Origin of the sequence: Musicola paradisiaca NCPPB 2511 (assembly GCF_000400505.1) — a bacterium.
GTDB lineage: Bacteria > Pseudomonadota > Gammaproteobacteria > Enterobacterales > Enterobacteriaceae > Musicola > Musicola paradisiaca.
The window spans coordinates 2,919,879-3,035,221 of sequence record NZ_CM001857.1 but is presented as its reverse complement, the minus strand read 5'-3'; the positions used below and the strand labels follow the sequence as shown (position 1 = coordinate 3,035,221).

Below are 115,343 nucleotides of genomic sequence, written 5' to 3'. Positions count from 1 at the left end.
ATACCGCCCAGCCGGACGCCGCTTTGTTTAGCGTATTTCACCAAACCTTTGCAGATATTATTGGCGGCATAAATCGCCATCATTTCACCGGATGCGACAATATACACTTCCTGCGCTTTGCCGTCGCGAATCGGCATGGCGAATCCACCGCATACTACGTCGCCCAGTACATCAAAGAAAATAAAATCCAGATCGTCGGTATAGGCTTTATTATCTTCCATCAAATCGATGGCGGTAATAACACCACGACCGGCGCAACCGACGCCCGGCTCCGGACCACCGGATTCGACGCAGCGAATATTAAACACGCCGGTTTTGACGACCATTTCATTGGTAATTTTCTCCGCGCCTTGATCGCGCAGAACGTCCATTAATGTTTCCTGTGGTTTTCCGCCTAAAATAAGCCGGGTGGAGTCGGCCTTAGGGTCGCAACCATGAATGAACACTTTTTTACCGTGGAAATACGCCAGTGCCGCCGCGGTATTTTGTGTGGTCGTGGATTTTCCAATGCCGCCTTTACCATAAATAGCCAGTTTGCGAGTCATACTATTTCCTCCAGGCAATAAGATAATCAATAAATCAGATAAAATAACGGTTGTGCAGGAAATAGATTGCAAGGGCAGGGCCAATTATATTTTTTTAATCGCTGCCATAATTAAATCATAGGATGTGAGTCTATTATCGGTTGAATTTTATCAGGTTATTTTTGCCGCTGTTCAGGAATGACGGCGGCGAATGCGACATTGCCCGGTCGGCGGGGCGCGCCAGGTGTTCATTGCGGAACTTTTTGGTTTTAAAGCGTTCCTGAGGGTCAAAAACGTGAAGTGCTTCACGTTTGTGCGGGTGCGGAAACCGACCGATTCGTGAGTGGTTCCCGCAGAAGCGGGGAATGCGGCATGGGATAAGAAAAAACAGATAGCCGCTACAGGCGCAGCGGCTATCTGCTGGTGGGAACGGCGTTAAGCAAGAAATTACGCAGTGGTATTGACGTTGCGCCCTATGGCCGGATTGGCCGGTAGCTGCGGTATGGACTGAATCAGACTGGATGCTGTAGCTTCTTGAGTATCCAAGGCTTTTTTCAGTACAGCCGTACCGACCTGGCTGCTGAGCTGCATACTATTCAGGCTGGAGGAAAGTGATTCAAGTTGTGAAACATCCATCTTGGCCATCCTATGTCTTTGCCAGGGTTATATCGACGAGGAGAGGGGTGTTTTCCGCTCCGTCGATACCAGACGGCTCCTGCGGTGTGGTGCGGAACGCCGTCTGTATTATGTCGACAAGAAATGACTGTCGGCATGGTTCGGTATCGGTTTCGTCCTCTCAAACTTTAGACCAGCTCGGCACCCTGCTCAAATCAGGTCGACGCTCTTCCGCTATGCCCGGTGGGAGGCGCTGCGCCCCGGCAGCGATTACATCAGCGGCCAGAGTTCGCTGTAGGATGATCGCACCTCCAGCGTATCGGCCGAGAATCTTCGCTTGTAGAAACGCCCGTGTGCGATCCAGCCGCAGGTGATGGCTTCTCCTTCCACGTTAATGACCACCATGGTTCGGCGCCGTTTGCGGCGGCGGACGATCATTCCCGGTGTAAACATCGTTACCTCCGGCCCTGGCTGTGGTGGCGTTCATCCGCCGTCGCGATCACCGAGTGCAGGATAAAATCATTGGCTTTTCTGAGCGTGGCGATATCTGGCTGAATTTTGCCGTAAACCCGCATGCCTTCCAGCATCATGAAAATGCTTTCCGCCATGACTTCGGGCTCATAATCGGTACGAAACACGCCCGTTTGCTGCCCCTGGCGCAGAATATGGGTAAGCCGAACGATGATCCCGTTAAACATGTACTCAATCTGATTTCTGACCTCTTCGTCGCCCGGCAACATTTCATTGGCGGCGGCGATGGAGAAACAGCCTTTTTCACCGTCTGGCCCGGCGGAAACCCGGGCGAAGAAATCGAGCGTTTTGCGCAAGGCGTCATCCGGTGGCATGTCTGCCGCCCGTTGGCTGAGGCGAGCCAGGCCGGTGTCCATGTATTGTCGGAGTGCGGCCAGAAAAATGGCGTGTTTATCTGGATACAGTTGGTAAATGCTGGCGCTGGCGAGCCCTGAGGCCCGCATCAGATCGGAAAGCGATGTGGCCTGGTAGCCGTTGCGCCAGAAACAGCTCAGCGCGGTATCCAGAAAATCCTGCGGGTCAAACTCCCTGGGTCTCCCTACGCTCTTTTTCATACATGGCTCGTCGGTATTTATGATTATGGAGTGATTAGTCTATAATTAATGACATCCATTAATAAAGGCATTTTTTCTGGGCGAGGGAGAACTGTCTGGCGTTGTCAGGAGTGGGATGTGGCGCTGAGTCGTTTGTTGGAAAGGCGCGACGCAATGGTCATCGGGACGTATATATTCGGGCGGAAATAGTGAGTCTATCTCTACCCTAAATAATTCGAGTTTCAGGAAGACGGCAACCGAGTGACAAATTCATTGGGAACGAATTTAACCCGCTACGGCTGGCCTCCGGTGAGAGGCAGGGTATCTCTCATTTCATCCTCAGAAGCGTATTCAGGTCAGTAGCCGGGGTGAGTGAAGGCCGCCAACGCACCTGCAATTTGACGTATGGCGGGGATATTGAAGAATGCGGTGGTGACGAGTGGCTGTAAATCGCATGGGGGCGGGGGGAGCCGTTTCGTTAAACCAGGCTTATGAACTCTTTCAGCATACTTAATATGCCCGTTGTGTGTGTTGCCTGCGGGTTCGTCACGTTGGTCGTTGTAGTTTTGTATTCATTTTCATCGTCGATAATTGGATAAAACCATTGTGCTGTCTTACCTCAATCAGCAGGAAACTGACGACGATAACTTGTTTTTATTTTTATCGTTACTTTTTATTCTATGTAATAGTCGATTAACAAAGATAAGAAATAGTTAAGACGGAAATAAATTTAAAGTAAAAAGCACCAACGCGCGTGTTAGTCTTTTTTAAGTTACGACTGCCGTATTGAAAAAACGATTTTTATTTTATAAAAATTGTGCATGCCCATGTGCAATATCTCGTATTGTTGCCGTTATTTGTGTATGCTGGCAGTAATTCCAACCATCAGGATGACTAACAATGACCGATGCTCTTAAAATATTAAATAACATTCGTACACTGCGCGCTCAGGCTCGTGAAATCGACCTGGAAACTCTTGAGGAGATGCTGGAAAAACTGACCACTATTGTTGAAGAACGTCGTGAAGAAGAAGCCAGCTCTCAGAAACACCACGCAGAACGTCAGGCCAAACTTGAAGCTATTCGTGCTCAATTGCTTGAAGATGGTATTGACCCGGCTGAATTGCTGGAGGGTGTAAAAGCCGCTTCGGCAAAACCCAAACGTACTCCTCGTCCGGCTAAATATAAATACACTGATGAAAATGGCATCGAACAGTCATGGACAGGACAGGGCCGTACTCCTAAAGCAATCAAAGAAGCGCTTGATAACGGTAAGATCCTGGATGATTTTTTGATTTAATAAAAATGATGAATACCGTTGGAGCAAGACACCAACGGTATTCATCTCCTGAAAATAGAAAGATTCAGGATGGCTCTCTCCCCACAATAGACGGTGGGCAATTAAAGCACTCTCTATTCTTCTCTGTTGCATTCTCTTCACGCGCTATTCCATCGAGTGACTCCGGCGCTTGAACAGTCTTGTGGGGATATACTTGTTATGCGTCAAGTTGCTGGTGCGTTGGCTTTATTCCTCTGTCCATCCCTGGGGCTCGTTTCTTTGAGACCGTAATACGCCACGTGTAGAGCTGTTCCCGACAGATTTGTCGCTCACCCGAATCACTGACTGTAGTCAGCCCATCAGGATTCCCTTACTTGCTGTTCCCCTGAGGTTCGAATTATTTAGGGTATAAATGCGTGATGCATGCTTTCTGCCAATAATCGTATCTGCATGCGGATGAGTGGGGGCTATGGTATTAACCGCATGTATTTGTCCACATTCAGTTGCTGTGGATCAGGGCGATTGAATATCCGTTCTGTCTTATCAAGGCACATTGGGTATGAATAGGTAGTTTGCATCATCGCTGTAATAGTTTTATCCCTGTGGCTTTATACCCGATAACCCGATCACCCTTTCATGTTTTTGCTGTGGTGCCTTCCTGAAGCATAGAGTGGCGCTTCGCTGTTATATTCAGCCAACCACTGTGGGGATGCCCGCGATATAATTCGTTATGGAATGGTGTGTGTAACTAACACGTATATTGAATAAGGGGAGGTTCAGCGATGTCGATGACGATACCTTTTCCGCTAATATAGTCCCCCGGGTTTTTGTGATAATGACGTTCTCTTATGTTGCATATTCATTGTCTATCCCTGTCATTCTGCGCGTTGTCGATGCGTTGGCTGCGTTTGTTCACCTGAGTCACTTATCGTGGTCGGCTTATCGGAATTCGCTGACTGGCTGCCTTCCTGTCATTTGATGTATGGCGGGGAATATCCATTGTTATTATACCGGCCCGATTAAAACAGCTGTGTGCCGTCATCGCTATCGAGCAAGGGTAATGAACGGTTCGGCAATCAGGTGGTGTGTTTTTTATTCCCATATAAAATTCCGGTGCTATAATGCAGCCCGAAAATACCTTTCAACTCATACCGAGGCTTTCATGCTGGAGAATGTGATCATCTGATAATCAGCTTCCCGACCATCACCGGCCGGACTGATTATCGCTGCGCTTAAACCTTACGCGAACACCTACAGGTGTTGGCTTGTTTTTGCTCATGATGATTAACAGGTTTCCCAGAATGAATTTATCCCGTCAGGAACAACGTACCTTACACGTTCTCGCTAAAGGTGGCCGTATCGTACACACACGCGATGCATCTGGCCGCGTCACCTCTGTTGAATGCTATAGCCGCGAAGGGCTGTTGCTCAGCGACTGTACGCTCTCCGTTTTCAAAAAACTCAGAACTAAAAAGCTGATTAAGTCCGTCAATGGACAACCCTATCGCATTAATACCACTGGGCTGAACCATGTTCGCGCTCAATCGGATAACCGTTAAGGAGCAGGCAATGAATATATCTGGCAGCACACCATTTACCGAAAATTATGACAAAGCTATCCTTCTGGACACCATGATGGGGCCGAATGCCATGCGTCTTACGGAGGAAATGGCCAATACACTCCCCATTGCTTCCGGGATGCGTATTCTGGATCTTGGATGCGGTAAGGGTATCTCGTCTATTCTGCTTGCGGAAAAATACGATGTAACCGTATTTGCCGCCGACTTGTGGATTTCTCCCACAGAGAATGCCGAGAGGTTCTTAGCTCTGGGGTTGGATTCTCAGATTTTCCCGTTGCGGGTCGATGCCACGAAAGAGATCCCGTACCCTCATGAATATTTTGACATGATCATCAGCGTGGATGCTTACCAATACTTTGGCAGCAACGACATCATGCTGTCGACACTTCTGCCTTTTGTGAAGCAAGGCGGGCTGATCGCAGTGGCTGTCCCCGGATTTATAGGGGATTACTCAGCGGGCAATTTACCCGAGGTTGTTAAGCCATTCTGGTCGCCGGACTGGTATTTTTATTCCTGTGGTTGGTGGCGAGCGCTATGGGAAAGAGAAGCGGGTATAACCCTCACGATGTTACGAGAAATGGATTCATGTCAGCAGGCGTGGGATGACTTTATGGCGTGTTCTCTTGCTCAGGAAATGATGATTCCCATCATGGAAGCTGGCGCTGGCGATTACTTCAATATCATCCAACTTGTTGGACAAAAAAATAAAGTTCGCCACGACTAATGTAAACGGCATCAACCATTACGGTGGTTGATGCCGTGCTATGGAAGAAAAGCCGCAATAAGACATGCACATAGCAACAGAATCATGACAGCGTGCAGGGCGCTGTTGGGCAACGTGTATGATTTAGCCTGGTTTATGAGATGGAAACAGTTTTGGGGCAGATGTCGTCATGCCAATGACTGGCGTCCCCGACAGGAATCGAACCTGTAACTAGCCCTTAGGAGGGGCTCGTTATATCCATTTAACTACGGGGACTTGCGGATGCGCATTATACCTGATTTACCCACGCTCATAAGTCCTTGATAGCGCGATTGCTCATTCTGGCACCACTTTCCCGCAAGTTTTTATCGGCGATTCACCAGAAGGGCGCCGCCGAGACGTTGTCGATGGGGAAGAACGTTGAACGGTTAGCATTTGGACATTGATAACTCAATCAAGAACATATCATTGCCGTTTTTTTCTGGCATGCCATTGCCGGTTAAGGAAAAATTGGCGGCAGTCGATTAGAATAAAGTGTAATTTTGCGGCGTAGTCGTCGGTGTGTTCGATGCCTGCGGCGCGCATAAGATTTCTGCAGGGAGAAACAGTTATGAATTTCCGTCTGGGTAGCATGGTGTTGGCGGGTGTGTTGTTGACAGGATGCGCCAGTTCAAAAAATACGGCTCCAGCGCAGCGAACCGATCCGCTGGAAGGGTTCAACCGTACCATGTTCAGCTTTAACTATAATGTATTGGATCCGTATCTGGTTCGCCCTGCTGCTGTGGCCTGGCGTGATTATGTGCCAAGACCGGCGCGTAATGGGTTGAGCAACTTCTTTGGCAACCTGGCGGAACCGGCGACGATGGTGAACTATTTTATTGAGGGAAACCCCTACAAAGCCATGGTGCATCTGAACCGTTTTTTCCTGAACACAGTGTTGGGGATGGGGGGGTTGATAGATGTTGCAACTATGGCTAACCCCAAACTGGCAAAGGATGAACCTCACCGATTTGGCAGTACGCTGGGGCACTATGGGGTTGGGTATGGCCCATATGTGGTATTGCCGGCTTACGGCAACTTTACATTGCGGGAAGACGGCGGCGGTGTGGTTGATACACTCTATCCGCCGTTGGGCTATTTGACTTTCTGGATGTCGGCCGGCAAATGGATGGTCGAGGGGTTGGAAACTCGGGCCCAATTGCTGGATTCTGATCGTCTGCTGCGTGACTCGACTGATCCTTACTCCGTTGTCAGAGATGCTTATTTCCAGCGGCATGATTTCCTTGCTAATGGCGGTAAAGTTGTACCTACGGTTAACCCCAATGCGAAAGCCATTGAGGGAAGTTTGGATGAAATCGATTCAGCAAAATAACCGAAAAACCCTGCTCTGATTTCATACCAAAGGCGCCTTGTGGCGCCTTTGGTTTTTATTGCCGAAAATGCATTTTCTAGCAGTCTATGCGGTGTTTATGACAAGTTACAATTTGGTTATCTTGTTTGTGTGATTATCTGAAATTTTTTTTGTGGTTGTCCTCACAATAGTGGTACTTTGTTTTCGATGCTGATGATTCAGCAGCTCGAGATGGGCAGCCAGACTCGCTTTTCGCTACATATTCAGTGTTAATACCGGGTATTAACCCATTTTGCCAAATATGCGGGGGCACTTAGTGCCCCTTCATTGCGTCTGCTCGCCATCTCGTCAGGTCGTTAACAACCTGATAACATCGGTGTTCACCTGCAGGGATAATCATTGACATAAGTGGGAAGTAAAAGCATGAAGAATCTATTGGTCACCACGGCGGCGCAGTCAGCATCAGTGAACGAGGATGTCACGAAGGATGTCGTGCTGATTGGCGGTGGTGTCATGAGTGCTACGCTGGGGACATATTTGCAGGCTTTGGAGCCTGGCTGGTCCATCAGCATGATCGAGCGTCTGGGCAGCGTGGCGGAAGAAAGCTCCAACGGTTGGAATAACGCGGGAACTGGGCATGCGGCATTTCTGGAGCTGAATTACACTCCGGAGAAGGCCGACGGTTCGATTGATATCAGTAAAGCAGTGAATATCAGCGAAGCGTTTGAAGTTTCTCTGCAATTTTGGGCGTATCAGGTGGCGAATAACGTTATAGGCGATCCGTCCACCTTCATCCATAGCGTGCCGCACATGAGCTTTGTGTGGGGCGATGAAAACGTGAATTTCCTGCGTCGCCGCTATAAAGCGTTGCAGCACAACACATTGTTTCAGGGGATGGAGTATTCCGAAAACCCTGAACGCATCAAACAGTGCATTCCATTGGTGATGGAAGGGCGCGATACCCGGCAGAAGGTCGCCATGACCCGCATGCCCATCGGCACCGATGTTGATTTTGGTGAAGTTACCCGTCAACTGGTCGTCGGAATGCAGAAAAACCCTCATTTCACGCTGTGGCAGGAACATGATGTTCGCGATATCCGTCGCAATCAGGACGGCACCTGGAGCGTGGTGACTGCCGATCTGAACGATGGCGGCAAAGAGCGTATTGTTCGGGCGCGGTTCGTGTTCATCGGCGCTGGCGGGGCTGCATTACCCTTGCTGCAGAAATCCGGTATTCCTGAGGCCAGCCAGTATGGCGGTTTCCCGGTTGGCGGTGAGTTTCTGGTGACTGATAACCCTGACGTGGTGAAACGCCATCAGGCTAAGGTGTATGGCAAGGCGTCGGTTGGCGCTCCACCCATGTCGGTGCCGCATCTGGATTCACGCATGCTGGGCGGCAAGCCAGCCTTATTGTTCGGTCCGTTCGCTTCTTTCTCCAGTAAATTTTTGAAGAATGGCTCGTTGTGGGATCTGTTTTCTTCGGTGAACACCGCAAATGTTTTACCCATGATGCGGGTGGGGCTGGATAATTTCGATCTGGTGAAATATCTCGTTAGCCAGGTGATGATGAGCGAAAACGATCGCTTTGCCGAACTGAAAAATTATTTCCGGATGCCAGAAAAGAAGACTGGCGGCTGGCGACGGCAGGGCAGCGCGTGCAGGTGATCAAAAAAGACAAACAGAAGGGTGGCGTGCTGAAGATGGGCACTGAAGTCGTCGCCTCGCAGGACGGTACGATTGCCGCGCTGCTGGGGGCTTCTCCCGGAGCTTCAACCGCTGCAACCATCATGATTGAGCTGATGCAGGTTGCCTTCAAGGATAAGATGGCTTCGGTGGAATGGCAGGTGCGCCTGAAAGAAATCATTCCTTCCTGGGGACAGAAGCTGAACGGCAATGTTGAGCTGACCAATGAGATTCGTCGTTATACCAGCAGTACGTTGAAGCTGCGGTATATGGACGTGAAAGCGGAGTCGGAATTAAGATCCCAGTTGGAAGAGGCTCCGGAACATGAGATTCAGGTGGATCAGATTGTTCCAGTGATGTAACGCCTGTTCGGCAGTTCTGGGCGTGCCAGCGACACGGAAAAATAACAGGGCGTGAGGAAGACAACTTCCTCACGCCCTGCCTGTTTATGACGCTGGATGCCTGGCCCCGTCGAAAACCGGGGGCATCATCAGAATGCGTAGTTGAAGTTCACGCCATATAGCCAGGCACGCCCTTTAGAGGTAAAGGTATACGACGGCAACGACGAACTGATGCCGGCTTCATTGATGGTGACTTTCTGCCCGCGCATATAGGAAACGCCAACATCGACAGACATATCTTTGTTAAACGCATAGGTAGTGCCTGCGCTCAGCCAGAGACGATCTTGATCCGGTATGGAAATGGTGCGCTTGTCGGAAGGTACCGGGCTGTCGTCAAAGGCGATACCGGTGCGGAACGTCCAATTCTCATTGTAAAAATAGGTGGTGCCCAGCGCGATACGATATGCGTCGTGAAAACCTTCTTCTTTACGGAATAATTGTTGACCGTTGCTGCCGGTTGCTCTCAACTCCTGGAATTCACTCCAACTGGTATATGCCAGGCTGTAATGAACCGCCCATTTCGGTGCGACGCGATGCCAGGCCGACGCTTCCCACATTTCCGGCAGGTTGAGCGTCAGATTACCAGGAATGGTGACGCCGGAGGTGCCGCCGGCACGAGCGGAAAGGTCGCTGCTGAATTTACCGTGGAAATCGATATTGACTTTGGAACGATATGTCAGGCCGAAGCGGTTGTTTTTATCCAGCTCATACAGGATGCCGGCATTCCAGCCATAACCCCATTCGTTGCCTTCCAGACGAGAAATTTCTGACGAAGAACTCACGCCCAGCAACGGGCCGATTTCACCTGCGTTACGAATGATCTTGGCATCGGCGTAGACGGCATCGATGCCCAGCCCGAAGCTGAAGTGCTGATTCAGACGATAGGCGGCGCTCAGGTTCAGGTTAGTGGTCTTGAGATCGGTTTTGCCGCCGATGGAACCTGCGGTGTAGTTATCGCTGAACTCGGTGGCCAGGCCGAAATTGGTAACAGCGGAAGCCCCTACTGCCCACTTATCATTGAGCGGCATGATGAAATGCAGATTGGGCACCCAGGCATGTGGCGCGATGTTGTTGGCGCTGGCGTCGCGTCCACTGGAACTGGCGCCGTGCAGATTGATATCCGGTTTGATATAGGTGGCGCCGCCGGAGAAGGCGGGACGATCAAACATCGTCATGGTCGCCGGGTTGCGGCTGCCGGATGTCGCGTTGTCCGCAACGGCTCCTTCGCCGGAGAATGCGCGCCCCAAACCGGAGGAGGAATATTCGTTCAGCTGGAAACCTGCAGCGAAGGCGTTAGTGGCCATCAGTGCCAGTGCAACAGAAAGAGATGTTTTTTTAAGCATGATTTTCTGGCCCATGACCAAAACCTCGCTGAATGTTTATTATTGGATGTTGTTACGCCTGTCATCAGGGGAGGCGCATTGTAGGGGGAGCAGCAGGGCCGACAAATCAGACCAGTGCGCCAGTAGCAGCGGCAGATATCATGTGTGTTGTCATTTTGAAAACAAGATGTTTGATGTCGGGAGTTTTTGCCTGCATTTACTTAACAAATAATTGGCATTGATTGACATTAAAGCAACACTTCGGGCGGGGGAACTTCGGTAAACGGTGATTTTGTTCACGCAATCGGGCCGAGAGCAGTAAGGGCTAGTGATATAGCGCGGGCCGGGGGTAATATGGCGGGGAGATTATTGTTTTATGATCCGGATCTCAACCAGACCGGTTCATTGTCGCCGAGAGGAGTTTTGCCATGACAAACGCGATGAATAAATGCAGCGCTGAAGAAACGGCCGCCTGTTGTTGTGTGGATGTCGGTACCGTGATGGATAATACGGATTGCACCGCGTCTTACAGCCGTGTCTTTACTGATCGCGCCGAAGCCGAATCGGTACTGCAACAACTGACGGAAAAAGCGCGTTCCGTTGAGTCGGAACCCTGTGTGATCGACAGCCGTTTTGCTGAAACCGCCGGCGGCGTGCAGTTGGATATCGATTTTACGTTCAGTTGCCAGGCTGAAACGTTGATTTTCCAGCTGGGTTTGCGCTAATCGCCGCACACCTATTTTCTTGCGCAGCCGTTGTGCTGCCGTCCACGATGGCCGACAGAGATGTCGGCCATTTTGTTTTCTCCGTCCGGTTCGTGACCGCCGCAAAAGCGTGGTGTAGCTCGCTGTTTATTATCAACTTGTTTGCGCGTTGTAATCCCAGCGTTAACAATGAATTCTATCCAGGCCGTATTACGCGATAACCGCCATACGTATATTGCCAAGACAGTGCCTGAATATCGCATTGAGAACAGGAGTGGATATGCAACAACGGGTACCGTTGGTCACTCGACAAGGCGATCGCATTGCGATTGTCAGTGGATTGCGCACCCCCTTTGCCCGTCAGGCAACGGCTTATCATGGTATCCCCGCGCTGGATCTTGGTCGGATGGTGGTTGCTGAGCTGCTTGTGCGCAGTGGTATAGCGCCAGAGCACGTCGAGTTGTTGGTCTTTGGGCAGGTGATTCAAATGCCTGAAGCGCCAAATATTGCGCGTGAAATTGTGCTCGGTACGGGAATGAGCGCGCGGACGGATGCCTATAGCGTGTCGAGAGCTTGTGCGACCAGTTTTCAGGCGGTGGCCAATGTGGCTGAAAGCATTCTGGCTGGCGTCGTCGACGTTGGTATTGCCGGCGGCGCGGATTCGTCCTCCGTGTTGCCGGTCGGCGTTAGCAAAGCGTTGGCGCGAACCTTGCTGGACGTGAGCCGGGCCAAAACGCTATGGCGGCGCTTGGCGTTGCTGGCGCGTCTGCGGCCACGGGATTTGTTGCCGGTAGCGCCGGCCATTGCCGAATACTCCACCGGGTTACGGATGGGGGATACCGCCGAACAAATGGCGAAAAGCTACCGCATCAGCCGCGAAGCACAGGATGCGTTTGCCCATCGCTCGCATACGCTGGCCGCTCAAGCCTGGAAGCAAGGAACATTACGTGATGAGGTGATGACCGCGTATATCCCGCCATTCAACCAGCTACTGGAGCAAGACAACACGGTACGTTACGACAGCGCGCCCGCTCAGTACGCCCGGCTGCGGCCTTCGTTTGATCGTCGCTATGGCAGCGTCACGGCCGGTAACAGTTCACCGCTGACCGATGGGGCGGCCGCGCTATTGATGATGAGCGAATCTCGGGCCAGAGCGCTAGGACTGACCCCGTTGGGTTATCTGCGCAGCTATGCGTTCACCGCCATCCCCGTTCATGAGGATATGCTGGCGGGGCCGGCCTATGCCACGCCATTGGCGCTGACGCGCGCGGGGATTACGCTCTCCGATCTGACGTTGATCGATATGCATGAGGCATTTGCCGCCCAAACATTGGCCAATCTCCAGCTCTTCGCCAGTAGCGAATTCGCCCGTGACCGGTTGGGGCTCAGCGCGCCGCTGGGGGAGGTGGATATGGAACGCTTTAATGTGCAGGGCGGCTCTCTTGCCTATGGGCATCCGTTCGCTGCCACCGGAGCACGAATGATTACGCAGACGCTGCGTGAACTGCGTCGCCGCGGCGGTGGGCTAGGGCTAGTGACCGCCTGTGCCGCTGGCGGGCTGGGCGCCGCCATGGTTCTGGAGGTAACGGAATGAGCGAAGAGCAAAGAGCGGCGGATAGTAAGCCAATGACCACTGCATTCACCCTGAGCTGGCTACCGGATGATATCGCTGTGGTGCATATCGATGTCATTGGCGAAAGGGTTAACACCCTGAAATCGGCGTTTGCCGAACACGTCGAGACGATTCTGGCGCAGGCGGCGGCAAAAGGCATGCCACGCGGGATGATCATCATTTCTGGAAAACCCGACAGTTTTATCGCCGGTGCGGATATCGGCATGCTGGATGCCTGCCCGGATGCCAGTGCAGCGCAGGCATTGTCCCGACAAGGGCAGGACACGTTTTCCCGTCTGAGCCGCTTATCGTTTCCGGTGGTGGCGGCTATCCATGGCGCTTGTCTGGGCGGTGGGTTGGAGTTGGCGCTGGCGTGTGATTATCGAATCTGTACGCCTGACGATGCGACTGTGCTGGGGTTGCCTGAAGTACAGTTGGGGCTGTTGCCGGGCGCCGGCGGAACGCAACGGCTTCCACGCCTGATTGGTGCGGATCGGGCGCTGGATCTGATGTTGACCGGGCGTCGGCTGCGCGCCGCACAGGCAAAAAAGTGGGGGCTGGTGGACGACGTTGTGCCGCGAACGATCCTCATTGAGGCCGCCATCGCACAAATTCGCTTAGGTAAACGCAAAGCGCGTGGTTGCGGGCAAAAGGGGCGACAGCGTTTTTTGTCGCTACCGCTTGTGCGTCGCGTGTTGTTCGATCGAATACGGAAACTGACCCGGGCGAAAACCCAGGGGCACTATCCTGCGGCGGAGCAGGTGATTGATGTGGTGATCTGCGGGTTAACACAGGGGGAAACGGCTGGCTACGCCGCGGAAGCGCGGGCGTTTGGTCAGTTGGTGATGTCGCCGGTTTCGAAAGCGTTGCGGCGGTTGTTTTTTGCATCGTCGGCGCTGAAGAGCGCGCCGGAGGGCGGTAACGTCGGCCCATTGCGCCGGGTGGGCATTGTGGGTGGCGGCCTGATGGGGGGCGGGATTGCCGGTATCACTGTGCTGCAAGGGCATTTACCGGTACGTCTCAAGGATATTGATCATCAAGGCGTTATCCATGCTTTGCGCCATAGCTGGCGGCAGCTTGACGAGCTGGCGGCACGTCGGCGCATCACTCCCGCCGGGCAACGTCAGCGTATGAGCCTGATATCCGGGGGTATCGATTATCAGGGGTTCGAACAGGCAGATGTCGTGGTTGAAGCGGTTTTCGAAGATCTGGCGCTGAAACGGCGAATTGTGGCCGATATCGAGGCGATAACACCGGAACATACTATCTTTGCCACCAACACGTCGTCGCTGCCTATCCATCAGATCGCCGACGGGGCACGTCGAGCTGAGCGGATCGTCGGGCTGCACTATTTCAGTCCGGTAGAGAAAATGCCGCTGGTCGAGGTGATCCCTCATGCGGGGACTCATCCCGACGTAGTGGCAACGGTGGTGGAACTGGCGAAACGTCAAGGGAAAACCGCGATAGTGGTTGCCGATGGCGCCGGTTTTTATGTGAACCGTATTCTGACGCCGTACCTGAATGAAGCGGCTCGCTGCCTGCTGGAAGGCGAGCCGGTGGATAGCATCGATCGGGCATTGGTGAAGTTTGGTTTTCCCGTCGGCCCATTCGCGCTGTTGGATGAAGTCGGGCTCGATGTGGCGATGAAGATTGCACCGGTGTTGTATCAGGCGTTGGGCGAGCGGTTTGGCGTATCGCCGGTGCTGGAGGCGATGCTGCGGGATAACCGGCGTGGCAGGAAGAATCACCGTGGCTTTTATCGTTACGCGCAGCGCGGTATCGGTTGGCGTCGTGCGGAAAAAGAGGTGGATGATCACGTTTATACGTTATTGGGTGTGACGCCTAAACCGCATTTGGCCCCGGAGCTTATCGCTCAGCGATGCGTGATGATGATGTTGAATGAAGCCGCGTATTGCCTGGCGGAGTCCATAATCCGCAGTGAGCGGGATGGAGATATCGGCGCCGTGTTTGGTATCGGTTTTCCACCGTTCCTCGGGGGGCCTTTCCACTATATGCGGCAATTGGGTATGGATACTGTCGCCGCGTCTTTGCGTATTCTGCGTGAGCAGTACGGTGAGCGTTTCCGCCCTTGTGAGGCGCTGTTGCAAGAAAATGGCGAATAGCCTGAAGGGGATTTTTGACGGCTGGATCGAATCAGGCTCGGTAAATAACCCCCGGTGATCGCCGGAATATCAGGATAGTCGATGCTTTGTCGAAAATTGCGCTATTGGAGATAAATAGAACGGGGAAATAGGGCGTGAGCGCGTTTTTTAATTCGTTGCGGCATGTTTTGCTTTAGCGCGGTTTTTATTTTTTAAATCAAACGAGGGAAAGGCTTGTAACATCCTGTTTTTTATCGCCCGTCAATCATTTCCCTGGATGTTGGGCATAATTAATAAATATATATTAATGTGATGTTGCTATATGGTTAATTCCTATTAATTAATATAGCCCGTTATTATTTTTTCGCCAGTTTTAAAACGCGGGCGTTATTAAAAAAAATGAGCTGTATTATTAAAAGAAACCGGTATCAGTTTATCTCGTATTGTATGGTTTTTTGAATTTTATGACTGTTTTTCTTCATGTTGTTAACTTGATGTTTCGAATTGTGTGTTTTTAAAATGCGAAAACAGCACATTATTGTCAGGTATGGATTATTTCTCCTTATGCTTAACAGGGGTAATATGCTGAAAAGATTTGGGTTTACCCTTCAGCGAAAAGACAGTGATGCGCTTGCCTGTACTGACAGGGGGTGGGAGCGGTTGCGCCTCCCTGGCAATTCGGGTAAAAAATGCGGCCTTGTGCTGGTTAAAACACCAACAAAAGTCAGGCGAATTTTTGAACTGTAGCCGTAAAATGTATGCGGGCGTAAAGGATAACGAGGTTCCGACGATAATCCCTGCGCGGATATGAGTAGGGGGCTGCCTGATGAGAGTGCAATGACGCGACTGCCGGGCGGATTCTGGATATATCCATAAGGTTTTTATAACCTTTTCAATCAAATAGCGGTGTAATATGCAAGTATTGATCATGCGTCACGGTGATGCTGTACCGGACGCTGCCAGCGATGCGCTTCGTCCCCTTAGTCTGCGTGGTTGTGATGAGTCGCGTCAGATGGCTGCCTGGTTGAACGATCAGGCGATTGATGTCGATCGGGTTCTGGTTAGTCCTTATGTTCGGGCCCTGCAAACGTTGCAGGTGGTGGCTGAAAGTTTGCCGCTGCCGCCGGAAAACGAATCGTTGCCGGAGTTGACGCCGGGCGGCAATGCGGAGCTGGTCGGCGACTACCTGCTGGCGTTGGCGAAAGAAGGCGCTGGAACCGTACTTATCATTTCTCATCTGCCGCTGGTAGGGTATCTGGTGGCGGCGCTATGCCCGGGGGAGAACGCCCCCATGTTTGCGACTTCCGCCATCGCCTGTATTCAACTGGACGACGCCACGAGTGAGGGTGTTTGCCAGTGGCATGTCAGCCCTTCGCATCTGGTGGCCAAAACCCGTTCCTGAGCGTCGTCGTTGAGTGACGCAGGCCGTCGGCGCATCTGCCGGAGGCCTCAGATGTGTTCGGGGATGTCCTGCACCACCAGAATCAGCAATGCGGCATCGCCGCCGAATTCTTTCGGCGCCTGGTGAAATGCCAGTACATCGGGGTGCTGCGCCAGCCAGAGCGGGGTCTGCTTTTTCAGAATGTGCTTACCGTGGCCGTGCATGACGCAGGCGCAATAGACGTGCTCGCGACGGCAGGCCGCCAGTAAAGCGCCCAATTCCTGCTTGGCCTCCTGTTGCGTCAACCCGTGCAGATCCAAAAACAGTTCCGGCGAATAATCGCCCCGACGCAATTTTTTCAATTCATAGTGGCTGGCGCCCGGACGGACATAGCGCATCGGCCCTTCATGTTCCAGCTGTGGCTGAAATTCATCAGAAAAATAGAAACTGGCATCCACCTGTTCCTGAATGGCGCGGCGCGGCGGCAACACGCCGGTTTTGGGGCGGGCGGGCTGGTGGCGGTAGGTATCCTGACGCAGGCGGGACGCCCCCGCGACGGAGGTGCGAAACAGCGTCTGATCCTCCTCATTAAGCATGAACTTCTTTTTCATCGGTGCCTTACTCTGTCATCACTGTCTTGTCAGTTTACCTGTTCTTATGTCTCTCACTAAACAAAACCGTGTCTGGGTTATCGTCTGCCAGCCCGTAGTGATAGGTGCTGATTTGTTGTCGGCTTCATGGCACACTACGTGGCTTATCATGGTGGCATCCTGCGCCAGCGCTGCGAAATATTGATGATTGCGGCCGAAAAACAGCGAGATTGACAGCAGTCTGTGGAGAACAAGTTTGGACAAGATTTTCGTCGATGAAGCGGTTAACGACCTGCATACCCTTCAGGATATGCTGCGTTGGGCGGTGAGTCGTTTCAATGCCGCTGGCCTGTATTACGGCCATGGTACGGACAATCCGTGGGATGAGGCGCTGCAACTGGTGTTGCCGACGCTGTTTCTGCCACTCGATATTCCGGAGCAGATGTACCGTTCCCGTCTGACGCTCAGTGAACGTCAGCGCATTGTTGAACGGATTGTCCGTCGGGTGAACGAGCGAATCCCGGTTGCCTACCTCACCAACAAAGCCTGGTTCTGCGGGCTGGAATTTTATGTGGACGAACGGGTATTGGTGCCGCGTTCGCCGATTGGCGAGTTGATCGACAACCGTTTCGACTCGCTGCTGCCGCATCAACCCCAGCATATTCTGGATTTGTGCACCGGCAGCGGGTGTATCGCCATCGCGTGCGCCCATGCCTTCCCGGAAGCGGAAGTGGACGCGGTGGATATTTCCCCGGAAGCGCTGGCGGTGACGGAACAGAACATCCAGCAACATGGTGTGGAACATAGCGTTACGCCAATCTGTTCCGATCTATTCCGCTCGCTTCCCGCCATCAAATACGATCTGATTGTGACCAACCCGCCGTATGTCGATGAAGAGGACATGTTCGATTTACCGCAGGAGTATCGCCATGAACCTGAACTGGGTCTGGCGGCCGGTGATGACGGGTTGGATCTGGTACGCCGCATTCTGGCCTGCGCGCCGGATTACCTGCGCGACGACGGTGTACTGATTTGTGAAGTAGGCAACAGCATGGTTCACATGATGGATCAATATCCCGACATTCCTGTCACCTGGCTTGAATTTGATAACGGCGGCGACGGCGTCTTTATGTTAACGCGCGAGCAACTTATTGATTGTAAATCTCATTTTAGCCGTTACCGGGATTAACTCAACGATACAGGCATAACGACGCCTGCATCTTTTTTATCTTGTTCTAATGCTAAGGAGCCGTGATGGCAGGAAACAGTATTGGTCAGTTTTTCCGCGTCACCACTTTTGGTGAGTCCCATGGCATCGCCCTTGGCTGCGTGGTGGACGGCGTACCGCCGGGGATCGCGCTGACCGAGGCCGACTTGCAGCACGATCTGGATCGTCGCCGTCCGGGAACGTCCCGTTACACCACCCAGCGCCGCGAACCGGATCAGGTAAAAATTCTGTCCGGCGTGTTTGAGGGCGTAACCACGGGCACCAGCATCGGTTTATTGATTGAAAATACCGATCAGCGCTCGCAGGATTACAGCGCCATCAGGGATCTGTTCCGTCCAGGGCATGCGGATTACACCTACGAACAGAAATACGGTATCCGTGATTATCGGGGCGGGGGCCGTTCTTCTGCCCGTGAAACGGCGATGCGTGTGGCGGCGGGGGCGATCGCCAAAAAGTATCTGCAACAGCGCTTTGGGATCAACATCCGCGGCTATCTGGCCCAGATGGGCGACGTGGTCTGCGCATTGAAGGACTGGAATGCGGTAGAGCAGAATCCTTTTTTCAGCCCGGATCCGGACAAGCTGGAAGCGCTGGATGAACTGATGCGCGCACTGAAGAAAGAGGGCGACTCCATCGGTGCGAAAGTGACTGTGGTGGCCGAATCGGTGCCGGCAGGGCTCGGCGAACCGGTGTTTGATCGTCTGGATGCCGATCTGGCGCATGCGTTGATGAGTATCAATGCGGTAAAAGGCGTGGAAATTGGCGATGGGTTCGCCGTAGTGGGTAAGCGCGGCAGCGAGAACCGTGACGAAATCACGCCGGACGGTTTTGTGAGCAACCACGCGGGCGGCATTCTGGGCGGCATCAGCAGCGGCCAGACCATCACAGCGCATCTGGCGCTGAAACCGACCTCCAGCATTACCGTGCCGGGGCGTACCATTACCCGTGACGGACAGCCGACGGAAATGATCACCCGTGGTCGCCACGATCCCTGTGTCGGGATCCGGGCGGTGCCGATTGCCGAAGCCATGATGGCGATTGTGCTGATGGATCATGTACTGCGTCAGAGAGCGCAGTGTGGCGAAGTGGATTGCAAGGTGCCGCGCTGGTAATAACACGATGAATATGCGTTGGATTGGGATGGCGGCGCTGCTGTTGAGCAGCGTCGCATTGGCGAAAACCCCTTGGCAGGCGATAACCCAGCCGGTGGCGGGATCTCCACAGTCTATTGGCGCATTTGCCAATGGCTGCATTGTCGGGGCGCGGCCGCTGCCGTTGCAGGCCGGCGATTATCAGGTTATGCGCGTCGATCAGCGTCGTTATTTTGGGCACCCGGATCTGCTGGCATTTATTAATCGGCTCAGTAGCCAGGTACATCGCGCTACCGGCGGGACGGTACTGATCGGGGATATGGGCATGCCCGCCGGTGGTCGTTTCAGCAGCGGGCATGCCAGCCATCAATCGGGATTGGACGTGGATATCTGGCTGCAACTGCCGCGCCAACGCTGGAGCCAGCAGCAATTGCTGCAGCCGCAACCGCTCGACCTGGTCATGGCCGATGGCCGGCGCGTCAATCCGACGTTGTGGAGCCCGGATGTGATGGCGCTGGTGAAAACCGCGGCGCAGGATCGCGATGTGACCCGCATTTTCGTTAACCCGGCCATCAAAAAACAGCTGTGTCTGGATGCGGGCGCTGATCGTAACTGGCTACATAAGGTGCGTCCATGGTTCGCCCATCGCGCGCATATGCATGTGCGGCTGCGCTGCCCGGCGGACAGCCTGGAATGCCAGGAACAGGATACGCCGCCGGCGGGCGACGGCTGCGGCGCCGAGCTGGAAAGCTGGTTCAAGCCGCACCAGCCGGGCGCTGAAGCGCCGGGAAAAACCACGCCTCCTCCGTTACCCCCTTCCTGTCAAGCGCTGCTCGACAGGCATTTTGCTCCGGAATAAGTTATGGAATGGTTTGCTGTTGAGCCCAATATGTTGGGCATTCTGTTTGTCGTGAGCGTTGTGGCCGGTTTCATCGATTCTATCGCGGGCGGCGGCGGTCTGCTGGCGATCCCGGCGTTGCTGACCGCGGGGCTCTCCCCCGCGCAGGTGCTGGCCACCAATAAGTTGCAGGCGGTGGGTGGGTCATTTTCCGCCAGTTTGTATTTTATCCGTCGCAAGGCGGTGGACATGAAGCTGCTGACGCTGGCGGTACCGATGACGTTGATCGGCGCCATGTTCGGCGCCTGGCTCATCCAGCAGATTCACGCTGATTTTTTGCGTAAGTTATTGCCGGTGCTGGTTATCGGTATCGGGCTTTATTTTCTGCTGATGCCCAAAGTCGGGGATGAAGATCGCCATGCCCGCTTGTCGACCTTTACCTTTTCCTTGCTGGGGGCTGCTGCGTCGGTTTTTACGATGGCTTTTTTGGTCCGGGCGCGGGGTCTTTTTACGCGCTGGCCTATGTCACCCTGCTGGGGTTCAATCTGGCGAAGGCGACGGCGCATGCCAAGGTGCTCAACTTTACGTCTAACTTCGGCAGCCTGTTGTTTTTTGTACTAGGTGGCCAGGTGATATGGAGTATCGGGCTGGTGATGCTGGTCGGGCAGATTATCGGTGCTCGGTTGGGGGCCCGAATGGTGCTGACCAAAGGCCAGAAGCTGATTCGTCCTATGCTGGTGATCATGTCTGCGCTGATGAGCGTCAAACTGATCCACGATAATCACGGCGACGATATCGCCCGTTGGGTCGGGTATCTGTTCTCATGACCAGGCCGAATGCGATGCGCGATACACACCATTATGAACAGCTGATTGCTATTTTTAATCAGTGCTTTAGCGACGACTACCATACCCGGCTGGTCAAAGGTGACGACGAACCGATCTATCTTCCCGCCGATGAGCAGTCACCCTATCACCGCATTCTGTTCGCCCATGGTTTTTACGCCAGCGCGATGCATGAAATTTCCCACTGGTGCATCGCAGGGGCGGAGCGGCGCAAACTGGTGGATTTCGGGTACTGGTATTGCCCGGACGGGCGCGATGCGGTGACGCAGAGCCAGTTCGAGTCGGTAGAAATCAAGCCGCAGGCGCTGGAGTGGATGTTTTGCGTGGCGGCAGGCTTTCCCTTCAATGTCAGCTGCGACAATCTCAACGGCGACACCACCCCGGATCGCATTGCATTCCAGCGGCGGGTACACGCGCAGGTGATGATTTATCTGGCGCAGGGCGTTCCGACTCGCCCGGCGCGGTTTATTGAGGCGCTACGGGTGGGGTATCAGACGCCACCCTTGACGCCGGACGACTTTCCCTACCCGGCCGATCTCTGCTGAGGCGCCGGACGTTCGATAGTGAGGATATGTGATGATCGCAGAATTTGAAGCGCGCATTCTGACGCTGATAGACAACATGGTGGATCACGCCAGCGATGATGAATTGTTTGCCAGCGGTTATCTGCGCGGCCATCTGACGTTGGCGGTGGCCGACGCCGAGGCTGTCGGCGAGCAAACGGCCCAGGCGCTGAATGCCCGGGTACAAAGTAGCCTGGATAAAGCCATTCAGAACGGTGAATTGTCGCCGCCGGATCAGGTGCTGATTGCCCAGATGTGGGAAACGCTGTACCAGCAGGTGCAATGCTAATCATCCGTTCGAGCGCCTTCTGGTTTTGGGGGGAGTGTCCCGCCCCTGCGGCGGGCGCAATCTAGCTGAAATGTTCCTCTTTAGACAGGGTGCGAATATTGTTCAGCAGGTTTTCGAACAGGCGTAATGCAATACTAATGCTGTTGATATTGTAATAAAGCGCGGCGTCATGCTGTTGCAGGTAGCGCTCAAATGCCGGTTTATCGAGTATTTTTCTGATGGCCTGTTGCCGTAAGCGTAAATGGCGACAATTGTTGAGATAAAGCTCGAATGAACGGTAATCGCTGTTGAGCAGTTGTGCCAGTAAGGCGGTGATTTGCTCAAATTCGTCGATCAGTCGCGAATGGTTGTTCAGGTTCTCCCTCTTCTCGGTATCGTGGTTCATCGTGTTCTTTCCCTTTTGCTGCGGCCGGCCATTCGCCCGGATAGCGACAGATCACACCAGAGCATGCTCTGGTGTGATGCATGGTCAGGCGATTAGAAACTTTCCCAACTCGTTCCATTAGGCGTTACCGCACGATTTTTCGTCGGCAAGACAAGACGCGGCACCGGCGTGGATGAGGTCGCCGCTAACTCAGGCGCGGCATGATGGCCGACGCTAAACTGCCCAACCAACTGGTTTAATACCGTTGCCTGTTCTTGCAAGGATTGCGATGCGGCAGAGGCTTCTTCTACCAATGAGGCGTTCTGTTGAGTCACATCATCCATCTGATTAACCGCCTGATGAACCTGGTTGATTCCCTTGCTTTGCTCTTCGGTCGCGGCGGAGATTTCACTCATCAGGTCAGAGACTTGTTGAATCGCATCTTTCATGGCCGACATCTTTTTGCCGACATCGCCAGCCTGTTCGGCGCCGGTCAGGATCAACGCATTGGAGGTATCGATCAAATCTTTGATTTCACGCGCGGCCGTGGAGGAGCGCTGCGCCAGCGTGCGAACTTCCCCGGCGACGACGGCGAACCCACGCCCTTGTTCCCCTGCGCGTGCGGCTTCGACGGCGGCGTTCAATGCCAGGATATTGGTTTGAAACGCGATGCCTTCAATCAGCGCGATAATGTCGGTGATTTTACTGCCGCTGGTACGGATCTTATCCATGGTATCCAGCATCGTCGTAACCGAGTCGGCGCTACTGACCGATATCTGGCTGGCATTGCCTGCCAATATACTGGCTTGCTGGGTGTTCTCCGCATTCTGGCGTACCGTTTCGCTGATTTCCGTCATGCTGGCGGCGGTTTCTTCCAGCGATGCGGCCTGTTGCTCAGTACGGGAAGACAAGTCTTCATTACCGGCGGCGATTTGCGTTGCTGCGCTGCTAACCGATTGTGCAGAGGCGCTGACGGAGGCCAGGGTAGTGGCGACACGCTGCATCAGTGAGTTAAACGCCTGGGCAGTGATACCGATCTCATCCTTGCGCTGGTCGTTCGCTTTGAGCGTCAGATCCAGGGTTGTACTGGCGCTCTCCATGACGTGGCTCATGTTGCTCAGACTTTTTCGAATACCCAGGATCGTTCTTACCGCCAGGATGCTGGTCAGTAGTATGGCTAATAGCGCACCGCTTAACAGGCTAATCCAGCTCTGGTGGTAGATCCGTGTATTGGTCTGGCTCAGGTCATCGCCGATTTTGACATTCAAATCGAACTGCTTGCGGTAGGTGCTGAGCATGTTACGCACGGCCTCACCTACACCGCCGGTGCCTTGCAGCATATTGAGCGAGATCTCATCCTGATTGGCTTTAGCGGCAGCCAGAAAAGCGGGCAATGTCGACTGCAAGTTTTTGACATTGTCTATGGCCACTAAAGTCAGGTTTTTATCCTCCTCGCTAGAGATACTGTTCTTCATATAGTCGCTATTGAGCGATTTAATATCCTCGATAGTTTGGTTTATGCGTTGCTCAATATCGGGCAACTTACTGTCGTCCGGCGTGGTTTGGTAGCGATAGAGCAGAAGCACCAGGGTGTTACTTTTATCAACGACGGTGTTCAGATCCTTGATACTGCCTACAGCATTATCCTGCACATATTCGGCGCGAGACTGGAAACCGGATAAGAGCGACAGTGTAATCATCACCAGTGCAATGAGCGCCAGAGATAACAGCGAAAACGTTAATAGCAGGCGTTGCGTAATATTCATAACCTCTCCGTTTTATTTCTGTGATAGTCAGGCTGCAGGCGCACCGACGGATCGTTTTGCCCTGCCATGGGCTTATTCTTTAGGGCCGCGACACGACACACGACACGCTGCTGGCTGGGCAGCGGCTTTGCCTGGTCGCATATTTGACTCAGTCCAGGTGGGGGCCGTGTCGCTGTGTCATAAGGTTCGTCACGCGCCCTGATCCTTCGGTTCAGGGCGTTGCGGTGATGAAAACGCCAGAGTTTGTCCTGCAATCCGCACTTTCGGGGTATAGACCATGGTGTAAAGCGCGTGCTGAATCGTGATGTGTCGGCGCCGGGTAAGCCGCTAACTGCTCGTGATTCATTAGCCGTTATCGGCATGGGTATAGGTATCTTGATGATTTTGATCGAGAAAATCATTCAATCAATAATTTTTGATACCTTTTGAATATTGATACTGTGTTATCGATCGTCAAAAACGTTCGTAAATCTGACATTACTCAGCAAAAGAAACCGGTTTTTTTAGATAATAGGATGAAAAATCACATAAAATGTCAAAAATTATCCAAAATACGTATACTGTGTATGGGAATAAGTTTTGTCAGTGATTATTTATCGGCTGGGGTTCTAGGGCGGGGCTGATAGCTTCAGTGATCAGGCGCAGGCTGTCTGTCCCGTCAGGGCGACGACAGCCTGCTTACTGTGCTGGCGATTGATGCTATCGAGCGTGCGGATTTTTGCCTTTCAGCAATTTTCGCACCCAAAAACGATGCGGATGCAATGCCGCCAGCGTGTCTTTATCCAGCGGCAGCGGCTCGCCAACGATCTGCGACGCCAGCAGCTCCGCCGCCAGCGGCGCGGAGCACAACCCGCGGGAGCCCAGCGCGCCGATCATGAACAGCCCGTCATGCACCGGCGCCGGGGAATGTCCGTGCCATCGGCCAATTGCTGCGGCAAATCCTGGTAGTTGATCAACGTGCGTGCATAATCCGGCGCCGCGCCAACCAGCGGCAGGTGATCGCGGATGGCGCACCGCACACCGCTGCGCGCCTGGGCGTCGCTGATATCGACACTCTGCGGCCACTGGCTATCGGGCAGGCAATCGATCAGCCGCTGCCGGTTTTGCCGCTGGTCGTCGTCCCGATAGTCGGTACGTGTATCGCCGCGATGGTAGCTGGCGCCGATGCAATGGCGCTGGTGCGTCGGGCTGACCGGGGTGAGATAGCCGTCGTAGCACAGCACCTGACGCAGCGCGCCCAGTTCTTCCCCGGTCGGAACGTGGCTGACCTGGCCGCTCACAGCATACACCGGCACGTTTTGGGTTTGCGGCCAGTCGGCAAGCTGGTGCCCGTTGGCCAGAATCACCACGGCGTGCTCCGGCCGACGCCCATCGTCAAGACCGAGACGCCACCCCTTATCGGTGTGCTCCAGCGAATTGACCGTGGTTGCCATTTCCGCCTGTAGCCCTTGTCGTTTCGCCAGCTCCAACGCCGAGACCGTCAATTCGGCGGGGCACAGCCAACCGCCCTGTGGATAGGTCAGACCCCGGGTGGTCAGCGGAACGCCGGTGCGCGCCGTCATTGCGGTTGCATCGCCAGCCTGAACCAGTTCCTGAGGCCAGCCGCCCTGCAATATCTGGTCGATTTTACGCGCGCTTTTCTCGTCATAGGCAAGCTGGCTGACGCCGCACCAGTCGTGTTCAAACGTTGCGCCGGTCGCCGCCAGCGCGTCATAGCAACGGCGGGCATAACCGAACGCCAGCGCGAAAAAGCGGGACAGTGCGTCCTGCTGGTCGTTCAGCAAGGGATAGAGCGCGCCCTGACGATTGCCGGAAGCACCGGTTCCCACCTGAAGATCGGCGCAGTACAGGGTGACGCGCGCGCCGCGCCGCAACAACGCCAGTGCGCTCAGTACGGAGGCCACACCGCCGCCGATGATGGCGATATCGTCGGTGCGGGCGGCGGCAGGGCGGGTATACCACGGCGCGTCATCCGGCGCGGGGATCGCCGCCGGCAGCGTACCGCTCAGCATCTCTCGCTTCTGGCCGAATCCTTTGATTTTACTCACGTCGAAACCGGCCTGCTGCAATCCGCGCCGTACAAAACCCGCCGCAGTGAAGGTGGCGAACGTGCCCCCGGCCCGGCACAGACGGGCCATGGCGTTGAACAGGTTGTCCGTCCACATGTCCGGGTTTTTGGACGGCGCGAAACCATCCAAAAACCAGGCGTCGATGCGGTTCGTCAGGCTGTCGCTCAGTTGCGGTAGCAGATCGTTCACATCGCCGAACCACAAATCCAGCGTGATGCGGCCTTGCGCCAGAATCAGCCGGTGGCACCCCGGTACGGCGCTCGGCCATTGCTGTTGTAATGCCTGCGCATAAGACGCCAATTCCGGCCAGCGTTGATGGGCGGCGATCAGGTCGGCCTGGCGCAGCGGAAATTTTTCAAAGCTGATGAAATGCAGACGTTGCAACCCGGCGTTAGGTTGCTGTTGATGAAACTGCGCGAACGCCTGCCACAGCGTCAGAAAATTCAGCCCGGTGCCGAAGCCGGTTTCCGCGACGGTGAACAGCGCCTCGGTATGCCGGGCGAAGCGTAGCGGAAGGTCGTTTCCCTGTAGAAAGACGTAGCGGGTCTCCGCCAGACCGTCCTGATTGGAAAAATAGACGTCATCAAACTGTTGCGATACAGGTGTACCCTGAGCATTCCAACTCAGGTCGGCGTGCCGAATGGGGGGAGTGGTCACGGCAAATACTCATTATTCAAGCGGTGGCGCGATTTTAACGGCCAGCATAATAAGTCGCAAATTTGGGAAAAGTTCGTCTGATCGGACTTGTTCAGCTTACATCTGTAAGCTAGAGTGCTGTGCTAAATCCGAACACTAAGTGGAAGAGGTATTGAATGAAACGTGCGGTGATTACTGGTCTGGGTATCCTGTCCAGCATTGGTAATAACAAAGAGGAAGTGCTGGCCTCCCTGCGTGAGGGCCGTTCAGGCATTACTTTCTCCGAGGAACTGAAAGAATCCGGCATGCGTAGCCACGTGTGGGGCAATGTCAAGCTGGATACGGCCGGGCTGATCGAGCGTAAAGTTGTACGTTTCATGAGCGACGCTTCCATTTACGCTTATCTGAGCATGGAAGAAGCCATCAAGGATTCTGGCCTGTCGGAAGAGCAATACCAGCACAATCCGCGTGTTGGTTTGATCGCTGGTTCCGGCGGTTCTGCGCGTTCTCAGGTGTTTGGCGCTGATGCAATGCGCAGCCCGCGTGGTCTGAAAGCCGTTGGCCCTTACGTCGTGACCAAGGCGATGGGCTCTGCGGTTTCCGCCTGTCTGGCCACGCCGTTCAAAATTCAGGGCGTGAACTACTCCATCAGCTCCGCGTGCTCCACCTCTGCACATTGTATCGGTAATGCGGTTGAGCAGATTCAAATGGGCAAGCAGGACATCGTTTTCGCCGGCGGCGGCGAAGAGCTGTGCTGGGAACTGGCGTGCGAGTTCGATGCGATGGGCGCGCTGTCCACGAAATACAACGAAACGCCCGCTCGCGCTTCCCGTACCTATGACGCTGATCGCGACGGTTTCGTGATCGCCGGCGGCGGCGGGATGGTGGTGGTGGAAGAGCTGGAGCATGCGCTGGCGCGCGGCGCGCACATTTATGCCGAAGTGGTGGGCTACGGTGCGACGTCCGACGGCGCCGACATGGTGGCGCCATCCGGCGAAGGCGCGGTACGTTGCATGAAGCAGGCGCTGCAGGGTGTGGATACGCCGATCGATTACATCAATACGCACGGCACTTCAACGCCGGTTGGCGACGTGAAGGAACTGTGGGCGATTCGCCAGGTGTTCGGCGACAAGATTCCGCCGATTTCCGCCACCAAGGCGATGACCGGCCACTCGCTGGGCGCTGCCGGGGTACAGGAAGCGATCTACAGCTTGTTGATGCTGGAACACGGTTTTATCGCACCGAGCATCAATATCGACACGCTGGATGAACAGGCTCAGAACATGAACATCGTCACTGAGACCACCGAGCGTAAGCTGACGACGGTAATGTCCAACGGCTTCGGTTTCGGCGGCACCAACGCGGTGCTGGTGATGCGCAAATATCAGCAGTAATTCCTTTATGCCAGCATACCGGGGCGCTACCCCGGTATGTTCTCCGCTCTCGTCAGTGCTCTTTATTGTTCCCGATGGCGTTGATTCCCAGCCGTCAGACCACCTTATAGCAGTATCCACAACAGCAACACCGCCACCAGTGTCAGGATCAACGCCAGCCCCAGCGGTCGGTTGAAGAGCGGTCGCCAATCCGGCGGCAGGGCGAGAATAAGCGGATTGATGATCGGCTGAACGGGGACGGCGCTGCTTTCCTGCAACTGTTGCAAACGACGTCGATACAGAAAGGTGACGACCTCGCTGGCCTGAGTGGGGGTCAGCGGCGTTTGCGGCGCGGCGTTGAAACTGGTGCGCACAAAGTCCTGCAACAGTGATTGTTCCTGATGATCGGCGGGCTGCTTCAATGTGGTTAGCAAGGACAGCAACGTGGAGGTGGCGTGCTGCTGCAACAGCGCGGTCTGGGTTTGCAGGTATTGGCTCAGCGTCTGAAAATGCTGAGCCGGGATGGGCTGGCCGACGTCCAGTTTTTGCATCTCCAGCATAGTGCGCCAGACCTGCGCCGACGTCTCGCCGCTCAGCGCCACCAGCCGGGCGACCAGCTGATTCAGGCTGTTGTGTTCCGCTGCGGACAGCGGCCGCCCCGTCAGCAGCGCGATACCGGGCGATGTAACCCAGCAGATTGGCCGTGGCGGCGAGCTGAGTGGGCGTCAATGATGAGGTGGCGAGCGGGCCTGATGATGTCGGCGGCGATGGCTGTGCGGCAGCGGGCTGCCCGCCGGAAGGGGTCGGCATCCCCGGCTGTGGCAGTGTTGGGTTCTGGGGTGTCGCGACAGCTGTATTTGGGGACAACGTGCCGCTTTGCAACACATTGACCACCTGTTGTAGCTGGGACGGCGTCAGCGAACCCAGCGTGGTATGCCCGAACTGCTGTCGGATAAAGTTGCTGACCGCCTGACGGTTATTGCCCTGTTGCAGCAAGTTAGTCACCTGCTGCAACAATTGCCGGGTTTGCTGGGCGTCCTGCGCCGTCGTCAGTCGCGCCTGCAGAATCTGCGTGGCGGCGGTGAACTGGCTGGAGAGCAAATCGGTATTACCGCTCACCCCCAGGGAATAACGCAGCCCGGCCCAGACTTCGGCGGATTTCGCTCCGCTCTGGCCGGTTATCTGATTAACCAGTTTTTCCAGTACGGTGCGTTGCGCCGATGTCAGCGGCGTATCGCCGGTTGTCGAGGCGTCGCTGGTGGTCAACGCTGCGGTTTTCAGCGAGGCCATATCCGCTTTTAATGATGCGGCATCAACATTGTTGTTTCCTGACAATGAGGTATTGCCGGAATTGCCGACCGGTTGCATGGCTCACTCCTTACTGAACGCGGATGACGTGTCAGACGGTGACAGTCACGCCATCATAGCAATGGCGTTGTTTTACCGATAGTCGACACGACATGTCGTTTTGCGATGGCGAACGACGATGGCGAAGGACGGTCAGACGAGTCTCTGGGAGGATGCGCTTCGCCGTAGCGAAGCGCTGGGGGATCAGGCGCGGCGCCGGCGCCAGTATTTCATCAGCAGCGGCGCTGACAAGACCAGTACGGAGAGTATTAACAGGAACTTACTGATATTCCCTTCCCAGAGAATCGATAGATGGCCATTACTGATGGAGAGGGCGCGCCGCAGGTTCTGCTCCAGCATTTCACCGAGTACGAAGCCGAGAATCAGTGGCGACATGGGAAAATGCATTTTTCGCAGGATATAACCGAAAACGCCCAGCCCAACCATCAGCAGCAGATCAAAGGTGGTGCTGTGAACCGCATACACGCCGACAGCCGAGATCGCGGTGATAACCGGAACCAGTATCCACATGGGAATGGCGAGCATGCGGGTAAACACGCCGATCAGCGGTAAGTTGAGCAGTAACAACATCAGGTTGCCGATGAGCAATGCGGCAATTAACCCCCAGACGATATCCGGTTGTTCGGTAAACATGGCGGGGCCAGGGGTAATGTTGTAGAGCGTGAGCGCGCCAACCATGACCGCTGTTGTACCGGAACCGGGGATCCCGAGCGTTAACATCGGGATGAAAGAGCCGCAGGCTGAAGCATTGTTGGCGGCTTCCGGCGCGGCGACGCCGCGAATTTCTCCTTTACCAAACGCCTCGCTGTTGCCGCTGAGTTTTTTCTCCGTCATCCACGCCATTGCGCTGGCGATAGTGGCGCCGGCGCCGGGAAGAATGCCGACGAAAAAACCTAATAGCGACGAGCGCAGCGTGGCGCCGAGGCAGTGCAATCCTTCCTGCGCATTAAACAACATGCGTCCCGTTTTTTGATGACGTTTTGCCCGCTGCTGGTGTTTTCCAGTATCAGCAGGATTTCGCTGACGGAGAACAACCCGATAACGACGACGACAAACTGGATACCGTCGGAAAGGTGGATAATGTCGAATGTAAATCGATAAACGCCGGTGTTGGCATCGACACCGACGGTTGCCATGGCGAGCCCGATCAGCGCGGCTAAGAAGGACTTCAGCGGATTTTGGCTCATCATGCTGCCAAGGCAGGCGATGGCGAAAACCATCAGCGCGAAATATTCCGCCGGGCCGAAGGCGAGAGACCAGTTAGCCAGCAGCGGTGCAAATAGAATAATGCCCAGAATCGCGATGTTGGAACCGATGAACGAACTGACGGCGGAGATGGATAACGCCACGCCGGCTTTCCCCTGTTGCGCCATGGGATAGCCATCGAGTGCGGTCATGATGGCGCCTGCATCGCCTGGAACGTTCAGTAAGATGGAGGAAATGCGGCCGCCGTATTCGCAGCCGAGATAAACCGTCGCCAGCAGGATCAAGGCGGAATCAGCCGGCAGCTTCAGCGCAAAGGCCAGCGGCATCAGGATGGCTACGCCGTTAATCGGGCCTAAACCGGGCAGGAGACCAACAACGGTACCAATAAAACAGCCGATTAAGGCGATGGTCAGATTTCCCGGCGTCATGGCGACGGAAAATCCTTGCATGAGAAAAGACCAGGTTTCCATATTTCTCTCCTGAGATTACCACCATGAACCGATAGGGAGCGTGACGTCCAATAACCGATCGAAGGCATAGAACATCGTGACCCCCATGATCGCGCCGGACAGCGCCGCGGCCCACCAGACTGCGCCGAATAACATCCCCATTCCGCACGCCAGCAGGGCTGTCGACAACGGAAACCCTAAAGACTCAAACAACAACGCATACAGGTTGATCATCAGGATCATCAGTAGCAACCGTTTGGCGACGATCGCCTGCGGCCAGGTAATGACGTCCGGTTTACGCAACAACATCAGCATGGCGCACCACGCCATCAGTGTCAGAATGGCCAGGGGAAATGGCCGGGGGCCGACAGGTTCATAGCTGTATTCGCTGCGGATCTCCCAGCCGATAAACAAGCCGAAGACGCACAGGATTAACCCGATACCGCCAAACAGGCGATCGCTCATGGGACGCTCCTTATTTCGCCAACCCGAATGCTTTAGCCTGTTCGCGATACTCGCTAACTTGCTTTTTCACGTAGGCGTCAAGCTCCTGGCCGGTCATGTTAAATTCAAACAACCCGCGCATATCGCGCTGTTTCTTGAACGCATCCGTTGCCGCGAGTTTTTTGAAGGTTTCTTCCCACCAGGCATAACTTTCGTCGCTGACTTTCGGGCCCAGATAAAAGCCGCGAATGACTGGCCATGTCAGGTCGTATCCTTGTTCTTTGGCGGTGGGAACATCAGCGAGCACGCCCGGTAAACTGTGGTCGGCGAAGACGGCCAGTACCCTGATTTTGCCGCTTTGCAGGTGGGGCACCATCTCACTCATATCACCGGAGAGCACATGGACATGGCCGCCGAGCATGGCGGTCAGTGGTTCTCCGCCGCCTTCGAAGGCGACATAGCGCATTTTTTCGGGGGTGATGTTGGCGTGTCGGGCCAGCATGGCGGCCTTCATCCAGTCCTGGCTGCCAATAGACGCGCCGGCCCCCACGACCACGCGATCCGGGTCTTGCTGCATGGCGGTGAGGAGATCGTTGAGGGTTTTATAGGGGGAATCGCTACGCACGGCGATCGCACCGTAATCAGTGCCGACGGCGGCCAACCATTTCACCTCTTCAACGTTATAGCGACCGAATTTTCCTTGCGCCAGATTGAGCAATGAGCCGCCGGAGAAGGCGACCACGGTGCCCGCTTCGCTGGGGCGCTGTGCAATGATGGCGTTATAAGCCACGGCGCCAACGCCGCCGGGCATATAGGTGACGCGCATCGGGCTGTCGATCGCGTGTGTTTCCTGTAGCGATATCTGCAACAGTTTGCAGGTTAAGTCGAAGCCGCCGCCAGGTTTGGCGGGGGCGATACACTCTGTGCGCGACGGCGCCGATGCCTGGGTAACGGGAGCGCAGAAAAGTAATCCGCAGAGGAGCAAAGAACGTTTTTTATGCATATCACTTTTTCCTTCTTATTTTTGGGGGGGTAAGAGGTTGTTATTGTTTTTTTGTTGCCGAATTGTTATTTGCGTAATCTTTCAGTTTCCTTTCGGTTGCGAAAAATGTACGAGGGATGTGATTCAGGTCGCTTAAAAAATGGCCTTGCGCTGGAGAGAATGGGCTTCGTTCAGGCCCTGACGATGGATAACGAGACAACGGCGATGCGACTATTACTGGTTGAAGATCATGATGAACTGGCCCATTGGCTGGAGAAAGCGCTTAGCGAGTCCGGCTTTGCTGTGGATCGTGCCGGCGATGGCATGACGGCGGAGCAGTTGCTGCAGCTCGAGACCTATACGCTGATGGTGCTTGATGTCTCGTTACCGAAAATGGATGGTTTTTCTGTGCTGGCGCGCTTACGAAAGCGGGGGCAAAACCTGCCGGTCTTGTTGTTGACGGCGCGCACCGACGTCGCGGATCGGGTGCGGGGGCTGAATCTGGGGGCGGATGACTATCTGGCCAAGCCGTTCGATGTGGCTGAACTGGAAGCCCGACTGCGGGCCTTATTGCGACGTAGTCAGGGGTTAGCGCAGTCTGTCCAGCATTTTGGCGACTTGAGCTGGCATGATGAGGGGTATTTTTTGCTGTGGGGGAAACCGTTGGCATTGACGCCGCGAGAGCAGGCTGTGTTGCATACCCTGATGCAACGACGAGGGCGGCCGGTGTTGCGTCAGTATCTGTATGAACAGGTCTTTACGTTTTTGGATGACGTCAGTATCGATAGCCTGGATCTGTATGTTCATCGGGTGCGGAAAAAACTGGCTGGCAGCAATGTGGCGATCGTCACCCTGAGGGGGTTGGGGTACAGCCTGGAGTGCGAACATGCCAAAGGTTGATTCGCTGCGCGGGCAGTTGGTGATGTATTTGGGGCTGCCGATGGTGATGCTATGGGCGGTGTCGGTCTGGACGCATTACGGCAGCGCCAGAGATGCGGCGACCCATGCTTATGACCGCACACTGTTGGCATCGGCCCGCACGGTGGCAGAACGGCTGACGGTACGCGATGGACGGCTGGCCGTGGACGTTCCCTGGGTGGCGCTCGACAGTTTCGAGCGGAATATGAATGACCCGTTGTACTATCAAGTGGTTACGCCGCAAGGCGAAACCCTTTCCGGGTATGACGATTTACCGGCGGTACCGCAAAACACGCCATTATCCCGGAGCTATCCGGCGTTGGTGCGTTTCTATGATGCCCGATATCTCGGCAATGAGATTCGTGTCGCCGCGCTCTGGCAGCCGATCAATGAGGCGGGTATCGACGGTATGGTGTTGATTCTGGTGGCGGAACGCCTCTCGTCCCGCCAGTCGTTTGCTCAACGTTTGCTGATGACCGCGCTGATTAGCCAGAGTCTGTTGGTTTCGCTTGCGTTGTTGATGGCGGTGGTTTTGTTGCGACAATTACTGCGGCCGTTACGTCAGCTTTCAAGCCTGATGTTGCGCCGGGAACCTGGCGATCTGACGCCTCTTCCACCGCTATTGCATTGGGCGGAAATGCAGCCGTTGATGGTGGCATTCAATCGCTATATCGAGCGGCTCAACAGGATGATTCAGCGGCAAGAGCGTTTTGGCGCTGATGCGGCGCATCAGTTGCGTACTCCGCTTGCCGTGCTCAAAACGCAGGTTGACGTTGCGCTGAAGAGTAAACAGCCTGCGCGTTGGCACGATAGTCTTGCGGGTATGCGGGTCACGTTGGCAAAGACCATCAATCTGACTGAACGGTTACTGCAACTGTCGCGTTTACGCGCACAGGAGCAGCCGGAACTGGCGCAACAGTCTGTGGATTTGGCGGACATCGCACGGGATGCTTGCTGTTCCCGATTGTCTGCGGCGCGCAGTAAGCGGATCGACCTGGGTTATGAAGGCGAGGAACGTTGCCTGACCTGCGGCGACCCTGTGCTGTTGGCTGAACTGTGTGCGAATCTGCTCGATAATGCGGTGAAATATACACCGGACGGCGGAACGATCACGATCCGTGTCGCGAAAGGGGTATTGGATGTGGAAGACAGCGGGCCAGGGATTCCGCTGGCCGAACGCACCACCGCCATAATGCCGTTTCACCGGCTGGACGGGCACAGCGATTTGGCAGGCTCGGGGTTGGGATTGGCGTTGGTCAGGGATATCGCTCACTGGCATCACGCGCAGTTACAATTGCTGGAAAGCCAGTCTTTGGGGGGATTGTGCGCGCGCGTCACCTTCGTACCCCGATGTTCGGATGGCGGATAATCGACACAGGTATCGGCTGACCGTTGTGTGGTTGATGTCAGTGCTGGCTGGTTTATGGCAGAATAACCGCCTTCCTTTTCTTGCCGCCGTGCGTGCGGCGGTCGCTCGTGGTTTATCAGGAAAGCCAACGTGAAAATCCTTGTTGATGAAAATATGCCTTACGCGCAGGCGCTGTTCAGCCGCCTGGGCGATGTGACGGCGGTGCCCGGCCGTCCGATCCCGGTAGCCGCCCTCAACGATGCCGATGCGCTGATGGTGCGATCCGTCACCAAAGTGAATGCGTCGCTACTGGCGGGACACGCGATCCGTTTTGTCGGCACCGCCACCGCCGGCACCGATCATGTCGATGAGGGTTATCTGAGAGAACAAGGGATCGCCTTTTCCGCCGCGCCGGGATGCAATGCGATTGCGGTGGTGGAGTATGTCTTTTCCGCGTTGCTGATGCTGGCGGAGCGGGATGGCTTCACTCTGACCGACCGTACTGTGGGTATCATCGGGGTGGGACATGTCGGCTCTCGCCTCAATGAGCGGCTGCGAGCGCTGGGTGTGCGCACGGTGTGTGCGACCCGCCGCGCGCCGATCGCGGTGATTCTGGCCCGTTCTTATCGCTGGATGAGGTGGTCGAACAGGCCGATGTGCTGACGTTCCATACGCCGCTGTTTCACGATGGGCCTTACCAAACCTGGCACAGCGTTGATGAGGCGTTGCTCGAACGTTTGCGTGACGGGACTATTCTGATCAACGCCTGCCGCGGCCCGGTGGTGGATAACCATGCGTTGCTTAGCGTATTGCAGCAGGGTAAGAGGATCAGCGTCGTGCTGGATGTCTGGGAACCGGAGCCGGCGTTGTCCACGGCGTTGCTGGCGCGGGTCGATATCGGTACGGCGCATATCGCCGGCTACACGCTGGAGGGGAAGGCGCGCGGTACGACGCAGGTATTCGAGGCCTGGAGCCAATTCATCGGGCAACCTCAGCAGGTCGCGCTGACGGAACTGCTGCCGGCGCCGGAAATCTCCACCGTGACGCTGGATGCGCCGTTGGACGAGCGGCAGCTAAAACGTCTGGTGCATCTGGTGTATGATGTGCGCCGCGACGACGCATTATTGCGTCAGGTCGCTGACGTTGACGGCGGTTTCGATCGTCTGCGCAAGCATTATCAGGAGCGGCGTGAATGGTCGTCGTTGCATGTCGTTTGTCACGATCGCGACAGCGCCGAGCGCCTGAACAAATTGGGATTTATCGCCTCCGTCATGCCCGGTCGCTGATTGTCCTAACCCATGCGTATTATCCGGGCGGTGATATCACCGCCCGTCGTGTTTTATTCAATAAGTGGGGGAGAAACCACATGTCCAATGGTTGGAATGTCGCGCTGCTCGGGGCGACCGGCGCTGTCGGCGCGGCGTTGCTGGAACTGTTGCAGGAGCGCGGGTTTCCCGTGGGAGAGCTGTATCCGCTGGCCAGCGAACGCAGCGCAGGCGAGAGTCTGCGTTTTAATGGCCGTTCGTTGCAGGTGACGGATGCCGCGGATTTTGACTGGTCGACGGCTGAGATCGCGTTTTTTGTAGCCGGCGCCGAGGCCAGCGCCCGCTATGCGGAAGAAGCGGGTAACGCGGGATGTCTGGTTATCGATAGCAGTGACTGTTTCGCGCTGTCTCCTGATGTCCCGTTGGTCGTGCCGGGGGTGAATTCCCATACGCTGGCGGATTATCGCAATCGTAATATTGTGGCTGTGGCGGATAGTTTGACCAGCCAGTTGCTGCGCGCCATCAAACCCCTGACCGATCAGGCCGGGTTGTCGCGCCTGCATGTCACTTGCCTGCTGTCGGTTTCCGCGCACGGCAAGGCGGCGGTGGACGATTTGGCCGGGCAGAGCGCGCGCCTGCTGAATGGCATTCCTGTTGAACCCGGTCTGTTTGCCAAACAGCTGGCGTTCAACCTGTTGCCGCTGTTGTCGGATGACGAAGGCAGTGTGCGCGAAGAACGCCGGCTGGTGGAGCAGGTGCGTAAAGTGTTGCAGGATGACGGCCTGCCGATTTCGGTGAGCTGCGTGCAGTCGCCGGTATTTTACGGCCACGCTCAGGTGGTGCATCTGGACGCGCTGCGTCCGCTGTCGGCTGAAGAAGCACGAGAGACGTTGGAGCAGGTTCAGGATGTGAATCTGAGCGACGATAACGACTATCCCACACCGGTTGAGGACGCATCAGACACTGTTCAACTCAGCATTGGGTGCCTGCGCAATGACTATGGTATGCCTGAATTGCTGCAGTTCTGGTCGGTTGCGGACAACATCCGTTTCGGCGGGGCATTGATGGCGGTTGAAACCGCCGAACAGCTGATTGCGGAGTATCTGGGGTAATGACGGTGCAGCAGGAAAGCCCCGGCGGCGCGCCGTTGAAAATCGCCCTTGGGATTGAATATGACGGCAGCCGTTATTATGGCTGGCAACGGCAGGCTGAAGTCGAAAGTGTTCAGGAATGCCTGGAAAAAGCATTGTCCAACGTCGCCAATGAACCCATTAGCGTATTTTGCGCGGGGAGAACCGACGCCGGCGTGCATGCCACCGGTCAGGTGGTGCATTTCACTACCGGTGCGGTGCGCAAGGATGCGGCGTGGACCATGGGGGTTAATGCCCATCTGCCTTCGGATATTGCGGTACGTTGGGTGACAACGGTTGATGAGGCGTTCCATGCTCGCTTCAGTGCGACGGCGCGTCGTTACCGTTATGTCATTTATAACCACCGCTATCGCCCGGCAATCCTGTCGCACGGCGTCACGCACTATCATCTGCCGCTGGATGCGGCGCGAATGGAGCGCGCCGGCCAATGCCTGTTAGGGGAAAACGACTTTACCTCGTTTCGGGCGGTGCAATGCCAGTCGCGCACGCCATGGCGTAACGTAAAGCATTTAAAGGTGATGCGTCACGGTGCCTATATTGTGGTAGACATCAAGGCCAATGCGTTTGTACACCATATGGTGCGCAATATTGTCGGCAGCCTGATGGAGGTGGGGTGCGGCAATCAGCCTGAAGGTTGGATCGCCGAACTGTTGGCGGCTAAAGACCGGACGTTGGCGGCGGCGACCGCCAGAGCGGATGGCCTTTACTTGGTGGCGGTGGATTATCCGGAGCAGTTCGCCATACCTGAGGCTCCGCTGGGGCCGTTGTTTTTGTCCAATGGCGTGTGACGATGGGGCAGGAGCCGGACTGACGGGAGATGACTATTGTGGTTGAGTTAGTGCAGTTTATTCAGTTTGTTATCGATTTTATCCTGCATATTGATGTGCATCTGGCGGAGTTGGTTGCGCAGTATGGTGTGTGGATATACGCCATATTGTTTCTGATTCTGTTTTGCGAAACGGGGCTGGTGGTTACGCCGTTTCTGCCGGGCGATTCGTTGTTGTTTGTTGCCGGTGCGCTGGCGGCGTTGCCGTCGAATGCGTTGGATGTCCACTTTATGGTGGTTGTGATGGTGGTTGCCGCGGTGCTTGGCGATGCGGTGAATTACATCATCGGTCGTTTGTTCGGTGAAAAACTGTTCCGTAATCCGGATTCGAAGATTTTCCGCCGCAGTTATTTGGACAAGACCCACCAGTTTTATCACCGCCATGGCGGAAAGACGATAATTCTGGCGCGATTCGTTCCGATTGTGAGAACATTTGCGCCGTTTGTTGCTGGTATGGGGCATATGCGTTACCGCCACTTCGCGCTTTATAACATTGCAGGCGCGTTGCTGTGGGTTCTGCTATTTACCTATGCCGGCTATTTCTTTGGCGATTTGCCAGTGGTGCAAAGTAATCTTAAATTATTGATTGTTGCTATTATTTTCATCTCTATCCTACCGGGCGTCATTGAAATCTGGCGTCATAAACGCGCACAGGCGCGGCAGCGTAAGGTGAAAATCTCCCGCGATTGACGTGGGATGCGGAAGGTCATTCGCGCCGGAGTATCCTGGAGGATTCACGCCTGAACCCCGGTTTGACCAGTTTTTTATCCACACATCCGCAACGTTATGGTTTAATGAGCAGCATTTACGGCTGTGGGCGACACAACAGCCTAAATGCTAATGTCTTATCCCTGCCGGGGCGGGGATGTGGGCATCGCTTTATCGGCGGCGTTGCCAGGGAATGGTTAACGCATAAAGCAGCGTACTGGCCAGTGCCAGGTTCAAGCAGAAAGGTTATCAATGAGCTGGATTGAACGAATTCTTAATAAAAGTAATATCACGCCAACCCGTAAGGCGAACATTCCCGAAGGGGTCTGGACTAAATGTGATAGCTGCGGTCAGGTGCTTTACCGCGCCGAGCTGGAACGTAATCTGGAAGTCTGCCCGAAGTGCGATCATCACATGCGCCTTTCCGCGCGGGCGCGACTGCAGGCGTTTCTCGATAGCGACGGCATGGTGGAGTTGGGCAGTGAGCTGGAGCCGAAAGACGTACTGAAATTCAGAGACTCCAAAAAGTATAAGGATCGCATCAGCGCAGCCCAGAAGCAGTCGAGTGAAAAAGATGCGCTGGTGGTCATGAAAGGCACGCTGTACGACATGCCTGTCGTCGCAGCATCTTTCGAATTTGCATTTATGGGCGGTTCCATGGCTTCCGTGGTTGGCGCTCGTTTTGTGCGCGCGGTCGAGCAGGCACTGGAAGATAATTGCCCGCTGGTCTGCTTCTCCGCCAGCGGCGGCGCCCGTATGCAGGAAGCCTTGATGTCGTTGATGCAAATGGCGAAAACCAGTGCGGCGCTGGCGAAATTGCGCGAACGCGGCCTGCCGTATATTTCAGTGCTGACTGACCCGACTATGGGCGGCGTATCCGCCAGTCTGGCCATGTTGGGTGATTTGAATATTGCGGAACCCAAGGCGTTGATTGGTTTTGCCGGCCCGCGCGTGATTGAACAAAACCGTGCGTGAAAAATTACCGGCAGGTTTCCAGCGCAGCGAGTTTCTGCTGGAGAAAGGCGCGATCGACATGATCGTTCGTCGCTCGGAAATGCGGTTCAAGCTGGCGTCTATCCTCGCCAAACTGACCAATCAACCGGAGCCGCTGGAGCCTATCACCGAACGTATCACGGCTTCTTCTGAAAGTGATGCCTGATCTCTTATGGCGGGGATATCATCGTGATATTCTCACCATATCAACGCACCGTAAGTCGTCAGTGAACGGGACTCATGGACAATCTTCAAATACCTCAAGCCACGTCGCCTTTGGCCGCGTGGCTTCACTATCTTGAGCATTTGCACGGTCAACCTATCGATCTGGGTCTGGAGCGGGTCAAACAGGTTGCGGAACATCTCCAACTGTTGCAGCCAGCTCCCTGGGTTTTTACCGTTGCGGGCACCAACGGGAAGGGAACCACCTGCTGTACGTTGGCCGCTATTCTGATGGCGGCTGGCATGCGGGTCGGCGTTTATAGCTCGCCGCATCTGTTGCGTTATACCGAGCGCGTGCGTATCCAGGGGCAGGAACTGCCGGAATCTCTGCATTGCCAGGCCTTTGCCGATATCGACGCCGGTCGTAACGGTATTTCGCTGACCTATTTTGAATTTGGCACGTTGGCGGCGTTGCAGTTGTTCAAACAGGCCCGACTGGATGTGGTTATCCTCGAGGTTGGGCTGGGCGGGCGGCTTGACGCTACCAATATCGTTGATGCGGATGTGGCGGTAGTCACCAGCATCGCGCTGGATCATACCGACTGGCTGGGGAATTCCCGCGAGAGCATCGGCCGCGAAAAAGCGGGGATTTTCCGCGCGAACAAACCCGCGGTGGTGGGCGAACCGGATATGCCGGATTCGATAGCCGCCGTGGCCGCCGAGAAGGGCGCGTTGCTGTTTCGGCGTGGTGCAGACTGGTCGTTTGACGTGCAGAAGGATGCGTGGCGCTGGCAGTGCGGCGATAAACACATCGCGGGATTGCCCATACCCTCAGTCCCCTTGCCTAACGCAGCGACTGCGTTGGCGGCGTTGCAGGTTTCGGGGCTGGATATCGACGAAGACATTATCCGTCTGGGATTGCGGAACGCCGCTCTGCCGGGGCGTTTTCAGATTGTGCGCGAAAAACCGTTGTTGATTCTGGATGTTGCGCATAATCCCCATGCTGCGGGCTATCTGGCATCCCGTCTCAACGCATTGCCGCGTTATGGACGAGTTCGCATCGTGATCGGCATGCTGGCGGACAAGGATATTCCGGGTACGCTGGCATACCTGAAGCCGTTGGCGGATGACTGGTACTGTGCGCCGCTGGACGGTCCACGAGGCGCTGGCGTAGAACAACTGGCTTGCCATTTGGCTGGCTGCGGGCAATATGCGGATGTCGCATCCGCCTGGCGGCAGGCGATGCAGGACGCCGGGCCGCAAGATATTGTGGTGGTTTGCGGTTCTTTCCATACGGTGGCGCATGTGATGGAAGCGCTGGAGGGGAGCGTAACGCATGGCGAGTAAATTCCAGAATCGCCTGGTGGGTACGGTGGTGCTGGTGGCGCTAGGGGTGATCGTGTTGCCTGGTCTGCTGGACGGCAAGAAAAAGCACTATGAGGATACCTTCGCCGCTATTCCTCTGGTGCCAAAACCGGGGGATACGCTGGAGTCGGAGTCGATCCCACCGATTACGCAGTCGTTATCGGCCCAACCCCCGGAAGGCGCGGCGGCGGCGATGCAGGATAAAAAATGGCTCGCAGGAGGATAAGGATGAACCCGCTACTGAGCCGCCGGTAAGTCGTGTAACGACTCAGCCCGTTCAACGCTCAACCCCGCCAGCGTCTCCTCCTATCGTGACCGAGCGACAGACTGTCACACAGTTGGCTCCGCCCGCCATGAAGGCTCAGCCCGTAAAGCCTGAGGCAAAGACAAAGCCGGAGGTGAAAGTGGATACGCGCAATAAGCCCGAACTGAAGTCGCCTGAGGTGAAAACCGAAGCGCGTCAGCTCGAAGCGAAGAGCGTCGAAAAACCGGCTGACAATAAAACGACCGCCAGAGCGGTGGAAAAACCGGCGCCAGTTCAGGAGCAGGCACCAGCCGGGCAGGCATTTGTCGTGCAGTTGGGCGCGTTGAAGAATGCGGATAAGGTAAACGAAGTCGTCGCTAAGCTGCGCTTGTCGGGATATCGCGCGTATACGGTGCCGTCTATGCCGGTGGCCGGGCAGATTACCCGTATTTATGTCGGCCCGGATGCGTCTAAGCAGAAATTGGAGTCATCGCTTGGGGAACTACAGCAGATCAGCGGCTTAAGCGGCCAGGTCAGAGCCTATAGCGCCCGCTGATCATCGGTGTCGTACTGAAGGGTAGGGGAGCATAGCGACCTTACCCTTTGTGTTTGGGCCGGGGGGATTGGGGGCGGAAATGGCGGCGCGTCCCGGCGACATCAACGGATGTAGACTGGGACATTCGTCTGTTATGGCGACAACGGAAACGGTTGCCCGTTATCTGTATGGCGTGGCAGGCGTTTTTTCATTTATTCGCCTATCGAAAAAATCGGCGGGAAATACGCTACGCAAACGTTTTCTTTTTCTGTTAAAATGCGCCGCGAACAGAATGACCGGCGTATACCGATGTTCATCGTTCATTATTGGGATAGTTCATGGTTTGGGTTGATTACGTCATTATCGGTATTATCGGATTCTCGGCTCTGGTCAGTCTTATCCGGGGGTTTGTCCGTGAAGCGCTGTCGCTGGTGACTTGGGGATGCGCATTTTTTATCGCCAGCCACTACTACGCCTATCTCGCGGTTTATTTCACGCGATTTGATGATGAACTGATACGTAACGGTGTCGCTATCGCCATTCTGTTTATTGCGACGTTGATTGTGGGTGCTATCGTCAATTATGTGCTCGGTTCACTGGTTGAACGTACTGGGCTGTCAGGCACCGACCGCGTACTGGGCATCTGCTTCGGTGCGCTGCGCGGCGTGCTGATTGTTTCCGCGCTGCTGTTCTTTCTGGACACCTTTACCGGATTTTCCCAGAGCGCTGACTGGAAGCAATCCCAGCTGATCCCGCAATTCAGTTACATCATTAGATGGTTCTTCAACTATCTGCAAAGCACGTCGAGTTTCTTGCCGCGGCATATCTAGCCGCGGTGGCGCTGATGAGGAAAAGACAACATGTGCGGTATTGTCGGTATCGCCGGTTTTACGCCGGTAAACCAGTCGATTTATGACGCGTTAACGGTGCTGCAGCACCGTGGGCAGGATGCCGCAGGCATCGTCACCATTAATGCTTCCAATTGCTTTCGCCTGCGTAAAGCAAACGGTTTGGTGAAGGATGTTTTTGAAGCCCGGCACATGCAGCGTTTGCAGGGCAATATGGGGATCGGCCATGTGCGTTACCCTACCGCCGGCAGTTCCAGTGCCTCAGAGGCGCAGCCTTTCTATGTTAATTCCCCGTTTGGGATCACGCTGGCTCACAATGGCAACCTGACCAACGCCCATGAACTGCGTAAAAAGCTGTTTGAAGAAGGTCGTCGTCACGTTAACACCACATCGGATTCTGAAATTCTGTTGAATGTGTTCGCCAAAGAGCTGGATCGTTTCCATCATTACCCGCTCTTGGCGGAGGACGTGTTTTCTGCGGTCGCTGCGACGCATCAGCAGATCCGCGGCGCTTATGCCTGTGTGGGTATGATTATTGGCCACGGTATGGTCGCCTTCCGCGATCCGAATGGGATTCGTCCGTTGGTGATCGGCAAACGCAATTTGGCCGATGGGCGCAGTGAATACATGGTGGCGTCGGAAAGCGTAGCGCTTGATACGCTGGGGTTCGAATTTTTGCGGGATGTCGCACCCGGCGAAGCTATCTATATTACCGAGCAGGGGCAGCTGTTTACTCGTCAGTGCGCGGAGAATCCCAAAAGTCACCCTTGCCTGTTCGAATATGTCTATTTTGCTCGCCCGGACTCGTTCATCGATAAGATTTCGGTTTATAGCGCCCGTGTTCGCATGGGGCATAAGCTGGGTGAAAAGATTGCGCGTCAATGGGAAGATCTGGATATCGACGTGGTGATCCCGATTCCGGAAACCTCCTGCGATATCGCACTGGAAATTGCCCGTATTATCAATAAGCCGTACCGTCAAGGGTTCGTGAAGAACCGTTATGTCGGCCGCACCTTTATCATGCCGGGGCAGCTGACGCGGATTAAGTCAGTACGTCGTAAATTGAATGCTAACCGTGCTGAATTCCGCGGCAAAAACGTGCTGTTGGTGGATGACTCTATTGTGCGCGGCACCACGTCGCAACAGATTGTCGAGATGGCGCGAGAGGCGGGCGCCAAGCAGGTGTATCTGGCGTCCGCTGCGCCGGAGATTCGTTTCCCTAATGTGTACGGTATCGACATGCCGAGCGTCAATGAACTGATTGCCCATGGGCGTGAAGTCGAAGAAATTCGCCAGATCATTGGTGCTGATGCGCTAATCTTCCAGGATCTTGACGACCTGATCGAAGCGGTACGCGAGGACAATCCGGATATTACCCAGTTTGAATGTTCCGTATTCAATGGCGTGTATGTGACCAAGGATGTCGATCAGGGTTATCTTGATTATCTGGAAGCGCTGCGCAATGACGATGCGCAAGCAATGCGCAGCCAGAATGAAGTCGAGGATTTGGAGCTGCACAACGAAGGGTGATGCCGACGACGTGTTGGTTTCATGCCAGGGGGAGCGCGGTGCGCTCCCCTTTGCTATGGTAGTTATTGTCAACTTGGGGTGTATGCGCGACCAGGTCAGTGCATTTTTGATCCCTGCCGGCGGCAGGGGGCCAGGAGAAGTGAATGAAGCGACTGATTGTCGGTATTTCAGGGGCCAGCGGAGCTATTTACGGGGTTCGGTTGCTCCAGGTGCTGCAACCGTTGGAAACGGTAGAAACACACTTGGTGATCAGTCAGGCGGCCCGGCAGACGCTGGCATTGGAAACGGATTTCAGCTTGCGAGACGTACAGACAATGGCGGATGTGGTACATGACCAGCGGGATATCGCCGCCAGCATATCTTCCGGTTCCTTCAAGACGGACAGCATGGTGATTTTGCCTTGTTCTATCAAAACGTTGTCGGGGATTGTGCATAGTTATACGGATAGTCTGCTGACGCGCGCGGCGGATGTTATGTTGAAAGAACGCCGGCCGTTGGTGCTTTGTGTGCGTGAGACGCCGCTGCATCTTGGGCATTTACGGCTGATGAATGCCGCAGCGGAAATGGGCGCTATCATCATGCCGCCGGTTCCTGCTTTTTATCATCGCCCACAAACTGTGCAAGAGATCGTCGATCAGACAGTGAATCGCGTCCTGGATCAGGTGCATATCGCGCTTCCTGAAGACCTGTTCACTCGTTGGCAGGGTGGGGTAACTGATTAAAGCAGAAGGCAAAAATATTGCTTAACGGCGACGAAGTAAAAACATCCCCTCTGATGGGATGCATTATTTTGTGGCGTTGCTTTTTTTTGGTGCATGTCGTTGCATTGTTGTTGTGCATTAATATGGCGTCAGGTTCGTCCGCGCTGTTTTCCCGGAAACCCCCTCTTTTGCTAATCAGTTGATTGTATTAAGTGATTAGCAAAGATCGCCCGTATTCATTTGCCGGCGCGCTATAATTGTGTATTGTGGCACGGAAAGTGCAGGATTTTGGTTAGTCACACACACAACATCAAACCACAACAAAAGCAAATCGGATGTCACGAATCGCCTCTGGCATTCATGAGGATTGATAAAGGTAACTCTATGAAAAAAATGTTGAAACTTTTGCCACTAGCCTTGGTGTTCGCAACAGGAACCGCGTTGGCCGACGTGCCCAAGAATATCAAAATCGGTACTGATCCTACCTATGCTCCCTTCGAGTCCAAAAATGCCAGCGGTGAACTGGTCGGCTTCGATATTGATCTGGCAAAAGAGCTGTGTAAACGCATTGCCGCTAACTGTACTTTTGTCGAAAGCGATTTCGATGCATTGATCCCCTCTCTGAAAGCGAAAAAGATTGATGCCATCATCTCTTCTCTGTCGATCACGGAAAAACGTCAGCAGGAAATTGCATTCACCGACAAGCTGTACGCCGCCAATGCGCGTTTGATCGCCAAGAAAGGTTCGACGATTCAACCTTCCGTTGATTCGCTAAAAGGTAAACGTGTTGGCGTTTTGCAGGCGTCTACCCAGGAGGCTTACGCCAATCAGTATTGGCAGCCGAAAGGTATTGATGTGGTTGCCTATCAGAATCAGGATCTGATTTATGCCGATTTGACGGCAGGTCGTATTGATACGGCATTCCAGGATGAAGTCGCCGGGAGTGAAGGTTTCCTGAAACAGGATGCAGGAAAAGCCTATGCGTTTGCCGGCCCGGCGGTAAAAGACGACAAACTGTTCGGCGTCGGCACCGGTATGGGGCTACGCAAGAATGAGACTGAGCTCAAGGTTGCACTGGATAAAGCCTTTGCGTCCATACGCAAAGACGGCACCTATGACAAGCTGGCGAAGAAGTATTTCGACTTCAACGTCTACGGTGACTAAACCCGCCTGACTAGCGTCCGTCCGTGTTGCGGACGGGCGTATCTGAATTTTCTGAACGGATATATGTAATGCTGTATGGCTATTCCGAACTGATCATGGATGGCGCGCGCATGACGTTGCAACTGGCGATATGCTCGCTGGTGCTGGCTTTGGTCATTGGTCTGGTTGGCGCGGCAGCCAAGCTGTCTTCCAGTCGGCTGCTGTCGGGGTGTTTTTCCGCATATACCACGCTGATTCGCGGTGTACCGGATCTGGTTTTGATGTTGCTGATTTTTTACGGGCTGCAGATGGTGCTCAACAGCCTGACCGACACGCTGGGTATGGAGCAAATCGATATCGATCCTCTGGTGGCCGGCATCATCACGCTGGGATTTATCTACGGCGCCTATTTTACCGAAACCTTCCGTGGCGCTTATCTGGCTGTGCCTCGCGGGCAGATTGAAGCGGCGGTCGCGTTTGGTTTTTCGCCGATGAAAGTATTTCGTCGGATTATGTTTCCTTCCATGATGCGTTTTGCACTCCCCGGGATTGGCAATAACTGGCAGGTGATCCTGAAGGCGACGGCGCTGGTTTCGCTGCTGGGGTTGAGCGATGTCATCAAAGCGACTCAACTGGCGGGGAAAGGCGCGCACCATCCTTTCTTTTTCGCCATTGTGGCGGGGGCGCTGTATCTGATTTTTACCACCCTGTCCAACGGGGTGCTGTGGTGGCTGGAGAAACGCTACTCCGCAGGGGTCCGGAAGGTTAACTATGAGTGAGATCTTACAACAATACTGGCAGGCCTTGCTGTGGAGTGACGGCTATCGCCTTACCGGGCTGGCGATGACGCTGTGGTTGCTGATCAGTTCCGTTGTCGTCGGCGGATTGCTGGCGGTTCCCCTGGCCGTGGCCCGCGTATCGCCGCGTCGGCGCTTTAGCCTGCCGGTGTGGGCGTTCACTTATGTGTTTCGCGGCACGCCGTTGTATGTCCAATTGCTGGTGTTTTACTCCGGCGTCTATAGCCTGGAATTTGTGCGCGGTACCGATTTACTGAACGCTTTTTTCCGCAGTGGGTTGAACTGCGCCATTTTGGCGCTGGCGCTCAATACGTGCGCCTATACCACCGAGATTTTCGCCGGTGCCATTCGCTCCGTGCCTTATGGTGAAATTGAAGCAGCCAGGGCATACGGTTTTTCCCGGTTCAAACAGTATCGCAGCATTATTTTGCCGGGCGCCTTGCGTATCGCGCTGCCTGCCTACAGCAATGAAGTGATTCTGATGCTGCATTCTACCGCGCTGGCTTTCACCGTGACCGTCCCGGATATTTTGAAAATTACACGCGATATCAATGCGGCGACCTATAAGCCGTTTCACGCCTTCGGTATTGCCGCCGTGATGTATCTGGCGATCTCTTTTGTACTGGTGAGCCTGTTCAGAAAAGCGGAGCGTCGCTGGTTACGACATCTTCACACTCGTTCATCTCATTAAATGCAGGAACAACGCATGCAGAATAATCAGCTGATGGTGACGGAATTACGTAAACGTTATGGTCAGCATGAAGTGCTAAAAGGCATTTCATTACAGGCTAAAGCCGGGGACGTCATTTCAATTATCGGTTCATCAGGTTCGGGTAAAAGTACGCTGCTGCGCTGTATCAATTTCCTTGAAAAACCTTGCGAGGGTGCCATTCATGTGAATGGTAAGGAGATCCATATGGTGCGGGATAAAGACGGTCAGCTTAAGGTGTTTGATAAAAAGCAGCTCCAGCTGCTGCGCACTCGTTTGACCATGGTGTTTCAGCACTTCAACCTGTGGAGCTTCATGACTGCGGTGGAAAACGTGATGGAAGCGCCGGTACAGGTACTGGGGCTCAGCAAGGCCGAAGCCCGCGAACGCGCAGTATTTTATCTGAACAAAGTCGGGATTACCGGCGCGTCACAGGATAAATATCCTGCCGATCTGTCCGGCGGCCAACAGCAACGTGTCTCTATCGCTCGCGCATTGGCGATGGAACCGGATGTGTTGTTGTTTGATGAACCGACGTCGGCGCTGGATCCGGAACTGGTCGGCGAGGTGTTGCGCATCATGCAGCAACTGGCGGAAGAAGGGAAAACCATGGTGGTGGTGACGCATGAAATGGAGTTTGCCCGCCATGTTTCCAGCCATGTCATTTTCCTGCATCAGGGGCTGGTGGAGGAAGAAGGGCCGCCGGAGGAGGTATTCGGCAACCCGAAAAGCCCACGTTTGCAGCAATTTTTGTCCGGTGCGTTGAAGTAATCACTCCGGTATGAAGGCCAGGGGCACCCTGACAAGGTGCCCCTGGCGTTGTGATACGGGCGATTTACCGATATCAATGTTGCTTAGCGGGGAGGATTGAGTAAATCCGCCAGCGCTTCTTCCAATTCAAAAAAACGGAATCCGAAACCGGCTTTTTCCAACCGCTGCGGTATCGCCCTTTGCCCGCCGAGCAGGAGGGTTGCCGCTTCGCCTAGCGCCAGTTTCAGCGCCCAGCCCGGCGTCCGCAGGAAGGCGGGGCGATCCAGTACATGCGCCAGCATGGCCGAAAATTTCTCATTACGCACCGGGTAGGGCGAAACCATATTGAAAGGGCCGCCCAGTATCGGATTATCCAGCAGGTAGAGGATGGCATTGATCATATCGTCGATGTGGATCCAGGGCAGGTACTGTTTGCCGGAACCGATCGGGCCGCCTAGTCCGACCCGGAACAGCGGCAGCATTTTTGCTAATGCGCCGCCCTCGCGGGAGAGTACGATACCGGTGCGCAGCAGACAGACACGGGTTTTGTCGCTTTCGGCATCCAGCGCCAGCGCTTCCCAACGCGCACACAAGGTATGGGTGAAATCATCGTGCGCAGGCTCGTCTTCGGTGACTACCCCCTGGCCCTGATCGCCGTAATACCCTACGGCGGAACCGGACAGAAAGACAGACGGCGGCGTCTGGCTGTTCTGGATGAGCTGGGTTAATCGTTGGGTGATTTCCCAACGACTTTGGCAGAGTTTCTCTTTCTGGGCCGCACTCCAGCGTTTGCTGGCGATGGGCTCGCCTGCCAGGTTAATCACGCCGTCAAATCCATCCAGAGACGTTTTGTCATTCAAGTTGTGCCAGTAATTCACCTGAGTTCCCAGTATCTGGCGCGCCTGCTCTGGAGCCCGGGTGACAACCGTAATCTGATGCGAAAGTGATAATAGACGCTGGATCAGTGGGCGCCCGATAAGGCCGGTGCCGCCGGTGATCAGTAACTGCATATCTGACCTCGCTTTTGTCTCAGGTTATGCCCGATTGCCTGGAACGACAGACTCGCAGGCGGAACGATGGATGGGGACACAGCCCAGCATACCGGTTTTTTCATCATTGTGGTTATGGCCGCAAGCCGCTGCCGGGGAATAGATCACATGTTGACGATAACGCTTTCATGATGATGTTTTTTAATCGATTGGCGGCGGCGATGAACGCAGAAAAAACCATGGGTAATAAAGTAACAAGGCGCCCTGGGGCACCTTGTTCTACGGATGATGAGATGGCAACGCTCAATCAGGCGTGGCTTGCCAGTTGGTAGGCGCGTTGAGTGGCCGGACGTTCGCGAATACGTTCGAACCAGGTTTGCACCGCCGGGAATTCGTTCAGGTCAATGCTTTGACGTTCGTGGGAAACAACCCATGGATAAGTTGCGATGTCGGCAATACTGTAACTGTTGCCGGCCAGCCAGGTATGCGTCTGCAACTGTTTGTCGAGCACGCCGTACAAGCGTTGGGTTTCCTTCTGGTAGCGTTCGATGGCATAAGGAACGGGTTGGGGCGCATAGTGGCTGAAATGATGATTCTGGCCTAGCATCGGGCCGAACCCCGCAACCTGCCAAAAAAGCCACTGTAGGGTTGCTGTACGTTCCCGCACGTCGGCGCTTAACAGTTGACCGGTTTTTTCCGCCAGATAGAGCAAGATAGCGCCCGACTCAAACAGACTGATGGGGGCTCCGGCGTCAGCGGGTTGAGTATCGACAATCGCCGGAATTTTATTGTTGGGGGAGATCGCCAGAAATTCGGGTTTGAATTGTTCGCCTGTACCGATATTCACCGGGTGCAACTGGTAAGGCAACTGGGTTTCTTCCAGAAACAGCGTGATTTTATGACCATTGGGCGTTGGGGCGTAATACAGTTCGATCATGAGTATTCTCTCCACATTATTAGATTCCGGCTACCGTTGAACGCAGCGGGCGCCAGTAAATTAACATTGTTGTAATCTGGATATAAATAACCGTTGCATCTATCAATAGACATGGCTGAATGATGCGTATTTGGCAAGCATTGCACGCAGCGACGGTAAAAATTTTTGATACCATGAGGCATAGTGAAGATCTTAAATATGTCAGGAATACGATCATGAAACTGGTGTTTGCTTCCGATCTGCATGGGTCGCTATCCGCGACGGAGCAGGTATTGGAACGTTTTGAGCAGAAAGGCGCGCAATGGCTGGTGCTGCTGGGGGATTTTCTCAATCACGGCCCGCGCAATCCGTTGCCGGAGCGTTATCAGCCCGCTGATGTGGCAACCCGGCTAAATGATTATGCGTCCCGGATTATCGCGGTGCGGGGCAATTGCGACAGCGAAGTGGATCAGATGCTGCTGAATTTCCCGGTCACTGCGCCGTGGCAACAGATATTGCTGCCGGATTGCCGGCTGTTTTTGACCCATGGGCATCTGTTTCATCCGCAACAACGTCCTGCGCTGAATGCAGGCGATGTGCTGGTGTATGGGCATACCCATATTCCTGTGGCGGAGCGATGTGATGACATCGTCTGTTTTAATCCTGGGTCGGCCAGCTTACCCAAAGGCGGTTTCCCTGCCAGTTACGGCGTACTTGAGGATGGCGTGTTGCAGGTGCTGCCGCTGTCGGGCGGCGCGCCTATTGCACAGGTTCAGGTTACACACTAAGTTAGCGTGACTCTCTCAATGTCTCTTATTCAAATAACGATGCGCGTGAACGCGCCACAACCAAAGGGTTTCAGAGGATGGTAGAACAAACTCAGGCGGCAGGCACGGAATGGGTCGATATCGTTGATGAAAACAACGAGGTCATTGCTCAATCAAGCCGTCAGCAGATGCGTGCTCAGTGTCTGCGACATCGTGCCACCTACATTGTTGTGCATGACGGCATGGGGAAAATTTTGGTTCAGCGGCGAACCGAGACCAAAGATTTCTACCCCGGCTGGCTGGATGCGACGGCGGGCGGCGTGGTGCAGGCGGGTGAAGCCTGGCTGGAGTCGGCCCGACGGGAAGCGGAAGAAGAGCTGGGAATTGCCGGTGTCCCGCTCGCCGAGCATGGCGTGTTTTATTACGAAAGCGACGACTGCCGGGTGTGGGGAGCGTTGTTCAGTTGTGTGACTCATGGGCCGTTCGCCCTGCAAGCGGAAGAGATCGTGGAAGTCAGTTGGTTAACGCCGGAAGAGATTACCGCCCGCTGTGATGAATTTACGCCGGATTCGCTCAAAGCGCTGGCGCTATGGTTGAGCCGCAATAATAACAACGCGGCGGAAATACAATTGACGCGCTCATCACGGAGCCAGCCCGAAAAATCGGCGCGTCCGGAGAGCCACGACGCGGTGGACGAGAACTAAAACAGATTGTCGGCACCATAAACAAACGCCAGCTTATGCTGGCGTTTGTTCTGTTTAAACCGACTTATCAGGCGATCTGGGTCGACTGAATGGCGGTCAGCGCCACGGTGTAAACGATATCGTCCACCAGTGCGCCGCGGGACAGGTCGTTGACCGGTTTACGCATGCCTTGCAGCATCGGCCCGATGGAGATCAGGTTGGCGGAACGTTGCACCGCTTTGTATGTGGTGTTGCCGGTGTTCAGATCCGGGAACACGAACACGGTAGCCTGACCGGCAACCGGCGAGTTCGGCGCCTTAGACTTGGCAACATCGGCCATGATGGCGGCGTCGTACTGCAACGGACCATCGATAACCAGATCCGGACGTTTTTCCTTGGCGATGCGGGTGGCTTCGCGCACTTTGTCCACGTCGCTACCGGTACCGGAGTTACCGGTAGAGTAGGAGATCATGGCGACGCGCGGCTCAACGCCGAATGCCGTGGCGGAATCAGCAGACTGGATAGCGATTTCAGCCAGCTGCTCGGCGGTCGGATCCGGGTTGATGGCGCAGTCGCCATAGACCAGAACCTGTTCCGGCAGCAGCATGAAGAACACGGAGGAGACCAGCGAGCTGCCCGGTGCGGTTTTGATCAACTGCAACGGCGGGCGGATGGTATTGGCAGTGGTGTGAACCGCACCGGAAACCAGACCGTCAACTTCGTTCTGTTCCAGCATCAAGGTGCCGAGTACCACGTTGTCTTCCAGCTGTTCGCGCGCAACCACTTCGGTCATGCCTTTGCTTTTGCGCAGTTCGACCAGACGCGGTACGTAACGTTCGCGAACCACGGCCGGGTCGACGATTTCAATGCCTTTACCCAGCTCTACGCCCTGAACCGCCGCCACACGCCGGATTTCTTCCGGATTACCCAGCAGCACGCACTGCGCGATACCGCGTTCGGCACAGATAGCAGCGGCCTTGACGGTACGCGGCTCGTCGCCTTCCGGCAGTACGATACGTTTACCGGCCTTACGGGCCAGCTCGGTCAGCTGATAACGGAACGCTGGCGGAGACAGACGGCGAGAGCCTTCGGACGCGGCGCTCAGCGAGTCGATCCACTGGGAATCGATATGGCGTGCAACGTATTCCTGAACTTTTTCCACGCGCTCGCGGTCATCGGCAGGCAGTTCCAGATTGAAACTCTGCAGGTTCAGGGAGGTCTGCCAGGTGTTGGTTTCCACCATGAATACCGGCAAACCGGTTTGGAAGGCGCGTTCGCACAGTTTGGCGATGCTGGCTTCCATGGTATAGCCGCCGGTCAGCAGCAGCGCGCCGATCTCGACGCCGTTCATGGCGGCCAGACAGGCGGCGACCAGCACGTCGGGACGGTCAGCGGAAGTCACCAGCAGCGAACCCGGACGGAAATGCTCCAGCATGTGAGGAATGCTGCGGGCACAGAAAGTGACGGATTTCACCCGGCGGGTTTCGATATCACCGGTATTGACGATCTTGGCATTAAGATGTTTGGCCATATCGATCGCGCGCGTGGCGATCAGATCGAAGCTCCAGGGAATACAGCCCAGTACCGGCAGCGGCGTATTGGCGAAGAGGTGTTTCGGATCGACGTTTTTCACGCTGGCCTTGGAGGAATCGTCGAAGATTTCCGACAGGTCGGGACGAGTGCGACCCTGTTCATCCACCGGGGCATTCAGTTTGTTGATGATAACGCCGGTAATATTTTTATTGCTGGCGCCGCCGAAACTGGAACGGGCCAATTCGATACGTTCTTTTAACTGATCCGGAGAGTCATTGCCTAGCGCCATAACGAATACGATTTCCGCATTCAGCGTTTTGGCGATTTCATAGTTCAGCGCATTGGCGAACTGGTGTTTGCGGGTCGGAACCAGACCTTCTACCAGGACGACATCGGCATCTTTAGTATTTTCGTGATAACGGGCGATGATTTCTTCCAGCAGAACGTCCTGCTGGTTGCTGCTCAGCATGGATTCCACATAGCTCACCTGCAGCGGCTCTACGACATTGATTGCCGAGTTTGCACGGATGATGGTAGTGGTCTGATCCAGCGCGTTTTCGCCGGCGCGCGGTTGGGCGACCGGTTTGAATACGCTCAGGCGTACGCCTTTCTGTTCCATGGAACGAATGACACCCAGGCTGACGCTGGTCAGTCCCACACTGGTGCCAGTGGGAATCAACATGATTGTACGGGACACGGCTTAACCTCGTTTGCGGTTGCTCGTTGCTCAAAACAACTCCGTCAGCCGGAGCTGACGGAGTGGGGAAGTTATCAGGCGGTCAGACGGAGTGCGTCTTGCGCGATGACCAATTCTTCATTGGTGGGGATCACCAGTGCCGGGCGGCAGCCATCTTTAGCGATGTTGCCGCCTTTGCCGAAGCGGGCAGCCAGGTTGCGTTCGTGGTCGACATCCAGTCCCAGCAGGCCCAGCTGTTTCAGCGTCAATTCGCGTACCATGGCGGCGTTTTCACCAATACCGCCGGTGAAGATGACGGCGTCCAGACGGCCTTCCATCAGGGCGCTGTAGGCGCCGATGTATTTGGCCAGACGGTGGCAGTACACGTTCATGGCGCGTTTGGCGTCTTCTTTCGTTTCGTAGTTGTCTTCAACGTAACGGCAATCGCTGGTGACTTCGGTCAGGCCCAACAGGCCGGACTCTTTGGTCAGCAACTTGTTGATGTCCGCTACGCTCATGCCCATGGAATCGTGCAGGTGGAAAACAACCGCCGGATCGATGTCACCGCTGCGGGTACCCATCACCAGGCCTTCCAGCGGGGTCAGCCCCATCGAGGTATCGACGCATTTACCGTTGCGAATGGCGGAAACAGAACCACCGTTGCCCAGATGGCAGGTGATGACGTTCAGCTCATCAACCGGTTTGTTCAGTTGTTTCGCCGCTTCGCGGGAGACATAGTAGTGGCTGGTGCCGTGGGCGCCATAACGACGGATATGCTGTTCTTTGTACAATTTGTATGGCAGAGCGTACAGGTAGGCTTCTTCCGGCATGGTCTGATGGAACGCAGTGTCGAAAACGGCTACGTTCTTGGATGCAAGCTGCGGGAATTCTTTTAGCGCTTCTTCAATACCGATCAGATGAGCCGGGTTGTGCAACGGAGCGAACGGGATAGCGTCTTTGATACCCTGCAGCACTTCGTCGTTGATCACCGCAGACTGTGTGAATTTTTCGCCGCCGTGAACGATACGATGACCGATGGCTACCAGTTGTGCGGACAACTCGGGTTTTTGGCTCAGGATGGTGTTGACAATGAAACTCAGTGCTTCGCTGTGGGCGGCACCGGAACCCAGTGCGGCTTCCTGTTTGGCGCCATCCATTTTCCATTTGATACGTGCTTCAGGCAGGTGGAAACATTCAGCCAGGCCAGACAGGTATTCATCACCGCTTACGGCATCCAGAATGGCGAACTTCAGGGATGAACTACCACAGTTAAGAACCAGTACTAACTTACTCGACATGGAAGTACCTACTTGTTATACATGGTTAAAAAAATGTCATACGGTGTCCAGCGTAGCGCAGAAAACCAACGACATTTATGATTAACATCATGGCCTGGCGATTTACCGGGCATGACAGCGAAAATTGCCGATGTGCAGGATGCTTTATGGCGTAGGAACGCGCGAGGCAGAATGGCATCGGCATGGAATATATGCGACGGCAGACTTGGGTTGAAAGCGTTTGCCCAAAAAGGCGGCCGTCAGCCGGAGTGGCTCTGCGTCGAAACACATTTTTATCGTGACCAAAAGGCAGTTTAGGATACCGATAGCAATCATTAAACTCAAAATATATTTTAAGCTTGTCAATTTCAGTTGGTAATTTATACGAAAATTTTATTATTTATACGTGAAGTTGAGGTACGACTATGACAACCGCACCTGTTGGTAAGCCCGGATGGTTGAAATTGTTTCAACTGGGGCAGCATTACATGAAGACTTGGCCTGCCGATAAACGTCTGGCGCCGGTTTTCCCTGAGAATCGTGTGGTGCGCGTGACCCGTTTTGCCATCCGCTTTATGCCGCCGGTTGCCATTTTTACGTTGACCTGGCAACTCGCGCTTGGTGGACAACTGGGGCCGTCGGTAGCAACGGCGTTATTTGCCTTGAGCCTGCCGATGCAAGGGCTGTGGTGGCTGGGCCGCCGGTCGGTTACGCCGTTGCCACCTTCGTTGCTGCAATGGTTTCATGAGATCCGGGCTAAGCTGTTGGAGTCCGGTATGGCGCTGGCGCCGGTCGAAGATACGCCGACTTTCCAGATGCTGGCGGATGTGCTGAAACGTGCATTCAAGCAGTTGGATAAGACCTTTTTAGACGATCTTTGATGTAAACCCGATTTTGTGCGATTCAAGGCAACCATTTTTCCATTCGACTCTGCGCTAAATCAAAAAACCGGCCCCGCCCGATATGCCATCCTGCTATCAGTATCCTTTAAGTCGGAAAAAGATTCAGGAGTGCACCATGGAAATGACCAATGCCCAACGATTAATTCTGTCGAATCAGTACAAAATCATGAGCATGTTGGATGCGGATAACGCGGAGCGTTACCGTCGTCTGCAAACTATCATTGAACGCGGTTATGGCTTGCAGATGAGAGAACTGGATCGCGAATTTGGCGATCTGAGCGAAGACGTTTGCCGTACTATCATCAATATTATGGAAATGTACCATGCGTTGCAGGTGTCCTGGGCCAACCTGAAAGAAAAGCCTGATATGGATGAGCGCCGCCTGACATTTCTCGGGTTTGATGTGGCGACTGAGGCTCGTTATCTGGGATATGTGCGTTTCATGGTGCATGTAGAGGGCCGTTATCCGCATTTCGATTCTGGCACGCACGGGTTTAACTCCCAAACCAAAATGTGGGATAAATACAATCGTATGCTGGCGGTATGGCAGTCCTGTCCGCGTCAGTATCACCTGAGTGCGGTGGAGATCGCGCAAATTATTAATGCCTGATAAATAAAGAGGGGCTTTGCGTGGAGTGTAGAGGTTTTCTGTTTGATCTTGATGGCACGCTGGTGGATTCACTGCCTGCTGTCGAACGGGCCTGGAGCAACTGGGCTCGGGATCACGACATCAATCCGCAGGAAGTCCTGGATTTTATTCACGGGAAACAGGCTATTACGTCGTTGCGCCACTTCCTGGCGGGAAAAAGCGAAGCGACCATTCAGCAAGAGTTCGTCGCGCTGGAGCAGATTGAGGCGACGGATACCGCGGGAATAGCAGCCATGCCCGGCGCGTTGGCTCTGCTGAATCGTTTGAATGCACTCGGTATTCCCTGGGCGATAGTGACTTCGGGGACAATCCCGATTGCCCATGCGCGTCATGCGGCATCAGCGCTGCCTGCGCCGGGTATATTCATTACCGCAGAACAAGTCGCGCGGGGTAAGCCTAATCCTGACGCTTATCTGTTGGGAGCAGAAAGGCTGGGGTTGGCTCCCGCCGAATGTGTAGTGGTCGAGGATGCGCCAGCTGGCGTGCAGTCCGGGCTTGCCGCCGGATGCCGGGTTATTGCCGTCAATGCGCCGGATGATACCCCTGGGTTGGAGCACGTTGATATTGTGCTGCGTTCGCTGGAATCATTACATATCGACCTTGCTGCTGAAGGGCTGGCGGTTGTCCGGCAGCGCTGAGTCTAACCGGACTAAACATGATCAAAACCCTGCTTCGGCAGGGTTTTTTTATGGCATGCTGACGGGTATCGGAATCGCCAGCCAAAAGGAGAATGCATGTTGAACAGCGAGCTTATCTGGGTGTTTAGCCTGCTGTTAATCGCCATCGTGTTATTTGCTATGGGGCGACTGCGCATGGATGTGGTGGCGATGCTGGTCATTATCGCCTTTGTATTGAGCGGCACGCTGACGTTGCAAGATGCGCTGATGGGATTCAGCGATCCCAATGTCGTGTTGATCGCCGCGTTGTTTGTCGTCGGTGAAGGGTTGGTGCGTACCGGTGTGGCTTATCAGGTAGGGGACTGGTTGATGCATGTCGCCGGCCAGAGCGAAACCCGTATGCTGATTCTGTTAATGGCGACGGTGGCGCTGCTGGGCGCATTTATGAGTTCAACCGGGATTGTGGCCATCTTTATTCCTGTCGTGCTTAATGTGGCCGCCCGTATGAAAACTTCGCCGGCCCGATTGATGATGCCGCTGGCATTCGCTGGATTAATCAGCGGCATGATGACGCTGGTGGCGACGCCTCCCAATATGGTAGTCAGCAGCGAATTGACCCGGTTGAGTGGGCAGGGGTTCAGCTTTTTCACCACCACGCCGATTGGTGTGGTGGTATTGCTTGTCGGCATTGGTTATATGTTGCTGGCGCGTTTTCTGTTGGCGAACGCTGACGGCGATAACAGCAAAGACGTCTGGAAACGGAAGACCTTTCGTGACTTGATTCGTGACTATCGTTTGACGGGAAGGGCGCGGCGTTTGGCGATTCGCGCCGGTTCACCTTTTATTGGTCAGCGGCTGGACGATCTGCTGCTGCGCCAGCGCTATGGCGCCAATGTGGTCGGCATCGAGCGTTGGCAGCGTTTTCGGCGCATTATGGTCAGCGTGGCGGGAAATACGGAACTGCGACTGAATGATGTGCTACTGATCGATATGTCGGCTTCGGATGTGAATTTGCGTGATTTTTGTTTTTCACAGCGGCTAGAGCCCATGGTTTTGCGTGGTGAATACTTTTCGGAACAGTCGCGTGATGTGGGGATGGCTGAAGTCTTATTAGTTCCCGACTCCGGCTTATTGGGTAAGACCTTGCAGGAAGTCGGGTTTCGTAGCCGGTATGGTTTAACGGTTGTCGGTATTCGACGTGGAAATGAAGCGTTGGACGGTGCGTTGGCGGATGAACCTCTGCAATTAGGCGATGTTCTTTTAGTGATTGGGGATTGGAGAAATATTCGTTTACTGCATCAACATAAGCAGCTTTTTATTGTGTTAAATCTGCCTGCCGAGGTGGATGAAGTGGCACCAGCCCGGCACCAGGCGCCGCATGCGTTGTTCTGCCTGGCATTGATGGTGGCGATGATGCTGACCGATGAAATCCCCAATGCCGTGGCGGCGCTGATTGCCTGTCTACTGATGGGGCAGTTCCGTTGTATTGATATGGAAAGCGCGTATCGAGCGGTACATTGGCCGAGTTTGCTCCTGATTGTCGGTATGATGCCTTTTGCGCAAGCGCTGCAGCAAACCGGCGGGGTCAGCCTGATCGTCAAAGGGTTGATGGAAATTGCTGGCGATGCCGGCCCGCAATTTATGCTGGTTTGCCTGTTTGTGATCTGCGCGTTGATTGGGCTCTTTATTTCTAATACGGCGACGGCGGTGCTAATGGCGCCGATAGCGGTGGCAGCGGCAGAGCAGATGCAGGTCTCGCCTTATCCGTTCGCCATTACTATCGCTATTGCCGCCTCTTCGGCATTTATGACGCCGGTTTCTTCGCCGGTGAATACGCTGGTGCTGATGCCGGGCGGGTACCGTTTTAGTGATTTTGTCCGGGTTGGCGTGCCGTTTACCGCGTTGGTGATGCTGATCAGCGTTGTTATGATCCCCTGGCTGTATCCTTTTTGATCGTTTGATCAACGGTTATAGCGACAAATCCTGGCTAATTTCGTCCAGCGACAAATTGAAACTGGGAATGAAGACCGTCATGAAATAGTCCATTTCCGGGCTCTGGCGTTGCTGGAGCGTTTTTTCCAGCCGCCCTTTGGCGGGGAGAAATTCATTGTTGCCAGCGGACAGCTCTTCCAGACATTTCAGGTAAGCGCACAGCGCATCGGCCTGCTTGACAATGGCTTGTTCCTCTTCGCTGGCTTGCCGTTCATCCAACAGCAGTCGGAAATCCTGCTGTAATTCCTCCGGCAGCATACTGATCAATTTCTGGCGGGCGATTTTTTCTATTTTTTTATATTCATGCGCAATCTGGGCATTGTGGTACTTGATGGGGGTCGGCATATCGCCGGTCAGCACTTCGCTGGCATCATGATACATCGCCAGCAGCGCTATGCGTTCGGTATTAAGGTTGCCGTTGAATTTACGATTCTTGATGACGGCTAAAGCATGGGCGACAAACGCTACCTGCAAGCTGTGCTCCGACACATTTTCCGTGCGGACATTTCGCATTAACGGCCAGCGGTTAATCAGCTTCAGTCGGGATAGATGGGCAAAGAAGTGGCTCTGAATCATAACCTTCTCTCGATATTCGGCAGGCAGGCGTTCATTTTGTGGGGCAAAAACGGAATAAGCAATCGGATTGAACGGTATCCTTATTACCAGAGTTAAGCAGGCTACACGCAACGGTAGCCTGCCAACATGGGATTACTGATGATAGTGTCCCAGGAATCGCCCCAGTTTGCTGACGGCCATTTCCAGGTCATCAACACGCGGCAGCGTTACAATACGTACATGATCCGGCTCCGGCCAGTTGAACGCGGTGCCTTGAACCAGCAGAACCTTTTCCTGAAGCAAGAGATCCAGCACCAGTTTTTGGTCGTCATGAATGTTGAAGCGTTTGGCATCAATACGCGGGAACATATAGAGCGCGCCGCTGGGTTTGACGCATGAAACGCCGGGGATTTGGTTAATCAGCTCCCAGGCGCGGTTTCGTTGCTCATACAGGCGGCCGCCGGGATGGATGAATTCGCTGATACTTTGATAACCGCCTAACGCCGTCTGGATCGCGTGCTGCATGGGGACATTGGCGCACAGACGCATTGATGCCAGCATCTCCAACCCTTCAATGTACCCACGGGCATGTTTTTTCGGGCCATTGAGTACCATCCACCCTTGACGAAAACCGGCTACGCGATAGGTTTTGGACAGGCCGTTGAACGTCACTGTCAGCAGGTCCGGCGCCAATGCGGCGATGGAGTGGTGTTGTGCTTCGTCGTAAAGAATCTTGTCGTAAATTTCGTCAGCGAAAATGATCAGACTATGCTGGCGCGCTAATTCAACGATCTCCAGCAGTAATTCTTTGCTGTAAACCGCCCCAGTCGGGTTATTCGGGTTGATGATGACGATACCGCGGGTATTAGGGGTGATTTTTTTGCGAATATCATCCAGATCCGGAAACCAACCCGCCTCTTCGTCGCAACGGTAATGCACGGCGTTGCCGCCGGATAATGAGACCGCTGCGGTCCAGAGCGGATAATCTGGTGCTGGCACCAGCATCTCATCATTATCATCCAGCAGGGCCTGCATGGACTGGACGATCAGCTCGGATACGCCATTGCCGATATACACATCTTCAAGAGTGATATCGCGCATGCCGCGCGCTTGATAGTGCTGGACGATGGCTTTACGGGCGGAGTACAGGCCTTTGGAGTCGCAGTATCCTTGCGCTGTCGGCAGGTTACGAATAACGTCGACCAGAATTTCATCCGGTGCATCAAAACCGAATGGCGCCGGGTTGCCGATATTAAGTTTAAGAACCTTGTTTCCTTCTTCTTCCAGTCGTTTGGCTTCTTTGAGTACCGGGCCGCGGATGTCATAACAGACATTTTCAAGTTTTTTCGATTTTTCTATTGGGGACATTTAACAAACCTTTTACAGGATGCCTTCCTGAGTGGTAATAGCATAAGCAGCTTAATGTACTCCTCCCGCCCCCTATTTTGAAGAATGTTTCCTGAGTATGGGGTATCCCCGCAAAGTAATTCTCTGGATTATCATGTTGGTTTAAAATACTGGTTGTTAATTTTATGGTGGCGTTTAGTCCTGTTAAAAAACGTGTGGGTAGCTCATTTCTGCAAGTCGTGGGGGAATATTAAAATATTCCGTTGCCATGTGGTGTTCGCATAAAACAGCGCCTGAGCGCTGTGAATGCCACACCTGCAGATAGGATGAATATCGTGGTGAGATCTGGGAGCCTATTCCATGATTAATTATAGACTGAAACCGGTATCAGAAATTGATGCGGTTTTAAACTGCATACAAACACAGTGGAGATATATCGGATGACTGTGATGGACTACATAATTTTCATATCTCGAATAGATTTCGCTTATGACTAGAATTGAGCAAAGCAACAAGGAATGAATAGGAATAAAAGATGAGTGTGAATTCAGCACGAAGGGAAAGTCAGTAATTAATATAAAAGACAAGAAACATAATTCAGATATTCCACGCCTATGTTCTGAAATAAACGTGTTATCACCGAGGCTTCAGTAACACTTATGCTATGTGAGTCTTTTTTTATTTGCGATTATTTTTTACAAAAAGTAAAAAAATTACATAAAATTTAAGTGAGGGAGTGATAGTAACTGGCTGTATTAATAGCTTTTAATCAGGCCGGCTTCAAGTGAGGAAAAGAGAGAAGACAGGTTATCGTTAAAAAATGCACACAACCTATCATGGAAACTAAAGCGTTTTTCCGCAGTGGATGAAACGAGAGTTCAGGAAAGGAGAATGAAAGTGGGCGGGCTGCTGTTTTTATCAGCGGAATGTATTTTTCTGGCAAACCGAAACATTAAGTGCATGAGGAATGCATGTAAGTCGGGAAATAACAGAATGCAGATATTTTTCTTACTGATTTTGTATAAGATAAGTGCAATCATAATCTTATATCTCTGAACTGGATCTCATTAAGAAAACATCCGGCATCTGGTTTTTTAGATGGTTTTATTTTATCATATAAAATAAATAAAAGAGTTCTTTTTGCATGTCTGATTACGTAATAAGATAGTCAAATAAACAGTCATGCATAGAGCGTGATTATGGCAAAAAGAATATTGATTCGCTTTTGGCCGTGAAAACGCTCTGCGATACTGTTTTTTCATTATGTATCAGGCTTTGCCGATGCTCTTACACCAACACCAGGTATGTTTGTTAAAAATTAAAATAGATAAGTGAAGAACCATATGACAAATGCAAGTCGTCCCGTCCTCAATCTGGATCTCGATCTGTTGAGAACGTTTGTTGCTGTCGCCGATTTGAATACGTTCGCAGCCGCTGCAGTGGCGGTTTGCAGAACGCAATCGGCAGTCAGTCAGCAGATGCAACGATTGGAACAACTGATCGGAAAGGAGTTGTTCGCCCGACACGGGCGGAACAAGCTGCTGACTGAACATGGCATCCAGTTTCTGGGTTATGCCCGGAAAATACTCCAATTTAATGATGAAGCCTGTGCATCGCTAATGTTCAGCGATATTCAGGGAACCCTCACTATAGGTGCTTCGGATGATACGGCTGACACTATTCTTCCGTTCATTTTGCAACGAGTGACAACCGTGTTTCCTAAACTGTCGATTGCGGTCAGCATTAAGCGCAGCGCAGAAATGATGGAAATGTTGAATCAGGGAAAAATTGATCTGGTTATCACGACCTTTAACAATAATAATTTTCCCCATGTCTTGCTGCGTACATCGCCAACGTTGTGGTACTGCGCGGCGGATTACCAGTATCAACCAGGGGAGACAGTACCGTTGGTCGTGCTGGATGAACCCAGTCCCTTCAGGTCTCTGGCGCTGGAACAATTGAACGCGGCAGGTATTCCATGGAAGATCTCCTATGTGGCGTCCACCTTGTCGGCTGTGCGCGCCGCAGTGAAGGCTGGTTTGGGAATTACCGTGCGTTCGGTTGAAATGATGAGCCCGGAGCTGCGGGTTCTCGGTGAAGAGGAAGGATTACCTCGCCTGCCTGAAACGCGCTATTACTTGTGTAAAAACCCGTCGCATGACAACGAACTGGCTAATGCCATTTTCGGTGCTATTGAGTCTGGAACCCGATCCCAATTGTTGCCTGTCGTGCCGGGAACTGATGGTGAATCACGGGAACCTGCTGTGGATGAATCGTAATTGCGGCGGGGGTTGAATCCCCGGTAGACAAACAGCGTTACTGAATCATTTCCCCTAACCCACCTGGTGTATGACGTTGTCGTGCATCAGGTGGGTTGTTTCAATTTATTTCGCCTTTCCCCTTTTCTGACTACTTGACTATTCTTTTTGTTGTCAATGCGTTGCTTTAGCGATAATGGTCATCTAACCCAATGAAATGCTGTTTCTTTTTTTTAAATCTACATTGCCGTCCAATGGCTATCGATGGGAGAGTCAAAGGGGTAATTTAATTACTAACATAATCGATAAAAGTGTGTTCTGGATCAAAAAATATCCCTAATGACACTATGGAAGAACAGGAATTCTTGATGGAAATGGTATAGTGCACATGGGTATAGCGTTGCAGTGTATGGCTATCCGTTAACAAATCGGCCAGCACTGACACGTTTTAGCGGTGATAGTGTTTGAAGGTTGTTAACAAAAATGCGTGCGTGTAAAGTAATGCGCTGCTATTTTTTGAGATGTTTAAAATAAAGTTATATAACAGGGAATCAGGCCACAAAGGATAGCTGCTTAACCTTTTCAGTCGTGTGCTTATGTGGCGATAAATCCTTCCTTTTAATCGATGTGGCAGCCGAACTGCCGACCAGAGCAGAGAGCTGACCGCTTTTGATGAGTAAGCAAGAGTATGTCAACAACTACTGAAGTTCTCGCCCATCACTGGGCCTTTGCGCTATTTATCGTCGTTGCCGTAGGTCTCTGCGGTTTTATGCTGCTTGGTGGCTTTCTGCTCGGGGGACGCGCTAGGGCGCGGCACAAAAATATCCCTTATGAGTCTGGTATCGACTCTGTCGGCTCAGCGCGGTTGCGTCTCTCCGCCAAATTCTATCTGGTCGCAATGTTTTTCGTTATTTTCGACGTCGAAGCCCTGTATCTGTATGCCTGGGCCGTTTCCATCAAGGAGAGCGGTTGGGTGGGGTTCGTCGAGGCCGTCATTTTCATTTTGGTGTTGTTGGCTGGTCTGGTCTATTTGGTTCGTATCGGCGCGTTGGACTGGACGCCGGTGCGTTCTAAACGACAAGTCGTGAAGTCCAGTATCGCGGCACAAACCACCAACATTCATCAGCAGTAATAGCGAGGCATTAAACGATGGATTATACGCTCACCCGCATAGATCCGGACGGTGAGAACGACCGTTATCCCCTTCAAAAACAAGAGGTTGTTAACGACCCTCTTGAGCAGCATGTTCATCGCAGCGTCTTCATGGGAAACCTGGAGCATGCGCTGCACAATATGGTGAACTGGGGCCGGAGTAATTCCCTATGGCCCTATAACTTCGGTCTTTCCTGCTGCTATGTAGAAATGGCCACTTCATTTACCGCAGTCCACGACGTAGCGCGATTTGGTTCTGAAGTCATCCGCGCTTCCCCTCGTCAGGCGGATTTCATGGTAGTGGCGGGAACGCCATTCCTGAAAATGGCTCCGGTCATTCAGCGTCTCTACGATCAAATGCTTGAACCCAAATGGGTGATTTCCATGGGGGCCTGCGCCAATTCCGGCGGTATGTACGATATTTATTCCGTAGTTCAGGGCGTGGACAAGTTCCTTCCGGTGGATGTGTATATCCCGGGGTGTCCGCCGCGGCCTGAAGCCTATATGCAGGCATTGCTGTTGCTGAAAGAATCCATTCGTGAAGAACGCCGCCCGCTGTCATGGGTGGTGGGCGATCAGGGGGTTTACCGCGCCAATATGCAGTCTGAGCGCGAGCGCAAACGTGGCGAGCGGATTGCAGTAACCAATCTGCGTACTCCTGACGAGATTTAACCTGTGGGTGAAAGGCCGTCGATGGCTGCGTAATATCACGATAACAGTGTGCAGCCATCATCAGTCACAGAATTAACACATTCACTGTGGTGACAAAACTTATGACAGATTTAACGACGCACGATGCCGCTCTGCCGGTCTGGCAAACCCGCGATCACCTTGATGATCCGATCGTCAGCGAGCTGTGCAACCGTTTTGGTTCGGAAGCTTTTACCGTTCAGGCGACGCGCACGGGTATGCCGGTTGTCTGGGTGAAGCGAGAGCAATTGCTGGAAGTGGTTGCCTTCCTTAAGAAACAACCGAAACCCTATGTCATGTTGCTGGACTTGCATGGCGTGGATGAGCGTCTGCGCACACATCGCCAGGGGTTGCCGGATGCTGATTTCACCGTGTTCTACCACCTGATTTCCATCGAACGCAATAAAGACATCATGCTGAAGGTGGCGTTGGTAGAAAAAGATCTGAACATGCCGACGCTGACCAAACTGTTCCCGAATGCCAACTGGTATGAGCGTGAAGTTTGGGACATGTATGGCATTACCTTCAATGGCCATCCCCATCTGACGCGCATCATGATGCCGCAGACCTGGGAAGGTCATCCGCTGCGTAAAGATTTTCCGGCCCGTGCGACGGAGTTCGATCCTTTCGTGCTGACCAAACAGCGCGAAGACATGGAAATGGAGGCGCTGACCTTCAAACCCGAAGAGTGGGGAATGAAGCGCGGTACCAGCAATGAAGACTTCATGTTCCTCAACCTCGGGCCGAACCACCCGTCGGCGCATGGTGCATTCCGCATCATTCTCCAGCTCAACGGTGAAGAGATCGTCGACTGTATTCCCGATGTCGGTTATCACCATCGCGGCGCGGAAAAAATGGGCGAGCGCCAATCCTGGCACAGCTATATTCCCTATACCGACCGCATCGAGTATCTGGGCGGCTGCGTGAATGAAATGCCTTACGTGCTGGCGGTGGAGAAACTGGCCGGCATTGAAGTGCCGGAGCGTGTGAACGTTATTCGCGTCATGCTTTCTGAGTTGTTCCGCATCAATAGCCATTTACTTTATATCAGTACCTTCATTCAGGACGTCGGTGCTATGACGCCGGTGTTCTTTGCTTTTACCGATCGTCAGAAGATTTACGATCTGGTGGAGGCCATTACCGGTTATCGCATGCATCCGGCATGGTTCCGCATCGGCGGCGTGGCGCATGATTTGCCGCGCGGTTGGGAACGCCTGTTGCGCGAGTTCCTGGACTGGATCCCCGGACGCCTTGATACCTACATCAAAGCGGCGCTGGAAAACTCCATTCTGAAAGGGCGTACCCAGGGGGTTGCGGCGTACAACGCCAAGGAAGCGCTGGAGTGGGGCGTAACTGGGGCGGGGCTGCGTGCGACGGGCGTGGCGTTCGACGTGCGTAAATGGCGCCCTTATTCCGGCTATGAGAACTTCGATTTTGAAGTGCCGGTGGGTGATGGCATCAGCGATTGCTATAGCCGCGTCATGTTGAAAGTCGAGGAGCTGCGTCAGAGCTTGCGTATCCTTGAGCAGTGTCTCAAGCATATGCCGGAAGGCCCGTTTAAGGCTGATCACCCGCTGACGACGCCGCCGCCGAAGGAACGCACGTTGCAGCATATCGAAACGCTGATCAACCACTTCCTGCAAGTTTCCTGGGGGCCGGTGATGCCTGCCAACGAGTCGTATCAAATGATCGAGGCAACCAAGGGAATCAACAGTTATTACCTGACCAGCGACGGCGGCACCATGAGCTATCGCACCCGTATTCGAACGCCGAGCTTCCCTCACTTGCAGCAGATCCCGTCGGTGATTCGCGGGTGTCTGGTATCCGACCTGATCGTATACCTCGGCAGTATTGATTTTGTCATGTCAGATGTGGACCGCTAATTATGCACGATCATAACAACACGCAAGAACCTATCGACGCTCAGGGGCAGCCCGCAGGGGAGGCTTTTGTGTTAAGTGACGCGGAGCGCGACGCCATCGAGCATGAAAAACACCACTATGAGGATGCACGGGCCGCTTCCATCGAAGCGTTGAAGATTGTGCAGAAACAGCGTGGCTGGGTGCCGGACGGCGCCATTACGGCTATCGCCGATGTGTTGGGCATCCCTGCCAGCGATGTGGAAGGCGTGGCGACATTCTACAGCCAGATCTTCCGCCAACCGGTTGGCCGTCATGTCATCCGCTACTGTGACAGCGTGGTATGTCATATCACCGGTTATCAGGGTATTCAGGCTGCTCTTGAGCGGAAGCTGAATATCAAACCGGGGCAGACTACGTTTGATGGTCGCTTTACCCTGTTGCCGACCTGTTGCCTGGGTAATTGCGACAAGGGGCCGTCTATGATGGTGGATGAGGATACCTATACGCGCCTGAAGCCAGATGATCTCGATTCGTTACTGGAGCAGTATCAATGACTAAAAACATTGTTCTGACGGCTGAACAGCATCCTCTGACGTGGCGTCTGCGTGCTGACGAGCAGCCGGTGTGGCTGGATGAATATTGCAGCAAGAACGGTTATGCCGGCGCCCGCAAGGCACTGACCGGTATGTCCCAGGATGAAGTGGTGACGCTGGTCAAGGACGCCGGGCTGCGCGGCCGCGGCGGCGCAGGCTTTTCCACCGGGCTCAAATGGAGCCTGATGCCGAAAGATGAAAGCATGAATATCCGCTACCTGCTGTGCAATGCGGATGAAATGGAGCCAGGCACCTATAAAGATCGCTTGCTGATGGAGCAAATGCCGCATCTGCTGATCGAAGGCATGGTGATCGGCGCCTATGCGCTGAAAGCCTATCGCGGCTACATCTTTCTGCGCGGCGAGTATATCGAGGCTGCCGCTAACCTGCGTCGCGCGATAGAGGAAGCCAAGGCGGCGGGGTTGCTCGGTAAGAATATCCTGGGTACCGGGTTTGATTTTGAACTGTTCGTTCATACCGGCGCCGGGCGTTACATCTGTGGTGAAGAAACCGCACTGATCAACTCGCTGGAAGGGCGTCGCGCCAATCCGCGTTCGAAGCCGCCGTTTCCCGCGATGGCCGGAGCCTGGGGCAAACCGACCTGCGTCAACAATGTGGAAACCCTGTGCAATGTGCCGGCCATCGTGGAGCATGGTATTGAGTGGTATCAGGGGTTGTCGGCCGGTAAGAGCAAGGATGCCGGTACCAAATTAATGGGATTCTCCGGCCGGGTGAAAAATCCGGGCTTGTGGGAACTGCCGTTCGGCACCACCGCCCGTGAAATTCTTGAGGACTACGCCGGCGGTATGCGCGATGGTCTGAAACTCAAAGCCTGGCAACCGGGCGGCGCGGGAACTGACTTTCTGACCGATGCGCATCTGGATTTGCCGATGGATTTTGAAAATATCGGCAAAGCAGGAAGCCGTTTGGGCACCGCGCTGGCGATGGCCGTCGACAATGAAATCAACATGGTGTCGTTGACGCGCAATCTGGAAGAGTTTTTTGCCCGCGAGTCGTGCGGCTGGTGTACGCCATGCCGTGACGGATTGCCGTGGAGCGTAAAACTGTTGCGTGCTCTGGAGCGAGGGGAAGGGCAGCCGGGGGATATCGAAACGCTGGAGCAGATTTGTCGTTATCTCGCGCCGGGCAATACCTTCTGCGCGCATGCGCCGGGTGCCGTCGAACCACTGCAGAGCGCCATCAAATATTTCCGGGATGAATTCGAAGCCGGTATCGCCAGACAGGCGCCCGGCAATACCAAAGATATTCGCGGCATTCAGCCAAACCTGCTGAAACAGCGCTGGTAATCCCGGAAACCGGCAGGCGCCGACACGGCTGCCCTGCTAGGCAGAATTTTTGATTAGTGCCCGCCCGTGGCGGGCTGTTATGGAAGCATGCTGACTATGGCAACGATTCATGTAGACGGCAAAGAATATGAAGTGGACGGTTCGGACAACCTGCTGCAGGCGTGTCTGTCTCTGGGGCTTGATATTCCTTACTTTTGCTGGCATCCGGCGCTGGGCAGTGTCGGGGCTTGCCGCCTGTGTGCGGTTAAACAATACCAAAACGCGGAAGACACCCGTGGCCGCCTGGTGATGTCCTGTATGACACCAGCGACCAACGGCACCTACATCGCGATTGACGATGCGGAAGCCGTCGCGTTCCGTAAGACCATCGTGGAATTCCTGATGACCAACCATCCGCACGACTGCCCGGTTTGTGAGGAAGGGGGGAACTGTCATCTTCAGGATATGACGGTTATGACGGGGCATAATTTCCGCCGTTACCGATTCACCAAACGAACCCACCGCAATCAGGATCTCGGGCCGTTCATTTCCCACGAGATGAACCGCTGCATCGCCTGTTACCGCTGTGTGCGCTACTACAAGGACTATGCCGACGGCACAGATCTGGGTGTTTACGGCGCGCATGACAATGTGTATTTCGGCCGCGCAGAGGACGGCGTGCTGGAAAGCGAGTTTTCCGGCAACCTGGTGGAAGTGTGTCCGACCGGGGTGTTTACCGACAAGACCCATTCCGAGCGTTATAACCGTAAATGGGACATGCAGTTCGCTCCCAGCATTTGCCAGCAATGTAGCGTCGGGTGCAACACCAGCCCAGGCGAACGCTACGGCGAACTCCGGCGTGTCGAAAACCGTTATAACGGCAGCGTGAACCATTATTTCTTGTGTGACCGTGGTCGTTTCGGCTATGGCTACGTCAACCTGAAAGACCGTCCGCGTCAGCCGATTCAGCGTCGCGGTAACGATTTGATTGCCCTGAACGCCGAACAGGCGTTGCAGGGCGCGGCCGATGTGCTGCGTCAGGCGAAGAAGGTCATCGGTATCGGTTCACCCCGCGCCAGTATTGAGAGTAACTTTGCGTTGCGCGAACTGGTCGGTGCTGAGAATTTCTACACCGGCGTTTCCCGCGGCGAGCAACAGCGCCTGCAACTGATGCTGAAAGTGCTCAGTGAAAGCGGGGTTCATACCCCGTCTTTGCGAGAGATCGAAAGTTATGATGCCGTGTTGGTGTTGGGAGAGGATTTGACCCAGACCGGCGCCCGTATCGCACTGGCGGTACGTCAGGCAGTGAAAGGTAAAGCCCGTGAAATGGCGGCGGCGCAGAAAGTGGCGGATTGGCAAATCGCCGCGATTCTGAATATCGGTCAGCATGCCAAACACCCACTGTTCGTCACCAACGTCGATAGTACCCGGCTGGATGATATCGCTGCCTGGAGTTACCGGGCGCCCGTTGCCGATCAGGCGCGACTTGGCTTCGCGATCGCCCATGCGTTGGATAACGCAGCACCGGCGGTCAGTGATTTGTCCGCCGACCTGACTCAGAAAATGGATGTGGTCGTCCAGGCGCTGGCCGGCGCGAAGAAGCCGCTGATTATTTCCGGCACCAACGCCGGCAGTGACGATGTGATCGCCGCGGCTGCGAACGTCGCCAAAGCGCTGAAAAGCCGCGGCGCCGACGTCGGTATTACCTTTGTCGCCGCCGGTGCCAACAGCATGGGTGTGGCCATGATCGGCGGCGGTTCGCTGGATGATGCGCTGGAACAGTTGGAAAGCGGTGCTGCGGACAGTGTGGTGGTGGTGGAAAACGATCTTTACCGCCATGCACCGGCCGCGCGAGTTGATGTCGCCTTGGCCAAAGCCACCAATCTGGTGGTGGTCGATCATCAGCGCACCGCTATCATGGACAAGGCCAGTATGGTTCTTTCGTCCGCGAGCTTCGCTGAAAGCGACGGTACGCTGATCAATCAGGAAGGCCGCGCTCAGCGCTTCTTCCAGGTCTATGAACCCGCCTTCTATGATGACAAGGTGGTCATGCTGGAAAGCTGGCGCTGGCTGCACTCACTCTATATTACCTACAACAGCCGCCAGGTGGACTGGACGCAGCTCGATCACGTCATCGACGCTTGCGTCAAGGCGTTGCCGCAGCTGGCCGCCATCAAGGATGCCGCGCCTGACGCTTCTTTCCGCATCAAAGGGCAAAAGCTGGCGCGCGAACCGAACCGCTACAGCGGCCGTACTTCGCTGCGCGCCAATATCAGCGTGCATGAACCGCGTCAGCCGCAGGATCGCGACACCATGTTCGCTTTCTCGATGGAAGGGAACAACAGCCCGCAAGCTGAGCGTCAACAGGTGCCATTCGCCTGGGCGCCGGGTTGGAACTCGCCGCAGGCGTGGAACAAATTCCAGGATGAAGTGGGTGGTCATCTGCGCCATGGCGATCCCGGCGTGCGTCTGATCGAGGCTGGTGAGGGTTCTCTGGCGTATTTCAGCCAGGTGCCTGCGCCGTTCTCGTCCCAAGCGGGGCAGTGGACGGTCGCGCCTTACTATTCGCTGTTCGGCAGTGACGAGTTATCGCAGCGCTCCTCGGTGATCCAGGCGCGGATGCCGGAAGCCTGTGCGGTGGTCAACCCGACGGATGCCGCTGTGTTGGGCGTCAACCCAGGAGCATTGCTGGATATTACTTGCGGCGGCCAGACGCTGCGCCTGCCGGTGCGCATCAGCCATGAGCTGCATCAAGGGCAGGTTGGGTTGCCGCTGGGCTTCCCGGGTGTCGCGCCGGTGTTGGCCGGTGCGACCGTTGAAACCCTGCGGGAGGCTGCACAATGAACTGGTTAACGCCTGATATGCTGGAAATTTTGTCCACCGTGGGCAAAGCGTTGCTGATCCTGGTCGTCGTAGTGAGCTGCGGTGCCGTCATGAGTATGGGGGAGCGCCGTTTACTGGCGCTGTTCCAGGGCCGTTACGGGCCAAACCGCGTCGGTTGGGGCGGTTCGCTGCAACTGGTTTCGGACATGCTCAAGATGTTTTTCAAAGAAGACTGGACGCCGCCTTTTGTCGACAAGGTGATATTCATTCTGGCGCCGATGATTGCATTCACCTCGTTGCTGATGGTGTTCGCGATCGTGCCGGTCAGCCCGACCTGGATAGTGGCTGATCTGAATATCGGTATCCTGTTTTTCCTGATGATGGCCGGCTTAGCGGTATATGCCGTGTTGTTCGCTGGCTGGTCGAGTAACAACAAATACTCGCTGCTGGGGGCGGTGCGCGCCTCCGCACAGACGCTGAGTTATGAAGTGTTTCTTGGTTTGTCGCTGATGGGAGTGGTGGCGCGCGCCGGTTCGTTCAACGTGGGCGATATCGTGGCTTCACAGGCACATTTGTGGAATGTCGTGCCTCAGTTCTTCGGTTTCATTACCTTCGCTATCGCGGGTGTGGCGGTGTGCCACCGTCATCCCTTTGACCAGCCGGAGGCTGAGCAGGAACTGGCGGACGGCTACCACATCGAATACGCCGGGATGAAGTTCGGCTTGTTCTTCGTGGGAGAATACGTCGGTATCGTTACGGTGTCCGCGCTGATTGTCACCCTGTTCTTCGGTGGTTGGCAGGGGCCGTTCCTGCCGCCGTTTATCTGGTTCGCGTTGAAGACAGCGTTTTTCATGATGATGTTCATCCTGATCCGCGCTTCGTTGCCTCGTCCACGTTATGACCAGGTGATGGCGTTCGGTTGGCGGGTCTGCCTGCCGCTGACGCTGCTGAATCTGCTGGCGACTGCGGCAGTCATTCTGTTGAACGCTTAGGAAGGGGTGATAAACCATGACACTGAAAGAGCTTTTGATTGGTTTCGGCACCCAGGTGCGCAGTATCTGCATGGTGGGTTCTAATGCGTTCAAAAAACGCGAAACCAAAATGTATCCGGAAGAGCCGGTAAACCCACCGCCGCGTTTCCGTGGGCGCATCGTTCTGACCCGCGATCCTGACGGTCAGGAACGTTGTGTTGCCTGTAACCTGTGTGCGGTAGCTTGTCCGGTAGGCTGTATTTCACTGCAGAAGGCGGAAATGAAGGATGGTCGCTGGTATCCGGAGTTTTTCCGCATCAACTTTTCGCGCTGCATCTTCTGCGGCATGTGTGAAGAGGCCTGCCCGACAACGGCGATTCAATTGACGCCAGATTTTGAAATGGGTGAATTCAAACGCCAGGATCTGGTTTATGAAAAAGAAGATCTGCTGATCTCGGGGCCGGGTAAATATCCGGAATATAACTTCTACCGGATGGCAGGCATGGCGATCAATGGTAAAGACAAGGGCGAAGCCGAAAACGAAGCCAAACCCATTGATGTCAAAGGCCTATTGCCCTAAGGAGCCAAGCATGGAATTCGCGTTTTATGCGACTGCGATTATTGCGGTACTGGCAACATTGCGTGTCATTACCCATACCAATCCAGTACATGCATTACTGTATCTGATTATCTCGTTACTGGCGGTGGCTGGTGTGTTCTTCTCTCTCGGTGCGTATTTCGCCGGCGCGTTGGAGATTATTGTGTATGCCGGCGCCATTATGGTGCTGTTTGTCTTCGTGGTGATGATGCTGAACCTCGGCCACTCGGTAGTGGATCAGGAGAAAGCCTGGTTGAAACCGGGTGTGTGGATCGGGCCCGGCATCCTGTCGCTGGTATTGTTGGGCGTCATTATCAAGGGGATCTTCCGCCTGAACGGCCAGGATATCTCCGGCGGAATGATTGACGCCAAGGCGGTGGGCATCAGCCTGTTCGGTCCGTATGTTCTGGCTGTGGAGTTGGCATCCATGTTGTTGCTGGCCGGTCTGGTGGTGGCGTTCCACATCGGGCGTGAAGATAAGCGCGGCGGTGACGTTCTTGCCAAAGATGACAAAAAATCAACGGAGGAACGCGCATGATACCGCTTCAACATGGCCTGCTGTTGGCAGCCATCCTCTTCGTGCTGGGGCTGACCGGGCTGGTGATTCGTCGCAACCTGCTGTTCATGCTGATCAGCCTGGAAATCATGATCAACGCTTCGGCGCTGGCTTTTGTCGTCGCCGGAAGTTACTGGGGCCAGTCGGATGGTCAGGTGATGTACATTCTGGCCATCACGCTTGCGGCAGCGGAAGCCAGTATCGGTCTGGCGCTGTTGCTCCAGCTTTACCGTCGTCGTCAGACCCTGAATATTGATACTGTCAGTGAGATGCGCGGATGAACTTACTCTATTTAACTATTCTGTTTCCGCTACTCGGATTCTTATTGCTGGCTTTCTCCCGCGGGCGTTGGTCGGAAAACCTGTCCGCCGCCATTGGTGTGGGCTCGGTCGGGTTGGCTGCGTTGGTTGCCTGTAACGCGGCGCTGGATTTTGCCGGCCAGCAGCACGCAGGCGGCGTGACTTTCTTCACTCAGCATTTGTGGACCTGGATGACGGTCGGCAAGTTTGATATCAGCGTGAATCTGGCGCTGGACGGGCTGTCGCTGACGATGCTGTCCGTGGTGACGGGCGTGGGTTTCTTTATCCACCTGTTCGCATCCTGGTATATGCGTGGTGAAGAGGGGTACTCCCGTTTCTTTGCCTACACCAATCTGTTCATCGCCAGTATGGTGGTGCTGGTGCTGGCGGATAACCTGCTGCTGATGTATCTCGGTTGGGAAGGGGTGGGGCTGTGCAGTTATCTGCTGATCGGCTTCTACTACACCAATCCGAAGAACGGTGCAGCGGCCATGAAAGCGTTTATTGTTACCCGTGTAGGGGATGTATTTCTGGCGTTTGCGCTGTTCATCCTGTATCGCGAATTGGGGACATTGAACTTCCGCGAGCTGATGGTGCTGGCGCCGCAGTGTCTGGCCGAAGGGTCGCCGGTTATTACCTGGGCAACCCTGATGTTGCTGGGCGGTGCGGTGGGTAAATCGGCACAGTTGCCGTTGCAGACTTGGCTGGCCGACGCGATGGCGGGCCCGACCCCAGTTTCCGCGCTGATCCATGCTGCGACGATGGTGACTGCCGGCGTATATTTGATAGCACGCACGCACGGTCTGTTCCTGATGGCGCCGGATGTGTTGAATCTGGTGGGTGTCGTTGGGGCTGTGACCCTGTTGCTGGCTGGTTTCGCTGCGCTGGTGCAAACCGATATCAAGCGCGTGCTGGCGTACTCCACCATGAGCCAGATCGGTTACATGTTTCTGGCGTTGGGCGTTCAGGCGTGGGATGCGGCGATCTTCCACCTGATGACCCATGCATTCTTCAAGGCGCTGTTGTTCCTGTCATCCGGCTCGGTAATTCTGGCCTGTCACCATGAACAGAACATCTTCAAGATGGGCGGTTTACGTAAGACAATTCCGTTGGTGTATGTGTGCTTCCTGGTTGGTGGTTCGGCGCTGGCGGCGCTGCCGCTGGTGACGGCTGGTTTCTTCAGTAAGGATGAGATTCTGGCCGGCGCCTGGGCCAACGGTCATCTTAATCTGGTAGTTGCCGGTCTGGCCGGGGCGTTCATGACGTCGCTCTATACCTTCCGGATGATTTTTATCGTGTTCCATGGCGAAGAAAAAACCAAGGCTCACGCCGGCAAGGGGATCTCGCATCATCTGCCGCTGCTGGTGCTGATGGTGCTGTCCACCTTTGTGGGCGCCATGATTGTGCCTCCTTTGCATGGCGTTCTGCCTGCGACCACTGAATTGGAACATGGGCAAGTCATGATGCTGGAAATCGCTTCCGGCGTAGTGGCTATCGTCGGTATTTTGCTGGCCGCCGCACTGTGGCTTGGCAAGCGTCAAACGGTCAACGCGGTTGCTGACAGTGCGCCCGGGCGTTTCTTCTCTACCTGGTGGTTCCATGCCTGGGGCTTTGACTGGCTGTACGACAAAGTTTTTGTCAAACCGTATCTGGCTATCGCGACGCTGTTGCAGCGAGACCCGTTGAATGCGCTGATGAATATTCCAGCCATACTGGTTCGCTGGGGCAACCGTGCTTTGCTTGTCAGCGAGAACGGTCAATTGCGCTGGTATGTTGCCTCAATGGGTGTTGGTGCCGTGGTGGTGCTGGCGCTGCTGTTGCTGGTATAGGTTTCGGTAACGCAGAGGGGCGGGGGCGAGGCCACATCGAGCAGCCTCCGCAGGCAGCAAGTTTTTCGTTTTCTTTAATTTAGGGACACAAAACGCCATGCTACTACCTTGGCTGATTCTTCTCCCCTTTATCGGCGGCCTGCTGTGTTGGCAGCTCGAGCGTTTTGGCACGCGGGTGCCGCGCTGGATCGCACTGATCTCCATGGGGCTGACACTGGTGCTGTCGTTGCAGTTGTGGCTGCAGGGCGGTTTCTCACTGAGTACGCCGTCGGGGTTGCCCCAATGGCAATCGGAGTACAACCTGCCGTGGATACCGCGCTTTGGTATCTCTACTCATCTGGCGCTGGATGGGCTATCGCTATTGATGGTGGTGCTGACCGGCCTGCTGGGTGTGTTGGCTATTCTCTGTTCCTGGAATGAAATCCAGCGTTATCAGGGCTTTTTCCACCTGAATCTGCTGTGGATCCTGGGCGGTGTTATCGGCGTATTCCTGGCTATCGACATGTTCCTGTTCTTCTTCTTCTGGGAAATGATGTTGGTGCCGATGTACTTCCTGATCGCGCTCTGGGGTCACAAAGGATCGGATGGGAAAACTCGTATTGCGGCGGCCACCAAGTTCTTTATTTATACGCAGGCCAGCGGCCTGGTGATGTTGATCTCCATTCTGGCGCTGGTGTTCGTGCATCATAACGCTACCGGCGAGTGGTCGTTCGATTATCAACAGCTGTTGAAAACGCCGATGTCGTTCGGGCTTGAGTATGCGCTGATGCTGGGCTTCTTCGTCGCTTTCGCAGTAAAAATGCCGCTGGTGCCGCTGCACGGCTGGCTGCCGGATGCCCATAGTCAGGCGCCGACGGCCGGTTCTGTGGATCTGGCCGGTATTCTTCTGAAAACGGCGGCCTACGGCCTGCTGCGTTTCAGTCTGCCGCTGTTCCCGAATGCGTCTCATGCGTTTGCGCCGGTGGCGATGTGGTTTGGCGTCATCGGTATTTTCTACGGTGCTTGGATGGCGTTCAAACAGACGGATATCAAACGCCTGATCGCCTATACCTCGGTATCCCACATGGGGTTTGTGATGATTGCCATCTACACCGGCAATCAACTGGCCTATCAGGGTGCGGTGGTGCAGATGATTGCACACGGCCTGTCCGCCGCCGGGATGTTCATCATCTGCGGCCAGCTTTATGAACGCCTGCACACGCGCGATATGCGTCAGATGGGGGGGCTGTGGAGCCGAATCCGTTATCTGCCGGCGCTGTCGCTGTTCTTTGCCGTCGCAACGTTAGGTATGCCAGGCACCGGCAACTTTGTCGGCGAATTCATGATTCTGTTCGGCAGTTACCAGATCGTTCCGGTGATCACGGTGGTTTCCACTTTTGGGCTGGTATTTGCCTCCGTTTATTCGCTGATCATGATGCAGCGCGCGTTTTATGGCGCACCCAAATCGGATGAAGCGTTGGCGGGCATGTCGCCCCGTGAGCTGTCGCTCATTCTGCTGCTGGTTGTTCTGTTGGTGCTGCTGGGTGTGTATCCGCAGCCGATTCTGGATACCTCCAGTGCGGCGATGACCAATATCCAGCAATGGTTTACGTCATCGATTCAGGGTTCAACAATTTCAACGACAGGGCTGTAATTCGCCATGACAATAACTCTTCAACAATTGATCGCGCTCTCGCCGCTGTTAATCGTCGGATTGACGGTGGTGGTTGTGATGCTGTGCATTGCGTGGCGACGCAACCATTTCGTCAATGCGACACTGACGGTCATTGGTCTGAACATCGCGCTGCTTTCGCTGTATCTGGTGAGCCAGGCCGGTACGATGGACGTTACTCCGTTGCTGCGCGTGGACGGGTTCTCGATGTTCTATACCGGGCTGGTGCTGGCTGCCAGCCTGGCGACCAGTACGTTCGCCTATCCGTGGCTGGAAGGGTATCCGGATAATAAAGACGAGTTCTATCTGCTGGTGTTGATTGCCGCCATGGGGGGCATCTTGCTGGCCAGCGCCAACCATCTGATGGCGTTGTTCATCGGTATCGAGCTGATCTCTCTGCCGTTATTCGGTCTGGTAGGGTATGCCTTCCGTCAGAAACGCTCACTGGAAGCCGGCATCAAATACATGCTGTTGTCGGCGGGAGCCTCTTCCTTCCTGCTGTTTGGTATGGCGCTGGTTTACGCGGATTCCGGTAGCCTGAGCTTCGCCAGTCTGGGTAAAAGCCTGAGTGATCACCAAATCCATACGCCGCTGTTGTTGGCCGGCCTGGGGATGATGGTGGTCGGTCTGGGCTTCAAACTGTCGTTGGTACCGTTTCACTTATGGACGCCTGATGTGTATCAGGGGGCGCCGGCGCCGGTTTCCACTTTCCTGGCGACGGCCAGTAAGATCGCCATTTTTGGTGCTGTGATGCGTTTGTTCCTGTATGCGCCGATGGTGGATAGCGAATCAGTACGTACTGCATTGGGTATTATTGCGTTTGCCTCTATTTTGTTCGGTAATTTGATGGCGGTCGCACAGAGCAATATCAAACGCCTGCTGGGGTATTCGTCCATTGCGCATCTGGGGTATTTGCTGGTGGCATTGATCGCCGTGCAGTCGCATCAGCTGGCGTTGGAAACTATCGGCGTCTATCTGACCGGCTATCTGTTTAGCAGTCTGGGCGCATTCGGTGTCGTCAGCCTGATGTCCAGTCCGTACAGCGGCCCTGATGCTGATTCATTGTTTTCCTACCGCGGCCTGTTCTGGCACAAGCCGATTCTGTCTGCGGTGATGACGGTGATGATGCTTTCCCTGGCGGGTATTCCGATGACGCTAGGCTTCTTCGGGAAATTCTATGTGTTGGCGGTTGGCGTCAACGCGCACCTGTGGTGGCTGACGGCCGCGGTGGTAGTGGGCAGCGCCATCGGCCTTTATTACTATCTGCGTGTGATGGTTAGCCTGTATCTGACCGCGCCGCAAACGCTGAAACGCGATACGCCAAGCAACTGGGCGCTAACGGCGGGTGGTGTGGTGGTACTGATTTCTTCGGTATTAGTGTTGATTTTGGGGATCTACCCACAGCCGTTAATTACGTTGGTGCAACTGGCGCAGCCACTGATGTGACCGGCGTTTAGACGTTGAAAAGCCGCGGCATTGACCGTAATGTCGAGCGTTTAAGAGTGACTTGAACGATCCTGCCAATAAGAGACAATCCAGAGTCAGTTTCCCGACTCTGGATTTTTTTATGTCTGAACACAATATGGATTTCGTTGTTGATGCGTTTTCTTCTGAACGGGATGCCTTCCCCCGCAGGCTGATGCGAGCGTTGTTGAAATCATGCCTGGTATTTTTATGCGCAATGTTTTTTTGCATTAATGGGCGAAGCGACGGCAACGTCCGGTGGCAGAAGGAAAACGGGAAATATCGAAAGATGGAGAGTATCGACAGGGTAATGAATGGTGTTTGGTGCGAGATAATATTCAGGTAATAAAAAACCGCCTTGTACTGTGGCGGTTTTTTAAATCAGGTTACGGCTATCAGAACGGGCTGATGATGGAACCGATACGTTCACAGTAGCTGACATAAACATCACCCAGTTTCTTGAACAGATTGCTAACGTTGCGAAATACGCTCATGGTGGCCTCTCGATGTACAGTTTATGTGATTTTTGTCACGCTTTTAGCGTAGTCAATTGGTTGCTCGAAGACAAGTTTTTTGTGACTTAAATCACAAAAAAATAAGCGCGAGGCGTACAAAACGCCCCGAGTCCGGCTGAGAAGGTGGAAAGAGCGGAGGGAAGTGATGAAAGCGCGTCGTCAGCTATAGCTTAATCACGCCATCAATCAGCGTAGTGCTGTACCCGCCGATCCACGGTTGATCGTCTATCCAGGTGACGTGAACCTGCCCGTTCCTATGAAGCATCGTGCCCTGGCGAACCCGATAACCGTGCTGTCTGGCTGTAGGGTGTTGGCTCGGATATTGATGTATGACCCGGGCGATGCAGGCATTGGCGCTGCCAGTTACCGGGTCTTCGATCAGGGTATCGTCCAGCATGAAAAATGTACGGACTTCGTAATCCGCGATGGCAGGGGCCGCATGCGGGCCATAAATCGCGATGCCATCGGTCTGACAGTGGTCGAGCAATTGTTTTAGTAGCCTGATATCCGGACGGACGTCGAGGCAAGCCTGAGCACTGTGCAGACGCACGGTCAGCCAGCGGATACCCATGCTGACATTGATCGGCGGGAATGACCTATCGCGGGCATGGCTGCCTAGCGCGTGGTCGATCAGCAGGGAATGCGCGGGATCGATCGTTATCAATTTTGCATCCGGCGCCCTGAAAGCCAGCTTGCCGTCGTGATGGATAGAGATCGGCACCAGGCCCACGCCGCATTGCTGGATAAGCTGCCCGGGAGTGCGCGGCTTTAGCCCTGCCTCCAATAACGCATAGGCGGTTCCCAGCGTCGGGTGCCCGGCGAAAGGAATTTCCGATGAGGGCGTGAAGATTCTTACCCGATAGTCTGCCGCAGGGTCGTCCGGCATCAGTACGAAGGTGGTCTCGGACAAGTTCGTCCATCGGGCGATGGATTGCAGCTGCTCGTCGGTTAATCCATCCGCTTCCAAAATCACCGCCAGCGGGTTGCCCTGGCAGGGATGATTGCTGAAAACGTCAATCTGTTTGAATTTTCGTTGTCGTGACATTCTGTGTTCCTGTTGCTGTTTCTCGGCGGCGATGGCTATCGCGGTGCGGGTGGAAGGGGGCGCTGGTGGTGAATATTTGTACAAACATGGTCGGGATTCTCGCTTCCAGCTGTGGCATAATGCGAGCCAAATCACAATTTAGTCGAGAATGTGCTGTGCTAGCCACTAACAATATCACGATGCAATTCGGCAGTAAGCCGTTGTTTGAAAACATCTCTGTCAAATTTGGCGGCGGTAATCGCTATGGTCTTATCGGCGCCAACGGGTGCGGTAAATCCACCTTTATGAAGATCCTCGGCGGCGATCTGACGCCGACCGCCGGGAATGTCGCTCTCGACCCTAACGAGCGTATTGGTAAATTGCGCCAGGATCAGTTCGCCTTTGAAAAATACACGGTGCTGGACACGGTGATCATGGGGCATACCGAACTGTGGGCGGTAAAAGAAGAACGCGATCGTATTTATGCCTCCGGCGATATGAGCGAAGCGGACGGCTATCGTGTTGCCGATCTGGAAGTGCAGTACGGGGAAATGGACGGCTACAGCGCCGAAGCGCGGGCGGGAGAACTCCTGTTGGGGGTAGGCATTCCGCTGGAACAGCACTATGGCCTGATGAGCGAAGTCGCACCCGGCTGGAAGCTGCGCGTGTTGCTGGCGCAGGCGCTGTTCTCCAATCCCGATATTCTGTTGCTCGACGAACCGACCAACAACCTGGGATATCGACACCATCCGCTGGCTGGAGCAGGTGCTGAACGAGCGCAACAGTACCATGATCATCATTTCCCATGACCGTCACTTTCTGAATATGGTGTGCACCCATATGGCGGATCTGGACTACGGCGAACTGCGCGTCTATCCCGGCAACTATGACGAATATATGACGGCGGCGACACAGGCGCGTGAGCGCCTGCTGGCGGATAACGCCAAGAAAAAAGCGCAGATTGCCGAGCTGCAATCGTTCGTCAGCCGGTTCAGCGCGAACGCTTCCAAGTCCCGTCAGGCAACTTCCCGTGCCCGGCAGATAGAAAAAATCCAGTTGGAAGAGGTGAAAGCCTCCAGCCGTCAGAACCCGTTCATTCGGTTCGAACAGGATAAGAAGTTGTTCCGCAATGCATTGGAACTGGAAAGCGTAACCAAGGGGTTCGATAATGGCCCGCTGTTCAGCCAGGTCAAAATGCTGGTGGAAGCCGGTGAGAAAGTGGCGGTATTGGGCACCAACGGTATCGGCAAATCGACGTTGATGAAAACGCTGGTCGGTGAGTTGCAGCCGGATGCCGGCAGCCTGAAGTGGGCCGAAAACGCCCATATCGGTTATTACGCACAGGATCACGAATATGAGTTCGCAGAAGATCTGACCGTATTCGATTGGATGAGCCAGTGGAAGCAGGAGAATGACGACGAGCAGGCGGTGCGCAGCGTGCTGGGGCGCCTGCTGTTCTCGCAGGATGACATCCGCAAAAAGGTTAGCGTGCTGTCCGGCGGCGAAAAGGGCCGCATGCTGTTCGGCAAACTGATGATGCAACGCCCGAACGTATTGATTATGGACGAGCCGACCAACCACCTGGATATGGAATCGATCGAATCGTTGAATATGGCGCTGGAGTTGTATCAGGGAACGCTGCTGTTCGTCTCCCACGATCGGGAGTTCGTCAGCTCGCTGGCAACCCGGATTGTGGAAATCATGCCGGGCAAAGTGGTCGATTTCAGCGGTAATTATGATGATTATCTGCGCAGCCGCGGCGTCGAATAAGCGCCGATATTTTGCAGGATTGTTGGTGAGCGTTGCAGGATTATTGGTAAAAACGCCGTTTCGACGGCGTTTTTATCGCATGGAGGCATAATCGATGAGTGAACGGTGTTATGAAAATCGTAATAATCATCGGTATGACGCGCGGTGTGGAATAATGTGTAATGACATTAAGACATCGCAGAATAATCGTCAGAGATATGCAAGATTATTAGGTAAGCCGTCGGTAAAACGACGGCTTTTTTTTATATCATCAAAGAAAAAAATAGAATGAATTTCAATTTTCCGCTATCAGGGGAATAAAAATTAACGCGCTGCTATTACCAGAAAATCTGGCAGGCCATTTTTAACAAATGGAGGAATGTTAACCCGCTCGGTGTTTTTTTAAGTAAAGTATTTAAATTAACCATTCTGCTTAATCGATATTATTCAGAGGAATATCAAGCAGGAAAAATATCACTTTCAGGGTATGGATATTTTAAATTAATCTTTTTAAATCAATATATTGATGTTTGTGATAACAGATATAGGTCACAGTTAAATCGATTAAGCAACGTTAAGTCACCGCAGTCATTCATCTCACGATGAGTGAGATATTTTCTCATTTGATCACAATAATGGTCGAGTTTAAAACGGCGGCTGCGGTGAATATCACAGAAGACATATAAATAGAGAGGTTATTTTCCGTGCGCTTGATGGAGATCAAGTCGGTTAAATTATCTTCCTCATTATCCTATTCCCCACACACTGGTGTGTTACTCCGATTTTATTACAGGAGAATAATAAAGAATGAGTGGGGAAAATATGATGCTTTCCCATCACGGCCTCAATCGTCGTGATTTTATGAAGTTATGTGCAGCACTTGCCGCCACCATGGGGTTGAAGGATGCCGCCGCCGCGGAGATGGCGAAATCGCTGACTTCGCCTCAACGCCCGCCGGTCATCTGGATCGGCGCCCAGGAGTGTACGGGATGTACGGAATCCCTGTTGCGCGCAACGCACCCGACTATCGAGAATCTGCTGTTAAACACCATCTCTCTGGAATACCACGAGGTGCTTTCGGCCGCGTTCGGCGAACAGGCTGAGGAGAACAAGCACCGCGCGATAGAGCAGTACAAAGGCAAGTTCGTGCTGGTGGTGGATGGTTCCATACCGATGAAGGATGGCGGAATCTACTGCATGGTGGCCGGCAAACCGATTGTCGAGCATATTCGTGCCGCGGCGGAACATGCCGCCGCGATCATCGCCGTCGGTTCCTGTTCTGCCTGGGGCGCGTGCCGGCCAGCGGCGTCAACCCGACCGGTGCGGTAAGCCTGCAGGATATTCTGCCGGGTAAAACCGTCATCAATATTCCCGGTTGTCCGCCCAACCCGCACAACTTCCTGGCCACTGTCGCGCACGTTATCACTTACAACCGGGCTCCGGCGCTCGACAGCCAGAACCGCCCGACCTTCGCCTACGCCCGTTTGATCCACGAAAACTGCGAGCGTCGCCCGCACTTCGACGCCGGCCGCTTCGCCAAGGAGTTCGGCGATGAGGGGCATCGTCAGGGCTGGTGCCTGTATCACCTCGGCTGCAAGGGGCCGGAAACCTACGGCAACTGCTCGACGCTGGAATTTTGCGACGTCGGCGGCGGGATCTGGCCGGTAGGGATCGGGCATCCGTGCTACGGCTGCAACGAGAAAGATATCGGTTTCACCAAGGGCATCTTCCAACTGGCGAACGTAGAAAACCCGACCCCTCGGGTCGAGAAGCCTGCGGTCAACAGCCCTGAAGGCGGCAACAGTTCCGCGACGGCCACCGGGCTTATCGGCGGCGTACTGGGTGCGGTGGCCGGCGTCAGCCTGATGGCGGTACGTGAGCTGGGGCGCCAGCAAAAACAGCAGGACGCCGGAAACTCATCCCGGGAGGGCTAAGCCGTGAACAGACGCAATTTTTTCAAGCTGGCGTCCGCGGGAGCGCTGCTGGCGGGTACGCCGCTTGCCAGTCAGGCGGAGGCCACCAACCGGCCGCCGATCCCCGGTGCGCTCGGCATGCTGTACGATTCGACGCTGTGCGTGGGGTGCCAGGCGTGCGTGACCAAATGCCAGCAGCTTAACCAGCTGGACTACAAGCCGGACAGCACGGTCTACAGCGGCGGTGCGGCGACCTGGTCCAACAACGACAAGCTGAGCCCTTACACCAACAATATCATCCAGGTGTGGAGCGATGGCGATGGCAAGCATAAGGATCAGGCCAAAAACGGTTACGCCTACATCAAGAAGCAGTGCATGCACTGCGTCGACCCCAACTGTGTCTCGGTCTGCCCGGTTTCTGCGTTGAAGAAAGACCCGAAAACCGGCGTGGTGCATTACGACGCCAGCATCTGTACCGGTTGTCGCTATTGCATGGTGGCTTGCCCGTTCAATGTGCCCAAGTACGACTACGAAAACCCGCTCGGCAAGTTGCACAAGTGCGAACTGTGCAACCAGCCAGGTTTGGAACGTCTCGATAAAGGCGGCATGCCGGGGTGCGTGGAAGTCTGCCCGACCGGCGCGGTGATTTACGGCACCCGCGAACAGCTGCTGGCGGAAGCGAAACGCCGCCTGGCGCTCAAGCCGGGTGATGAATACGCCTATCCGCGCCAGACGTTGGATCGCAACGACAGCTATCTGCACACCGTTCCCGCCTATGAACGTTACGTGTACGGCGAAGAGGAAGCGGGTGGTACGCAGGTGCTGGTGTTGGCCGGGGTTCCGTACCAAAACCTGGATATGCCGACGCTGGACACGCTGTCCACCGGCGCCCGGTCGGAACATATCCAGCATACGCTCTACAAGGGGATGGTGCTGCCGCTGGCGGTGCTGGCCGGGCTGTCGGTGCTGGTGCATCGCAATACCCGCGCCGAGCGGGAAGAGGGGCACGAATCACAGGAGAATCATCATGACGGCGCATAAAGCGAGTCCGCTGGGAGGGCGGCTGGTGAGCTGGCCCATCATGCTGCTGGCCCCGTTCGTGACGATCTGCGCGATACTGATCGTGAAACGTCTGTTTCTGGGGATTGGTTCCGTCGCGGATCTGAACGGCGGTTATCCGTGGGGCATCTGGATCGCCTTCGACCTGCTGGTCGGCACCGGGTTTGCTTGCGGCGGCTGGGCGCTGGCCTGGGCGGTGTATGTGTTCAACCGCGGCGAATACCACCCGCTGGTGCGTCCGGCGCTGCTGGCCAGTTTGTTCGGCTATTCGCTGGGCGGCCTGTCGATCACCATCGACGTCGGTCGTTACTGGAACCTGCCGTATTTCTACATTCCCGGCTATTTCAATACCAACTCGGTGCTGTTTGAAACCGCGGTGTGTATGACCATCTACATCGGCGTGATGGCGTTGGAATTTGCGCCGGTGGTGCTGGAGCGCTTTGGCTGGCATGTGTCGCTCAAACGTCTCAACAAGGTGATGTTCTTCATCATCGCGTTGGGCGCGCTGCTGCCGACCATGCACCAGTCTTCGATGGGGTCGCTGATGATCTCCGCCGGCTACAAGGTGCATCCGCTGTGGCAGAGCTATGAGTTGCTGCCGCTGCTGTCGCTGCTGACCGCCTTTATCATGGGGTTTTCCATCGTCATCTTCGAAGGCTCGCTGGTGCAGGCCGGGTTGAAGGGGCGAGGCCCGAACGAGCAATCGCTGTTCCGCAAGCTGACGTGTCTTACCGAAGTGCTGGTGCTGCTGTTCGTGGTGCTGCGCTTTGGCGAGATCGTCTGGCATCAGAAAACCGCGCTGCTGTTTGCCGGCGATCGCTATGCCATCACCTTCTGGTGTGAAGCGTTTCTGATGGTATTCCCGCTGGTGTTGCTGCATCTGCCGAATGGCCGCCGCGATGCGCGCTGCCTGTTCCTGGCGGCGGTCAGCATGCTGCTGGGCGCGGCGCTATGGCGTCTGAGCTACTCCCTGCTGGCATTTAACCCCGGCGGCGGCTACCACTATTTTCCCAAGGCACAGGAAATCCTGATTTCCATCGGTTTCGTGGCAATCGAAATCTGCGCCTACATCTTGTTAATCCGTCTGTTGCCGGTACTGCCGGCGCTGGGCGGCGAACATAAGCATCATCAGGCTGAGGTAAAGCATGAGCCAACGCATCACCATTGATCCCATCACCCGTATTGAAGGGCATCTGCGCATTGATTGCGAAATTGAAAACGGAAAAGTGACCAAAGCATGGTCCTCCGGCACCATGTGGCGCGGTATGGAGGAGATCGTCAAAGGGCGCGACCCGCGCGATGCCTGGATGATCGTGCAGCGCATCTGCGGGGTATGCACCACGGTGCATGCCATTGCGTCGGTGCGTGCGGTGGAAAACGCGCTCGGCCTGAACATTCCGGTCAACGCGCAATACATTCGTAACCTGATTTTGGCCGCCCACAGTATCCACGACCATATCGTGCACTTCTATCAGCTCTCTGCGCTGGACTGGGTGGACGTGACATCCGCACTGAAAGCCGATCCGCAGAAAGCGGCGGATCTGCTGAAAGGGCTGTCGGATTGGCCGCTGAATAACGCGGCTGAATTCACCAAGGTGCAGCAGAAACTGAAAGATCTGGTGGCCAGCGGGCAACTCGGCATTTTCGCCAACGGTTACTGGGGGCACCCGGCGATGTCGTTGCCGCCGGAAGTGAACCTGATCGCCGTCGCCCACTACCTGCAAGCGCTGGAGTGCCAGCGTGACGCCAACCGCATCGTCGCCATTCTGGGCGGTAAAACGCCGCATATCCAGAACCTGGCGGTCGGCGGCGTCGCCAACCCGATCAATCTGGACGCGCCCAGCGTGCTCAACCTGGAACGGTTGATGTACGTGAAAAGCTTTATCGACCGTCTGGGGGATTTCATCGAGCAGGTGTACAAGGTGGATTGCGCCGTCATCGCCGCGCACTACCCGCAGTGGCTGACGCTGGGACGCGGCGCGGATCACTATCTGAGCGTGCCGGAGCTGCCCACCGACAACAAGGGCGGCAGCTTCCTGCTGCCGGGCGGCTATCTGGAAAACGGCGATCTGGCCAAATTCCGGCCGATCACCAGCCATAGCGACAAATTCCTGATCGAGGGGATCCGTGAAACCGGCAAACACGCCTGGTATCAGGATGAACAGCCGCTGGCGCCGTGGGAAGGGCTGACCCGGCCGAAATACACCGGCTGGCATGAAGACGGCAAATACTCGTGGGTGAAATCGCCGACGTTCTACGGCAAGACGGTGGAAGTCGGCCCGCTGGCCTGGCTGCTGTGCGGTATGGCGGCTAAACATCAGGGAACGCTGGCGCATTTCAATCAGGTCAAAGCCGCCTATCAGGCACTGAGCGGTCGCCAACTGGAAGAGAAACACCTGCACTCTACATTGGGCCGCATCATCGGCCGTACCGTGCACTGCTGTGTGTTGAAGGATACACTGGCGCAACAGTGGCAGGCGCTGGTGACTAACATCGGCAACGGTGATCATCAGACCTTTATCAAACCGGATCTGTCGCCAAATACTGAGTTTCGCGGCGTCGGTTTCGGCGAGATGCCGCGCGGCATGCTGTCGCACTGGATTGTGTTCAAAGACGGCAAGATCACCAACTATCAGGCGGTGGTGCCTTCAACCTGGACGTCCTGCCCGCGTAACGGCGACGACAAGCCGGGCCCTTACGAACAGTCGCTGGTGGGAACGCCGGTGGCGGATCCGCATAAGCCGCTGGAAGTGGTGCGTACCATCCACTCGTTCGACCCGTGCATGTCCTGTGCGGTGCATGTGGTGGATACGGTTAGCGGTAACGAAGTCACTCGGGTGAAGGTGCTGTAATGAACATACTGGTGTTGGGGATCGGCAATATCCTGCTCATGGATGAAGGGGTGGGGGTACGGTTGGTGGAGGAACTGGAGCGGCGTTATCGCTTCACGCCCGCCATCGATATTCTGGATGGCGGCACGTCCGGCATGGAGCTGCTGGAAAGCATGGCCGGGCGCGATCACCTGATCGTGGCGGACGCGGTGCTGACCGGCAAACCAGCGGGTAGCGTCAGCGTGCTACGCGACGGCGAAGTGCCTGCACTGTTTACCCGCAAGTTGTCTCCACACCAGTTGGGTTTGGCCGATGTGCTGATGGCGCTGCAACTGACCGGCGAGTTTCCCCGCCAGCTTACGCTGGTGGGGGTTGAGCCGGCGTTGCTGGAGTCCGGTATCGGTCTGACGGAAACGGTGGAATGCGCACTGGAAAAAGCGTTGCTGGCGATTTTGGATGCGTTGCGCCAAAGCGGCATTGCGGTATCGGTGATGCCGGTACCGGCAGCGCAGGAGGTGAGCTGTGACTGATGTCTCTTCGGCATCGACGTTATCGTCATCGTCTGAGCAGGATCGGCCCACAATACCCGGTGAGCGCAAAGAAATGCCTCGGGTGATGGGGCATGATCAGTCTCCGGTGGCCTGGCTGGAGGCGGAGTTTTCCCGCATCGCCCGGGAACGGATGCAGTCCCTGCCGTTTTATCGCGCGGGCATTCCGGTACAGGCTTGCGGATTTACCCTGTTTGAACAGCAGTGGTTCGGGTGTCTGTTGACGCCGTGGATGATGAGCCTGGTGGTGTTGCCGGGGCCGCAGCAACAGTGGCCGCGCAGAACGGTGTCGGACAAGCTGGCGCTGAGCCTGCCGTGCGGCGACGTCGGGTTTATCGTCGGTGCGACCGACGACGGCAGCCAGTACCTGACCTGTTCGCTGATGTCGCCGCTGGATACGGCGCTGGATGCGGAGCAGGCGGTGCGACTGGCGGAGCAGAGCGCGCGCATGGCGTTGTCTCTGCCGGTGGCGGATGCCGCCGCGCCGCAGAACCCGGGCCGACGGGCGCTGTTCGGCCGTTATCGGAGTCAGTAGCATGCATGAAATTTCCATGTGCTATAACGCGCTGGAACTGATAGAGCAACAGGCGCGCCAGCATGGCGCCCGTAAAGTCACCGGTGTGTGGCTGGAAATCGGCGCGTTGTCCTGTATCGAGGAGAGCGCCTTGCGCTTTTGTTTTGAATCCGTCTGTCGGCAAACGCTGGCGGAGGGATGCGAGTTGCACATCGCCATGCGCCCGGCGCAGGCCTGGTGCTGGGCCTGCAGCAGCGCGGTGGAGGTCTCGGCCCATGACGGCGGCTGTCCGAAATGCGGCAGCAACTGCCTGCGGGTGGAGAGCGGCGACAGCCTGCAACTGAAGCAGCTTGCCATTGAATAATGCTGCGCCCGTGCGGCGCAGCTAACAAAACCGGTCTGGTAACCGAAGGAGTCGTCTTAATGTGTACCACATGCGGTTGCGGTGAAGGCGAACGCAAAATCGAGGGCGATGAACACCCTCATGATCACGACCATCACCACGAACATTCCCATAATCATGAGCATAGTCATGAGCATAGCCATGAGCATAGCCATGAACATAGCCATGCTCACCCCCATCATCACCATGCCCACGCGCACCACCATGAACCGGGCCACGCGCATACGCATGACGGACATGACCATGACCACGGCGACGGGCAGCCGGCCCAGTGCGTGATCATTCATCATCACCATTACTATCATCATCATGGCGATGTGCATCATTACTACCACGAAACGGCAACGTTGCGGGCGGGAGATCTCGGTGCCGGCGCTCATCGCCGTTACGGCCATCACCCGCATCATGAGCATTCACACGATCATGAGCATTCACACGATCATGAGCATTCCCACGATCATGAACATCCGCAGCCGACCGCCGTTCAGCCGGAAGAGCGCTTCGAGCCGGTGGTGCGGGATCAGGATCTGCATTACGGACAAGGCGCTGCCGGCACCCATGCGCCGGGCGTTGGTCAACAGCGTCTGTTGCAGATCGAAATGGACGTGCTGAGCAAAAACAATCAGGTCGCGCAGCATAACCGCGAGCATTTCGAGGCCGGGCATATTCTGGCGTTGAACCTGGTCTCCAGCCCCGGCTCCGGCAAGACCACGCTGCTGACCAGCACGCTGCATCTGTTGCGTGATCGCCTGCCCTGCGCGGTGATTGAAGGCGATCAGCAGACCACCAATGACGCGGAGCGCATCCGCGCGACCGGGGTGCCGGCGATCCAGGTGAATACCGGTAAAGGCTGCCATCTGGATGCTGAAATGGTGCACGATGCCGCGCATCGGCTGTCGTTGCCGGATCACAGCCTGCTGTTTATCGAAAACGTAGGCAATTTGGTGTGCCCGGCCGGTTTCGATCTGGGCGAGCGCCATAAAGTGGCGGTACTGTCCGTCACCGAAGGTGAAGACAAACCGTTGAAATATCCGCATATGTTTGCGGCGGCGTCGCTGATGATCATCAATAAGATCGACCTGTTGCCCTATCTGGATTTTGACCTGGAAGCCTGCGTGCGCAATGCGCGCCGCATCAATCCGGATATCGCCGTCATCGCGCTGTCGGCCCGAACCGGCGAAGGGATGGACGAGTGGCTGGCCTGGCTGGAGGCGCAATTGCTGGGGAGTCAGCCATGTGCCTAGGCGTGCCCGGTAAAGTGGTCTCGGTCGGGGCGGATATTCATCATCCGGCCCGGGTGGATGTGTGCGGTGTGCAGCGCGACGTCAACATCGCACTGGTGTGCGACGGCGAGCCCGCCGAGCTGATCGGCCAGTGGGTGTTGGTACACGTTGGGTTCGCCATGAGTCTGCTGGACGAACAGGAAGCGCAGGACACGCTGGAGGCGTTGCAGTCAATGCAGGCCGTCGGACTGGAGCTGGATGAAGTCCGGCAAACCGGAGCTGTTTATGCAGTACGTAGATGAATTCCGCGATCCGGAACTGGCCAAGGCGCTGTTGCAGCGGATCCGGGCGCTGGTGGCGGATCGTCCGCAGTGGACGGCGCGTCCGCTGCAATTGATGGAAGTGTGCGGCGGGCATACCCACGCCATCTTCAAGTTCGGCATCGACCGGCTGTTGCCGCCGGAAATCGAATTTGTGCACGGCCCGGGCTGCCCGGTGTGCGTGCTGCCGATGGGGCGCATCGACGCCTGTCTGGAGATTGCCGCGCGGCCAGAAGTCATTTTCTGCACCTTCGGCGATGCGATGCGGGTGCCGGGGCGCAATGGCTCCCTGCAGGACGCCCGCCGTCACGGCGCCGATATCCGGGTGGTTTACTCGCCGATGGATGCGCTGGCGTTGGCGGAACAGCACCCCGATCGGCAGGTGGTGTTCTTCGGGCTCGGCTTCGAAACCACCATGCCGAGCTCAGCATTGACGCTGCAACAGGCCAAGCGTCGCGGCATCGATAATTTCTCGCTGTTTTGCCAGCACATCACCATCATTCCGACCCTGCGCAGCCTGCTGCAGCAGCCGGATTTGCGCATCGACGGCTTTCTGGCGCCCGGCCATGTCAGCATGGTGATCGGCGCTTATCCGTATCAACCGCTGAGCGCACAGTTCCATAAGCCGTTTGTGGTTACTGGGTTTGAGCCGCTGGATATTCTGCAGGCGCTGTTGATGCTGGTGCAGCAACTGCATGACGAACGTTGCGAGGTGGAAAATCAGTACCGTCGTATCGTGCCGGACAGCGGCAATGTGCTGGCGCAACAAGCGATGGATGAGGTGTTTGAAACCAAAGCCAGCAGCGAGTGGCGTGGGTTGGGCGAGATCGCCAATTCCGGCATGCAACTGCGTCCGGCGTATGCCGGGTTTGATGCGGAACTGCGCTTTAAACCGCAACAGCAACGGGTGGCGGATGAGCCGTTATCCCGCTGCGGTGACGTACTGACCGGGCGTTGCAAACCGAGCGACTGCCCGCTGTTTGGGCAACGGTGTTCACCGCAAAATGCCATCGGCGCGCTGATGGTGTCTTCTGAAGGGGCCTGCGCGGCCTATTACCAGTATCGCCGGGAGTGTGCCTGATGACTGCAACCATTCTGCCCAAAGAAATTACCTTGGCGCACGGCAGCGGCGGCCAGGCGATGCAGCAGCTGATTGAGGCGTTGTTTCTGCAGGCGTTTGACAATCCGCTGCTCGGTGCCCGGGAGGATCAGGCGCGTCTGCCGCTGGCGCCGCTGGCGGCGGCAGGCGACCGTCTGGCGTTTACCACCGACAGCTATGTCATCGACCCGATCGTCTTTCCCGGCGGCGATATCGGCAAGCTGGCGGTTTGCGGCACGGTGAACGATTTGGCGGTCAGCGGGGCGCTACCGCGTTATCTCTCCTGCGGTTTCATTATTGAAGAAGGGCTGAGCGGCGAGATGCTGGCCCGGATTGTCGGCTCCATGGCGCAAACCGCCCGCGACGCCGGGGTACACATTGTCACCGGCGACACCAAAGTGGTGACGCGCGGTGCGGCGGACAAACTGTTTATCAATACCGCCGGAATCGGCGTGATCCCGACGGAGATCCGTTGGGGAACCGGCGAGATCCGCCCCGGCGATCGCATTCTGGTCAGCGGGACGTTGGGCGACCACGGCGCAACCATTCTCAACCTGCGGGAAAATCTGGGGCTGGAGGCGGAACTGGTTAGCGATTGCGCCGTGCTGGAGCCAGTGATCGCGCCGCTGCGGCGGATTGACGGCGTGCGTGCATTGCGCGACGCCACGCGCGGCGGGGTGACGGCGATCCTGCATGAGTTCGCCGCCGCCAGCGGCTGCGGGATGGAAGTGCAGGAAAGCGCGCTGCCGGTAAAAACCGCGGTGCGCGGTATTTGCGAACTGCTGGGGCTAGAGGCGTTGAACTTCGCCAACGAAGGCAAACTGGTGCTGGTGGTGTCGCCGGAAGCGGAAAGCCAGGTGCTGGATGCGTTGCGCTCCCATCCGCTGGGACGCGATGCCGCGGTTATCGGCAGCGTCACCGATAAAAAACAGGTACGCCTGTGCGGTGTGTTTGGCGCGTCCCGCCTGCTGGATTTACCCCACAGCGAACCGATGCCGAGGATTTGTTGATTATCTAGCCCTGTTCTGATCGTTGTCATTATCGATTTGATGATGGCAGGTGGACGCAATGGCGTAAATTACGCTGAGGGAAAACAGACTCCCGGCCGAGCGGCATGGATGCCGCGAGAGTCGCTGCCGCGCCGGGAGCGCGTCAGCGGCGGGCCGAACAGGAGGCGGTTTTTCCTGAAGGCACCGCATAGCGGCGTAATTTCCCGTCGTAAGCCCGGGTTCTTAGGGCGGCGGCGATTGGTCGCCCTAAGTGGACGCTAATGCGAGTTAGTGAGGACGCGCACCGAGCATGACGGCGTCCATTCTTCAACTGCTACATTGATAGTCGCCCAAATGGAACATGATTCATCACATGGTGATGGGATAGAAATCCGCATTAAAGGCAAGGTGCAGGGGGTGGGGTTTCGGCCCTATGTCTGGCAGATCGCCCATCGGCTAGGTGTTAAAGGTAGCGTGCTTAACGACGGCGCGGGCGTGCTGATCCGGTTATGGCCGACGAGCGCTGAAGCCGATTTCGTGGCGGCGTTGCACGCCGAATGCCCACCTCTGGCGCAGATTGACCAGTTGACATGTCAGCCTTATTGCTGGGTATCTCTGCCGGATGATTTCACGATTGAACATAGCGGCAGCGGCGCGATGGATACCCAGATTGTGCCGGATGCCGCTACCTGCGACGCCTGTCGTCAGGAGTTGTTCGACCCGGCCAACCGCCGCTATCGCTATCCGTTCATCAACTGCACCCACTGCGGGCCGCGCTTTACCATCATTCGCCAGATGCCCTACGACCGGCCGTATACCGCGATGGTGGCGTTTCCGCTCTGCGCCGACTGTGATGCGGAGTACCGCCATCCGGCCGATCGGCGCTTTCACGCGCAGCCCAATGCCTGCCCGACGTGCGGGCCCCATATGTGGCTGCATGACGGCCGACAGCGGTGTGCGGAAGGTGATGAGGCGATTGCGCAGGCGGCGCAGACGCTGCTGGCCGGCGGGATCGTCGCCGTCAAAGGGTTGGGCGGTTTCCATCTGGCGTGCGACGCCATCTGCGACGATGCCGTGGCGCGGCTGCGGGCGCGCAAACACCGTCCGGCCAAACCGTTGGCGGTGATGTTGCCGGATGACGGCTGGCTGGCCGCGTGCAGCACTCTCTCCGATGTCAATGCCGCACGGCGTCTGTTGCGCAGCCCGGCGGCACCGATTGTGTTGTTGCCGCTGCGCACCGACGGCGCGTTGTCAGCCGGGATTGCTCCCGGCCTGGATGAAGTGGGGCTCATGCTGCCTGGCAATCCGTTGCAGCACCTGTTGCTGGCGGCAGTCGGACGACCGTTGGTGATGACCTCCGGGAATGCCAGCGGCAGGCCGCCGGCGCTCGATAACGCACAGGCGTTAACGGATCTCGCCGGCATTGCCGATGTGTGGCTGCTGCACGATCGCGACATTGTGCAGCGGGCGGACGATTCGGTGGTACGGATGCAGTCCGCCGGCCAGGCGGAACTGTTGCGTCGCGCGCGCGGCTATGTGCCGGACGCGCTGCCGCTGCCGCCGGGATTCAGCGAACAGCCGTCGCTGTTGGCGATGGGGACTGATCTTAAAAATGCGTTCTGCCTGTTGCGTGGCGGCAACGCCATCCTCAGTCAGCACCTGGGCGACCTGTCCGATAGCGGTATCGAGCGCCAGTATCACCAGACGCAGGCGCTGTTTGCCGATGTGTACCGGTTTACGCCACAGGCCATGGTTGTGGATGCGCACCCCGGTTATGTCAGCCACCGGTGGGGAAAACAGCAGGCGCAGGCGTTGCAGATTCCCTGTATCGAGGTGCTGCATCATCATGCGCACATTGTGGCCTGTATGGCGGAGCACCAACGGCCGCGTGATGCCGGGCCGGTGATCGGCCTGGCGCTGGATGGCATCGGCTACGGCGCGGATGGGCAGTGGTGGGGCGGCGAATGTCTGCTGGTGGATTACGCGCACTGCCGGCATCTGGGCGGCTTGCCGCCGGTGGCGTTACCCGGCGGCGATCTGGCGGCTCGCCAACCCTGGCGTAATCTGTTGGCGCAGTATCTGGCGTTTGTCTCTGACTGGGCGCAGCGCCCGGAGGCGACGGCGATCCCGGCCAGCGCGGCGCCGCTGTTGACGCGGGCCATCGAACGCGGCATCAACGCGCCGCTGGCGTCATCCGCCGGCCGGTTGTTTGACGCCGTGGCTGCCGCACTTGGTTTTAATGGCGAGCAAAGCTGGGAAGGCGAAGCCGCCTGCTGGCTGGAAGCGCTGGCCCGTCAACATACCGACGCGGCGCCGCCGGTGACGTTGCCGCTGGCGGGGAATCAGTTGGATCTGGCGGTGTTTTGGTCGCAGTGGCTGGCGTACCGCGCCGCGCCGTCTGATCGGGCATGGGCGTTTCATGTGGCGCTGGCGGATGGGCTGGCGGCGCTGGCGCGTCGGGCGGCCGCCGAGCATCAGACCGATTGCGTGGTGCTCTCCGGCGGCGTGATGCACAACCGGTTGCTGGCGGCGTTGTTGCGCGACAGGCTGGCCGGGTTCGAGCTGCTGCTGCCGCGTCAGCTTCCCGCCGGTGACGGCGGAGTGGCGCTGGGGCAGGCGTTGATCGCCGCCAGCCGGTTCGCGCAGGCGGGCAAACTGTTATAGCGTTTTTGTTCCTGACTGTATCTGTTCTGTCTCTGAATGGGCGTGTTACTGTCGCGCCATCCGGCGAATGGCCGCCGGACTGGTCAACCGGAGGGCAGCGTGGACGAGGTCAGGCGTATTCTCAGTGCGGAAATCGAGCAAATCAATCGCGACGAGCAGCGGGATAATCGCATTCGCTTCAGCCGCCGTTTTATCGTCACCCATCCGGTTCTGTTTGGCGCCATGTTGGTGAGCTATATCCCGGTGGCGCTGATCCTGTGGTACGCGCCGTATTTCGGCGTGTCCTATGTGATGGGATTTACGTTGTTTTTAGTGTTGATGGCGTTGGCGCTGTTGATGGATATCAATCCACGCTATCGCTTTGACGATATCGATAAGCTGGATCTGCGGGTTTGCTATAACGGCGAGTGGTATAACCGCCGCCATGTTTCACCGCAGACGCTGGAAGCCTTGCTGCGACACCCACAGGTGGCTGAAAGCGTTAAGCAGGGGATCGTGCGTCTGCTGGATGCCAAAGGTTATCTCTATTTTTATGATGTCTTCTCGCTGGCGTACCGCACACCGGTGTCGCATCCGTGACAGGGCATGGCGCTGGTGGTACTGTCAAAATGATATTGGATTGATGACAGGACAACAGTATGAGCCGGACTTCCCCTTTTTCTCCGTCTTCCTCCGTTAAAACCGTATTGGTCGTCCAAATGGGCGAGCCGCCGACGCCGATCGCCGATGCCCTGGGGCAACAGGCCCACTGGTTTACCGATGCATTGGCGGCGGAGGGCGCCACTGTACGGGTGGTGCGGCCGGATGCCGGCGAAAGCTTGCCGGCGCCGCAGGAGCAGGATGTGGCGATCATCAGCGGCTCCTGGTCGATGGTGACTGATCGGCTCGACTGGAGCGAGCGTACTGCCGACTGGTTGCGGCAGACGGTCAACGCCGGTTTACCGGTACTCGGTGTCTGTTATGGCCATCAGTTGTTGGCGCACGCGCTGGGTGGCACGGTAGCGGATAACCCCAATGGGCGAGAAATGGGGTTGAAAACGGTGTCGTTGCACGTTAATGCCGACGCTGATGATTTGCTGGGCGACGTCCCTGCCTGTTTTGATGCCTACCTGAGTCATCAACAGTCGGTACTCGTACCACCGCCGGGGGCGCAGGTACTGGCGTTTTCCGAGCAGGATGGATGCCAGATTATTCGTTACTCGCCGCATACGCTGTCGGTACAGTTTCATCCGGAGATGGACCAGGCCGTGATGAATGCGTGCCTGCGCCACTGCCGGTTGCCGGAGCTGACCAATGATAACGAGCCGGTGTGGGCCAGACGCCTGTTGCTGAATTTTGTCCGCCAGGCGTTTGCGCGCAGGGTGTGCGACGCTGAATAAGTTCGAACAGCTGGCGCACCAGATGCGCGAGCAACTGCAGGCCGGTATCTGGCAACCCGGCGAGAAGTTGCCGTCGCTGCGGGAGAAAGCGGTACACAGCGGGCTGAGCTTGATGACTGTGTTGCATGCCTATCAGTGGCTGGAAAGCCAGGGGCTGATCGTTTCCCGGCCGCAGTCCGGCTATTATGCGGCGCCCCGTGTTCAGGCTCCGCCCGTGCCGTTGGATAAGGGCAAGGCGGTGCAACTGACGGCGCAGGTCGACGTCAATGCCTTTATTTTCGACGTGTTGCAGGCCAGCCGCGTCCCCGGCGTGGTGCCGTTCGGCTCCGCCTTCCCCGATCCTCGTCTGTTTCCCCAGCGCCAGCTGACGCGCTCGTTGGCGACGGTGGCGCGCCGCATGCAGCCGGACAATGCGGTAGATAATCTTCCTCCAGGCAATGAACGTCTGCGTATGCAGGTAGCCCAACGCTATGCATTGCAGGGCATCTCGGTATCGCCCGATGAGATTGTCATCACCAGCGGCGCGTTGGAGTCGCTAAATCTCAGCCTACAGGCGCTAACGCGCCCCGGGGATTATGTGGTGGTGGAGTCGCCGACGTTTTATGGCGCGTTGCAGGCTATCGAGCGTCTGAGGCTTAAAGCGATCGCCGTGACAGCTTCCCCACAGACAGGCCTTGATCTGGATGCGTTGCAACAGGCGCTGCGCGATTATCCGATTCGTGTCTGCTGGCTGATGAGTAATTTTCATAACCCGTTGGGGTGCACATTATCCTGGGAAAAAAAGCAGCGTTTGGCCGAGCTGCTGCAACAGTACCAGGTGCCACTGATTGAAGACGATGTGTACGGTGAACTGTATACCGGCACTCATCGGCCGTTGCCCATGAAAGCGCTTGATCGGCAAGGGGACGTGTTGCATTGCTCTTCATTTTCGAAAAATCTGGTGGCCGGTTTTCGGGTCGGCTGGGTAACGGCGGGGCGTTGGACGGAACGTATCCAGCGGCTGCAATTGATGAGTACGCTGTCAGCCAGTGCACCGATGCAGCTGGCGGTGGCGGATTATCTGGCGACCAGCAGTTACGACAGCCACCTCAGGCGGTTACGCCGCACATTGGAGCAGCGAAAATACCGAATTTATCAGGCTATGCGCACGCATTTTCCCGCTGCCGTCGATATCTATTACGCGGACGGCGGCTATTTCCTGTGGCTGGCGCTGCCGGAGGGCGGCGACAGTATGGCGTTGTATCGGCAGGCGCTGGCGCAGGGGATTACGTTGGCGCCAGGAAGAATGTTCACCACCGGCGATAAATTTGAACGCTACTTTCGCATCAATACATCCCTTGAGTGGAATGACCGCACCGAAAAGGCAGTATTGACGCTGGCGGAGCTGTTGCATCAGCAACGGAGTGATCATTGACTGGCCGTGTGATCATGGATTGGCGTCGCACACCCATACTAAAAATACGGTTACATTATGACGGCTGGATAGTTCAGCCGGTGATATATCGGTTATCTTGCTGATGGCGCGGTGTCGACGTTTTTTATGAACCGCTTATTTTATTCGTGGGTTTTAATTTTCATCGTAATTAATGGTCTTATTCCACTCATTATATTCAGCTTATCCGGAAGAACATTCCAGGCTCGTCTTTTTTTATATTTCATCTGAACCCTTCTGCGTGTTTTTATTATTTCTTCGGAATAAAAGATGTGTGGGAATAAATAATCTTCCACCAGAGGGATGGCGTGTTTATTCACTTAAATGATAAATATTTTTAATTAATATAAATGCTGAAACGGAAGGGTCTTATTATCGTTATGTAAAATAATATATAACGATTAGTCGGTTACGCATTGTTTGATAATGAGAATTGTTCGTCATAAGTGGGTGTTTGCGTTAAAAAACATCGTTGTTGTGATGAAGTGTGACGGATTTGTTGTTATTGAGATAAACGCTTGGCGCTTTTTTTTTACCGGCGCATAATGCGTATGTTTAGTAAGGTTTTATGCGCCAATTCGCAAAAATCTATTCATATCAATAAAGCATCATCGTATTTATGTCGATATGGCTCTGAGTGATGTCGTGCGAGGAATATCCCATGCAGGTCAGCAGAAGACAATTTTTCAAAATATGTGCGGGTGGTATGGCCGGTACCACGGTCACTGCCCTGGGCTTTTCTCCCAGCGTTGCGTTAGCTGAGACGCGGCAATATAAATTACTGCGCGCCAAAGAGACGCGAAATAACTGCACGTACTGTTCCGTTGGGTGCGGCATTTTAATGTACGGCCTGGGCGACGGCGCCAAAAACGCCAAATCTTCCATTTATCATATCGAAGGGGATCCGGATCATCCGGTTAGCCGAGGTGCGCTGTGCCCTAAAGGCGCCGGTCTGGTGGATTTCATTCATAGCGATCAGCGGCTGCTGTATCCGGAATATCGCGCGCCGGGCGCCGATAAGTGGCAGCGCATCAGTTGGGAAGAGGCGTTGGATCGTATCGCGCGTCTCATGAAAAAAGACCGCGACGCCAACTTTGTGGAAAAAAACAGCGCCGGAGTCACGGTTAACCGCTGGCTGACTACTGGGATGCTGTGTTCTTCGGCGGCCAGCAATGAAACCGGTATTCTTGATCAGAAGTTCGCGCGTGCGTTGGGTATGATCGGTATCGACACTCAAGCTCGTCTGTGTCACGGCCCGACAGTGGCTGCGTTGGCGCCCACCTTTGGCCGTGGCGCCATGACCAACAACTGGGTGGATATCAAGAATGCCAACGTCGTGTTGGTGATGGGCGGCAACCCGGCGGAAGCGCACCCGGTAGGATTCAAATGGGCGGTCGAAGCCAAAATTCATAATGGCGCCAAACTGATTGTGGTTGACCCGCGTTTTAACCGTTCAGCTTCCGTCGCGGATCTGTATTCGCCGATTCGCGCCGGCTCCGATATTACCTTTCTGTTAGGGGTCGTGAATTACCTGCTGACCCACGACAAGATCCAGATGCCGTATGTGAAGGCCTACACCAACGCCAGCCTGATCGTGCGTGACGACTACAGTTTCGATGAAGGTATCTTCAGCGGCTATAGCGAAAAAGAGCACCGCTATGATCGTACCTCATGGCAGTACGCGCTGGATGAAAACGGCTTCGCCAAACGTGATTTAACCTTGAGCGATCCGCGTTGCGTGTGGAATCTGCTGAAGGAGCACGTCAGTCGTTATACGCCGGATCTGGTGACATCGGTGTGCGGTACGCCGAAACAGGACTTCCTCACTATTTGCGATCTGCTGGGCTCAACCAGCGTTCCTGATCGTACCGCGACCATTATGTATGCGCTGGGATGGACTCAGCACACTGCGGGCGCGCAGATTATTCGCACCGCGGCCATGATCCAGCTGTTGTTGGGCAACGTCGGTATGGCGGGGGGCGGCGTCAATGCGTTGCGCGGTCACTCCAATATTCAGGGGTATACCGATCTGGGGCTGCTGTCGCTGAACCTGCCGGGCTACATGCCGTTGCCGTCGGAAAAACAGACCTCGTTGAAAGAATACCTGGATCAGATCACGCCGAAGGCGCTGCTGGCGGATCAGGTCAACTACTGGAAGAACACGCCGAAATTTTTTATCAGCATGATGAAGAGTTTCTGGGGCGATAAGGCGACGAAGGACAACGACTGGGGCTACGACTGGCTGCCGAAGTGGGACAAAAGCTACGACGCGCTGGCCTATTCCCGCATGATGCTGGATGGCAAGGTCAATGGCTATATCGTGCAGGGCTTCAACCCGATGGCGGCGTTTGCTGATTCCAACAAAGCGCGCGATGCGTTGAAAAAACTGAAGTACATGGTCGTCATCGACCCGTTGGCGACCGAAACCTCCAACTTCTGGCAGAATCACGGTGAGTTGAACGATGTAGATTCAAGCCAGATACAGACGGAAGTGTTCCGTCTGCCTTCCAGTTGTTTTGCCGAAGAAAACGGCTCCATCGTTAACTCTGGTCGCTGGCTGCAGTGGCATTATCAGGGCGCGGTACCGCCGGGTGAAGCGCGTAACGATGGGGTGATCATCGCCGGTTTGTTCTTGCGCCTGCGCGAACTGTACGCCAAAGAGGGCGGCGCCAATCCCGATCCGGTGCTGAATATGTCCTGGAATTACCTTAATCCGGAAGATCCGACGCCGGAGGAGATCACGCAGGAAGCCAACGGCCGCGCACTGGCGGATTTGCTCGATGACAAAGGTGTCCCTGTGCTGAAAAAAGGGCAACTGGTGCCGGATTTCTCCGTACTGCGTGACGACGGCTCCACCGCCAGCTTCTGCTGGATTTACGCCGGATCCTGGACGGAAGCGGGCAACCAGATGGCGCGGCGTGATAACTCTGATCCATCAGGGTTGGGTTGTACGCCGGGATGGGCCTGGAGCTGGCCACAGAATCGTCGCATTCTCTACAACCGCGCGTCGGCAGATGAACAAGGCCGCCCGTGGGATCCCAAACGTGAGTTGATTCGCTGGAACGGCCAGAAATGGACCGGGGTCGATGTGGCGGATTTTGCTGCGACCGTGCCGCCGGGCAATGCGGCGGGGCCATTTATTATGAATGCGGAAGGGTTGGGGCGGCTGTTCGCCATCGACAAAATGGCGGAAGGCCCGTTCCCGGCGCACTATGAGCCGCTGGAGTCCCCGCTGAAGAATAATCCGGTCTATAGCAAGGCGCTGGTCAACCCGGCCGCCCGAATTTTGGAAGCGGATCGCCCACGGATGGGAACGGTTGATGAGTTTCCGTTCGTCGCTACCACCTATTCCATCACCGAACTGTTCCGCCACTGGACCAAACATGCCCGGCTTAATGCCATCGTACAGCCGGAACAGTTCGTCGAAATCGGCGAGGGGTTGGCGAAGCAGAAAGGCATTCAGGCTGGCGATATGGTGAAAGTCAGCAGCAAACGCGGTTATATCAAGGCTAAAGCGGTAGTCACCAAGCGTATCCGCACCCTGACGATTCAAGGTAAACCGGTGGAAACCATCGGCGTTCCTTGTCACTGGGGCTTTGAAGGCACCACGCAGAAAGGCTTTATGGCTAATATCCTGACGCCGCATGTGGGTGATGCCAATAGCCAGACGCCGGAGTACAAGGCGTTTCTGGTGAATGTGGAAAAGGCGTAGCGGAGAAACACTATGGCAATGCAATCTCAAGATATTATCCGTCGCTCCGCGACCAATTCATTGACACCGCCGCCACAGGCCCGTAATCACAAAGAGCAGGTGGCTAAGCTTATCGACGTCACCACCTGTATCGGCTGCAAGGCTTGTCAGGTGGCCTGTTCCGAATGGAACGATATCCGTGATGATGTCGGGCATAACATCGGGGTGTACGACAACCCTACCGATCTCAGCGCCAAGTCCTGGACGGTGATGCGGTTCTCCGAAGTTGAAGAGAACGGCAAGCTGGAATGGTTGATCCGTAAAGATGGCTGTATGCATTGCGCTGACCCTGGCTGCCTGAAGGCGTGTCCGGCGGAAGGGGCGATTATTCAGTATGCCAACGGTATTGTTGATTTTCAGTCGGAACACTGCATTGGTTGCGGTTACTGCATCGCAGGGTGCCCGTTCAATGTGCCGCGCATGAACAAGGACGACAACAAGGTGTACAAGTGCACTCTGTGCGTTGACCGTGTGGAAGTTGGTCAGGAGCCCTCTTGCGTGAAGACTTGCCCAACCGGCGCGATCCATTTCGGTACCAAAGACGAGATGAAAGTGTTGGCGAGCGAGCGGGTGAAAGACCTGAACAGTCGTGGTTACAACAATGCCGGCTTGTATGATCCAGCGGGTGTCGGCGGGACACATGTGATGTATGTCTTACATCATGCCGATCGTCCCCAGCTCTATCACGGTCTGCCGGATAACCCGAGCATCAGCCCAGCGGTGACTTTCTGGAAAGGCGTTTGGAAGCCGCTGGCTGCTATCGGGTTTGCCGCCACCTTCGCCGCCAGCGTATTCCACTATGTTGGCATTGGTCCGAACCGCGTAGAGGAAGAGGACGAAGAGCACCACGAGGACAAGCAACATGAAAAAGAATAATCGTATTCAGCGTTATAGTGCGCCAGAGCGCATCAACCACTGGATTGTCGCGTTCTGTTTTGTGTTCGCTGCACTCAGTGGATTAGGGTTCTTTTTCCCGTCGTTCAACTGGCTGATGAATGTATTGGGTACGCCGCAACTGGCGCGTGTTCTGCACCCGTTTGTCGGCGTGGTGATGTTTGTGGCGTTTCTGCTGATGTTTTTCCGTTACTGGAAACATAACCTGATCCATCGTGATGACATCGAATGGGCCAAAAATATCCACAAGATCGCCCGCAATGAAGAAGTGGGCGACACCGGGCGCTACAACTTCGGCCAGAAATGCGTGTTCTGGCTGGCCATCATCAGTTTGCTGTTGCTGTTAGGCAGTGGGGTGGTGATCTGGCGGCCTTACTTTGCGCCATCGTTCCCGATCCCGCTTATCCGGGCGGCGCTGGTGGTGCATTCCGTCGCTGCCGTCGGGCTGATCTTGGTCATCATGGTGCACATCTACGCGGCGTTGTGGGTTAAAGGCACCATTACCGCGATGGTGGAAGGCTGGGTGTCAAAATCCTGGGCGAAGAAACACCATCCGCGCTGGTATCGTGAACTGCAATCCAAAGGGCAGGAAAAGCAGCCCTGACGAAACGCGGTGCGACATTGGCATCATCACAAGGGGAAGCGTTGGCTTCCCCTTGTGATGTTTTATGGCGTACATCCTTACTGCCCGGCACATCTCTTCTTCATACGTCGGTAGCCGGCACAGTGCGAATCTGCGCGTTTGGCGCGCCATTCAGCCGGCTTGTGCAACGCTGCCCGGCCACAGCCGGAAACACAATGCGGGCGTTTTGCCCTGCAACTCAATCGTTAGGGTATCGCTACGCATTTATGTCCACCATTTTGCGGATGACGAGCCGCGCTGCCGTCTTGTCGCTCACCCGCGCGGCAAATGAGGAAAATCACTGCTGTCAGCAGGGAATAACCTGTTAACATTAGCGCTCTCAGAGCCTATCCCTTCAGGCGGTTGCGCTTGCCATGCCGCAGTGTGGCGGCGCTCAAGTTTTGGCGCATGGGTATACCCCGTTTGGGGCGCGTGGGGTGGATAGGCCTTTAATTTGCGCGATCGCCGGCGGTGGTCGTTTCGTCACAATACCGTGATGGTCACAGCCGACGCGCGGTGTGCTTTTCAATATCGACAACGGGAAATATCACCTGATGAGTATTCGTATCGTGCCGCAGGATCAACTGGCAGGCCAGAATGATAAATCTTCCACTCTTGGCGCTATCCCGCCGCTGCTGTTTGCGAATCTGAAAAGCCTGTACAGCAACCGAGCCGAACGTCTGCGCCAACTGGCGGAGAATCATCCGTTGGAGGATTACCTTGATTTCGCCGCTGCGGTGGTCGAGGCGCAGCAAAAAGTCCTGCACGATCACCCCCTGCAACAGGATCTTGCCTTTTTGCTGGAAAACAAGGGTGAACGTCCGCCGTTGGACGTCAGCGTCTTCCCGCGCGATCCGCACTGGCACACGTTGCTGCGGGCATTGATTGAGGAACTGAAACCGGGCGCCGACGGCCAGGTGCTGTCCACGCTGGAGAATCTGGAAAAAATGTCGGCGCAGGAGTGGGAGACGCTGGCGAGCGCGCTGCTGAACCAGCAATTCAGCGAGGAAGACAACGACAAAGCGCCGTTCGTCTGGGCGGCGTTGTCGCTGTACTGGGCGCAGATGGCGACCAGCCTGCCGGGCAAGGCGCGCGCGGAGTTGGGCGAACACCGGCAGTTCTGTCCGGTGTGCGGCAGCATACCGGTTTCCGGCGTGGTTCAGCTCGGTACTACCAGCGGTTTGCGTTATCTGCACTGCAATTTGTGCGAGACCGAATGGCATATGGTACGGGTGAAATGCAGTAACTGCGAGCAGGCCGGCAAGCTGAATTATTGGTCGTTGGATGACGAAAATTCAGCCATCAAGACCGAGAGTTGTGATGACTGCGGCACCTATCTAAAGCTGTTGTATCAGGAGAAAGATCATCGGGTGGAAGCCGTCGCCGACGATCTGGCGTCACTGGTGCTGGATATCAAAATGGAAGAAGAGGGTTTTGCCCGCAGTAGCATCAATCCGTTTCTGTTCCCGAATAGCAATATTTAAGGCGCTACGGCGTCTCCGTGTTGATGGAGACGCCGGCATGATACCCGCCGTTCAGTTGGCGGCTTGCAGTGATCGCCACCAACAGAAGGTGGCCAGCAAATAACATGTCAGGATCACCACCCCCATCGATAGCGCACTGGTTCCGCCACTGAGTCCGGTGAGTGGTACGCTCAGCGCGCCGAGGGCGAACATGCTAAGCCCCAACAGCGCCGACGCGCTGCCCGCTTTGCCGCCCTGACTCTGCATTGCCAACGCGGATGCGCAGGGGCCGATAAAACCAATCATCGATATCGCCAGGAACAGCGGTAACAGAATCCCTATCAACGGCGCGTGCAGATAACCGGCCAGCGCCAGCGCCAGCGATGCGACGATGGCGATCCCCAACCCCAGACGCAGTACGCCGTTTTCCCCCCAACGACGGCACAGCCGCTCGGCGAGCTGCCCGGCAATGATCAAGCCAATGCTGTTGACGGCGAAACACAGGCTGAACGCTTGCGGGCTGAGCCCATAAATCTCCTGGAGTACAAACGGCGATCCCCCGATATAGGCGAACATTCCTGCCCCCGAAAACCCTTGCGTAAGGCACAGACCCATAAACTGGCGAGCTTGTAGCAGGCTGCCGAGCGACGCCAGCATGGCGCCGATGCCGCCGTCGATACGGCGTTTAGCCGGTAATGTTTCCGGCAGCCGCAGTGCGCTCATGAGTAGCAGCAGGATGGCGATAAGCGTCAGCGTAACGAAAATTCCGCGCCAGTTGGTGAGCGTCATCAACGCACCGCCCAGTACCGGCGAAAGAATAGGGGCCAATCCGTTGACCAGCATCAACAGTGTAAAGAACCGGGTGAGTTCGTGTCCGGCATACAGATCGCGCGCGACGGCACGCGACAATACTGCACCGCCTGCACCGGCAATCCCCTGTAACAGGCGGGCAATAATCAACTGGCCGATATCCGATGCCAGCGCACACCAGGCGGAAGTGAGCAGCAACATGATCAACGACCATAACAATGGCCCGCGCCGTCCGCGTTTATCGCTAAGCGGGCCGAAAATCAGCTGGCCGAAGCCCAGGCCCAGCAAGCCTGCGGTCAGGCTGAACTGCGCGGTGGCGGTAGATGTGGACAACTCGCTGGCCAGTTGCGGCAGCGCAGGCAGATAAAGATCGGTACAAAGCGGTCCCAATGCCGCCAGCGAGCCGAGGATCAGCGCATAACCGAACCTGGAGCGATTGGACGTGGATTTACTCATGGTGATCCTGTGGAAAGGTGAGATTAAGCAAATTTTCGTATAACGGTTGCAGCACGTCGGCGGCATAGTAGGCCGGCAACAAACTGCGCCAGGCGGTGCCTTCACCCAGCACCGCCATCAGTTCGACCCGGGCTGCGATCTCCGGGTCGCTGAAATGGGGGTAGCGCTGCTTCACCAATGAGCAGGCTTGCTGAAACAGCCGCCGATCCGCGTCATGCAGAATAGTGGCGACTCGTGGATTGCGCGTCGCTTCAGCGGCGACCTCCAGCATCAATGCATGGTCGTCGCTCCAGCTGGGGTCATCGTCCGGCAGCTCGCGCCGCGCCAGCCTGGGGGCGAAGAGCAATGGATCCTCCTTGCCCGGCGACATGTGTTTCAATCGGCATTCCACGATGCGGCGCACGATCTCTTCGATGATGTCGTCCTTGTTGATGAAATAGCGATAAATCTGCCCGACGCTGAGCCGGGCCTGAGCGGCGATTTCCGCCATACTGGCGCCATGGAATCCGGCGTGACGGAAACAGTAGCGGGCCGCGGCAATGATCTGATCCCGCCGGGCCAGCGTTTTGTCGTCTGTACGTGGTAATGACACGGTATGCTCCAGTAAGTCCGGATAACGTTGCTTACGTTACCCTTGCAAAGGTCATAAGAAGATTGACGTAATTTTTTTTATATTGAGAATGAACGTTCATTCTCAATTTTAGGGACGGCTTGATGCGAAGTAAAATGTTAATTGTGACAACCAGTGTCGTGCTGATGGCATGGAATTTGGCCGGTTGTGAGCAGAAAAATGAATCCCCGGAGAGGGCTGCGCCGGTGGAGGTAACGGTACAAACGCTGAAAAGCGCCCCTGTCACCTTGCACAGTGAATTGACCGGGCGCGTGACTGCGGCGCAGGTGTCCGAGGTGCGACCACAGGTGGACGGCATTATCCTCCAGCGGCTATTTACCGAAGGCAGCGAGGTGAAAGCCGGACAGGTGCTGTACCAGATTGATCCGGCCAGTTATCAGGCTGCTCAGGATCAGGCTGCCGCTGCGCTGAAAAATGCCCAGGCCACGGTGCGTTCGGCGAAACTGAAAGCGGAACGCTATGCGCGCCTGTTGAAAGAAGACGGCGTCTCGCAGCAGGATGCCGACGATGCGCAGGCCACTTACGAAGAGAGTGTGGCTAATGTCGCGGAAAAGGCGGCGGCGGTGAAAACGGCGCAGATTAATCTGGCCTACACCCGGATCACCGCGCCGATTGCCGGGCGTATCGGCATCTCCTCCGTCACGTCGGGCGCGCTGGTCACGGCCAGCCAGAGCACCGCGTTGGCGACCATCCGTCAATTGGATCCTATTTACGTCGACCTCACCCAGTCCAGCCGCCAGCGGTTGGCATTGTTGTCCAGCCAGCAGCAGCCCCAGACTCAGGCCGTGTTGACGCTGGAAAATGGCCAGCGTTACGCGCAGCCCGGCACCGTGAAGTTGGCGGAAGTCGCCGTGGATGAAGCCACCGGCAGCGTCACATTGCGGGCGGAGTTCGCCAACCCGGCCCATACGCTGTTGCCGGGCATGTTCGTTCGGGCATCGGTTGCTACGGCGACGTTGCCGGATGCCATTCTGGCGCCTCAGCAAGGGATTATCCGTGATGCCAAAGGCCGGGCGACCGCCTGGGTGGTGAACGATAAACAGCAGGTGGAACTGCGGCAGGTGGAAACCGGCGAGGCGATTGGCGACAACTGGCTGATTACCCAAGGATTGCATACTGGCGAGCGCATAATCACGGAAGGTACCGACAAAGTGCATAACGGGGAGACGGTAACGGCGGTTGAAGGTAAGACACCATCCGGCGCGGTATCTCAACGCGGCACGGAGGCACAGTAACTATGTTCTCCCGCTTTTTCATTTATCGCCCGGTTTTCGCCTGGGTGATCGCCATCGTCATTATGCTGGCCGGCGCGTTGTCCATCGAGTCGTTGCCGGTGGCGCAGTACCCGGATGTGGCGCCGCCGTCGGTATCCATCAAGACCAACTATCCCGGTGCGTCGGCGGAAACGCTGGAAAACAGCGTCACCCAGGTGATTGAACAGCAGCTGACCGGGCTGGACGGGTTGCTCTATTTTTCGTCGACCAGCGACTCCAGCGGCGATGTCAGAATCACCGTGACCTTCGCCCAGGGAACCGACCCGGATACCGCACAGGTACAGGTGCAGAACAAAGTGCAGCAGGCCACCAGCCGCCTGCCGACCGAAGTGCAGCAACAGGGGTTGACGGTCACGAAATCGCAGAGCAATTTTTTGCTGATCGCCGCGCTGTATGACGTCACCGATAAAAGCAGCGCCGCCGATATCGCCGACTATCTGGTCAGCAATATGCAGGATGCCCTGTCGCGCGTGGCGGGGGTCGGCAGCGTACAGGTGTTCGGTTCCCAGTACGCCATGCGTATTTGGTTGGATCCGGCCAAACTGGCGTCCTACAGCCTGATGCCGTCGGATATCTCCTCGGCGATTGAAGCGCAGAACACCCAGGTATCCGCCGGCAAGATCGGCGGGAAACCCGCTTCCGCCAATCAGCAATTGACGGCCACGGTCACGGCACAGTCCCGGCTGAAAACCCCGGAAGAATTTCGCAATATCATCATCAAAAGCGAAACCAGCGGGGCGTTGGTTCGGCTGGAGGATGTCGCCCGGGTGGAGATCGGTAATGAAGATTACTCCATGACCACCCGGTTGAATGGGCATCCCGGCGCGGGGATTGCGGTCATGCTGTCGCCGGGGGCGAATGCGTTGTCCACCGCCGAGCGCGTCAAGGCTAAAGTGGCGGAGTTCGAACCGCAGATGCCGCAAGGCTATAAAGTGGCCTACCCGAAAGACAGTACCGACTTCATCAAGATTTCGGTCGAAGAGGTCGTGAAGACGCTGTTCGAGGCCATCTTGCTGGTGGTGCTGGTGATGTTCCTGTTCCTGCAAAACCTGCGTGCAACCTTGATCCCGGCCGTCGCGGTGCCGGTGGTGTTGCTGGGAACCTTCGGTGTGCTGGCGGTCTTCGGCTATTCCATCAACACCCTCACGCTATTCGGTATGGTCTTGGCCATCGGTTTGCTGGTGGATGACGCCATTGTGGTGGTGGAAAACGTCGAGCGTCTGATGCGGGAAGAGCGGATGGCGCCGGCCGCTGCTACCGAAAAATCGATGCGCGAGATCGGCAGCGCGCTGGTCGGCGTCGCCATGGTGCTGAGCGCCGTCTTTCTGCCGATGGCGTTCTTCGGCGGTTCCACCGGTGTGATTTATCGCCAGTTCTCCATCACCATCGTGTCTTCCATGCTGCTGTCGGTACTGGTGGCGTTAACGCTGACGCCGGCATTGTGTGCATCGTTGCTGAAACCGACGGCGCATGCGTCGACCGGCAACGGCTTTTTCGCCCGCTTCAACCGGGGGTATAACGCGCTGCAAACCCGTTATGTCGGGCGGGTGGCGCAGGTGCTGACCCGTTCCTGGCGCTATCTGGCGCTGTACGGGCTGGTCGTGGCGGTGATGGGGGTGCTGTTCGTGCGGTTGCCGGGCGGTTTTCTGCCCAACGAGGATCAAGGCGATGTGATGGTGCAGTTCACGCTGCCGGCCGGCGCGACCGATGCGCGCACCCAAGCAGTGGGAAAGACTATCGAGAACTATTTCCTCACCCAGGAGAAGGACAACGTGGAGGCGATCTTCGTGATCTCCGGGTTTAACTTCAGCGGCAGCGGCCAGAATGCCGGTATGGCGTTCGTCGCACTGAAAAACTGGAGCCAGCGCTCAGGCGAACAAAACAGCGCTGAAACGATCGCCCGCCGGGCGATGGGGGCGCTCGCCAGTATCCGTGATGCGCAGGTCTTTACCATGTCGCCGCCGGCGGTGCAGGGGATGGGGCAATCGAACGGTTTCACCTTTGAATTGCAGGCGACCGGCAGTACCGATCGCAGCCGGTTGTTGGCGCTGCGCGACCAGTTACTGGCCGCAGCGGCGAAGAACCCACGGTTGTCGGCGGTGCGCCCCAACGATCTGGCGGAGATGCCGCAGTTGCAGGTGGATATCGACTACGCCAAAGCCAGCGCGCTGGGGCTGTCGGTCAGCGATGTCACCAGTACGTTGAGTAGTGCCTGGGGCAGTACCTACGTCAACGATTTTATCGATCGTGGGCGGGTAAAAAAGGTTTATATTCAGGGGGATGCAACTTCTCGCAGCAAACCGGCCGATCTCGATAAATGGTTTGTGCGCGGTACCGACAGCAGCGGTAACAGCGTCATGACGCCATTCTCCGCGTTTGCTTCCACGCGCTGGAGCTTCGGCCCGGAGAGCCTGTCGCGCTACAACGGGCTGGCGGCCTATGAGATTCAGGGTGCGGCCGCATCGGGCGTCAGCTCAGGCGAAGCGATGGACGAGATGGAGTCACTGGCGCGCTCGCTGCCGTCCGGCACCACCTTCTCGTGGAGCGAACTGTCGTATCAGGAACGGTTGGCCAGCGGGCAGTCGGTATCGTTGTACGCCATTTCCATTTTGGTGGTGTTCCTGTGTCTGGCGGCGTTGTATGAAAGCTGGAGCGTCCCCTTCTCGGTGATGATGGTGATCCCGCTCGGCGTGGTGGGCGCGGTGTTGGCGGCGACCCTGCGCGGGCTGGAAAACGATGTCTATTTTCAGGTGGCGTTGTTGACCACCATCGGGCTATCGGCCAAAAACGCCATCCTGATCGTTGAGTTCGCCGAAGCGGCCTACCGGCGCGGTGCCACGCTGTATGAAGCGGCGTTGGAGGGGGCGCGCACCCGGTTGCGTCCGGTGCTGATGACCTCGCTGGCGTTTATCGCCGGTGTGCTGCCGCTGGCGGTGGCGACCGGGGCGGGCGCCAACAGCCGTATCTCCATCGGCAGCGGTATTGTCGGCGGGACGCTGACGGCGACGATACTGGCGATCTTCCTGGTGCCGTTGTTCTTTGTTCTGGTGCGGCGGGTTTTTTCCGGTCGTAAAAACGAGTCCCGGCAGTTACCGGTCGACCCTTCACAGGGAGAAATCTAATGCGCGTCATCGCAGGCATCGTCACCGGCGTTATGTTGTTGTCCGGTTGTACGCTCGCTCCACACTATCAACGGCCATCTGCGCCGGTGCCTGAAAACTGGCCGCAGGGCGCGGCCTATCAAACCGCTTCGCCCGCCGGGCGCGCCGCTAACGACATTCCGTGGCGCGAGGTGATGGTGGATGCGCGTCTGCGTCAGGTGGTCGACATGGCGCTGTCGGATAACCGCAGCCTGCGCAAAGCGATCGCCGATATGGAGGCGGCGCGTGCCCTGTATGGCGAACAGCGTGCGGATCTGGCGCCGTCGCTCAATGCCACGCTCGACGGTACGCGCAGCCGTGCGCTTAATAGCAGCGGCAGCGGGACATCGCTCAGCCAAAGTTATAGTGCGGGGCTCTCCGTCAGTGCCTTCTCGCTGGATCTGTTCGGCAAAAACCGCAGCCTGACCGGCGCAGCGCTGGAGACTTACCTTGCCAGCGCGGAAACCGCCACCAGCACCCGTCTGACGCTGATTGCCGACAGCGCCACCGCCTGGGTGACGTTGGCGACCGCCCGCAGCGATCTGGCGCTGGCGCGGCAGACGATGGCAAGCGCCGGGCAGTCGCTGGCGGTAACGCGCAGCCGGCAGCGCAACGGCGTGGCGTCGGCGGTGGATGTGGCGCAGTCGGAAACCGTTTATCAGCAGGCGCGGGCGGATGTCGCCAGCGCGTTGACCACCGAAGCGCAAAGCCGGAACGCGCTGGATCTGCTGGCGGGCCGTCCGGTGCCGGAGGCATTGCTGCCGGACTCGCTGGAGAGCGTGAGCGGGGCGGTCGCGCCGGTAGCGGCGGGGATTTCCTCCACGGTGCTGTTGCGACGTCCTGATGTGCAGGCGGCGGAACATACCCTGAAATCCGCCAACGCCAATATCGGCGCGGCGCGAGCGGCCTTTTTCCCCAGCATCACCCTCACTGCCAGCAATGGCATCGGCAGCAGCGAGCTGTCATCGCTGTTTCGTCATGGTTCTCGGGTCTGGTCGGTTGTGCCCGGCGTGAGTCTGCCGATTTTCGACGGCGGCGCCAATCTGTCGGCGCTGCGTTATGCCGAAGCGGAGAAAAAAGGCTATATCGCCAGCTATGAGAAAGCGGTGCAAACCGCGTTCAGCGACGTGGCCGATGCGCTGGCCCGCAAAGGAACCCTCGCTGAGCAGCAATCGGCGCAGCAGGATTATGTGTCGGCGGCGCAACGCAGTTATCAGTTAGCCAGCAGTCGTTATCGTGAAGGCGTGGACACCTATCTGAATGTGCTGGATGCGCAACGCACGCTGTACAGCGCCCGTCAGTCGCTGATTTCGCTGGAGCAATCGCGGCTGAACAACCTGATCACCCTGTATAACGCATTAGGCGGCGGGGTGGATTAAGTGTTGGCTTTACGGGTCATTTTGCATCGGGCCGGGGGCGATATTCTCAGGTACTGCGGGTATGTTCGGTGTACTGCTATGCTACTGACACGACGCTCAATACGGTGGAATAGCGGCCCGGCGTCGCCAGGCCGCTGCGTTACGACGTCAGAATGTCTGCCAGTTATGGTCGCGGTTCTTGCTGCCGCCCTTGTCGCCGAGGGCCGGCAGCGCTGCGGCGGGCGCAGCGGTCGCCAGCGCCGGACGAAGTTGCGGGGCGCCTGAACTGTCAGGCAGTTGGAACACCGCCACCGCCGAGGTTAACTGGCGGGCCTGATCCTCCAGTGATGCCGACGCCGCGGCGGATTCCTGCACCAGTGCGGCGTTTTGCTGGGTGACGCCGTCCATTTCCGTGACCGCCTGGGCTATCTGGCTGATGCCGCGTTCCTGTTCAATCGAAGCGGAAGCGATTTCCCCTATCAGGTCAGTCACCTGGGTGACGGCGCGAATAATATCGTGGATGGTTTCCCCGGTACTGGCGACTTGGTCGGAACCGGTGTTGATGCGGATGACCGATTCGGAAATCAACCCCTCAATCTCTTTGGCGGCTTGGGCGCTGCGCTGCGCCAGGTTGCGCACTTCGCCTGCCACTACCGCGAACCCCCGGCCCTGCTCGCCGGCGCGGGCGGCTTCCACCGCAGCGTTCAGCGCCAGAATGTTGGTCTGAAAGGCGATGCTGTTGATGACGCTGGTGATATCGGCGATTTTGCGTGAGCTTTGGGTGATGTTGTTCATCGTCGTGACGACATTATCCACCAGTTCGCCGCCGTTCTTCGCCATGTGCGAGGCATCCTGCGCCCGTTTGTTGGCCTGGGAAACGTTGTCGGCGTTTTGTTTCACGGTGGCGCCCAACTGTTCCATGCTGGCGGCGGTCTGTTCCAGTGCGGAGGCTTGTTGCTCGGTGCGGGCAGAGAGATCGTTGTTGCCGACGCTGATTTCGCCCGCGCCCTGATAGATGGCGTGAGCGCTGTCGCGGATCAGGCTGACGGTACGAATCAGGCTCTCTTGCATGTCGCGCAGGTAAGGGATGAGCTGGCCGATATCGTTACGGCCCAGATCGCTGATGGCGTGATGGAGCTGGCCATCGGCAAGCGTTTTAAAATGGTTACGGATATGGCGCAACGGCATAAGCAGGCAGGCCACCAGATAGCGGTCAGTGAGAAACAGGATCACCACGCCCAGCACCAATGCGCCGATCAGCGCCTGCTTGCAAGTCGCGATCATGGCTTCGATATTTTGGTCATTGCGCTGGTTTTGCTGTTCCAACTGCTGCAGGTACTGCTCGCTGGCTTTGCTGAATGCGATGCTGATGGGGGGAAGGCTGGTGCGGGTAAATGCCCTGAACTGTTCGAGATCCCCTTTGTTTAGCAGGTCGATCATTTTGGCGATCTCGACATGGATATGATCCCAATGATCCAGAATGCCTTGTAATACCTCTTTGGAGATGCCGGTATGAGACGACGCGGTGAACGTTTTCAGATCATGAATACTGAGGTTGATGGTATCTGATGCGGATTGCACCAGCTTTTTGGCATTATCGTTGTCACCGATCTGAAAGAGATCGGCGGCCATAAATAACCTGACCGAGGTACGAAAATACGCTTCGGTGCCGTGGCTCATGGTTTCAGCATTTCTCTGCTGTGTCTGATTAAGTTGCAATAATGCATTAACGTGATTCAGGGAGGAGAGTTCCAGCCAGGAAATAGCACACCAAAGTAATAAAAAAATAGACAGTATCGCGAGCATTGCCTTGCGGATGGTTATATTTCTAATGAGTTTCATAAGGTTATTCCTGCTTTATTGTTATTGACTCTTTTCTGGGATATGAAGAAAAAGTTTTTTAATGTTGTCTCTTTGGTAATAAAAATATCGA

92 protein-coding genes, 1 tRNA gene and 10 pseudogenes (1 of these 103 only partly in view) are annotated in these 115,343 nt (G+C 55.6%); 79 read left to right on the top strand and 24 right to left on the bottom strand.

Annotation, left to right across the window (positions count from 1 at the left end; all coding sequences use genetic code 11):
• From nifH to DPA2511_RS13390, 4 genes are all read right to left on the bottom strand, one after another.
• A protein-coding gene (gene nifH, locus DPA2511_RS13410) for a nitrogenase iron protein (RefSeq protein ID WP_015854293.1) crosses the window boundary here: on the bottom strand, positions 1-545 show its 5' portion. Its footprint begins 283 nt before the window's first position; 545 of the gene's 828 nt are visible here — the first part of the coding sequence; its start codon is at positions 543-545; the stop codon falls past the left edge of the window.
• Positions 546-971: 426 nt separating this feature from the next.
• Entirely contained in the window at positions 972-1,160 is a 189-nt protein-coding gene (locus tag DPA2511_RS13400; protein WP_015854291.1) for a YjfB family protein, read from the bottom strand.
• 249 nt (positions 1,161-1,409) lie between these two features.
• Entirely contained in the window at positions 1,410-1,592 is a 183-nt protein-coding gene (locus DPA2511_RS13395; protein ID WP_015854290.1) for a hypothetical protein, read from the bottom strand.
• A gap of 2 nt (positions 1,593-1,594) precedes the next feature.
• On the bottom strand, positions 1,595-2,224 hold the full coding sequence (locus tag DPA2511_RS13390; RefSeq protein WP_015854289.1) for a TetR/AcrR family transcriptional regulator: 630 nt from the start codon (positions 2,222-2,224) through the stop codon (positions 1,595-1,597).
• Between the two features lie 879 nt (positions 2,225-3,103).
• On the opposite strand from DPA2511_RS13390, the gene DPA2511_RS13385 reads away from it, so the two are divergent.
• The 3 genes from DPA2511_RS13385 to DPA2511_RS13375 all read left to right on the top strand — a co-directional run bounded on the left by DPA2511_RS13385 (position 3,104) and on the right by DPA2511_RS13375 (position 5,785).
• Positions 3,104-3,502 carry an H-NS family histone-like protein gene (locus tag DPA2511_RS13385; protein WP_015854288.1) on the top strand — a complete coding sequence of 133 codons (399 nt, stop codon included), beginning with the start codon at positions 3,104-3,106 and terminating at the stop codon, positions 3,500-3,502.
• Between the two features lie 1,280 nt (positions 3,503-4,782).
• Positions 4,783-5,040, top strand: a complete 258-nt coding sequence (locus tag DPA2511_RS22880) for a YjhX family toxin (protein WP_015854287.1) — start codon at positions 4,783-4,785, stop codon at positions 5,038-5,040.
• A 10-nt stretch (positions 5,041-5,050) separates the two neighbouring features.
• Complete coding sequence (locus DPA2511_RS13375) at positions 5,051-5,785, top strand: SAM-dependent methyltransferase (RefSeq protein WP_023638382.1); 735 nt, start codon at positions 5,051-5,053, stop codon at positions 5,783-5,785.
• A 180-nt stretch (positions 5,786-5,965) separates the two neighbouring features.
• Here the strand turns inward: DPA2511_RS13375 and DPA2511_RS13370 are convergent.
• Positions 5,966-6,040: transfer RNA gene (locus DPA2511_RS13370), tRNA-Arg, on the bottom strand.
• A 334-nt stretch (positions 6,041-6,374) separates the two neighbouring features.
• Here DPA2511_RS13370 and mlaA point away from each other — a divergent pair.
• Together mlaA and mqo are read left to right on the top strand one after the other, a co-directional pair.
• Positions 6,375-7,136: a phospholipid-binding lipoprotein MlaA gene (mlaA, locus tag DPA2511_RS13365; RefSeq protein ID WP_015854285.1), complete on the top strand. Its 762-nt coding sequence runs from the start codon at positions 6,375-6,377 to the stop codon at positions 7,134-7,136.
• Between the two features lie 402 nt (positions 7,137-7,538).
• Positions 7,539-9,160, top strand: a pseudogene (gene mqo / locus DPA2511_RS21805) (malate dehydrogenase (quinone)).
• 128 nt (positions 9,161-9,288) lie between these two features.
• Here the strand turns inward: mqo and fadL are convergent.
• Positions 9,289-10,557: a long-chain fatty acid transporter FadL gene (gene fadL, locus DPA2511_RS13355; protein WP_015854283.1), complete on the bottom strand. Its 1,269-nt coding sequence runs from the start codon at positions 10,555-10,557 to the stop codon at positions 9,289-9,291.
• 392 nt (positions 10,558-10,949) lie between these two features.
• Here fadL and DPA2511_RS13350 point away from each other — a divergent pair, with 392 nt between their 5' ends.
• The 4 genes from DPA2511_RS13350 to sixA all read left to right on the top strand — a co-directional run bounded on the left by DPA2511_RS13350 (position 10,950) and on the right by sixA (position 16,341).
• Positions 10,950-11,246: a YfcZ/YiiS family protein gene (locus tag DPA2511_RS13350; RefSeq protein ID WP_015854282.1), complete on the top strand. Its 297-nt coding sequence runs from the start codon at positions 10,950-10,952 to the stop codon at positions 11,244-11,246.
• Between the two features lie 259 nt (positions 11,247-11,505).
• A complete protein-coding gene (gene fadI, locus DPA2511_RS13345) occupies positions 11,506-12,819 on the top strand; it encodes an acetyl-CoA C-acyltransferase FadI (RefSeq protein ID WP_015854281.1) in 1,314 nt (437 codons plus the stop codon).
• Positions 12,816-14,960 carry a fatty acid oxidation complex subunit alpha FadJ gene (gene fadJ / locus DPA2511_RS13340; protein WP_015854280.1) on the top strand — a complete coding sequence of 715 codons (2,145 nt, stop codon included), beginning with the start codon at positions 12,816-12,818 and terminating at the stop codon, positions 14,958-14,960. The genes fadI and fadJ overlap by 4 nt, the downstream gene beginning before the upstream one ends.
• Before the next feature lie 892 nt (positions 14,961-15,852).
• A complete protein-coding gene (gene sixA / locus DPA2511_RS13335) occupies positions 15,853-16,341 on the top strand; it encodes a phosphohistidine phosphatase SixA (protein WP_015854279.1) in 489 nt (162 codons plus the stop codon).
• 47 nt (positions 16,342-16,388) lie between these two features.
• Here sixA and smrB read toward each other — a convergent pair whose 3' ends face one another.
• Positions 16,389-16,931: an endonuclease SmrB gene (gene smrB / locus DPA2511_RS13330; RefSeq protein ID WP_015854278.1), complete on the bottom strand. Its 543-nt coding sequence runs from the start codon at positions 16,929-16,931 to the stop codon at positions 16,389-16,391.
• A gap of 235 nt (positions 16,932-17,166) precedes the next feature.
• Here smrB and prmB point away from each other — a divergent pair, with 235 nt between their 5' ends.
• The 6 genes and pseudogenes from prmB (at position 17,167) to DPA2511_RS13300 (ending at position 21,764) form a co-directional block, all read left to right on the top strand.
• Positions 17,167-18,099: a 50S ribosomal protein L3 N(5)-glutamine methyltransferase gene (prmB, locus tag DPA2511_RS13325; RefSeq protein WP_015854277.1), complete on the top strand. Its 933-nt coding sequence runs from the start codon at positions 17,167-17,169 to the stop codon at positions 18,097-18,099.
• Positions 18,100-18,164: 65 nt separating this feature from the next.
• Positions 18,165-19,250 (top strand): chorismate synthase, encoded by a 1,086-nt coding sequence (gene aroC / locus DPA2511_RS13320; protein ID WP_015854276.1) that lies wholly within the window; start codon positions 18,165-18,167, stop codon positions 19,248-19,250.
• Positions 19,251-19,257: 7 nt separating this feature from the next.
• Positions 19,258-20,088 carry a penicillin-insensitive murein endopeptidase gene (mepA, locus tag DPA2511_RS13315; protein ID WP_015854275.1) on the top strand — a complete coding sequence of 277 codons (831 nt, stop codon included), beginning with the start codon at positions 19,258-19,260 and terminating at the stop codon, positions 20,086-20,088.
• 3 nt (positions 20,089-20,091) lie between these two features.
• Positions 20,092-20,894, top strand: a pseudogene (locus DPA2511_RS21800) (sulfite exporter TauE/SafE family protein).
• A 14-nt stretch (positions 20,895-20,908) separates the two neighbouring features.
• Positions 20,909-21,457 (top strand): elongation factor P hydroxylase, encoded by a 549-nt coding sequence (locus DPA2511_RS13305; protein ID WP_015854273.1) that lies wholly within the window; start codon positions 20,909-20,911, stop codon positions 21,455-21,457.
• Between the two features lie 31 nt (positions 21,458-21,488).
• Positions 21,489-21,764: a YfcL family protein gene (locus tag DPA2511_RS13300; protein ID WP_015854272.1), complete on the top strand. Its 276-nt coding sequence runs from the start codon at positions 21,489-21,491 to the stop codon at positions 21,762-21,764.
• A 61-nt stretch (positions 21,765-21,825) separates the two neighbouring features.
• On the opposite strand, the gene DPA2511_RS13295 is transcribed toward DPA2511_RS13300, so the two are convergent.
• Positions 21,826-22,149: a hypothetical protein gene (locus DPA2511_RS13295; RefSeq protein ID WP_015854271.1), complete on the bottom strand. Its 324-nt coding sequence runs from the start codon at positions 22,147-22,149 to the stop codon at positions 21,826-21,828.
• A gap of 92 nt (positions 22,150-22,241) precedes the next feature.
• Positions 22,242-23,894: a methyl-accepting chemotaxis protein gene (locus DPA2511_RS13290; RefSeq protein WP_015854270.1), complete on the bottom strand. Its 1,653-nt coding sequence runs from the start codon at positions 23,892-23,894 to the stop codon at positions 22,242-22,244.
• A gap of 291 nt (positions 23,895-24,185) precedes the next feature.
• On the opposite strand from DPA2511_RS13290, the gene DPA2511_RS23520 reads away from it, so the two are divergent.
• Positions 24,186-24,323: a hypothetical protein gene (locus tag DPA2511_RS23520; RefSeq protein ID WP_153247106.1), complete on the top strand. Its 138-nt coding sequence runs from the start codon at positions 24,186-24,188 to the stop codon at positions 24,321-24,323.
• Between the two features lie 270 nt (positions 24,324-24,593).
• On the opposite strand, the pseudogene mnmC reads toward DPA2511_RS23520, so the two are convergent.
• Positions 24,594-26,620 (bottom strand): annotated as a pseudogene (gene mnmC / locus DPA2511_RS21795) (bifunctional tRNA (5-methylaminomethyl-2-thiouridine)(34)-methyltransferase MnmD/FAD-dependent 5-carboxymethylaminomethyl-2-thiouridine(34) oxidoreductase MnmC).
• 155 nt (positions 26,621-26,775) lie between these two features.
• On the opposite strand from mnmC, the gene fabB reads away from it, so the two are divergent.
• A complete protein-coding gene (fabB, locus tag DPA2511_RS13280; protein WP_015854268.1) occupies positions 26,776-27,993 on the top strand; it encodes a beta-ketoacyl-ACP synthase I in 1,218 nt (405 codons plus the stop codon).
• Between the two features lie 104 nt (positions 27,994-28,097).
• Here fabB and DPA2511_RS23975 read toward each other — a convergent pair whose 3' ends face one another.
• The gene (locus DPA2511_RS23975) at positions 28,098-28,574 is read right to left on the bottom strand and encodes a hypothetical protein (RefSeq protein WP_226376602.1); all 477 of its coding nucleotides are present in this window, start codon (positions 28,572-28,574) and stop codon (positions 28,098-28,100) included.
• Positions 28,575-28,690: 116 nt separating this feature from the next.
• On the opposite strand from DPA2511_RS23975, the gene DPA2511_RS23970 reads away from it, so the two are divergent.
• Together DPA2511_RS23970 and DPA2511_RS23965 are read left to right on the top strand one after the other, a co-directional pair.
• A complete protein-coding gene (locus tag DPA2511_RS23970; RefSeq protein WP_226376601.1) occupies positions 28,691-28,945 on the top strand; it encodes a hypothetical protein in 255 nt (84 codons plus the stop codon).
• Positions 28,906-29,274 carry a hypothetical protein gene (locus DPA2511_RS23965; protein ID WP_035049741.1) on the top strand — a complete coding sequence of 123 codons (369 nt, stop codon included), beginning with the start codon at positions 28,906-28,908 and terminating at the stop codon, positions 29,272-29,274. Before DPA2511_RS23970 ends, DPA2511_RS23965 begins: the two co-directional genes overlap by 40 nt.
• 249 nt (positions 29,275-29,523) lie before the next feature.
• Here DPA2511_RS23965 and DPA2511_RS21780 read toward each other — a convergent pair.
• The 3 genes and pseudogenes from DPA2511_RS21780 to DPA2511_RS13260 all read right to left on the bottom strand — a co-directional run bounded on the left by DPA2511_RS21780 (position 29,524) and on the right by DPA2511_RS13260 (position 32,442).
• Positions 29,524-30,974, bottom strand: a pseudogene (locus DPA2511_RS21780) (tripartite tricarboxylate transporter permease).
• Positions 30,975-31,031: 57 nt separating this feature from the next.
• Entirely contained in the window at positions 31,032-31,460 is a 429-nt protein-coding gene (locus tag DPA2511_RS13265) for a tripartite tricarboxylate transporter TctB family protein (RefSeq protein WP_015854265.1), read from the bottom strand.
• Between the two features lie 10 nt (positions 31,461-31,470).
• Positions 31,471-32,442, bottom strand: coding sequence for a Bug family tripartite tricarboxylate transporter substrate binding protein (locus DPA2511_RS13260; RefSeq protein ID WP_015854264.1), 972 nt, complete (start codon positions 32,440-32,442; stop codon positions 31,471-31,473).
• Between the two features lie 204 nt (positions 32,443-32,646).
• Here DPA2511_RS13260 and tctD point away from each other — a divergent pair, with 204 nt between their 5' ends.
• From tctD to hisP, 16 genes and pseudogenes are all read left to right on the top strand, one after another.
• Positions 32,647-33,321: a transcriptional regulator TctD gene (tctD, locus tag DPA2511_RS13255; protein WP_023638381.1), complete on the top strand. Its 675-nt coding sequence runs from the start codon at positions 32,647-32,649 to the stop codon at positions 33,319-33,321.
• On the top strand, positions 33,308-34,708 hold the full coding sequence (locus DPA2511_RS13250) for a sensor histidine kinase (protein WP_015854262.1): 1,401 nt from the start codon (positions 33,308-33,310) through the stop codon (positions 34,706-34,708). Before tctD ends, DPA2511_RS13250 begins: the two co-directional genes overlap by 14 nt.
• 129 nt (positions 34,709-34,837) lie before the next feature.
• Positions 34,838-35,973, top strand: a pseudogene (gene pdxB / locus DPA2511_RS21775) (4-phosphoerythronate dehydrogenase PdxB).
• 80 nt (positions 35,974-36,053) lie between these two features.
• Entirely contained in the window at positions 36,054-37,064 is a 1,011-nt protein-coding gene (locus tag DPA2511_RS13240) for an aspartate-semialdehyde dehydrogenase (protein ID WP_015854260.1), read from the top strand.
• Positions 37,064-37,891 carry a tRNA pseudouridine(38-40) synthase TruA gene (gene truA, locus DPA2511_RS13235; RefSeq protein ID WP_015854259.1) on the top strand — a complete coding sequence of 276 codons (828 nt, stop codon included), beginning with the start codon at positions 37,064-37,066 and terminating at the stop codon, positions 37,889-37,891. The genes DPA2511_RS13240 and truA overlap by 1 nt, the downstream gene beginning before the upstream one ends.
• A 29-nt stretch (positions 37,892-37,920) precedes the next feature.
• On the top strand, positions 37,921-38,619 hold the full coding sequence (locus DPA2511_RS13230) for a DedA family protein (protein WP_015854258.1): 699 nt from the start codon (positions 37,921-37,923) through the stop codon (positions 38,617-38,619).
• 270 nt (positions 38,620-38,889) lie between these two features.
• Positions 38,890-39,796, top strand: a pseudogene (accD, locus tag DPA2511_RS21770) (acetyl-CoA carboxylase, carboxyltransferase subunit beta).
• Positions 39,797-39,870: 74 nt separating this feature from the next.
• Positions 39,871-41,139, top strand: a complete 1,269-nt coding sequence (gene folC, locus DPA2511_RS13220; RefSeq protein WP_015854256.1) for a bifunctional tetrahydrofolate synthase/dihydrofolate synthase — start codon at positions 39,871-39,873, stop codon at positions 41,137-41,139.
• A pseudogene (dedD, locus tag DPA2511_RS21765) lies at positions 41,129-41,957 on the top strand (cell division protein DedD). The gene folC and the pseudogene dedD overlap by 11 nt, the downstream one beginning before the upstream one ends.
• A 317-nt stretch (positions 41,958-42,274) precedes the next feature.
• Complete coding sequence (gene cvpA, locus DPA2511_RS13210; protein ID WP_015854254.1) at positions 42,275-42,766, top strand: colicin V production protein; 492 nt, start codon at positions 42,275-42,277, stop codon at positions 42,764-42,766.
• 30 nt (positions 42,767-42,796) lie between these two features.
• A complete protein-coding gene (gene purF / locus DPA2511_RS13205; protein WP_015854253.1) occupies positions 42,797-44,314 on the top strand; it encodes an amidophosphoribosyltransferase in 1,518 nt (505 codons plus the stop codon).
• Between the two features lie 143 nt (positions 44,315-44,457).
• Positions 44,458-45,036 carry a UbiX family flavin prenyltransferase gene (locus tag DPA2511_RS13200; RefSeq protein ID WP_015854252.1) on the top strand — a complete coding sequence of 193 codons (579 nt, stop codon included), beginning with the start codon at positions 44,458-44,460 and terminating at the stop codon, positions 45,034-45,036.
• 363 nt (positions 45,037-45,399) lie between these two features.
• Positions 45,400-46,179 (top strand): lysine/arginine/ornithine ABC transporter substrate-binding protein, encoded by a 780-nt coding sequence (locus DPA2511_RS13195; protein WP_015854251.1) that lies wholly within the window; start codon positions 45,400-45,402, stop codon positions 46,177-46,179.
• 68 nt (positions 46,180-46,247) lie between these two features.
• Positions 46,248-46,937 carry a histidine ABC transporter permease HisQ gene (locus tag DPA2511_RS13190; RefSeq protein ID WP_015854250.1) on the top strand — a complete coding sequence of 230 codons (690 nt, stop codon included), beginning with the start codon at positions 46,248-46,250 and terminating at the stop codon, positions 46,935-46,937.
• A complete protein-coding gene (locus DPA2511_RS13185) occupies positions 46,930-47,646 on the top strand; it encodes an ABC transporter permease (RefSeq protein WP_015854249.1) in 717 nt (238 codons plus the stop codon). The genes DPA2511_RS13190 and DPA2511_RS13185 overlap by 8 nt, the downstream gene beginning before the upstream one ends.
• Positions 47,647-47,661: 15 nt before the next feature.
• Entirely contained in the window at positions 47,662-48,435 is a 774-nt protein-coding gene (hisP, locus tag DPA2511_RS13180; RefSeq protein WP_015854248.1) for a histidine ABC transporter ATP-binding protein HisP, read from the top strand.
• Between the two features lie 83 nt (positions 48,436-48,518).
• Here the strand turns inward: hisP and DPA2511_RS13175 are convergent, their stop codons facing one another.
• Both DPA2511_RS13175 and yfcG read right to left on the bottom strand, forming a co-directional pair.
• On the bottom strand, positions 48,519-49,424 hold the full coding sequence (locus DPA2511_RS13175; RefSeq protein WP_015854247.1) for a TIGR01777 family oxidoreductase: 906 nt from the start codon (positions 49,422-49,424) through the stop codon (positions 48,519-48,521).
• A 286-nt stretch (positions 49,425-49,710) separates the two neighbouring features.
• Positions 49,711-50,340: a GSH-dependent disulfide bond oxidoreductase gene (yfcG, locus tag DPA2511_RS13170; RefSeq protein ID WP_015854246.1), complete on the bottom strand. Its 630-nt coding sequence runs from the start codon at positions 50,338-50,340 to the stop codon at positions 49,711-49,713.
• A 215-nt stretch (positions 50,341-50,555) separates the two neighbouring features.
• Here yfcG and yfcE point away from each other — a divergent pair, with 215 nt between their 5' ends.
• The gene (gene yfcE, locus DPA2511_RS13165; RefSeq protein WP_015854245.1) at positions 50,556-51,107 is read left to right on the top strand and encodes a phosphodiesterase; all 552 of its coding nucleotides are present in this window, start codon (positions 50,556-50,558) and stop codon (positions 51,105-51,107) included.
• Positions 51,108-51,184: 77 nt separating this feature from the next.
• Positions 51,185-51,790, top strand: coding sequence for an NUDIX hydrolase YfcD (yfcD, locus tag DPA2511_RS13160; protein WP_015854244.1), 606 nt, complete (start codon positions 51,185-51,187; stop codon positions 51,788-51,790).
• A 67-nt stretch (positions 51,791-51,857) separates the two neighbouring features.
• Here the strand turns inward: yfcD and pta are convergent, their stop codons facing one another.
• Positions 51,858-53,999, bottom strand: coding sequence for a phosphate acetyltransferase (gene pta / locus DPA2511_RS13155; RefSeq protein ID WP_015854243.1), 2,142 nt, complete (start codon positions 53,997-53,999; stop codon positions 51,858-51,860).
• Between the two features lie 74 nt (positions 54,000-54,073).
• Entirely contained in the window at positions 54,074-55,276 is a 1,203-nt protein-coding gene (gene ackA, locus DPA2511_RS13150; protein WP_015854242.1) for an acetate kinase, read from the bottom strand.
• A gap of 404 nt (positions 55,277-55,680) precedes the next feature.
• On the opposite strand from ackA, the gene yfbV reads away from it, so the two are divergent.
• From yfbV to DPA2511_RS13130, 4 genes are all read left to right on the top strand, one after another.
• Complete coding sequence (gene yfbV / locus DPA2511_RS13145; RefSeq protein ID WP_015854241.1) at positions 55,681-56,136, top strand: terminus macrodomain insulation protein YfbV; 456 nt, start codon at positions 55,681-55,683, stop codon at positions 56,134-56,136.
• 136 nt (positions 56,137-56,272) lie between these two features.
• On the top strand, positions 56,273-56,767 hold the full coding sequence (locus DPA2511_RS13140) for a YfbU family protein (RefSeq protein WP_015854240.1): 495 nt from the start codon (positions 56,273-56,275) through the stop codon (positions 56,765-56,767).
• 20 nt (positions 56,768-56,787) lie between these two features.
• The gene (locus DPA2511_RS13135) at positions 56,788-57,444 is read left to right on the top strand and encodes a sugar phosphatase (RefSeq protein ID WP_015854239.1); all 657 of its coding nucleotides are present in this window, start codon (positions 56,788-56,790) and stop codon (positions 57,442-57,444) included.
• 96 nt (positions 57,445-57,540) lie between these two features.
• Positions 57,541-59,376 (top strand): SLC13 family permease, encoded by a 1,836-nt coding sequence (locus DPA2511_RS13130; RefSeq protein WP_015854238.1) that lies wholly within the window; start codon positions 57,541-57,543, stop codon positions 59,374-59,376.
• Between the two features lie 15 nt (positions 59,377-59,391).
• Here the strand turns inward: DPA2511_RS13130 and yfbR are convergent, their stop codons facing one another.
• Positions 59,392-59,991: a 5'-deoxynucleotidase gene (yfbR, locus tag DPA2511_RS13125; protein WP_015854237.1), complete on the bottom strand. Its 600-nt coding sequence runs from the start codon at positions 59,989-59,991 to the stop codon at positions 59,392-59,394.
• A 132-nt stretch (positions 59,992-60,123) separates the two neighbouring features.
• Positions 60,124-61,338 carry a pyridoxal phosphate-dependent aminotransferase gene (locus DPA2511_RS13120; RefSeq protein ID WP_015854236.1) on the bottom strand — a complete coding sequence of 405 codons (1,215 nt, stop codon included), beginning with the start codon at positions 61,336-61,338 and terminating at the stop codon, positions 60,124-60,126.
• Between the two features lie 1,322 nt (positions 61,339-62,660).
• Here DPA2511_RS13120 and lrhA point away from each other — a divergent pair.
• The 14 genes from lrhA to nuoN all read left to right on the top strand — a co-directional run bounded on the left by lrhA (position 62,661) and on the right by nuoN (position 79,331).
• Complete coding sequence (gene lrhA, locus DPA2511_RS13110) at positions 62,661-63,596, top strand: transcriptional regulator LrhA (protein WP_015854234.1); 936 nt, start codon at positions 62,661-62,663, stop codon at positions 63,594-63,596.
• A 667-nt stretch (positions 63,597-64,263) separates the two neighbouring features.
• Positions 64,264-64,707: an NADH-quinone oxidoreductase subunit A gene (locus DPA2511_RS13105; RefSeq protein WP_015854233.1), complete on the top strand. Its 444-nt coding sequence runs from the start codon at positions 64,264-64,266 to the stop codon at positions 64,705-64,707.
• A 17-nt stretch (positions 64,708-64,724) separates the two neighbouring features.
• Positions 64,725-65,399 carry a NuoB/complex I 20 kDa subunit family protein gene (locus DPA2511_RS13100; protein WP_015854232.1) on the top strand — a complete coding sequence of 225 codons (675 nt, stop codon included), beginning with the start codon at positions 64,725-64,727 and terminating at the stop codon, positions 65,397-65,399.
• Between the two features lie 89 nt (positions 65,400-65,488).
• Complete coding sequence (nuoC, locus tag DPA2511_RS13095; RefSeq protein ID WP_194250229.1) at positions 65,489-67,300, top strand: NADH-quinone oxidoreductase subunit C/D; 1,812 nt, start codon at positions 65,489-65,491, stop codon at positions 67,298-67,300.
• A gap of 2 nt (positions 67,301-67,302) precedes the next feature.
• Entirely contained in the window at positions 67,303-67,833 is a 531-nt protein-coding gene (gene nuoE / locus DPA2511_RS13090) for an NADH-quinone oxidoreductase subunit NuoE (RefSeq protein ID WP_015854230.1), read from the top strand.
• Positions 67,830-69,179 (top strand): NADH-quinone oxidoreductase subunit NuoF, encoded by a 1,350-nt coding sequence (gene nuoF / locus DPA2511_RS13085; RefSeq protein WP_015854229.1) that lies wholly within the window; start codon positions 67,830-67,832, stop codon positions 69,177-69,179. The genes nuoE and nuoF overlap by 4 nt, the downstream gene beginning before the upstream one ends.
• 96 nt (positions 69,180-69,275) lie before the next feature.
• Positions 69,276-72,002, top strand: a complete 2,727-nt coding sequence (gene nuoG / locus DPA2511_RS13080; RefSeq protein ID WP_015854228.1) for an NADH-quinone oxidoreductase subunit NuoG — start codon at positions 69,276-69,278, stop codon at positions 72,000-72,002.
• On the top strand, positions 71,999-72,973 hold the full coding sequence (gene nuoH, locus DPA2511_RS13075) for an NADH-quinone oxidoreductase subunit NuoH (protein WP_015854227.1): 975 nt from the start codon (positions 71,999-72,001) through the stop codon (positions 72,971-72,973). The genes nuoG and nuoH overlap by 4 nt, the downstream gene beginning before the upstream one ends.
• A gap of 16 nt (positions 72,974-72,989) precedes the next feature.
• Positions 72,990-73,532 (top strand): NADH-quinone oxidoreductase subunit NuoI, encoded by a 543-nt coding sequence (nuoI, locus tag DPA2511_RS13070; protein ID WP_015854226.1) that lies wholly within the window; start codon positions 72,990-72,992, stop codon positions 73,530-73,532.
• Positions 73,533-73,542: 10 nt separating this feature from the next.
• Complete coding sequence (nuoJ, locus tag DPA2511_RS13065; protein ID WP_015854225.1) at positions 73,543-74,088, top strand: NADH-quinone oxidoreductase subunit J; 546 nt, start codon at positions 73,543-73,545, stop codon at positions 74,086-74,088.
• Entirely contained in the window at positions 74,085-74,387 is a 303-nt protein-coding gene (gene nuoK / locus DPA2511_RS13060; RefSeq protein ID WP_015854224.1) for an NADH-quinone oxidoreductase subunit NuoK, read from the top strand. Before nuoJ ends, nuoK begins: the two co-directional genes overlap by 4 nt.
• Entirely contained in the window at positions 74,384-76,234 is a 1,851-nt protein-coding gene (gene nuoL / locus DPA2511_RS13055; protein ID WP_015854223.1) for an NADH-quinone oxidoreductase subunit L, read from the top strand. Before nuoK ends, nuoL begins: the two co-directional genes overlap by 4 nt.
• A 97-nt stretch (positions 76,235-76,331) precedes the next feature.
• Positions 76,332-77,867, top strand: a complete 1,536-nt coding sequence (nuoM, locus tag DPA2511_RS13050; protein WP_015854222.1) for an NADH-quinone oxidoreductase subunit M — start codon at positions 76,332-76,334, stop codon at positions 77,865-77,867.
• Positions 77,868-77,873: 6 nt separating this feature from the next.
• Positions 77,874-79,331 carry an NADH-quinone oxidoreductase subunit NuoN gene (nuoN, locus tag DPA2511_RS13045; protein ID WP_015854221.1) on the top strand — a complete coding sequence of 486 codons (1,458 nt, stop codon included), beginning with the start codon at positions 77,874-77,876 and terminating at the stop codon, positions 79,329-79,331.
• A gap of 696 nt (positions 79,332-80,027) precedes the next feature.
• Here nuoN and DPA2511_RS13030 read toward each other — a convergent pair.
• Entirely contained in the window at positions 80,028-80,909 is an 882-nt protein-coding gene (locus tag DPA2511_RS13030; protein ID WP_015854219.1) for a PhzF family phenazine biosynthesis protein, read from the bottom strand.
• A 119-nt stretch (positions 80,910-81,028) separates the two neighbouring features.
• Between DPA2511_RS13030 and DPA2511_RS21760 the strand changes: the two are divergent.
• The 21 genes and pseudogenes from DPA2511_RS21760 (at position 81,029) to fdhE (ending at position 105,762) form a co-directional block, all read left to right on the top strand.
• Positions 81,029-82,658, top strand: a pseudogene (locus DPA2511_RS21760) (ABC-F family ATPase).
• Between the two features lie 786 nt (positions 82,659-83,444).
• Positions 83,445-83,513 (top strand): annotated as a pseudogene (locus DPA2511_RS24260) (hypothetical protein); the annotation flags it as partial.
• A gap of 15 nt (positions 83,514-83,528) precedes the next feature.
• Positions 83,529-84,571 (top strand): annotated as a pseudogene (gene hybO / locus DPA2511_RS21755) (hydrogenase 2 small subunit).
• A gap of 3 nt (positions 84,572-84,574) precedes the next feature.
• Entirely contained in the window at positions 84,575-85,591 is a 1,017-nt protein-coding gene (hybA, locus tag DPA2511_RS13015; protein ID WP_015854216.1) for a hydrogenase 2 operon protein HybA, read from the top strand.
• Positions 85,578-86,777 carry a Ni/Fe-hydrogenase cytochrome b subunit gene (gene hybB / locus DPA2511_RS13010; RefSeq protein ID WP_015854215.1) on the top strand — a complete coding sequence of 400 codons (1,200 nt, stop codon included), beginning with the start codon at positions 85,578-85,580 and terminating at the stop codon, positions 86,775-86,777. The genes hybA and hybB overlap by 14 nt, the downstream gene beginning before the upstream one ends.
• Positions 86,755-88,461 (top strand): hydrogenase 2 large subunit, encoded by a 1,707-nt coding sequence (gene hybC / locus DPA2511_RS13005; RefSeq protein WP_015854214.1) that lies wholly within the window; start codon positions 86,755-86,757, stop codon positions 88,459-88,461. Before hybB ends, hybC begins: the two co-directional genes overlap by 23 nt.
• Positions 88,461-88,970, top strand: coding sequence for a HyaD/HybD family hydrogenase maturation endopeptidase (locus DPA2511_RS13000; RefSeq protein ID WP_015854213.1), 510 nt, complete (start codon positions 88,461-88,463; stop codon positions 88,968-88,970). Before hybC ends, DPA2511_RS13000 begins: the two co-directional genes overlap by 1 nt.
• Positions 88,971-89,043: 73 nt before the next feature.
• Positions 89,044-89,523 carry a hydrogenase-2 assembly chaperone gene (hybE, locus tag DPA2511_RS12995; protein WP_026595194.1) on the top strand — a complete coding sequence of 160 codons (480 nt, stop codon included), beginning with the start codon at positions 89,044-89,046 and terminating at the stop codon, positions 89,521-89,523.
• A 1-nt stretch (position 89,524) separates the two neighbouring features.
• Positions 89,525-89,866, top strand: coding sequence for a hydrogenase maturation nickel metallochaperone HypA (hypA, locus tag DPA2511_RS12990; protein ID WP_015854211.1), 342 nt, complete (start codon positions 89,525-89,527; stop codon positions 89,864-89,866).
• Between the two features lie 59 nt (positions 89,867-89,925).
• Positions 89,926-91,149, top strand: coding sequence for a hydrogenase nickel incorporation protein HypB (gene hypB / locus DPA2511_RS12985; RefSeq protein WP_015854210.1), 1,224 nt, complete (start codon positions 89,926-89,928; stop codon positions 91,147-91,149).
• Positions 91,140-91,430, top strand: coding sequence for a hydrogenase maturation factor HybG (gene hybG, locus DPA2511_RS12980; RefSeq protein ID WP_015854209.1), 291 nt, complete (start codon positions 91,140-91,142; stop codon positions 91,428-91,430). Before hypB ends, hybG begins: the two co-directional genes overlap by 10 nt.
• Positions 91,414-92,529, top strand: coding sequence for a hydrogenase formation protein HypD (hypD, locus tag DPA2511_RS12975; RefSeq protein WP_015854208.1), 1,116 nt, complete (start codon positions 91,414-91,416; stop codon positions 92,527-92,529). The genes hybG and hypD overlap by 17 nt, the downstream gene beginning before the upstream one ends.
• Positions 92,529-93,557 (top strand): hydrogenase expression/formation protein HypE, encoded by a 1,029-nt coding sequence (hypE, locus tag DPA2511_RS12970; protein WP_015854207.1) that lies wholly within the window; start codon positions 92,529-92,531, stop codon positions 93,555-93,557. The genes hypD and hypE overlap by 1 nt, the downstream gene beginning before the upstream one ends.
• A 333-nt stretch (positions 93,558-93,890) precedes the next feature.
• Complete coding sequence (gene hypF, locus DPA2511_RS12965) at positions 93,891-96,200, top strand: carbamoyltransferase HypF (protein WP_015854206.1); 2,310 nt, start codon at positions 93,891-93,893, stop codon at positions 96,198-96,200.
• Positions 96,201-96,299: 99 nt separating this feature from the next.
• A complete protein-coding gene (locus DPA2511_RS12960; protein WP_015854205.1) occupies positions 96,300-96,779 on the top strand; it encodes a YlaC family protein in 480 nt (159 codons plus the stop codon).
• A gap of 59 nt (positions 96,780-96,838) precedes the next feature.
• A complete protein-coding gene (locus DPA2511_RS12955; RefSeq protein ID WP_015854204.1) occupies positions 96,839-97,579 on the top strand; it encodes a glutamine amidotransferase in 741 nt (246 codons plus the stop codon).
• Positions 97,572-98,993, top strand: coding sequence for an aminotransferase-like domain-containing protein (locus tag DPA2511_RS12950; protein WP_015854203.1), 1,422 nt, complete (start codon positions 97,572-97,574; stop codon positions 98,991-98,993). Before DPA2511_RS12955 ends, DPA2511_RS12950 begins: the two co-directional genes overlap by 8 nt.
• A gap of 679 nt (positions 98,994-99,672) precedes the next feature.
• Positions 99,673-102,723, top strand: a complete 3,051-nt coding sequence (fdnG, locus tag DPA2511_RS12945) for a formate dehydrogenase-N subunit alpha (RefSeq protein WP_015854202.1) — start codon at positions 99,673-99,675, stop codon at positions 102,721-102,723.
• Between the two features lie 12 nt (positions 102,724-102,735).
• The gene (gene fdxH / locus DPA2511_RS12940; protein ID WP_015854201.1) at positions 102,736-103,638 is read left to right on the top strand and encodes a formate dehydrogenase subunit beta; all 903 of its coding nucleotides are present in this window, start codon (positions 102,736-102,738) and stop codon (positions 103,636-103,638) included.
• Complete coding sequence (gene fdoI / locus DPA2511_RS12935) at positions 103,625-104,260, top strand: formate dehydrogenase cytochrome b556 subunit (RefSeq protein WP_015854200.1); 636 nt, start codon at positions 103,625-103,627, stop codon at positions 104,258-104,260. Before fdxH ends, fdoI begins: the two co-directional genes overlap by 14 nt.
• A gap of 572 nt (positions 104,261-104,832) precedes the next feature.
• Positions 104,833-105,762, top strand: coding sequence for a formate dehydrogenase accessory protein FdhE (fdhE, locus tag DPA2511_RS12930; RefSeq protein ID WP_015854198.1), 930 nt, complete (start codon positions 104,833-104,835; stop codon positions 105,760-105,762).
• Between the two features lie 51 nt (positions 105,763-105,813).
• Here the strand turns inward: fdhE and DPA2511_RS12925 are convergent, their stop codons facing one another.
• Both DPA2511_RS12925 and DPA2511_RS12920 read right to left on the bottom strand, forming a co-directional pair.
• Positions 105,814-107,007 (bottom strand): multidrug effflux MFS transporter, encoded by a 1,194-nt coding sequence (locus DPA2511_RS12925; protein ID WP_015854197.1) that lies wholly within the window; start codon positions 107,005-107,007, stop codon positions 105,814-105,816.
• Positions 107,000-107,599: a TetR/AcrR family transcriptional regulator gene (locus tag DPA2511_RS12920; RefSeq protein WP_015854196.1), complete on the bottom strand. Its 600-nt coding sequence runs from the start codon at positions 107,597-107,599 to the stop codon at positions 107,000-107,002. Before DPA2511_RS12920 ends, DPA2511_RS12925 begins: the two co-directional genes overlap by 8 nt.
• A gap of 122 nt (positions 107,600-107,721) precedes the next feature.
• Here DPA2511_RS12920 and DPA2511_RS12915 point away from each other — a divergent pair, with 122 nt between their 5' ends.
• Genes DPA2511_RS12915 through DPA2511_RS12905 form a run of 3 tightly spaced genes read left to right on the top strand, consistent with a single transcriptional unit; the run spans position 107,722 to position 113,431 of the window.
• On the top strand, positions 107,722-108,873 hold the full coding sequence (locus DPA2511_RS12915; RefSeq protein ID WP_015854195.1) for an efflux RND transporter periplasmic adaptor subunit: 1,152 nt from the start codon (positions 107,722-107,724) through the stop codon (positions 108,871-108,873).
• A 2-nt stretch (positions 108,874-108,875) separates the two neighbouring features.
• A complete protein-coding gene (locus DPA2511_RS12910) occupies positions 108,876-112,034 on the top strand; it encodes an efflux RND transporter permease subunit (protein WP_015854194.1) in 3,159 nt (1,052 codons plus the stop codon).
• Positions 112,034-113,431, top strand: a complete 1,398-nt coding sequence (locus tag DPA2511_RS12905; RefSeq protein WP_015854193.1) for an efflux transporter outer membrane subunit — start codon at positions 112,034-112,036, stop codon at positions 113,429-113,431. The genes DPA2511_RS12910 and DPA2511_RS12905 overlap by 1 nt, the downstream gene beginning before the upstream one ends.
• Positions 113,432-113,578: 147 nt before the next feature.
• Here the strand turns inward: DPA2511_RS12905 and DPA2511_RS12900 are convergent, their stop codons facing one another.
• The gene (locus tag DPA2511_RS12900) at positions 113,579-115,252 is read right to left on the bottom strand and encodes a methyl-accepting chemotaxis protein (RefSeq protein ID WP_015854192.1); all 1,674 of its coding nucleotides are present in this window, start codon (positions 115,250-115,252) and stop codon (positions 113,579-113,581) included.
• Positions 115,253-115,343: the final 91 nt, after the last annotated feature.

Excerpts from the sequence above, each read along its gene's own strand:
- DPA2511_RS13400 (WP_015854291.1), bottom strand. The coding sequence starts at position 1,160 with ATGGATGTTTCACAACTTGAATCACTTTCCTCCAGCCTGAATAGTATG.
- DPA2511_RS13395 (WP_015854290.1), bottom strand. The coding sequence starts at position 1,592 with ATGTTTACACCGGGAATGATCGTCCGCCGCCGCAAACGGCGCCGAACC.
- DPA2511_RS13390 (WP_015854289.1), bottom strand. The coding sequence starts at position 2,224 with ATGAAAAAGAGCGTAGGGAGACCCAGGGAGTTTGACCCGCAGGATTTT.
- DPA2511_RS13385 (WP_015854288.1), top strand. The coding sequence starts at position 3,104 with ATGACCGATGCTCTTAAAATATTAAATAACATTCGTACACTGCGCGCT.
- DPA2511_RS22880 (WP_015854287.1), top strand. The coding sequence starts at position 4,783 with ATGAATTTATCCCGTCAGGAACAACGTACCTTACACGTTCTCGCTAAA.
- DPA2511_RS13375 (WP_023638382.1), top strand. The coding sequence starts at position 5,051 with ATGAATATATCTGGCAGCACACCATTTACCGAAAATTATGACAAAGCT.
- mlaA (WP_015854285.1), top strand. The coding sequence starts at position 6,375 with ATGAATTTCCGTCTGGGTAGCATGGTGTTGGCGGGTGTGTTGTTGACA.
- fadL (WP_015854283.1), bottom strand. The coding sequence starts at position 10,557 with ATGGGCCAGAAAATCATGCTTAAAAAAACATCTCTTTCTGTTGCACTG.
- DPA2511_RS13350 (WP_015854282.1), top strand. The coding sequence starts at position 10,950 with ATGACAAACGCGATGAATAAATGCAGCGCTGAAGAAACGGCCGCCTGT.
- fadI (WP_015854281.1), top strand. The coding sequence starts at position 11,506 with ATGCAACAACGGGTACCGTTGGTCACTCGACAAGGCGATCGCATTGCG.
- fadJ (WP_015854280.1), top strand. The coding sequence starts at position 12,816 with ATGAGCGAAGAGCAAAGAGCGGCGGATAGTAAGCCAATGACCACTGCA.
- sixA (WP_015854279.1), top strand. The coding sequence starts at position 15,853 with ATGCAAGTATTGATCATGCGTCACGGTGATGCTGTACCGGACGCTGCC.
- smrB (WP_015854278.1), bottom strand. The coding sequence starts at position 16,931 with ATGAAAAAGAAGTTCATGCTTAATGAGGAGGATCAGACGCTGTTTCGC.
- aroC (WP_015854276.1), top strand. The coding sequence starts at position 18,165 with ATGGCAGGAAACAGTATTGGTCAGTTTTTCCGCGTCACCACTTTTGGT.
- mepA (WP_015854275.1), top strand. The coding sequence starts at position 19,258 with ATGAATATGCGTTGGATTGGGATGGCGGCGCTGCTGTTGAGCAGCGTC.
- DPA2511_RS13305 (WP_015854273.1), top strand. The coding sequence starts at position 20,909 with ATGCGCGATACACACCATTATGAACAGCTGATTGCTATTTTTAATCAG.
- DPA2511_RS13300 (WP_015854272.1), top strand. The coding sequence starts at position 21,489 with ATGATCGCAGAATTTGAAGCGCGCATTCTGACGCTGATAGACAACATG.
- DPA2511_RS13295 (WP_015854271.1), bottom strand. The coding sequence starts at position 22,149 with ATGAACCACGATACCGAGAAGAGGGAGAACCTGAACAACCATTCGCGA.
- DPA2511_RS13290 (WP_015854270.1), bottom strand. The coding sequence starts at position 23,894 with ATGAATATTACGCAACGCCTGCTATTAACGTTTTCGCTGTTATCTCTG.
- fabB (WP_015854268.1), top strand. The coding sequence starts at position 26,776 with ATGAAACGTGCGGTGATTACTGGTCTGGGTATCCTGTCCAGCATTGGT.
- DPA2511_RS23965 (WP_035049741.1), top strand. The coding sequence starts at position 28,906 with ATGCCCGAACTGCTGTCGGATAAAGTTGCTGACCGCCTGACGGTTATT.
- DPA2511_RS13265 (WP_015854265.1), bottom strand. The coding sequence starts at position 31,460 with ATGAGCGATCGCCTGTTTGGCGGTATCGGGTTAATCCTGTGCGTCTTC.
- DPA2511_RS13260 (WP_015854264.1), bottom strand. The coding sequence starts at position 32,442 with ATGCATAAAAAACGTTCTTTGCTCCTCTGCGGATTACTTTTCTGCGCT.
- tctD (WP_023638381.1), top strand. The coding sequence starts at position 32,647 with ATGCGACTATTACTGGTTGAAGATCATGATGAACTGGCCCATTGGCTG.
- DPA2511_RS13250 (WP_015854262.1), top strand. The coding sequence starts at position 33,308 with ATGCCAAAGGTTGATTCGCTGCGCGGGCAGTTGGTGATGTATTTGGGG.
- DPA2511_RS13240 (WP_015854260.1), top strand. The coding sequence starts at position 36,054 with ATGTCCAATGGTTGGAATGTCGCGCTGCTCGGGGCGACCGGCGCTGTC.
- truA (WP_015854259.1), top strand. The coding sequence starts at position 37,064 with ATGACGGTGCAGCAGGAAAGCCCCGGCGGCGCGCCGTTGAAAATCGCC.
- DPA2511_RS13230 (WP_015854258.1), top strand. The coding sequence starts at position 37,921 with ATGACTATTGTGGTTGAGTTAGTGCAGTTTATTCAGTTTGTTATCGAT.
- folC (WP_015854256.1), top strand. The coding sequence starts at position 39,871 with ATGGACAATCTTCAAATACCTCAAGCCACGTCGCCTTTGGCCGCGTGG.
- cvpA (WP_015854254.1), top strand. The coding sequence starts at position 42,275 with ATGGTTTGGGTTGATTACGTCATTATCGGTATTATCGGATTCTCGGCT.
- purF (WP_015854253.1), top strand. The coding sequence starts at position 42,797 with ATGTGCGGTATTGTCGGTATCGCCGGTTTTACGCCGGTAAACCAGTCG.
- DPA2511_RS13200 (WP_015854252.1), top strand. The coding sequence starts at position 44,458 with ATGAAGCGACTGATTGTCGGTATTTCAGGGGCCAGCGGAGCTATTTAC.
- DPA2511_RS13195 (WP_015854251.1), top strand. The coding sequence starts at position 45,400 with ATGAAAAAAATGTTGAAACTTTTGCCACTAGCCTTGGTGTTCGCAACA.
- DPA2511_RS13190 (WP_015854250.1), top strand. The coding sequence starts at position 46,248 with ATGCTGTATGGCTATTCCGAACTGATCATGGATGGCGCGCGCATGACG.
- DPA2511_RS13185 (WP_015854249.1), top strand. The coding sequence starts at position 46,930 with ATGAGTGAGATCTTACAACAATACTGGCAGGCCTTGCTGTGGAGTGAC.
- hisP (WP_015854248.1), top strand. The coding sequence starts at position 47,662 with ATGCAGAATAATCAGCTGATGGTGACGGAATTACGTAAACGTTATGGT.
- DPA2511_RS13175 (WP_015854247.1), bottom strand. The coding sequence starts at position 49,424 with ATGCAGTTACTGATCACCGGCGGCACCGGCCTTATCGGGCGCCCACTG.
- yfcG (WP_015854246.1), bottom strand. The coding sequence starts at position 50,340 with ATGATCGAACTGTATTACGCCCCAACGCCCAATGGTCATAAAATCACG.
- yfcE (WP_015854245.1), top strand. The coding sequence starts at position 50,556 with ATGAAACTGGTGTTTGCTTCCGATCTGCATGGGTCGCTATCCGCGACG.
- yfcD (WP_015854244.1), top strand. The coding sequence starts at position 51,185 with ATGGTAGAACAAACTCAGGCGGCAGGCACGGAATGGGTCGATATCGTT.
- ackA (WP_015854242.1), bottom strand. The coding sequence starts at position 55,276 with ATGTCGAGTAAGTTAGTACTGGTTCTTAACTGTGGTAGTTCATCCCTG.
- yfbV (WP_015854241.1), top strand. The coding sequence starts at position 55,681 with ATGACAACCGCACCTGTTGGTAAGCCCGGATGGTTGAAATTGTTTCAA.
- DPA2511_RS13140 (WP_015854240.1), top strand. The coding sequence starts at position 56,273 with ATGGAAATGACCAATGCCCAACGATTAATTCTGTCGAATCAGTACAAA.
- DPA2511_RS13130 (WP_015854238.1), top strand. The coding sequence starts at position 57,541 with ATGTTGAACAGCGAGCTTATCTGGGTGTTTAGCCTGCTGTTAATCGCC.
- yfbR (WP_015854237.1), bottom strand. The coding sequence starts at position 59,991 with ATGATTCAGAGCCACTTCTTTGCCCATCTATCCCGACTGAAGCTGATT.
- DPA2511_RS13120 (WP_015854236.1), bottom strand. The coding sequence starts at position 61,338 with ATGTCCCCAATAGAAAAATCGAAAAAACTTGAAAATGTCTGTTATGAC.
- lrhA (WP_015854234.1), top strand. The coding sequence starts at position 62,661 with ATGACAAATGCAAGTCGTCCCGTCCTCAATCTGGATCTCGATCTGTTG.
- DPA2511_RS13105 (WP_015854233.1), top strand. The coding sequence starts at position 64,264 with ATGTCAACAACTACTGAAGTTCTCGCCCATCACTGGGCCTTTGCGCTA.
- DPA2511_RS13100 (WP_015854232.1), top strand. The coding sequence starts at position 64,725 with ATGGATTATACGCTCACCCGCATAGATCCGGACGGTGAGAACGACCGT.
- nuoE (WP_015854230.1), top strand. The coding sequence starts at position 67,303 with ATGCACGATCATAACAACACGCAAGAACCTATCGACGCTCAGGGGCAG.
- nuoF (WP_015854229.1), top strand. The coding sequence starts at position 67,830 with ATGACTAAAAACATTGTTCTGACGGCTGAACAGCATCCTCTGACGTGG.
- nuoG (WP_015854228.1), top strand. The coding sequence starts at position 69,276 with ATGGCAACGATTCATGTAGACGGCAAAGAATATGAAGTGGACGGTTCG.
- nuoH (WP_015854227.1), top strand. The coding sequence starts at position 71,999 with ATGAACTGGTTAACGCCTGATATGCTGGAAATTTTGTCCACCGTGGGC.
- nuoI (WP_015854226.1), top strand. The coding sequence starts at position 72,990 with ATGACACTGAAAGAGCTTTTGATTGGTTTCGGCACCCAGGTGCGCAGT.
- nuoJ (WP_015854225.1), top strand. The coding sequence starts at position 73,543 with ATGGAATTCGCGTTTTATGCGACTGCGATTATTGCGGTACTGGCAACA.
- nuoK (WP_015854224.1), top strand. The coding sequence starts at position 74,085 with ATGATACCGCTTCAACATGGCCTGCTGTTGGCAGCCATCCTCTTCGTG.
- nuoL (WP_015854223.1), top strand. The coding sequence starts at position 74,384 with ATGAACTTACTCTATTTAACTATTCTGTTTCCGCTACTCGGATTCTTA.
- nuoM (WP_015854222.1), top strand. The coding sequence starts at position 76,332 with ATGCTACTACCTTGGCTGATTCTTCTCCCCTTTATCGGCGGCCTGCTG.
- nuoN (WP_015854221.1), top strand. The coding sequence starts at position 77,874 with ATGACAATAACTCTTCAACAATTGATCGCGCTCTCGCCGCTGTTAATC.
- DPA2511_RS13030 (WP_015854219.1), bottom strand. The coding sequence starts at position 80,909 with ATGTCACGACAACGAAAATTCAAACAGATTGACGTTTTCAGCAATCAT.
- hybB (WP_015854215.1), top strand. The coding sequence starts at position 85,578 with ATGACGGCGCATAAAGCGAGTCCGCTGGGAGGGCGGCTGGTGAGCTGG.
- hybC (WP_015854214.1), top strand. The coding sequence starts at position 86,755 with ATGAGCCAACGCATCACCATTGATCCCATCACCCGTATTGAAGGGCAT.
- DPA2511_RS13000 (WP_015854213.1), top strand. The coding sequence starts at position 88,461 with ATGAACATACTGGTGTTGGGGATCGGCAATATCCTGCTCATGGATGAA.
- hybE (WP_026595194.1), top strand. The coding sequence starts at position 89,044 with ATGCCTCGGGTGATGGGGCATGATCAGTCTCCGGTGGCCTGGCTGGAG.
- hypA (WP_015854211.1), top strand. The coding sequence starts at position 89,525 with ATGCATGAAATTTCCATGTGCTATAACGCGCTGGAACTGATAGAGCAA.
- hypB (WP_015854210.1), top strand. The coding sequence starts at position 89,926 with ATGTGTACCACATGCGGTTGCGGTGAAGGCGAACGCAAAATCGAGGGC.
- hybG (WP_015854209.1), top strand. The coding sequence starts at position 91,140 with ATGTGCCTAGGCGTGCCCGGTAAAGTGGTCTCGGTCGGGGCGGATATT.
- hypD (WP_015854208.1), top strand. The coding sequence starts at position 91,414 with ATGCAGTACGTAGATGAATTCCGCGATCCGGAACTGGCCAAGGCGCTG.
- hypE (WP_015854207.1), top strand. The coding sequence starts at position 92,529 with ATGACTGCAACCATTCTGCCCAAAGAAATTACCTTGGCGCACGGCAGC.
- hypF (WP_015854206.1), top strand. The coding sequence starts at position 93,891 with ATGGAACATGATTCATCACATGGTGATGGGATAGAAATCCGCATTAAA.
- DPA2511_RS12955 (WP_015854204.1), top strand. The coding sequence starts at position 96,839 with ATGAGCCGGACTTCCCCTTTTTCTCCGTCTTCCTCCGTTAAAACCGTA.
- fdnG (WP_015854202.1), top strand. The coding sequence starts at position 99,673 with ATGCAGGTCAGCAGAAGACAATTTTTCAAAATATGTGCGGGTGGTATG.
- fdxH (WP_015854201.1), top strand. The coding sequence starts at position 102,736 with ATGGCAATGCAATCTCAAGATATTATCCGTCGCTCCGCGACCAATTCA.
- fdoI (WP_015854200.1), top strand. The coding sequence starts at position 103,625 with ATGAAAAAGAATAATCGTATTCAGCGTTATAGTGCGCCAGAGCGCATC.
- fdhE (WP_015854198.1), top strand. The coding sequence starts at position 104,833 with ATGAGTATTCGTATCGTGCCGCAGGATCAACTGGCAGGCCAGAATGAT.
- DPA2511_RS12925 (WP_015854197.1), bottom strand. The coding sequence starts at position 107,007 with ATGAGTAAATCCACGTCCAATCGCTCCAGGTTCGGTTATGCGCTGATC.
- DPA2511_RS12915 (WP_015854195.1), top strand. The coding sequence starts at position 107,722 with ATGCGAAGTAAAATGTTAATTGTGACAACCAGTGTCGTGCTGATGGCA.
- DPA2511_RS12910 (WP_015854194.1), top strand. The coding sequence starts at position 108,876 with ATGTTCTCCCGCTTTTTCATTTATCGCCCGGTTTTCGCCTGGGTGATC.
- DPA2511_RS12905 (WP_015854193.1), top strand. The coding sequence starts at position 112,034 with ATGCGCGTCATCGCAGGCATCGTCACCGGCGTTATGTTGTTGTCCGGT.
- DPA2511_RS12900 (WP_015854192.1), bottom strand. The coding sequence starts at position 115,252 with ATGAAACTCATTAGAAATATAACCATCCGCAAGGCAATGCTCGCGATA.